General features: G+C 43.7%; 58 protein-coding genes and 1 pseudogene. 34 read left to right on the top strand and 25 right to left on the bottom strand.

The window, feature by feature from the left end; translation table 11 throughout:
• The first annotated feature begins 652 nt into the window (after positions 1 to 652).
• From DQQ10_RS25255 to DQQ10_RS25240, 3 genes are all read left to right on the top strand, one after another.
• Positions 653 to 1,027 (top strand): hypothetical protein, encoded by a 375-nt coding sequence (locus DQQ10_RS25255; RefSeq protein ID WP_133259762.1) that lies wholly within the window; start codon positions 653 to 655, stop codon positions 1,025 to 1,027.
• Positions 1,028 to 1,609: 582 nt separating this feature from the next.
• A complete protein-coding gene (locus tag DQQ10_RS25245) occupies positions 1,610 to 2,230 on the top strand; it encodes a carbonic anhydrase family protein (protein ID WP_112749724.1) in 621 nt (206 codons plus the stop codon).
• Between the two features lie 199 nt (positions 2,231 to 2,429).
• Positions 2,430 to 3,746: a M20/M25/M40 family metallo-hydrolase gene (locus DQQ10_RS25240; protein ID WP_245970540.1), complete on the top strand. Its 1,317-nt coding sequence runs from the start codon at positions 2,430 to 2,432 to the stop codon at positions 3,744 to 3,746.
• Between the two features lie 32 nt (positions 3,747 to 3,778).
• Here DQQ10_RS25240 and DQQ10_RS25235 read toward each other — a convergent pair whose 3' ends face one another.
• The 6 genes from DQQ10_RS25235 to DQQ10_RS25210 are packed head-to-tail and all read right to left on the bottom strand — an operon-like array spanning position 3,779 to position 13,314.
• A complete protein-coding gene (locus DQQ10_RS25235) occupies positions 3,779 to 4,621 on the bottom strand; it encodes a cyanophycinase (RefSeq protein ID WP_112749722.1) in 843 nt (280 codons plus the stop codon).
• Positions 4,622 to 4,678: 57 nt separating this feature from the next.
• The gene (locus DQQ10_RS25230) at positions 4,679 to 5,815 is read right to left on the bottom strand and encodes a PKD domain-containing protein (RefSeq protein ID WP_221409795.1); all 1,137 of its coding nucleotides are present in this window, start codon (positions 5,813 to 5,815) and stop codon (positions 4,679 to 4,681) included.
• Between the two features lie 10 nt (positions 5,816 to 5,825).
• Positions 5,826 to 6,929 (bottom strand): DUF5050 domain-containing protein, encoded by a 1,104-nt coding sequence (locus DQQ10_RS25225; RefSeq protein WP_165824125.1) that lies wholly within the window; start codon positions 6,927 to 6,929, stop codon positions 5,826 to 5,828.
• 25 nt (positions 6,930 to 6,954) lie between these two features.
• A complete protein-coding gene (locus tag DQQ10_RS25220; RefSeq protein WP_112749719.1) occupies positions 6,955 to 8,271 on the bottom strand; it encodes a RagB/SusD family nutrient uptake outer membrane protein in 1,317 nt (438 codons plus the stop codon).
• Between the two features lie 5 nt (positions 8,272 to 8,276).
• A complete protein-coding gene (locus tag DQQ10_RS25215) occupies positions 8,277 to 11,234 on the bottom strand; it encodes a SusC/RagA family TonB-linked outer membrane protein (protein WP_112749718.1) in 2,958 nt (985 codons plus the stop codon).
• A 58-nt stretch (positions 11,235 to 11,292) separates the two neighbouring features.
• Positions 11,293 to 13,314 (bottom strand): T9SS type A sorting domain-containing protein, encoded by a 2,022-nt coding sequence (locus DQQ10_RS25210; RefSeq protein ID WP_112749717.1) that lies wholly within the window; start codon positions 13,312 to 13,314, stop codon positions 11,293 to 11,295.
• A 316-nt stretch (positions 13,315 to 13,630) separates the two neighbouring features.
• Here DQQ10_RS25210 and DQQ10_RS25205 point away from each other — a divergent pair, with 316 nt between their 5' ends.
• Positions 13,631 to 13,870 (top strand): hypothetical protein, encoded by a 240-nt coding sequence (locus tag DQQ10_RS25205; protein WP_112749716.1) that lies wholly within the window; start codon positions 13,631 to 13,633, stop codon positions 13,868 to 13,870.
• Here the strand turns inward: DQQ10_RS25205 and DQQ10_RS25200 are convergent.
• Positions 13,867 to 15,003 carry an alkaline phosphatase family protein gene (locus DQQ10_RS25200; protein ID WP_112749715.1) on the bottom strand — a complete coding sequence of 379 codons (1,137 nt, stop codon included), beginning with the start codon at positions 15,001 to 15,003 and terminating at the stop codon, positions 13,867 to 13,869. The genes DQQ10_RS25205 and DQQ10_RS25200 overlap by 4 nt on opposite strands.
• A 222-nt stretch (positions 15,004 to 15,225) precedes the next feature.
• Between DQQ10_RS25200 and DQQ10_RS25195 the strand changes: the two genes are divergently transcribed.
• Positions 15,226 to 16,344, top strand: coding sequence for a Gfo/Idh/MocA family protein (locus DQQ10_RS25195; RefSeq protein ID WP_112749714.1), 1,119 nt, complete (start codon positions 15,226 to 15,228; stop codon positions 16,342 to 16,344).
• Positions 16,345 to 16,397: 53 nt separating this feature from the next.
• Here the strand turns inward: DQQ10_RS25195 and DQQ10_RS25190 are convergent, their stop codons facing one another.
• Positions 16,398 to 17,258 carry a sugar phosphate isomerase/epimerase family protein gene (locus DQQ10_RS25190; protein WP_165824124.1) on the bottom strand — a complete coding sequence of 287 codons (861 nt, stop codon included), beginning with the start codon at positions 17,256 to 17,258 and terminating at the stop codon, positions 16,398 to 16,400.
• 162 nt (positions 17,259 to 17,420) lie between these two features.
• On the opposite strand from DQQ10_RS25190, the gene DQQ10_RS25185 reads away from it, so the two are divergent.
• The gene (locus tag DQQ10_RS25185; RefSeq protein WP_112749712.1) at positions 17,421 to 19,283 is read left to right on the top strand and encodes a T9SS type A sorting domain-containing protein; all 1,863 of its coding nucleotides are present in this window, start codon (positions 17,421 to 17,423) and stop codon (positions 19,281 to 19,283) included.
• Positions 19,284 to 19,318: 35 nt separating this feature from the next.
• On the opposite strand, the gene DQQ10_RS25180 is transcribed toward DQQ10_RS25185, so the two are convergent.
• The 8 genes from DQQ10_RS25180 to DQQ10_RS25145 form a co-directional block, all read right to left on the bottom strand.
• Complete coding sequence (locus tag DQQ10_RS25180; RefSeq protein WP_112749711.1) at positions 19,319 to 20,179, bottom strand: alpha/beta fold hydrolase; 861 nt, start codon at positions 20,177 to 20,179, stop codon at positions 19,319 to 19,321.
• Positions 20,180 to 20,228: 49 nt separating this feature from the next.
• Positions 20,229 to 21,311, bottom strand: a complete 1,083-nt coding sequence (locus tag DQQ10_RS25175) for a DUF4932 domain-containing protein (RefSeq protein ID WP_112749710.1) — start codon at positions 21,309 to 21,311, stop codon at positions 20,229 to 20,231.
• A 134-nt stretch (positions 21,312 to 21,445) separates the two neighbouring features.
• A complete protein-coding gene (locus DQQ10_RS25170; RefSeq protein ID WP_112749709.1) occupies positions 21,446 to 22,258 on the bottom strand; it encodes an AraC family transcriptional regulator in 813 nt (270 codons plus the stop codon).
• 80 nt (positions 22,259 to 22,338) lie between these two features.
• A complete protein-coding gene (locus DQQ10_RS25165; protein WP_165824123.1) occupies positions 22,339 to 23,796 on the bottom strand; it encodes a TolC family protein in 1,458 nt (485 codons plus the stop codon).
• Positions 23,797 to 23,800: 4 nt separating this feature from the next.
• Positions 23,801 to 25,099, bottom strand: a complete 1,299-nt coding sequence (locus tag DQQ10_RS25160; RefSeq protein WP_112749707.1) for an HlyD family secretion protein — start codon at positions 25,097 to 25,099, stop codon at positions 23,801 to 23,803.
• A gap of 10 nt (positions 25,100 to 25,109) precedes the next feature.
• The gene (locus DQQ10_RS25155) at positions 25,110 to 27,293 is read right to left on the bottom strand and encodes a peptidase domain-containing ABC transporter (protein ID WP_112749706.1); all 2,184 of its coding nucleotides are present in this window, start codon (positions 27,291 to 27,293) and stop codon (positions 25,110 to 25,112) included.
• On the bottom strand, positions 27,290 to 27,976 hold the full coding sequence (locus DQQ10_RS25150) for a TetR/AcrR family transcriptional regulator (RefSeq protein WP_112749705.1): 687 nt from the start codon (positions 27,974 to 27,976) through the stop codon (positions 27,290 to 27,292). The genes DQQ10_RS25155 and DQQ10_RS25150 overlap by 4 nt, the downstream gene beginning before the upstream one ends.
• A 180-nt stretch (positions 27,977 to 28,156) precedes the next feature.
• Positions 28,157 to 28,510 carry a hypothetical protein gene (locus tag DQQ10_RS25145; RefSeq protein WP_112749704.1) on the bottom strand — a complete coding sequence of 118 codons (354 nt, stop codon included), beginning with the start codon at positions 28,508 to 28,510 and terminating at the stop codon, positions 28,157 to 28,159.
• A gap of 192 nt (positions 28,511 to 28,702) precedes the next feature.
• Here DQQ10_RS25145 and DQQ10_RS25140 point away from each other — a divergent pair, with 192 nt between their 5' ends.
• Entirely contained in the window at positions 28,703 to 29,059 is a 357-nt protein-coding gene (locus tag DQQ10_RS25140) for a hypothetical protein (protein ID WP_133259761.1), read from the top strand.
• A gap of 2 nt (positions 29,060 to 29,061) precedes the next feature.
• Here DQQ10_RS25140 and DQQ10_RS25135 read toward each other — a convergent pair whose 3' ends face one another.
• The 4 genes from DQQ10_RS25135 to DQQ10_RS25120 form a co-directional block, all read right to left on the bottom strand.
• The gene (locus DQQ10_RS25135) at positions 29,062 to 29,829 is read right to left on the bottom strand and encodes a LytR/AlgR family response regulator transcription factor (RefSeq protein ID WP_112749702.1); all 768 of its coding nucleotides are present in this window, start codon (positions 29,827 to 29,829) and stop codon (positions 29,062 to 29,064) included.
• 3 nt (positions 29,830 to 29,832) lie between these two features.
• Positions 29,833 to 30,861, bottom strand: a complete 1,029-nt coding sequence (locus DQQ10_RS25130; RefSeq protein ID WP_165824122.1) for a sensor histidine kinase — start codon at positions 30,859 to 30,861, stop codon at positions 29,833 to 29,835.
• 96 nt (positions 30,862 to 30,957) lie between these two features.
• Positions 30,958 to 32,385, bottom strand: a complete 1,428-nt coding sequence (locus tag DQQ10_RS25125) for a fasciclin domain-containing protein (protein ID WP_165824121.1) — start codon at positions 32,383 to 32,385, stop codon at positions 30,958 to 30,960.
• A gap of 190 nt (positions 32,386 to 32,575) precedes the next feature.
• Positions 32,576 to 35,173, bottom strand: a complete 2,598-nt coding sequence (locus DQQ10_RS25120) for a cation-translocating P-type ATPase (RefSeq protein WP_112749699.1) — start codon at positions 35,171 to 35,173, stop codon at positions 32,576 to 32,578.
• Positions 35,174 to 35,367: 194 nt separating this feature from the next.
• On the opposite strand from DQQ10_RS25120, the gene DQQ10_RS25115 reads away from it, so the two are divergent.
• The 3 genes from DQQ10_RS25115 to DQQ10_RS25105 are packed head-to-tail and all read left to right on the top strand — an operon-like array spanning position 35,368 to position 38,023.
• A complete protein-coding gene (locus tag DQQ10_RS25115; RefSeq protein ID WP_112749698.1) occupies positions 35,368 to 35,907 on the top strand; it encodes a flavodoxin family protein in 540 nt (179 codons plus the stop codon).
• A gap of 24 nt (positions 35,908 to 35,931) precedes the next feature.
• On the top strand, positions 35,932 to 36,948 hold the full coding sequence (locus DQQ10_RS25110; RefSeq protein WP_112749697.1) for a 2-hydroxyacid dehydrogenase: 1,017 nt from the start codon (positions 35,932 to 35,934) through the stop codon (positions 36,946 to 36,948).
• Between the two features lie 10 nt (positions 36,949 to 36,958).
• Positions 36,959 to 38,023 carry an AI-2E family transporter gene (locus DQQ10_RS25105; RefSeq protein WP_245970538.1) on the top strand — a complete coding sequence of 355 codons (1,065 nt, stop codon included), beginning with the start codon at positions 36,959 to 36,961 and terminating at the stop codon, positions 38,021 to 38,023.
• A gap of 3 nt (positions 38,024 to 38,026) precedes the next feature.
• On the opposite strand, the gene DQQ10_RS25100 is transcribed toward DQQ10_RS25105, so the two are convergent.
• Entirely contained in the window at positions 38,027 to 40,459 is a 2,433-nt protein-coding gene (locus DQQ10_RS25100) for a PAS domain-containing sensor histidine kinase (RefSeq protein WP_112749696.1), read from the bottom strand.
• Positions 40,460 to 40,620: 161 nt separating this feature from the next.
• Positions 40,621 to 41,022 (bottom strand): response regulator, encoded by a 402-nt coding sequence (locus DQQ10_RS25095; protein ID WP_165824120.1) that lies wholly within the window; start codon positions 41,020 to 41,022, stop codon positions 40,621 to 40,623.
• A gap of 423 nt (positions 41,023 to 41,445) precedes the next feature.
• On the opposite strand from DQQ10_RS25095, the gene DQQ10_RS25090 reads away from it, so the two are divergent.
• The 14 genes from DQQ10_RS25090 (at position 41,446) to DQQ10_RS25025 (ending at position 66,563) form a co-directional block, all read left to right on the top strand.
• Entirely contained in the window at positions 41,446 to 42,744 is a 1,299-nt protein-coding gene (locus DQQ10_RS25090) for a hypothetical protein (protein WP_133259760.1), read from the top strand.
• A gap of 11 nt (positions 42,745 to 42,755) precedes the next feature.
• Positions 42,756 to 43,898: a gliding motility-associated C-terminal domain-containing protein gene (locus DQQ10_RS25085; protein ID WP_165824119.1), complete on the top strand. Its 1,143-nt coding sequence runs from the start codon at positions 42,756 to 42,758 to the stop codon at positions 43,896 to 43,898.
• 2 nt (positions 43,899 to 43,900) lie between these two features.
• Positions 43,901 to 44,926, top strand: coding sequence for a PorP/SprF family type IX secretion system membrane protein (locus DQQ10_RS25080; protein ID WP_165824118.1), 1,026 nt, complete (start codon positions 43,901 to 43,903; stop codon positions 44,924 to 44,926).
• 6 nt (positions 44,927 to 44,932) lie between these two features.
• Entirely contained in the window at positions 44,933 to 45,205 is a 273-nt protein-coding gene (locus DQQ10_RS25075; RefSeq protein WP_317047967.1) for a response regulator, read from the top strand.
• A gap of 200 nt (positions 45,206 to 45,405) precedes the next feature.
• Complete coding sequence (locus DQQ10_RS25070; protein ID WP_112749690.1) at positions 45,406 to 46,002, top strand: RNA polymerase sigma factor; 597 nt, start codon at positions 45,406 to 45,408, stop codon at positions 46,000 to 46,002.
• 63 nt (positions 46,003 to 46,065) lie between these two features.
• Positions 46,066 to 47,142: a FecR family protein gene (locus DQQ10_RS25065; protein WP_112749689.1), complete on the top strand. Its 1,077-nt coding sequence runs from the start codon at positions 46,066 to 46,068 to the stop codon at positions 47,140 to 47,142.
• 177 nt (positions 47,143 to 47,319) lie between these two features.
• Positions 47,320 to 50,742, top strand: coding sequence for a TonB-dependent receptor (locus DQQ10_RS25060; RefSeq protein ID WP_221409794.1), 3,423 nt, complete (start codon positions 47,320 to 47,322; stop codon positions 50,740 to 50,742).
• Between the two features lie 23 nt (positions 50,743 to 50,765).
• On the top strand, positions 50,766 to 52,604 hold the full coding sequence (locus tag DQQ10_RS25055) for a RagB/SusD family nutrient uptake outer membrane protein (protein ID WP_112749688.1): 1,839 nt from the start codon (positions 50,766 to 50,768) through the stop codon (positions 52,602 to 52,604).
• A 546-nt stretch (positions 52,605 to 53,150) separates the two neighbouring features.
• Entirely contained in the window at positions 53,151 to 56,192 is a 3,042-nt protein-coding gene (locus tag DQQ10_RS25050) for a SusC/RagA family TonB-linked outer membrane protein (protein ID WP_112749687.1), read from the top strand.
• A 20-nt stretch (positions 56,193 to 56,212) separates the two neighbouring features.
• Positions 56,213 to 57,931 (top strand): RagB/SusD family nutrient uptake outer membrane protein, encoded by a 1,719-nt coding sequence (locus DQQ10_RS25045; RefSeq protein ID WP_112749686.1) that lies wholly within the window; start codon positions 56,213 to 56,215, stop codon positions 57,929 to 57,931.
• 19 nt (positions 57,932 to 57,950) lie between these two features.
• The gene (locus DQQ10_RS25040; RefSeq protein WP_112749685.1) at positions 57,951 to 59,126 is read left to right on the top strand and encodes a SusF/SusE family outer membrane protein; all 1,176 of its coding nucleotides are present in this window, start codon (positions 57,951 to 57,953) and stop codon (positions 59,124 to 59,126) included.
• Positions 59,127 to 59,177: 51 nt separating this feature from the next.
• Positions 59,178 to 62,864: a family 16 glycoside hydrolase gene (locus DQQ10_RS25035; RefSeq protein WP_112749684.1), complete on the top strand. Its 3,687-nt coding sequence runs from the start codon at positions 59,178 to 59,180 to the stop codon at positions 62,862 to 62,864.
• Between the two features lie 100 nt (positions 62,865 to 62,964).
• Positions 62,965 to 65,808 (top strand): RICIN domain-containing protein, encoded by a 2,844-nt coding sequence (locus DQQ10_RS25030; protein ID WP_112749683.1) that lies wholly within the window; start codon positions 62,965 to 62,967, stop codon positions 65,806 to 65,808.
• A 176-nt stretch (positions 65,809 to 65,984) separates the two neighbouring features.
• Entirely contained in the window at positions 65,985 to 66,563 is a 579-nt protein-coding gene (locus DQQ10_RS25025; RefSeq protein WP_112749682.1) for a chemotaxis protein CheB, read from the top strand.
• Here DQQ10_RS25025 and DQQ10_RS25020 read toward each other — a convergent pair.
• Together DQQ10_RS25020 and DQQ10_RS25015 are read right to left on the bottom strand one after the other, a co-directional pair.
• Positions 66,553 to 66,987, bottom strand: coding sequence for a response regulator (locus DQQ10_RS25020; protein WP_112749681.1), 435 nt, complete (start codon positions 66,985 to 66,987; stop codon positions 66,553 to 66,555). The two genes, DQQ10_RS25025 and DQQ10_RS25020, sit on opposite strands and share 11 nt — an antisense overlap.
• Entirely contained in the window at positions 66,984 to 69,650 is a 2,667-nt protein-coding gene (locus DQQ10_RS25015; protein ID WP_112749680.1) for a PAS domain S-box protein, read from the bottom strand. Before DQQ10_RS25015 ends, DQQ10_RS25020 begins: the two co-directional genes overlap by 4 nt.
• Positions 69,651 to 69,904: 254 nt before the next feature.
• On the opposite strand from DQQ10_RS25015, the pseudogene DQQ10_RS25005 reads away from it, so the two are divergent.
• Positions 69,905 to 70,408: pseudogene (locus tag DQQ10_RS25005) on the top strand (dihydrofolate reductase family protein); the annotation flags it as partial.
• Positions 70,409 to 70,532: 124 nt separating this feature from the next.
• Positions 70,533 to 70,895 carry a phosphoribosylpyrophosphate synthetase gene (locus DQQ10_RS25000; RefSeq protein ID WP_112749729.1) on the top strand — a complete coding sequence of 121 codons (363 nt, stop codon included), beginning with the start codon at positions 70,533 to 70,535 and terminating at the stop codon, positions 70,893 to 70,895.
• Positions 70,896 to 70,958: 63 nt separating this feature from the next.
• On the opposite strand, the gene DQQ10_RS24995 is transcribed toward DQQ10_RS25000, so the two are convergent.
• Positions 70,959 to 71,783 carry a M57 family metalloprotease gene (locus tag DQQ10_RS24995; RefSeq protein ID WP_112749728.1) on the bottom strand — a complete coding sequence of 275 codons (825 nt, stop codon included), beginning with the start codon at positions 71,781 to 71,783 and terminating at the stop codon, positions 70,959 to 70,961.
• Between the two features lie 175 nt (positions 71,784 to 71,958).
• On the opposite strand from DQQ10_RS24995, the gene DQQ10_RS24990 reads away from it, so the two are divergent.
• From DQQ10_RS24990 to DQQ10_RS24955, 8 genes are all read left to right on the top strand, one after another.
• Positions 71,959 to 74,529, top strand: a complete 2,571-nt coding sequence (locus tag DQQ10_RS24990) for a S8 family serine peptidase (protein ID WP_112749678.1) — start codon at positions 71,959 to 71,961, stop codon at positions 74,527 to 74,529.
• A gap of 207 nt (positions 74,530 to 74,736) precedes the next feature.
• Positions 74,737 to 75,684: an acetyl-CoA carboxylase carboxyltransferase subunit alpha gene (locus DQQ10_RS24985; RefSeq protein ID WP_112749677.1), complete on the top strand. Its 948-nt coding sequence runs from the start codon at positions 74,737 to 74,739 to the stop codon at positions 75,682 to 75,684.
• 74 nt (positions 75,685 to 75,758) lie between these two features.
• A complete protein-coding gene (locus DQQ10_RS24980) occupies positions 75,759 to 76,595 on the top strand; it encodes an MBL fold metallo-hydrolase (protein ID WP_112749676.1) in 837 nt (278 codons plus the stop codon).
• 6 nt (positions 76,596 to 76,601) lie between these two features.
• A complete protein-coding gene (locus DQQ10_RS24975) occupies positions 76,602 to 77,360 on the top strand; it encodes a patatin-like phospholipase family protein (protein ID WP_112749727.1) in 759 nt (252 codons plus the stop codon).
• Between the two features lie 2 nt (positions 77,361 to 77,362).
• Positions 77,363 to 79,372, top strand: coding sequence for a urocanate hydratase (locus DQQ10_RS24970; RefSeq protein WP_112749675.1), 2,010 nt, complete (start codon positions 77,363 to 77,365; stop codon positions 79,370 to 79,372).
• Positions 79,373 to 79,582: 210 nt separating this feature from the next.
• Entirely contained in the window at positions 79,583 to 80,197 is a 615-nt protein-coding gene (locus tag DQQ10_RS24965; protein WP_112749674.1) for a porin family protein, read from the top strand.
• An 81-nt stretch (positions 80,198 to 80,278) separates the two neighbouring features.
• Positions 80,279 to 80,785, top strand: a complete 507-nt coding sequence (locus tag DQQ10_RS24960) for a hypothetical protein (protein ID WP_112749673.1) — start codon at positions 80,279 to 80,281, stop codon at positions 80,783 to 80,785.
• A gap of 229 nt (positions 80,786 to 81,014) precedes the next feature.
• Positions 81,015 to 81,626 (top strand): porin family protein, encoded by a 612-nt coding sequence (locus DQQ10_RS24955; RefSeq protein WP_112749672.1) that lies wholly within the window; start codon positions 81,015 to 81,017, stop codon positions 81,624 to 81,626.
• Positions 81,627 to 81,774: the final 148 nt, after the last annotated feature.

The raw sequence follows: 81,774 nt of genomic DNA, 5'->3' as shown, positions 1-81,774 counted from the left end.
GTTCCTGCTCGTTTAAGATCCCAATGATCTGTGCTTCTGTGAATCTTGTTTTTTTCATAACGCTTTTTCAGATGGTTAAAGTTAAAAACTCTAATTTTAACCTGTTCTAAAAAACCAGCCAGGTACCAATACATTAGTGACGGCAACCCTTGGTAAGAATTTTGGAACAAACACCTGGATTCGCACCGTAGATTATTACGACTACAAGAAGCGTGTAGTTCATACGTTGACCTGGTGAATCGATTGGCAGCGGTAACCCAAACGACTTGCTTACGATATATCAGCAAAGAGTTTGTAACTTATCGTTGTCTTTTGATCGTAATTTTCGGTGTGGCTAATTTTTAGACAGGGGCTATCAGCTTGTTAATTAGTGTTGGTCGAATCCCTATCTCCCCGGAAGTGCTAGCCTCGGTTAGCATTTCAGTTACCAGTCGTGAAGCGTCCGGGTTTAAGCGTTTGATTTTCAATCGTATGAATGTAGTAATCGCAGTCCCGTCCCGACCGCAAAAAGCTCATCATTCGATGAGCTTTTTTGTTTTATACACCACCTGGTTAGCTGTTATGATATATTTTGTCTACATCTTTCGAAGCGAAGTTGAATTGTGTCCATAGGTGCGACATCTACGGTATGTATTACAAAAACGGTTTTTTGATGAAACACGACTCGAGACCATTTGAATTGTTGACGTTGGAATGTAGCTACGAAACAAAAATGCTGGCGGGAAATCTGCCTTTCTACGGTCATGTTTCATTGGAGGTGACGACACTGCGAACACCGTGGCTGGAGGTTGAGGTTCATGATCTTCAGTGGAGGGCAACGATCGAATTTGCCTGCCAATATTTCTTGCAAAAGTTTTATAAAAATAGGGGAAGCTTAAAGGTAATCGCGAAACTTGTGAATGGACATTCTCCCGATACCAGTGAATTGGTTATCTTTTACACAACTGTCCAAGCGCTGTGTCGCGGTTTTCAAATCGATTGTACATTAAAGATAGATGAACAGGGCAACGTAGTGGTGCCTAAATAGTGGCAACATAGTGCTGGGGCATAGTGTGGTATTTTGGAAGATCGTATAATGCTGATTCAACACGAGCAAAACGAAAACACCAGCACGTGTTCTTTCTGCAGTTTTACGAGGAGATCCTGATGTATCTCTTCGAATTTCTCACACTGGTTTTTGGCGCACATGTCGTTATAACTACTGTAGAGTGACGTTAGACTGTTCAATAGTTTCGTTGCTTCAGGAGATAATTTTTTGAAGGCTACTGCGTCAAAAGTGCAGATCTCAAATCCGCCTAAGTCTTTTTGTAAAAAAGCTTTTGATCCGATCCACATCCAGTCTTCCTGCGAAAGATTATTGTCGATAAACGAGGTGAGAGGTAAAATTGATAGAACTGTATTTTCCCACACCCAGTAGTGTTCATTTTTTGATTGGGTGAAAGGAAGAAACTCTAATGATTATCTAATTTGTGGTTTTTCCGCTTCTCCTTTACCTTCAGGCAGACTGTTCAGAAAAGAATAGGACGTAAAGTGCTGTTTATGTTGATGATTTCGCACTTGGTCACTATTTTCGGGATGCTCAAAACGGATCAATTAAGAATAGCCAAATATGCGTACACAATCTAAAGAGACACAATCTAAACTTACACCAGATCTGGCACTCCAGATTTTAAAGGATGGAAATCAGCGATTCGTCAACAACTTGAAAGCGAATAGAAATTTGCTTCAGCAAGTCAATGAGACTTCGACGGGCCAATTTCCTTTTGCAACAATTTTGAGTTGCATCGATAGCCGAACTTCTGCGGAGCTCATCTTCGATCAGGGGTTGGGCGATGTTTTTAGTATTCGAATTGCCGGCAACGTATTGAATGAAGACATTCTTGGTAGTATGGAATTTGCTACGAAGTTAGTAGGAACAAAGGTTATTATGGTGCTAGGTCACACAAAATGTGGTGCTATCGTCGGGGCATGTAATCATGTTGAAATGGGAAATCTTACGACATTACTCAACAAAGTTCAGCCTGCTATTTATGCTGAAAAAGAAACAAAGGAAAATAGAACTGGTGCCAATGCTGCGTTCGTAAAAAACGTAACGGACCTCAACGTGCATTTGACGATCGAACGTATTAGAAGAGAAAGCCCGATCATTGCCGAGCTTGAGAAAGAGGGGCAGATAAAAATCGTCGGCGCGATGTATGATGTCGAGAATGGAAATGTGAATTTCTTTTAACCTTCGTATTGCCACAATAGGCATTCCGAAGTAAGACATCTGTAATACTTAAATCATGTGAAGGGTTATGACGAACGAAGTCTAGCCCTTCTTTTTTTTATCCGCTAAGAGGAGTGTTCAAAGCGTTACCAATCATAATTTTTTCCTGCTTTTTAACAGCTTTCGTGCTAACTTGAAGTCGTAAATAATATAGTTTCTCATGAATTGTAAAATGCTTTCTGTCATACGATGTGTGCTGTTATTGGCGCTGCTATGTGCGGCACAACGTTCTACCTATGCGCAGCTTTCAAAAACTGAAAAGAAGATTGTGAGTCATGTTGATGCACATCGCAAAGAGGCGTTAACGCTGCTTGAAGAAGTTGTCAATATCAATAGTGGTACCATGAATTTTGATGGCGTTTACAAGGTAGGGCAGATCTTCAAGGCAAAGCTCGATGCCTTGGGTTTCAAGACGCGTTGGGTGGACGGGAAACCTTTTAATCGTGCCGGGCATTTGATAGGCGAACATAAGGGAAATAATAGCGGTAAAACTGTTTTATTGATTGGTCATCTCGATACAGTGTTTGAGCTTTCAAGTCCCTTTCAAAAGTATGCAATGGTGAACGATTCCATTGCCAGCGGTCCTGGGGTTGGTGATATGAAGGGTGGTGATGTTGTCATCATTCAATCGCTACAAGCATTGCATGACGCGGGACTGCTAAAGGATATGAACATCATCGTATTTTACAGTGGCGATGAAGAGCTGAGTGGAGAGCCGCTTTCATTGGCACGCCATGAGTTGATCGAGGCTGCTAAAGTTGCTGATATCGCACTGGGTTTTGAAGACGGCGATGGTAGATTCGAAACAGCAAATATTTCAAGACGTAGCTCATTTGATTGGACTTTGAAAGTTTCCGGTGTTCCGTCGCATTCGTCGCAGATCTTCACCGAGAGGGTTGGAGCAGGGGCGATCTATGAAGCGTGTCGTATCGTCAATGGCTTTTATGAAGCATTGTCGAAGGAAGAAAATCTTACGTTCAATCCGGGTGTTATTCTCGGCGGAACAACCGTTGATCACAACATCGATGAGAATGGTGGTAAGGCTTTTGGCAAGGGAAACATTGTTGCAAAGGATGTGATTGTAACGGGGGACATTCGTGCTATTTCGCCAGAGCAGCTCTCGAAGGCGCAGCAAGTGATGAAAGAGATTGTCGCCAAACATCTTCCACAAACACAAGCAGAAATAACTTTTGGTGATGGTTATCCGCCACTAGCACCCACGCCGGGGAATTACCAATTGTTGAAAACTTTTGATCAGATTAGTCGCGATCTCAACATGGGCAGTGTGCGCGCCGTTAATCCTCGTGATGCCGGTGCAGCGGATATCTCTTTCACCTCTGGATATGTAGACATGGCCATGGATGGACTTGGATTGCGTTCATCTGGCGGACACACGGTTGATGAAAGAGCGGACATTCGCACGGTGAATATGCAAGCAAAGAGAACAGCGGTGTTACTTTATAGGCTGTTAAAATAAGCAACGCCGTTTAATAAGATCATTCAAGAAAATTATTTAATCTTAAACTTATCACCGGGCAGTAGAACGCTGAGCTGAAGCCCGGTTGCGCCGAGTTTCCCTGTATTGTTTGTTACTTTTTTCGACTGCTTTGGATTCTCGATGACGATAACCTGAGAGTCGCCAACGACTTCAACTTCATTTCCTTTTACAAGAATTGCTGTTGATTCATCAATGCCAATGCCTTTCATCTGTGGGAATTCAATCACGGCGCTGATCAAACGGTTATACCGACTTCGAGCGACAAAATGTTGATCGATAATAACACTCGTAAGTAAGCCAAGTCCTTGTTTCGTTTCGATGTTAGCTTCTTCGATATTCTGGAATGTTGATGAATAGTCCGGATGTTTTAATTCATTTCCGGTGATCATAATTTTACTCATCACAGCAGCGCCTGCACTTGTTCCAGCGATCACGCTACCTTTCTGATAAGCATCGTGGATGGCTTTCTCGATTTCTGTTCCCAGTACGACATCCATGAAACGATTTTGATCACCACCAGAGATATAAATGAGTTTTGCGTTTCTAACCGAGTCTAATTTATGCGCTGACCATTGTTGCCCTTTTACGAAGTGTACGCCGCGAATGCTTTTAATGTTAGCCTTTAGAAACTGTTGACTTGCATAATAAACGGCAGAGTCTGGTTCGATACTCGACATGGGTAAGATAATTGCGTACCCACCGCTACGCAAATCTGCTTCTTGAATGATACGTTCCACCATACTGTCGGGCCGGGAGCCACCGCCAATAATAAAAAGTTTTCCTTTCGGTGCAGCCTGTGAAAAAGATGAAATAGAATAGGAGAGTAGAAAACAGAGTGCTAAAATTCCTTTCATGGTTGTAGTTAGTAAATGTTCGTGCTCACGTTACAATGAGCACGAACATTGTGTAGATTATTTTTTCTTTCCGATTACAAGACCTCGTGCGCTATATCCACTGGCCCAAGTCTCGCTCGATGTCCCATCAAGGTTAGCGCGCATGATGTTGCTTTTGTTGCGGTCAACCCAATAGATTTTGTTGTCGTCCTTGTCGTACGCGAGTCCGTACACCACGCGTGAGATGCCGGTTGCAACGGTGGCGATACCCGACCCGTCGAGGTTCGCGGACTTCAAGTAGATATCCCCCGAGGCAATAAATTCATCGAAGAAAATTCTATCGCCAACCACGAGCACACTGGCGCCGCCTTGGCCTCCTGGGATGATTTCACTTTCACCACCGCTGTCAAGTCCCTTTTTCCAAACGCCACCGTCGTAGTTGTTCCAATAGAGAACTCTATTTACCGGATCAATAGAAATTCCTTCGGGATCATTAGATTGGCCTGTTACAAAATTTTCAAACTGACCTAGATCGGTGTTACTCATGTCGGCACGACGAATACCACTCGGTGTGTCCCAATAGAGCGTTCCTGTTGCGTAGTCAATGGCAACAGCATCGGGTTCGCCAACATTGGTTCGGAAATCCTGAAGATTCTTTCCGTCGGCATCAGCAACGAGTATTTTATCTCCGTCGAAATCGGCGATGTATAATTTGTTGTTCACCGTATCGAGCGCCATTCCATAGGAATCTTGGAGACTGTTAATGCCGATGCTCGTAACAACAGGTTCCTGGTCATTAATCAACGCGGTGAATACCGTACTTCCATCCGTGAAAAACACGGGCGTACCCGATGCGTTCGGATCTTTTATCACAATGGTTTTTGAAAACTCATTGATCTCCATCGAGGAAGTTGTGACTACCACGAGGTTCACTTTGTATGCTCCTGGTTTTGAATACAAATGTGTTGGCGCGACCTCACGAGAAGAGGTGCCATCGCCAAAGCTCCATTGGTAGGTAACATCGCCAGCGCGATCAGGAACGATACTTTCATTTTTAAAGGTTACCGTTGCTGGTGCGAATTCATCATTGTCTATTGTATTGGAAAACCTTGGTACCGTGCTCGCGGGTGGAACAGGGTAGTCATCTTCGGAACAAGATTGCCACAGCAACATGCAAATTCCGAAACTGAATAGGTATAACAGTTTATTTCTCATGTTGATGTTTTTATTTTTTTAAGAATAAGCCCCGTGGACTGAATAACCCAGAAGCAAGATCACGTTTGTGTGTTCCGTCTAGTGCTGCCGTTGTGATAACGCCCGAGTCGCGTCCTGACCAATAAATCTTATTGTTGGCAGCGTCGACAGCGATGCCGTAAATACGAGAGCCGTTGTCGTCGATCGTTTCGATGTTACTACCGTCGAGGTCAGCGCGCTTTAGTTCTTCGTCATTCTGTTCATCAAAGTAAATTTTGTCATTGACCATGTCGACTGCGAGTGCATAACCAAATACACCGCTGAGGATCGGTGTGGCATCCGTTCCATCAAGATTGGCTTGATACAAATCTTCATTGTACACTTCGTAGTAATACATCTTATCATTTTCGGTGTCGAGCGCAATGGCTCTGAATTCGCCTCCGTCAAGTGACACAACGTATTCTTTGTCCGATCCATCGAGATTGGCTCTTCCAATATGTCCGATTTCATCGGCATCAAGGTCTTCAGCCCAATAGACTTTTCCGTTTTCAACATCGAGTGCAATTTGATATGGATCGTAAAGACCATCAACGATTGCTTCAAGATCTGTACCATCAAGATTTACACGCCAAATTTTGCCCTCACCTGTAACTGCATAATCACTGAAATAAACTTTTTCGTTAGCTGCATCGTAAGCCAAACCTACGCCGGCCATTTCTGTAACATCAAGGAAGTCACCAATTGACGTAGGACTACCAATAGCGAACTTACGAATCATGTTGGCGTTGACTTCTGTGAAAAATATTTCAGGGTCAGGAAGTACAGTGACCGATACATTAGCAATTTGAGATCCTCCTGTGCCTGTGGAGAGCAGACTTACCACGAATGTTCCAGAGGATGTGTACGATTTCTTGGGTGATACTTCTTTTGAAGTTGTGCCGTCACCAAAGCTCCATTTAAACGCCGTTGCGTTCTTCGATGTATTGGTGAATTGAATTTCTTCACCAATGCTCACGGTAGTTTTACTGACGTCGAACGTAGCAGCAGCTTCAGGTTTTGAATCGTCGTCATCGCACGATATGACAATAAACAGTGTCATGAAAAGCGTGAGGTATGCAAATATTTTTGATTTCATATATCCTAAGTTTTTTAGATCGATTTTAATAGCCATTGTTTTGTCTCATGCCTGGATTTTGATTCGTTGTAATTTCCGATAGTGGAATCGGGAATAGCGTCTGATCAACACTCTCCAAGTTTGGAAGTGTTTCGATAGCACGATCGGTCCGCACGAGATCAAACCAACGATGTCCTTCAAAGGCAAACTCTACACGACGTTCTTGCTCGATGGCCAGCAACAAGTGGTCATAGTTATCGGCATCCGTATTTTCAAGTCCTGCCCGCGTTCGAATGATGTTAATGTCGGCTTGAATTGCGTCGATGTCTCCTTCGAGATTGGCTTCAGCTTCAGCGCGAATCAAATACATTTCGGCGAGACGAAGGATGATCACATTGTCGGCTCCCTTGGAAAGGTCATCGTACTTGATGGGATAGGGTAAGGCACCTGCGTACGCAATGGTTGCATCGCGGCGAATATCGTCTTCTTCATAAGCGTCAATAATGGAGGAAGATGGTGCTACCTCACGTCTTCCGTTGAGCGTCTTCGGGAAGTTATATTCAGCGATGCGATTCCGATTCAATTCAGTGAAGTCGATCTCGAAAATAGATTCAGCAGATTCATCCGAAAATACTGCGGCATAATCGATGAGTTCATAATCGGCGTCTATCACCTCCGTTGCTTTTGCTTTGGCTAATGCGTAGTTGCCTTGGTATAGATAGACGCGGGCGAGCAATGCCGTTGCCGCGAATTTCGATGCACGGACTTTGATGTTCGTTTCGTTGAGATGTGTTTCCGCGAATTGCAAATCCGCTATGATTTGTTCGTACACTTTACTAACCGGCTCACGTGGCACGTTCACACCATTTGTTCCGATGGTCGGTTCTACCTTGATCGGGGCATCACCAAAATAGTTGATGAGATTGAAGTGATTTAGTGCGCGAATAAAGTACAATTCACCTAGCGCAATGTTTTTCTCTTCGGGCGTCATGTCTGCCATTCCTGGAACTCTTGCAATAACGTTGTTTGCAATATTAATTCCTGCATAAGCAGATGACCAAATGCCATCGACGGATCCGTTCTCGGGGAGAATTGCATTGTTGTCGATCTGAGTATACTCCAACGCGGTTGCGTCATCGGGATGATCCAGGTTATCTGCCGATAAGTCAGAGAAGATCAAATAAGATCGTCCGTAGTAGGAGAGGTTTTGAAATGACGTATAGGCTCCAAGGATGCCTTTTTCAATTCCGGCTTTTGTCTTGAAAGCATCGTCTGCAAGAATGTCGTTCTGAGGTGAAACGTCAAGCACGTCGCATGAACCAAGTGAAAGTATTAGAATGACAAGTATGTATAGCTTTTTCATGACGTTCAGAATTTTACGTTTAGACCCAAAGTGAAAGTACGCGCTTGAGGGAACGTGAAGAAATCAGTCCCAACCACTTGCAGGCTGTTTCCGCTGTAGTTCACTTCTGGATCAAGTCCGTTATAGTTTGTGAACGTAAAAAGATTCTGCGTCGAGGCGTAGATGCGTAATCCCGTCAAGTTAATTTTGCTGATTATTTCGCGGTTGAAATTGTAGCCGAGTGTTACGTTCTTAATGCGCAAGTAGGATCCGTCTTCGATAAATCGAGAGGAAGCTCTTTTGTTTTCAGCGGCCTTAGAGGCGTCGGAAGTCGCACGCGGAATATCCGTGATGTCGCCAGGATTTTTCCATCGACGCGTTACGGCTTCAATTTGGTTGTCGCCACCTTGAAGCGACTCAAGGAATAGTCGCGAGCCATTAAATACATCGTTCCCGTAGGTGAATTGAAGAAAGACGCTCAAGTCGAATCCTTTATAGGCAAACGTGTTTGTAAATCCGCCAATATACTTCGGATTAGGATTGCCGATGATGGTTCGATCCTCAGATGTAATTTCACCATCGATATTTGTATCTGCGAAAACAATATCGCCGGTCGAAGGATCAACACCCAGTGACTTATAATTATAGAAGATGGCAAGGGGTTGTCCAACCATCACACGGTTGCCACCACGTCCAAGATCATCCATGGGTTGGTCGTCATACAATTTTTTGACCTTGTTTCTGTTGAAAGAAATATTAAAGTTTGAGGTCCAGCGTACAGGCCCGAGCACTGTGTTTACACCGGCAGATAGTTCAATGCCTTTGTTTTCCATTTTTCCAATGTTGGTTACAACACCCGGAAATCCCGAGCTTGGCGGTAAAGGTTGGTCTAATAGAAGATCTTTTGTCTGCTTATTATAATAATCGGCAGTCAATGTCAATAGATCATTAAAGAGCCCGATCTCAATACCAATGTCTAACTGTGCCGTCGACTCCCATTTGAGATCTGGATTGGGCAGATGTTTTGGTGAAATGGCTGGTTTACTAGAATAGGAGCCCGGTGTATAAAGTGGTGCAAAAAGAAACGATTCAATGTTATCATTGCCGAGTAAGCCATAACTTCCACGCAGTTTGAGTTCTGAAATTGCAGTGATGTTGTTTTTAATGAAATCTTCTTCGCTCATACGCCACGCCAGGGAGGCCGCTGGGAAAATGCCGTATTTGTTGTTATCGCCGAAGTTCGTCGATGCATCAACGCGAGCAGTAATTCCCAATAGATATTTGCTCGCATAATTGTAATTCACTTTTCCAAAAAACGATTGGATGCCTTTCTCGCCGGGGCTAGCCGTAGTCCCGACAAACGTTGTGGCTGCATTCAGATACTGTAAGCTCTCGTCGGCAAAATCTTGGCCTCTAGCATACATCGAATGATTTTCGAACATCTCGAAACTGTAACCTCCCATGAGTTCGATGTTATGTAGATCGAATGTGGTTTCGTAACGAAGGATATTGTTCGAAACCACGTTCAAAACATTTCTAAATGTTTCGAAGCCGAGTCCATTGTATTTACTGCCTTGAACCGTATTGAATTCAAATGCATGTTCGCGGAGATTGTAAAAATCTACGCCCCACTTTGATGAAAATGTTAATCCGGGGAGTATCGTATACTCGGCAAATACATTGGCGATAGCACGATAGGTAAAGTTTTCGTTCGTCGCTTCATTGGCGATAGACAACGCATTCGAGTAAGGCCCATCTTGGTTGTAGCTTCCATCAGGATTGTACACGGGAAATATGGCTGGCGTTGATATACCATTTGGTAGCGGACCATGTAATGATGCATCGCTTTCCACACGATCGGATTTCGAATAACTTAATCCGATACTTGTGCCCACCTTGAGTTTGTTGCTGATGGTATGGTCTAGGTTCACGCGCGTGTTCAGTCTCTTGAAACCTGTTCCAATGAGAATACCTTCCTGGTCGAAGTAGCTTCCCGAAATGAAGAAACGTGTTTTTTCATTTCCGCCCGATGCTGAAAGGTCGTAATTGGTAATCGGTGCTGTTCTAAAAATGACGTCCTGCCAGTCTGTGTCGATGGTATTGTTTTTCATGTCATCTTCGGTGAACACCGTTGTTCCCGCGAGGTCATTACGATATTCCATCCATTGTTGTGCATTGAGCATGTCGAGTGTGCGCCATACTTGTTGTACGCCGGAATAAGTATTGAAAGTGATTTGTGACTTGCCGCTTTTTCCGCGCTTGGTAGTAATAAGCACGATACCGTTTGAACCGCGTGCGCCATATAGCGCGGCAGCAGCGGCATCTTTAAGTACACTTACTGATTCTATCTCACTTGGATTAAGATCGCTTAGCGCGTTGATGCCTTGGCCTTCATAACCGACTTGTGCATAGTCGCCTGTGGTAACGGGTATTCCATCGATGACATACAAGGGCTGTCCGGAACCACTGAGCGAAGTAGTGCCTCGAACGCGAACGGACATGCCGCCCCCGGGTGTTCCAGAATTTTGCATCACTTGTACACCGGCTGTTTGTCCCTGAAGGATACCATCTACCGTTGATACGGGCAAATCTTTGATGGCATCTGATTTCACAACACCCACCGATCCTGTCAACATCTTTTTGTGCTCTGTTCCATATCCGACGACAACAACTTCGCTGAGCTGACTTACATCGGGATTCATCGCCACGTTAATCACTAAACGATTGTCAATCCGTTCCTCAATGGGCAACATGCCTACGAATGAAAAGATTAACACATTCTCATTAGCGTCGACTTGAATAGAATACTTTCCTTCGGTGTTGGTAACGGTACCCTTGCTTGTGCCTGAAACGACAACGCTTACACCAGGAAAGACAGCGCCATCTTCGGTGCTGGTCACGGTGCCTTCAATAAGTCTTTTATCCTGAGCTAATGAACTCAGCGATAAAAAAACGAAAATTAAAAACAGTAGAGATTTTCTCATGTAAAGATAAATTGGTTAAAGATGTTTTTACAAAAAGGTTTTGACAACGTTAAGATCATTACTTACAGCTTTCGCATTTTATGATTTTCCTTGATATTGTTTTTTCGGATGATCGAATCAACAAAAGATAAGGGCCATCCGGATAAGGGCTCATGTCGATGGTACTGTTGCTATTGTCAGCGTAAGCCTGCTGCAATATGGTGCGTCCTGTAAAATCGACGAGTGTGACGGAAACGAATTTGCGAATATTCGAGGAGATTTGAAATATACCGTTTGATGAAGGGTTAGGAAAAATTGTAAACGACGTCGATAAGTCGACTTCTGCATCGAGCACCGGAGATTCGAATTCATAGTGCTCGTCGTCGGTCATCACCGGAACCCCGCAAGGAACCACGGCATCTCCATTCAGTAGAACGGTTTGCATTTCCGCAAAACTCACATATTGACGGGCAGTGCCAGCGGCGTTTACTCGCTGCGAAGCAATGTCGGTTCTCGTTCCATGGTTGATCTGTACCAATGTTGTCAGGGCACCTTTAGCAGTGAAGTAATTTTTGCCTTCACCTTGAAAAAAATGTAGATAGCTACTTCTGTTTAGACTGATCCCATACTTAAGGGTATCGTCGACCATTGCAAATGGAACTGCGGCTGTGGTGTTTTCATAAAAGTCGGAGCTTGCTGCATCGTAAGTGTTTGCCATTACCACGCTTGATTTTAAGAGTGCAAGACCTTCGCGGTATTTTAATCGTCCATAGTAAGCAGCGTACTGATCTGTCAAATGATTCGTGACAAAGATCTTTCCGGCGTAGCGGCTGTCTTCACCGATAAAACCTGTTATCATTTTATTTCGTCGGATGTGTTGATCGAGCAAAATTCCCGTTGGTCCACCAGCAAGGAAATTGAATAAGGCTTCGTCGTCATTTTCGAGGAACAATACTTTCTTTGACTTACGGATGGCATTCCTAAGTTCGATGTGTCCAATGTCGTTCGCGTCCGATGATGGGTCAACGGTCACATACTTTGCTTGCATACTTTTTAATTTGGTCAAGTAAGCAATACCTTTTCCTTTCGCTACAACAACGGTGATTGTATCGGTAGCTTTTCCCAGACCGTTTACAAACAGGTTTACAAAGTCGTTATTCGATGACAGGCTGTTACTTCCACTGAGTAAGACTTGATAGTTTCCTGTTTCATCGACGGGTGTGATAAGTTTTTGAGGGCCATGAATGATTTGTTGCTGCTGGAGATTAAAAGCGTGTCCGTGTAAAAGTTGCGTGACATGGACTGAGTCGGCAGTAGGATTTTTGCCATTGAATGTTCCGAAGCCAGCGCTATTGTATATCGATACAGTTCCGGTACCATATACGTTCCCGATTAAATTGTCGTCAATACAGAAAGCAGTGCGGTCGTCGACACCAAGGCCGGTGAGTAGTTCGCCGGTGTCATCATACCAGTGTGCCATAAATCCAAAGAGTCGTGCCGCTCGGCCACGTTCTGTGAAATGAGAATCGACAATAATGCCGGGCAGGAAGGGTAGGAAATCGTTTGCTAGTTGAATGTGAGGATGCCTGAAGTCTTGTAACGCTTCATCCGGATATACGGACCCCTCTTTCGCCGTGAAAAATACTTTCGATAGGATAGCCATACCGGCTGAGGTTCCTGAGATGACGCCGCCATTGTTATACTTATCTACAATCGCTTGTGAGGTTTTGGTGTCTTTGAAAAAATCGTAATACTTGTATTGGTCGCCGCCTTTAAAAAAGAAAACATCATGCTGCATGAGGAGATCGTAAGTACTTTGAAGGCCTGCAACGGTACGGCTATTGATTTTAATGTTCGTGGCAGCGACTGCGCCAAGAGACATGAAGTAGTCGGGGATGAAATTGTCCTCATCGGTATAACTGATCACAGCAACTTTTTTGTTGCCACCGTTTGCAACGGCCCAGCTATACGGTGCATCGCTCCAGCCTCCTTGTACTTCGGCACCACCACCAATGAGCACAATCTTACCTTGTGCAAACATTTGCAGCGGTATAATTAGGGAAATAAGAATAGCAATATGATATCCTTTCGGAAGCGTCATCAGACTTGCAAATTGAAAGGATGTAATCTACGGAAAGTATTGTTTGTGTTCTTGCCGCTTAACACAATTTATAACGCTGTAGGGTGTTTTTATTCAACGACTACAGCTGATGGGCCTTGTATATAAACATCTGTCCGATCTCGAACAACATGCAGAAGAATACGGCAATTATAACAAACGAGTCCTGAGCGTTGCTACTTTAAAGGATTTCATACATGACGACGTAAAGTCATAACGCGAATAATTTAACGTTTTCATAATCGCGTAGCACGAACAAGGGCAGCGTGGCTACCGTTTCTTTGCCAAAGAAATAGAAATGATGAAAACAATTGAATTGTCAGAAAAGTCGTCGTGGGTACTCAATGTTATCACCGATTTAGGACCCTGTAGCGCTGAACAAGTGATGGCGAAATGTGTCGAGATCGAGCAGGCCGAACTGATGTACTTACTGCACGATTTGTCGGTTCACGGATTACTCGTGCGTCCCGAGATCGATGAAAAGATACTCTACGAAGTAAAGGGTGTCTCAACGCGTGAGCACGCCCTTGCTTCTTAACGTTTGCTGATTCTGTCCTTTTTTGATCGGCTATCTTTTAGATCCGCATAACGCTGATCTGTAAATACAGATTCAATAACTTTTCCTGTTGGACGACTTGCGTCATAGGTATATCCTAACAACGCTACAGCTGTTGATGCAAGTTGTTTTAAGTAATGACGCGTCGCTGTTTTGATCTCGCCCAACGCTGGCGTATCAGGTCCCATCACAGCAAGCCAAACGTGATTTGATCCAGCCTTTAGTCTTCCATGACCCGTCCAATGTTTCCCATTACCTCGTCCATGATCAGTGGTAATAATGATCGTTGTCTGATTTTTGTAATCCGCTTGCGATTGTAGCCACATCCATAATTCTTCAATCATTTTGTCAGCCTGATGCGCGGCAAATAGATACTGATCGTATCGACCTTTATGTCCGTATTCATCCGTTTCGTCGAGGCCAAGGAATAAAACTTTTGGTCGTTGCATTTTGAGATACTCCATTGCGTAACGGAAGGTGATCGAATCATATCGAACACCGATGGGGGTCACGATAGCTTGTTGTAGGCTGTCAAGTATGGCTTCCGTTGCTGTAGGTTGAGCGAACGCTTTGTCGTAACCAGCATTGACCGGTATCTTCGATTTCTTCTCTCTCAGGATGTCATTGAACGTGCCCCAGGTAGCGAATGCAGCGACACGCTTATCGTATTCGGCTTTGCTGTGTAAGAACTCTAAGAAAGTCGGATTAGGATTCGTGATGCTTCGATTTGACTTTATCTTTGGTTCAATAAAGCCCGTGAATATTTCGCTGTAGCCAGGGTATGAGAACCAATGAGGATTGGCGCAGTTAACTTCGTTGTTGTGGCTACGATTTCCATACAGTTGTCCTTTGGATTCGATGGTATTCCAAAAGAAAGGCATCAATTGTTTTCGTCTTGCTTCAGGCGTCACTTCTGAATAGAACGGTTTCGCGGAGTCGCCGTGCACGAATTGCGCATCGTTTATCAATAATGAATCGGCACCTGAGAATACTTCCTGCCACCGAAGGCCATCGAGTGTAATGAAGATTAAATTTTTCGTTTGTTGTGCTGCAGCCGTTGGAAGATCAGTAAACCAAATGATGAGGAAGATGACATAGCTCGCTAATTTTTTCATCAGTTTCTCGAAAGATCCGATACTAACTTGATTTGAAGTTTACAGCGATATTACGATGGCGTTACATGTTGACGGGAAGCGTTAAAAAATCATTATGATGCCAAGTCGCTCGGCGGTGTCAGTACGTTGGAAATGAAATGAACAAGCCGAATCATTGCGAAAAGTTAGAACTCACAACAAGAATTAGTATTTTAGATAATTACAAATGATAACCTGATCAACATGAGTTCAAGACGTGCGTTCTTACAAAAAATGGCAGCTTCTGCTTTAGTAGTTCCCGCGGTGTCGATGATGAAAGCTGCAGCTTATCCGCAGGCCGTTAACTCGGTCTATGATGGCCCAATGTTGCGCGTAGCCATTATGGGATTGGGGAGCTATGGATCGCGTGTAGCCGAAGCGTTGCTATCGTGTCGTGCAGCAAAACTTGTTGGTGTTATCAGCGGAACGCCAAGTAAGGTGAAGGAATGGCAAGCGAAGTATAATATCCCAGAGAAGAACTGCTACAATTACGAAAACTTTGATCGCATCAAGGATAATCAAGATATTGACGCCGTGTATGTAATCACGCCGAATGCGCTTCACAAAGATCAATCCATTCGCGTTGCAAAAGCGGGAAAGCATGTTATTTGTGAAAAGCCGATGGCAGTTAATGCTGTCGAAGCACAGCAGATGGTTGATGCGTGTAAAAAAGCAAATGTAAAACTGTTGATAGGATATCGCATGCATTTTGAGCCGAAGACTTTGGAGATTGTTCGGATGCGCAATGCCGGCGATTTTGGTAAAATACTTTTCTTTCAAGGACTGAGTGGATTTAAGATTGGCGATCCCGGGGAATGGCGATTAAATAAACAACTTGCCGGTGGCGGCGCCATGATGGATATCGGAATTTATTCAATCAATGGTGCACGATATATGGTGGGTGAAGACCCGGTGTGGGTCACAGCGCAAGAAGTAAAAACAGATCCAATTAAATTCAAGGAAGGTGTGGACGAGACGATCACCTTTCAACTTGGTTTTGCCAATGGCGCTTTAGCATCGTGTCTGTCGACGTATGCGATGAATAACCTAGACCGGTTCTTTCTCAATGGTGAAAAAGGATTTGCTGAGCTTTTGCCGGCAACAGGTTATGGTCCAATCAAGGGGCACACGCACCTCGGTGAGTTGACGCAGCCTCATGTGACGCATCAAACTTTACAGATGGACGAGATGTCGGCAATCATTTTAAAAGGTAAAAAGCCGTTGGTTCCCGTCGATGGGGAAGAGGGGGTAAAGGACATGAAGATCGTTGATGCGATATTCGAAGCGGTGAAGACCGGTAAGAAAGTAGATTTGAAATTGTAGTGCGTGGTTCGTTCACCAAATTTACTTCGTGACCGTCGTTGATTTTTTGAGATCTACTTTTTCTCCCACACTTCACGCAGCTGTGATTGCAAATAGCGAAAGGCAATTGGCGCATCTTTCGTTAAATTATCCACGTTTCCTTCAATCATGATTGGTCCTTCGTAGCCGATGTTTTTTAATGCTGCAAAATAAGGACGAAAGTCTTCGCCGTGAACACCAGGCAACGAACGTTTTTGGGATTCTGCAATTTCGCAATACACAATGAGGCCCTTTGCGTTCTCAATTGCTTCCGGCAGCTCACGTTCTTTTAGCATGTGATAAATATCCGCGTTGAGTCGGAAGTTTGGATGATCGACACGCTTAACAATATCAGTAGCGTCACGAAGCGTGTTAATAAAATTCGTTTCCGTGCTATTTAAGTTTTCAAGAATAATGGTGACCGCGTATTTTTTTGCAAGTGCCGCCATCTGCTTTGAGAGTTCGATAAACCGAGTCTTGGCTATTGTTGCGTCATAACCTGGCGGCAGTCGTCTTGCGCCACCGCTTCCCAGTGTCAGGTTTTTGATGCCAGCATGTTGCGCACGGACGAGAACCGCTTCGAGGTAGCTTAATACTTCGTGTTGATCGACATCGGGCCCAGCGATCTTTATGCTGCCTGGAAACAGAACATTGCAAACGTACACGTTGCATTTAAGTTGATGAAGTGATTTTACATGCGCTTGAAATTCAGCGTTGCTCACTTTCGGACCAAGCAGACTTTCTACGGTTCTGCCTGTGAGTCGAAATCCAGAGGCATACAATAAGCTATCGTATTGAGGTTGGGCAATCAGGCCAAGCGTGTGTGTTTGGGCTGTCGCCATGAGCGTAGTAATCTCAAACATGACTACAAAGAACAACGTCAGTAGAGTATTCATATCAGCGCGCGGTTTTCGTTTAGTTGTCAAGATACACATTGTTTTTTACGGTGGTCGTTGTCAAGTGTGCCCGAAGTTGTTAGTCCGACGTGTTGAAAAAATCTATTTGTGTACTTATAAAGTAAGCTTCTTTTAGTACTTTCGGTTTTTAAATGAACCTCAATGCGTTATCTATTATTACTCGCTGCCGCGGTCATGCACTACTCAACGGCTTTCGCACAATCTTTTTCGGTTGACAGTCTATCGGCTAATGATATCTGCGGAAACTCAAATTTTCTTGTTTTTTTTACGGACCAACAGTCACGTGAAGATTCTTATACGGCTGAGATTTCAATCGTTAACTTTCCAGATTTTCCAATGACACCTGTTGTATTGGGTACGGGCACTGGCTCTCCACTTAAAGTTTCATTGCCGAAGTTAATTGCTGGTGGTGCCTACCAACTTCGGCTGAGGGTAAACGGTCAATATTCAGACACAGTAGCGTTTACGGTTTGTAATCTTGCTGGCAAGAAAACCGTTGACGCTTATGCGGCGAGCGATCTCACGATATGGAGGAATCAGTTGGCATGGGCAGGGCAGCCTTCTCATAAAGATTCGATGGCGCTTGCGAACGACTACGAGGTTTATTATTACGATGGAAATGAAACGTATCAGGTCACGAAAAATCGTGTACATGATGTATTGCCGACGCTCGAAAATGGCGTGATGAGTTGGGTGAGGAATTTTTCAACAAGCAACACCGAGATCTATTACTACAGAGACAATGTTGAAAAACGTGTGACGCAGACACCCGGATTTGAGTTTCATCCAAAGATATCTGATGGCGTGATCGTATGGGGATCAAGTGGTAAGAATTATGATGTCTTTTCTTTCGATGGAAATGAAACAACGCAGATTACCAATGATGCAGCGGACGATGCTGGCCCGGAGATCTGCCAGGGAAGAGTTCTCTGGCAAAAATTAGTAGGCGCTGATTACGAAATTTTTCTCTATGAAGAAGGTTCGACGACGCAGCTTACAGACAACGCGTATGACGATGGCGGTGGAAGAATTTCCGATGAATTAATCGCTTGGGTAGGTTACGACGGTCACGATAACGAAATTTTTGTCTACAAGGACGGGGAGGTCAAGCAAATCACGAACAACGACGTTAATGATTACGATATCCGACTTTCTGGGAGCAACCTCACGTGGCAATCATTTACCTCAGGTGGATCAACAGGGCAAGTTTATTACTACACCTTTGGCGGTGAACCTGAAAATATATCTGCCTACACTGCTTACAATTCTGGAAATGCACGCATTTCAGGAAATATAGTAGTCTTTGATGCTTATGCTAATGATACCTACAACAGAGAGGTATATTTATTCAACGGCACTTCCACGATACAACTTTCGATGGATGAAGGCGATGATATGCTTCCTGTCATTCACGACGGCTACATTGCGTGGACGCGCGACATGCATAGTTACATTACTGTGTTTCAAGTAGACACGCCTTGTGAGAATTTGAGTGACGTTGTTGGTGAGATTCAGGTGTCGCACGATACGGAAAATAACGCACGGGTTACCACATTGTCGATCGATGAGCAGTTTGGTGCTTCCCAGTATGTATGGAAAGTTGAACCGATGAGAGCGGGTGTAGTGACCGCCGGCGGGTCAAACAATGCCAGCCTCATGTGGGATGATGATTTTACAGGGGATGCAATAATCTCCGTTCGATCAATCAATCGTTGTGATATATCCGATCTGAAGTCAATAACTATCGCCGCGCCCACGATAACCAACATTGAGGAGGACAATCAATTTCAGCTTTATCCGATTCCTTCCAATGGCACAGTGTATTTAAAAACATCAGGTCTGCTTCACGGGTCTTCCTATGAAGTGCTGACGATCGAAGGAAAGCCCGTGATGCGGAAAGTGATTACGAATGCCGAATCAAGCTTTACATTAAACCCTGGCGTATATGTCCTACGCTTACTTCGAGCAAATTCAACCAGTGTGTACAAGTTGATTGTGTATTAACGGTTGACGAGCGTTCCGTTATTGTCACGAATTGTTTACTTAGCCAAAAAGTGTTTTACTTCGTTCAGAAACCATTGCGGTTCATCCCATTGCATAAAGTCTTTTGCCGTTTCCGTGAGTTTGATGGTACGGTTAGTCAAAGTCTTGTAAAAAGTTTCATGCATACGGTAACCTTCTTCAATGGGAAGTTTTTTGTATGTTTTTCCAAAATACCAAGTGCCGATGATTAACACCGGAATTTTTATATTGGCAAGCGCGGGGCGCAAATCAGTTTTCATTTGATCTGCGAGTACTTCCGCGATCGTTTTTCTGTCTGATTGTACATTCCATTCTGCATAGCGTTTAGCATTTACAGAATCGTTTGTAATCATGGCTTTTCCGGTTTGATACATGACGGCGTGGAAAGCAGAATCCGTGGGAGCGAGGTAACTCGATTTTGCTTGGGAAGCGTATGCTGCTGCTTCTGTCAAAGTAACGTCAGGATTGAGGACTTGCGATAGAAACGGATATGTGTCGATTACCACGATTTTTTTTACGTGCAGTGTTGTGCCCAATTGAAGTGATATAAAACCACCATAGTTCATGCCGACAAGTGTAACATCCTTCAATTTTTTGTCAGTAATATATTGTGCGATGTAAGTGAGATATTGAGCGGTGTAGTTTTCTTTTAGTGGTTGCGCTTTGGCAAACCCAGCGAAAGAAAAGACATGGCATTCATGGGTCTTTGATATCTCGGATACGACTTCATTCCACATATCAGGTGAACAACCGATATGCGGAAGAAATAGAACAGGTTTACCTTTCCCCGTCACGGCAACGGTTGCAGGTGTTTGAGCGTTTACTTGTTGTGATGTTGTGAAAAGAAAAGCGATGATTGCAATGATATGTCTGCTCATAATACGACGTAAGTATTTGTGGGATATGAAAGATGCTTTCGTAGTCTAGTTATTTTTGCGACGATTGGCCATATGAATTTTTGGCTTTTACTTTTAAGAAGTCTGCTATCGTAGGTAGGAAATCTGTGAAGTCTGGATACTTCGCCTTGTCGTTGTCATATGTTTTTAATAGCAACGAAATTTCTTTGGTAAACGTGAAGCCCATTTGCTCCTGACGTGCGCATTCTTTTAACCAGTCAACTTCGCCCATATTAATGAGTAATAGGTAAGCAACCGTAGCGCGGGTGATTTGCTCGTCGAGAAAGTATTCCCATTCCCATTTGAATTTGCCAGCCTTTTGAAGCGTTGTCTGGCGCTGTTCGTTGAGGAGGGATTGACTTTCATCAAACAGCTTTAAATTTTTTTTGATGCGCGCATTGATATAGGTATGGGCACCTTCGTGCCATAACAGTTCTACAAGCATTGCGCGGCTGTTGAAAAATGGTGGTTTGTCTTTGCCCGAAGATGCCGTGTAACTGTTGTATCCCAAGATGAAGGATGCGTTTGTATCTGCGTAATGTTCGTTCGGAACAAACGCTTGACCTCCCCAACTGTTGAACGGATTGAGGTGCACCGTGAAGGTTTTGTGCTGGCGAAAAAGGTTGCCAAGCTTGTCGGCCATCTCATACTTAACAATGGTGTCAAGTACTGGTTTTTCCCATGCTTCCATGGCGGGTCTATGTGCGTCGTAAAAGTCTTGATACGCAATCTCATCTGCGAAGTTGCGCAGGTATTGCAAGTATTTTTCCAGGGCAGCTAGGTCAACGTGATCGGGAGTGTATATGATTTTTAATTCAGGAAGCGATGAACATCTAAAGCCTAACATGGGATGCACGGCTTCGATGTAAAAATCTTTTCCTTTGTATAGGTTCTTTATTTCGGAGACCGCCGGATGTTTTTTAAAGGATTTAAATTCTTTCTTCACGGCCGACTCATAATCAGATGGAATAACAAATTGAATATTCCCTGAAAGGTAAGTCACAATAGCGAACAGCTGCGTTTCTCGATTCACCGTAACCGTTACGGTAGATTGTTTCTGAGAAAAAACATTTATTGAGCTAAGGAGAAATAACAGAAAACTTGCAAATCGCATGCGTTGATACAAATTTATTGGGAAATTGGACTTATTGATAGGAGACTGAGCTCCGCTGCAAAGATGAAATAGTACACATGAAGTTCGTTGTAAAAAACGGACAAAGTAAAAGTTGCGCAGATGCAGAAACGCGTTTACTGTAACGCAAACGAGGGCGTTAATCCATAGAGACGTTTAAATTCTTTGATAAAATGCGCTTGATCATAGTAGCCCGCTTCATAAAAAATTTTCTTTTCACGAATACAGATGGCCGTTGGTCTTTGGTTAATGATATTCTGGAAACGAACAACGGTACAGAACATCTTGGGACTTTCTCCGACGTAGAAATCGAATAGTCGTCTCAAGTGGCGGGGGCTAACGCCGGTCTTCAAATCGGTTTGTACGTTTAGCGCCCCACCTGATTTAAGAATTATGTCGACGGCGTTGAAAAAGCGAGCGTCATAAGCGAGGTTTCCGCGGATCATTTTACGAATGAAATAGTCATCAAACGTTTGCTTTGTACGCGAGATGTTCGTCTTGGTGTCAAATAGCTGTGTAAAGGTTCTGGCTACATGAGGCAGAAAACTATTCAGCTGTTCAAATACATTGGTGAGTTCACTGGCAGGTAGCCCAAAGAGTACAGGGAATGCGCTCGGATAAAAACATACGCCGGCGTAATGAAAACTTCCGTCGAATTGGTACTCCGTGTAACTCGTTATAAATCCGCGGATGAAATTATTTTCAGGATTCAGGATGTCGACGATTAATGCGATGCATCCGTCGGCGACGATTCGATGACTATAGGGCTGGCGTAATGGCTGATCAGTGTAAAATTCCCAATAACTGTAAATGTACTTTTGTAACGGCGGCGCTGACCTCACTTGTGAATATACAATCCCATTGACAGTACGCTCAGTCGATGGTTGAAGCGGGGTAAATAATTTTCCTATGTCGGGATATCTTTCCATTAACTGGTGATGCTATATCCCCTAAATCTAATGATTAGACTTGTAATCGCCGAACATATGAATGTTTGAAAGATGATGTATTATCTTCCGATGGCGCTCAACGGAGAAGTTCCGGCTGACCAATATAATATCGCTTTTTGCTTTTCATACGCCGCTAGCCCTTTGATGAGTTTGGATTGTGCGTTGAATAGTTTCTCTTGCTGAATGTTAATCTTAAATAAGTCGCTCTCGCCATTCTCAAGGTTGGTCATTTCTGCGTTAATCAATGTGTAGTATAATGACACGGCAGCGCGCTGCTGTTGTAAGACAAGTCCGTTATTTACTAGCTCGTTGTAGGCTGTATTGATGTCATTCAAAATCTGGCGATAGGCTAGGTCACGATCATATTTCGTGTTGGTCAGTTTCAGCTTTGTTTGTTCGAGTTTCGCACGTTCCTTTCGCAAGAAGATAGGGAACGAGAAGTCGAGACCAAATTTGTAATTGTCATTCCATGTGAAGTTACTGTTGATCCCTTCCGGAGAAAATGGTTGATTGAGCTTATAGTAGGAGAGGTCAACTTGCGGCTTCATGTACTCTCGAAATAACTTTCTATCAAGTTCGAGTTGTTGTAGCTTAACGTTCAACTTTCGGAGTTCAGGATGATTTGCTTTTGCCATATCAACCAACGCCTTGACGTCGGTAGATGTTAAAAGAAGCATGTCACTTTCACCTGCAGGTGCATATGTGGGTGGCAGTTCAACTGGGTTCTGAAGACTATCCCAGAGATAGGTCGATATTTTTAACGTCTGGTTCTTGAGCGAATTGAGCGACTCTTGCTGGTTGACAAGTCGTTCTAATAGTGTGATCCGTGCTTGTACTGTATCGATGGCAGAGACTTCTCCACCTTGAAAATTTAATTTAGTGCGACGAAAGATTTCTTCCGCAACGGTCACGGTACTGTGCGCGAGGCGATAGTTATAAAAGCTGTAATACCATTCCCAATAGTCTTTAGCAGCTTCTAGAAGAAGTTTATTGGTTAGCTTGATTTGTTCAGCTTCCATCATATCGCCAAAAAGTTGCGCTTGCTTTAACGTCGTTCTGCGTTCATCTGTGAGCAATCCTTTTCCCAATGGAACAGCAATCCCTACATAAAGTTGTCTGTAATTATATTCGTTAGAAATGTAGTGCTCTGGATTCAAATTCTCACCGGTGTTACGCTCGACGCCGATAGTCGTTGTAATTGGCGACCGTGTTGGAACTTTTAATGCGGCATCGAATAGTCGGTAATATTCAGTGTCATTATAATGTTTGAGTAAAAACTGTGTTTCTATTTTTGGATCAAAGCTTCCACGCGCAAGCCGAATCTCTTGCTTCGCTGTTTCGGACAACAACAACGTCTGTTTTACAACGGGATGATGTTGAATGATCAACTCGAAAAAGTTTTGAATCGTAAAAGGCTTCACCGAATCGGGTAACACAAAAACTGAGTCACGCATTATTTGCGCGTGTAGCACCGATAATGAATGCAGCAAGATAAAGGTGATCACGATTCTTCTCATACCATTACTTTTTTTTATCTGACGATGCTTTGTCCGATTTGTTTTCTGCACCCGTTGCGGGCGATGGCGCCTTGTACAAACTTGGTGGGAAGCCATTAAGCTGTCGCCACAATTCATACCATACAGGAACATCGTCGAGCATGACCCAGCTCTTCGTGCCCGATCCGACACGCAATTGTTTGGGCCATGATTCTTCCGTGTCGTCTGGTGTAATGAGGATTCGGAATTCTCCTGGCTGCGAACTTACAAAGTCAATGACTTCGACCGTACCGCCGAAAGTACCGACAGATACACTCGGCCATCCCGAAAATTGCAATGCAGGCCAACCATCAAATTCGATTCTGACTTTTCGTCCTTTGCTGATCAAGGGAACATCCATTGCTTTCACGTACATCTCAACAGCAAGGTCTTCGGCTTGAGGCATGACGGTGCAAACCGGATCACCTTCTTTAATTGTTTCGCCAATTCCCGCGCGTATAGCTCGAACCATTATGCCCGCCTGCGGCGCTAAAATTTTGTATTGACCACTCCTGATTTCTGTGTTGGTATATTCATTTGAAAGTTTTGCGATTTCACTTTGTGATTCAAACATCTCAGCTTCCGTTGTGCGTAAGTCTGATTCGGATTTACTGATCTTTTCATCAAACTCCGCCTTTAGTCTCTTTACCTCAAGTTGAGCATTTTGATAGTCGGCGGAACTGCCTTGGTATTTGTATTCAATGTCCTGAAATTTTGTGAGCGGAATGTTACCGGCTTCAAAAAGTTTCTTATTCCGTTGAAATTGATTTTCTGCATTTTGAAATTTTACTTTCTCCGCTTCTACTTTGGCAATAGACTGCTCGATTTTTCTTTGCATGCCATCCTTCAGTGCGGCGATCTGACGTTTTAGTGCCTGTGCTTTTTCATTTTTAGAAGAAAGGCTATTCTTTTTCGCGGTAAGCTGTTCTTGCAAACGCAGTAACAGGTCAGGGTCGAAGTATTTTTCTTTTACTTCTCGTATCGTTACGATCGTGTCGCCCTTGTCGACAAAATCTCCTTCGCGTACATGCCATTGCTGAATTTGCCCGGCGATAACCGCTTGAACAGTTTGTGGTCGGTGCGCTGGGCTTAAGGTCGTTACGCTACCCGTTCCACGGATGTTTTGTTGCCAAGGTAAAAACAGGAATATAAATAGTATGACACCGAGTGCCATCAATAACCTAGCGAGAAGGATGCCTGGCGCGGGTGTTTTGAGCGCGCGAAGCGAATACAAGTTGCCTTCTTTGATGATCTCGTTTATACGGCGTGATGAAAGATTCAACATAGTCTAAACATTAATCGATGTAGTTGCTGATAGTACCCTTTTTGAGAAGATCATTAAAATGTCCTTCGTCTTTGATCGTTCCGTTATCCAACAGAATAACTCTGTCGCATGCTGCCATAACGAGCGGATCGTTGGATACCGCCACGAGTGTGCTCCGCGTCTCTTCGTGCATGATCGAATTCAACATTTGTAATTTTCCTTGTCGTTTAAGTCCTGCAAAGAAATCGTTAAGGATGATCAGCGCAGGTTTTTTGGCAAGGCATCGCGCAAGGATGAGTTTGTGAATGAACGAGCTTGAGAATCCTTTTCCACCACTTACGATATGGGTATTCAATCCCTCGGGAAGCGCATTGATTTCGTCTTCAAGGTGAACTTTACGAATCGTTTCAATGGCGTCTTCAACCGTGCGGGTTGGGCTTCCTAACGTAATGTTCTCGAGGATCGTACCGTCGAAAATATCTTCCGGTGAAATGTTTTTGGCAATGCTGTCGCGCAAGTGCCTGATGTCAAGATCGCGAAGTGAATAATTGTTGATGGTGATGATTCCCTCGTAGTCGAGATGAATACCAGCGATGAGGTCGGTTAGGGTAGTTTTACCCGCGTTGCCCGGACCGGATATACACACGCGTTCTCCGAGTTTGATGTCGAGGTCTAGACCGCGTAGCGCATACGTTGTTGAGTGTGGATATTTATAGCGCAGTTGTTTGATCTTGATCGCATATCCTGCGTTGTGACTTTTTGGAAAATCGAGACCACCTACTTTTTCGAGTGGAAGATCTGTGATTTGTGCAATCTTATCAACGGCGGTAAATAGGTCGTAGATAACATCCATGTAGGTGATAACTTTTTCAACTGCATTCAGGATGAGGATAATGATAATCTCGGACGCGACAAACTGCCCTAATGTGATCTCCCGGTTAATGACGAGTATCGTACCAAGAATTAATAAACTCGCCGTAACAGCAGTCTTAAAGATGACGATGAACGAAAACTGTGTGAGTAATACCTTGAAATGAGAGCTGCGGTACTTCAGGTAATTGTTCACCGTATCATCCGTTTTTTTTATGGGAAGATCGGTGTTTCCTGCGAGCTTAAAAGATTTTAATGCACGCGCGAGTTCCTCGAGCCACTGCGCTACTTTGTATTTATACTTTGATTCGTTGATCGATGATTTTAGGCCTGATGGACCTGTGAACCAAAAGATGAGGACTAGAAATACGATCAGGAACAAACTGAAGAAAACGAAGAAGGGGTGATACAGTGATAACAGTATAAGTCCGAAAAGTATTTGCACGGCCGCAGAGATCAGGTCGATGAGAAGTTTTGGAAGACCTTTTTGTAACGTGATGACATCAAAGAATCGATTGACCAATTCAGGTGCGTAGCTATTGGTAATTGCTTCCATCCTGATTCGTGGAATACGAAATGCAAATTCTAATGCAGCTTTTGTGAAAACTCTTCGTTGCAAGTATTCAACCAGTGTGATTTGCGACATCTGCAGCACACCGGTAAATAGAATTCCTAAAATTACAGCGCCGATCAGTACATAGATTGAGCTAAAAAATACACCACCAGAAATGAGTTGAACTGTGTTTTGTATGCCCACGGGTAAGATGAGTCCGGTTAAACCGATCACGACCGAATAGAATAGAATGTAGAAAATGTCACGGCGCTCGGTAGACAGCAACCTGAAGAATCGTTTAACGGGATTCATTGGCTCTGGCGCAGCTTCACCTTCGTAGGAGTATTCGCTTACCAAACTTTGGTAAGGGTGCATCACAAAAAGCATAACCTCTCCGTTGTGGTCGTTCCGATATAAAGGGATCGATTGGATGTTGTCAAGTGTTACTTCCTTTTCGTGTTCAGCGTCAAGATAGTTTAGGATAACTTTCTTCTTGCTTTTACACTCGATGAGTATCGGTCTTAGTTCGTCTCGGTATTTTTCAAATACGATGTTAAGTCCTGTATTGTGTGTGATGAATTCAGACAGTGAGGTAGGCGGAATGGCTTGTTCGAGGAAAAGCATTTTAATCTTGCTTCCGGCTTCGATTAAGTCGCGTTTAAATTCCGCGAACTCATCTATACCATAGCTTCTGTTGTTAATCTCTACGAAACGTAGTGCCGCAGGATTAAAATCGTGCTTGAGTTTCAAGGCGCCTTCGCGCAATAACTTAACAATGGTATGATTGTTCATTTGATCTTTACATTAACCGTATTAAAAACAAGTGACTCTAGGAACGATGCTAGGTCTGTATGTTTTTTCTTTGAGTCTGATTTGATTTCCGTCAGTGACGGCAAATGGTCTGAGTAATAGAGCTGATGGTTGGCACTTAAAAGAATCGTGCTAATCAGCGCTCGGGGGTAAGGGTATTTTGGATTTACCTCCTTGATGATCGACGCTATTTTGTTGCATAGTGCGTTGTAAGGAAGGAAAAGTCCTTCTTTATTGTCGGCGTCTACATTTCGCGTTAAATATGTTTTTTCGAATTCCGAATTTACGATGCGATGTAGTCGAGCTTCATCTACAAACGAAATGTTAGGATCAAAAGCCTTTGGTTCTACGAGTAATCGAATAGCATTACTCAGCCGCGTGATAGGATCTTTAATGTTGTTATTACTAAAATCGATTCGGTATTCGAGCCATGTCCAATACCAATCGATCAGGTATAGCAGCAAGCGGTGTTTGCTTTCGAAATAGCGGTAGATCGATGCTTCCGGTGAACCGATTTCAAGGCCAAGTTTCTTGAAAGTGAATTCGTCAAAACCTCGCTTCTCGATCATTTTTATGCTCGTCTGAATGATGTTCTGTCCCAATTGCGTCGACTGCGGGTCGCGCACGTACAGCTTGGCATTAAGTTGAAATGAGACGATAGCCATCTTACTTTCTGTGATAGTAATGCTATCGTAAACGCTAGCGTTGCTAAATTGTTCCTCAATATTACTGGAAAATGGAACGAAGCGGCCGGATATGGGCTGAGAAATGTAAAATTGTTAGGAGCGAAGTAAAGTTTTTAATCCCGTTTTAATGCGAGCAGGCACGTTTGTAAAATTCCACATTTACTCCGCGATTGAGAACGTAGTCGGCTTGAAAAAAAGTGAACAAGACCCTTTTCCTTTCAAATGACGCCCTACGTAGAAATATGTTTCAAAGGCTATACTTTGCGCAGAAACGTGTAGGGTGTCTATCTCGATGAAACAGTTTTCATGCCCGCATTCGATTTCGAACATGTCAATTTTGGTGGATAGGCCGATGAGGGTCAGCGAGTTTTTGTCAATGAGCTCGGTCATTCGATATTGGATGGCATCCGTCATTACTTGGAAGTAGTCGCTATTGTGCGGTGCCTCGATAGAAAGTTTATACGAATTGGGATCGCTGGAGATAACGCTGAATGTCGTGATTGACTTTGTCATAGATTATTCGCCAGTATACATTCAAAACAATAACATCAAGTGATCAAATGCACGGTTTTGTGGGTGAGCTGCAATTATTTAGGAGTGATTAGCATTTGTTTATTTTGTTAAAAACGTTACTTGAGCTTGAAAGATATCGTAAACAATTATCCCCCTTGGCTGTTTAATTGTTTTAATATTATCATAAACCCTATGCGAAGCATATTTATTTTAATGTCTTTTTTTGTTTGTTCTCTCGCGCACGCTCAAAAGGTAGATTCAACTGCTCATGTAGACCAATTTAAAACAGCGCTTTTAACATTACGCGCTGACGTAAATAATATTCAACTGAATCTGGGAAAGTCGGAACGTCGCTTTAAGACAGGTATAGCTGTTGCTACATTAGGTTATTCTATCACGATAGCGGGAGGGTTGATGCTCGGGCGGAAACATGACGATGTTGGTAAAGGATTACTCATCGCGGGTGGCGCTACGGGTATTACAGGTACGTTTCTGATGGTTGATGCTTTCAAATTTCTGGGACGCGCATCGCGCAAACAGAGCCCTTAAGTTTAGCGGTCCATCCACCGCTTAAACTCATGTGCGCGCTCGCGGCTTACCGCAAGGTCGTGATCACATGCCTGATTTACACGCACTTCGAGCTTAGAACTCATCAAGCCTTTAACTTCTACAACGCAATCAAAGTTGATGATGTACTTTCGGCTAATGCGGAAGAATTGCGCAGGGTTTAGAATGCCCTCCAGTTCTTCAAGTGTGTGGTCGATGATACTCCGTTTCCCGTCGCCTTTTGAAACCAGGTAGGTGGTTTTGCCATCAGCAAAGAAGTAGCATACACCTTCCGTTGGCTTGTATTGAAGCTTGTTTCCAGACTTAATAAGAAGGCGTTGTTTGAATCGATTGTTCGCGCCGGCGATAATTCCTTTGATCGCTTGAATGTCGGCAACGGATAACTGCGTGTCGCTGAAACATAGCTTCCTAAATTTTTGAAGTGCAGTCATCAATTCATCTTGTTGAATCGGCTTGAGAAGATAATCTATACTGTGAAGCTTAAATGCCTGTAATGCATATTGATCAAACGCTGTTGTGAAGATGATGGGGGATTCGATATTGATCTTGTCGAAGATTTCAAAACTTTTTCCATCAGCGAGTTGGATATCCATGAACACAATGTCAGCCTGCTTGCCGGATGAGAAGTAGTTAACAACTTCTTGCACAGAGTCAATTGTTTGTAAAATGTTAATTCCAGGATCACATTCTTGAAGCAGGTGACTAAGTCTTTCTGCTGCCTCTATTTCATCTTCTACGATCAGTGCTTTCATACATTAATTTGGGTCAACTTCAACAAGGGGGACAGTGACAAAAAATGAAGATTCCGTTTTCTTTATCTCCACAGGTTTGTCGCTCAAAAATTCGTATCGCTTCATAATATTTTTCAAGCCGACGAAAGCAGAAGGCTCTTTCACCTTTTTTTCTTGCAGGTTATTGGTCACAGTGATCGAACCATTGAGTGATTCTATGTTAATCTTGAGTGGTGCTTTGCCGGAGACAACGTTGTGCTTAATGGCGTTTTCAATAAGCATTTGTAGTGTAGCGGGAGCAATGTGAAACCGCGCCATGTCGATCTCAATATTTTTTACAATGGAGATGTTATTGCCAAATCGAATTTTAAGGAGGTATAGATAGGAGTCAATAAAGTCGAGTTCTTCCTGCAGTGTGACGATTTTTCGCTCCTGGCTGTACAAGAGATAGCGATAAACATTCGACAGTTGTGCGATAAATCTCGCTGACGTATCTGCGTCCTTGTAGACAAGATTCGATAACGCATTCAAGCAATTGAACAGGAAGTGAGGGTTGATCTGGTTCCGAAGCGCTTCAAATTGAGCTTCCACGCTGGCCTTCTTAAATTGTTCTGCACGCAGCTCAGCAGATCTATAGCGCTCCATAAAATACCAGATTGCATTTACACAGTTCAAAAAAAGATTCACCCTGAATCCGAAGGCAACGACGAGTTTATAATGTTCGGCGTTCCAAGTAAGGTCACGCCCCAGCATCGTATACGCAAATGCCAGGCCCGCTGCCGATGCAATCATGGCATTAAGTTGGCTCACTAAAAAAAGCACCACGAGTGGATGTACTCTGCTACTGATGTGGCTGGGTATTTTTTCCTGAAGGTGCTGAGTGAAGCGATTAAGTTCCCAGATACCTAGCACAACGATAAACAGAAGGAAGAACAATGCCACCGGTGGGATAGGAAAATCGAATAGCTTGTCACCTACAACAAAGAGTATGTTGATAAGCGAATAAGCCGATAGCATCAAGATGAACGCGTACCGATATTTATTTCGAAACATGGTTTTGTCGTTACGATAGTCCATGGTTCTGGTGAAAAACCCACATCCTGATGAAACAAGATGTGGGCAAAATTGTTTTAATTATTTTTTTTTCTACTAGTCGGGAAGCAGAACCCGATCAATCGTGTGAATTACACCGTTGGTAGCGAGTACGTTAAGTAGCGCAGCATCGGCACTGAGGTTTGCTACATTTCCGTTTTCGTCGGTAACCGTTTTGTTGGTTGCACTGATGGTGACATTTCCATTCAATGTAGCAACACTACCGTTTGTCAGATCTGTCGAGAAAACACGTGCAGCTACGACATGGTGCTTGAGTACGGCGGTTAATGTTGCCAGCGGAATATCATTCACACCGTCCACCTCCAAAGCATCGTAAAGCGCTTCGAAAGCAGCGTCTGTCGGCGCGAACACGGTCAGGTTTGCATCACCGCTGCTTACGGCGGCGAGCAGATCATTTTCAGTGCCACTGGTGCGCGCCAATGCTGCAACGAGTTGTGTGAACTGTGGCGTTGCTGCCGTTGAAAGATCTGTTGCAATACCAGCAATTGTTTTTGACGGTGGTAGTAACGTTCTGTCGATCACATGGACGACGCCATTTTTTCCAACAATATCGGTGGCTGTAACTTTTGTTTTTGCGTTGATGAATACGCCTTCGCTACCATTGTTACTTAAATAGAATTTTCCTCCGAGCGTCGTAATTGCGGCACTACCTTCAGGAAGCTCTGCGGCGCGAACTTCATCATCAATAACATGGTACTTTAACACTGCATTTAGCGTTTCTTTGTTCGGAAGCGTGGTGATACCCGCAGCAGCAAAGGCAGCGTTTGTAGGCGCGAACAACGTTAGCTTTTTGTTGGAAGGACCGTTACCCAACAACGTGGTAAGTATAGATGCATCGGCTGCTTTTACGGCAGCGATCAACGTCGTGAAGTTTTTGTTGAAGTATGCGGGTGCCACAATGGTGCCGACGATTGGTACAATTGATGGCGGCACCAATACAGCATCAACTACGTGCACAATACCATTGGAGGCAACAACATCAGCAGTTGTTACATTAACGGTACCATTGAGTTTTACACCACCCGATGTGTTCACGGCGATATCTTCTCCATTAGCGGCTTCAACATTGCCGTTCGTCAGTGCTGTTGAACGAACTGCGCCGGACGTGATGACGTGATACTGCAGTACACTTTTGAGAACGTCTTCAGGTACATCATTGATCGAAGTCTGACCGATAGCACTTAATAGATTGGTGAATGCAGTATTCGTCGGTGCAAATACAGTGAATTCACCGTCTCCACTGAGTGTTGCTACGAGGTCTGGATATTTTGTTAGTGCAGCAACCAATGTCGAGAGGTTGCTATTGCCCTGGGCGATCTTCACAATGGAGTTGCCTTCAGGCGTGTCGGAGTCGTCATCATTGTCACAACCGGATATCAATACCAGTGACATTACGAGCGTCAATGCTAGGGCTCCTTTTTGGAAAGTCGATAGCCATGACTTTGGATTAATGTTCATTTTCATACGAGTTTGAATATGGTTTTGATTATTCATGAACCATTAACCCGTCTGCGGCAGCTTTTGATTAGCGATTATCCCTAAGCTATGCAGGTATGCGGTGTGACCTGCTAATTTTTCGGAGTGAATGGTAAATGACTTTTCGCGGCGAAGCAGAAAGTCGCCAGTGCGTCGTATCACGTGTTCTAAAAAAAACTTAGTGAATCACATTGAGCTTTTTGAATACTTGAATTATAACAAAGGATTGTAGGGCGCATCCAAAGATGATTAGCAGGTGTGTGCCGTTTAAGTTTCCAAGACGAAGTGCGTCTTTGAACGGTGGTATAATGTACGCAAGCACACCCAATAGAATCGAGATCGCTAGGGCAGCCCACACGTAGGAGTTTTTAGCGATGTCGCTTTTAAAGAACGCTTGCCGGTGATTGCCCACGTTGAACACATGTAGGAGTTGGCACAATATCAGTGTGTAGAAAAGTATAGTTGATGCGCTGGAATGCTCGTGATCGTCTGCCATGTAAATTGTACTGCTGAAGGTTGAAGCAGCAATAATGATTGCGTAGATGATCACCGACATCCATTGGAGATTACTCAGTACTGGTTTTTTAGGGTCATGTGGCGGTCTGTGCATAATAGCGTCACTGCCCGTGTTAAATCCAAGTGCTAGGGCAGGGAAGACGTCGGACAAGAGGTTGATGAAAAGAATTTGTAACGGCGTAATCGTAAGCGGTGAATTGGTGATAAACAATGTGGCAATCACCAATATTTCACTAAGGTTGCTGGACAACAAAAACATTAGAAATTTTCGAATGTTTTCAAGGATGACACGACCTTCTTTAATGGCAGTAACGATAGATGAAAATGAGTCGTCCTTCAATACCATGTCAGCAACTTCTTTTGCCACATCGGTACCACGCATGCCCATCGCAATGCCAATATCGGCCTTCTTTAGTGCCGGTGCATCATTTACGCCATCACCGGTCATCGCGACAATACTTTGATCCTCCTGTAATACTTCGATCAGATCTAATTTTTGTGCGGGACTAACACGCGCAAATATTGATGTTGCGCGCCATTTCGTTTTATCTTCCTTTGTATAAATCTCGCGTGAAGGCATTGATGCCCCTTGCATAACGTCACCGTGTTCGATGCCTATCTGTGATGCGATGTTTCGAGCCGTCGCCGGATGATCTCCAGTGATCATGATCACGCGTATCCCTGCTTTATGACAAAGGTGAATAGCGTCAGCAACATCTTCTCTCGGTGGATCAATGAGGCTAGCGATGCCAAGAAAGGTTAGGTCGCTTAAGGTGATAGCTGTTTCCTTACTTTTGCTTGCCTTGTGAGCGAATGCAATCACCTTCAAACCGTTGGACGCCTCTGCTTCTGACACTGCCAGCCACTTCTCTTTCTCTATTTTTGAAAATTCTTTTGATGTTTCTCCATCGCGGTAATGCGTGCAAAGTGAAATGATTGATTCGGCGGCACCTTTTGTAAAAGTGACGCTGCCATCGGTTGTGACATGATGTGTCCCCATTACTTTGGTCTCCGAAGAAAATGGTTCTTCAGACACGCGTGGTAGTGTGGATTTGATAACGGTAGGATCTAAACCTCGGTTAGTCGCAAAATGCAATAATCCAACTTCCAGGGGATCGCCCACATCGCCTGCGTTGTTCTGCCCGTCATTGATATTCGCATTATTGCAAAGGGTCATAGCCTGGAGCGTCAAACGAAAACTTGTCGTATCGGTGGTGTTCAATTTACTATTGAAATCCGGTGTGATGATGTGGCTTACACTAATTTTATTATACGTAAGCGTTCCTGTCTTATCCGTGCAGATGATGTTGGTTCCTCCTAATGTTTCAACCGACGCAAGTTTCTTTACGATTACATTTCGTTTAGCCATTTTGATCATTCCGTGCGCGAGTGCCAGCGTTGCAACAATGGGTAGTCCTTCGGGAATGGCTGCAACAGATAACGCGATCACCGTATTAAGCATTTGAACGAAGCTCTTGTCGTTTACAATTCCCGTTAGGAAAATGGCCGCGGCGATAAGCAATGTTATCCAGATGAGCTTCTTGCTGAATTGGGATAGTTTTTTTTCTAGCGGCGTGGTAACGTCTTCCGAATGTTGAACAAGCGATGCGATCTTCCCAAGTTCGGTGTTCATGCCTGTGGCGATAACAACCGCTTTGGCGTTGCCGCGTGTAACCGCCGTGCCTTTGTGAAGCAAATTCGTTCGGTCGGCCAACGGTGTGTCTAGGGGTAGTTCCTTGTTGTTTTTCTCGGCAGGTATTGACTCTCCAGTGAGGGCGGACTCATCTACTTGCAGCTGATAAGCATTGATAATTCTCGCATCGGCTGGTATGATGTCGCCGGCTTCGAGGTAAATGAGATCACCTGGCACAATATCGCTCGTGTTTATTTCTATGAGTGATCCACTTCTGATCACCTTCGAAAATGTTTTCGTAAGACCGCGGAGCGCGTCCATAGAACGTTCCGCTTTATGCTCCATGAAAAATCCAATACAGGTGTTAATCAGCAACACGATGAGTATGGCAATGCCATCGCTCCAGCTTGCGTGAGAAAAAGAGAGTATCGCTGAAGCGAGCAACAGAAAAACGATAGGGCTCTTAAATTGTCGCATCAGCAAAGTAAAGATTGACGTGCTTTTGCCTTGCTCCAATGCATTGGGGCCAACGTTAAGAAGCCGATTTTTCGCTTCGATGATTGTTAGCCCTGTTTCACCATCGGTGGTTAGCGCTGATATTGTTTCGGTAGCGGATTGATCATGCATCGATATGAAATATAACAATAAAGGAAAGATAAATAGCGTACGGAAATGGTGACGAAAGTCAGGTGAAGATGATGTTTAAGACTGATGTGACAATAATCACTTGCAAGTGCTGATATAAATCAGGAAATCTGAACACAGTATTCGTGTTCTTTGATTCGTTGTTGGGCTCTCCCGAAAACTAAAAAATCACCCCTATGAAATCCTTAATTGTTTACTACTCGTTTACCCGAAATAACGAAAAACTTGCAAAGTATCTTCAAACACAATTACAGTGTGATATTGCAGAAATTGAAACAGTGAAGTCGCGGAACGGATTTTCAATTTTCCTTGACTTATTGTTTAATCGCAAGCCTAAGATTAAGCCCATTCACTATTGGCCGCTTAACTACGATCATGTTATCGTGATCGCACCTATTTGGGGTGGAAAGATCGCTATGCCCATGACGTCGTTCTTGTTGAACGAACGGTCAAATATTAAACAGTACTCTTTTATCACTTTGTGTGGTGGGCAACGTGGCCAGAAGGAGAAAATTAACAAGTATCTCACGTCATTGCTCCACAGCGCGCCGCGTTACATGATCGAACTCTGGATAAATGATTTGCTTCCAGCTGCGCAAAAGGATAGCGTGAAGCATACCTCTCAATTCAGAATCGAAGCAGAAGAAGTTATAAAATATCATGAACAACTAAAGGAGTTCTTAGTGAAAGAGCGCAGTTATGTAGCGGTAGTATAATGTCGGTGTCTGTAAATTACGTTTATGAAAGTTTTAGTATTCAGTTCAAGATCTTATGACAGGGCAGCACTGATAAAGATGCCTACGGATCACGCGCTATTTTTTACCGAGCGCAGGCTTACAAAAGAGACTGTACATCTGGCTTCAGGTCACGACGCGGTTTCATTATTCACATCTGATGATGGAAGTGGGACAGTGTTAGATATGCTGCATGGATTGGGCGTACGCTATGTGTTGCTACGTTCGGCGGGATATGATCATGTTGATATTCAAAAGGCAAATACGTTGGGAATGCGCGTTGCTCATGTGCCTGAATACTCGCCGAATTCTGTAGCCGAACACGCCGTGGCAATGCTCATGGCTGTGAACCGGAAAATTATTCAAGGGCAACTTCTCATGCAGCTTCAAGATTTTCGCATTGATTCACTCATGGGATTTGATATTCATGGAAAGACAGTCGGCGTTATTGGAACTGGAAAAATTGGTAGGGCATTCGCTAATATTATGACAGGGTTTGGCGCTAAGGTGATGGCATATGATCCGGCGCCGAATCAAGAGGCGATTGAAAAAGGCGTCCAGTATGGTACGCTGCAAGCGCTGCTATCGGAGTGTGATGTAATTTCAATCCATTGTCCCCTTAAGGCCGAAACGAAACATTTGTTCTCGCATGAAAATTTGAAACGCATGAAGGCCGGTGCAATTCTTATCAATACATCGCGCGGAGCAGTTATTGATACCGTAGCCCTTATCGAATCCTTGGCTGCTGGTCATCTTGGCGGTGCTTGCCTTGATGTGTATGAATTCGAAAGGGGGCTTTTCTTTGAAGATCATACGAATGAATCCTGTCTTGATGCAAATTTTATTCGATTGAGAAGTTTTAAGAATGTCTTGATCACGGCTCATCAGGGATTCTTAACGCAAGATGCGGTGGAACAAATTGCCGGAACGACACTTGAGAATCTTAATCGTTTTTCGAACCACCTTGCATGTAGCAATGAGTTGACTGTTTGGAAGTCGGAAGTGGCAAATCGTCAAAACTGATTCTGAAACCATGATGCTAAACTCGCGCACGCTTCTAAATCGGCAGACGTCTTTACTGAGCGTGTTTCAATACATCGTGTTCGGTGGTGTCATTTTGTATTTTGGCCGAACTGTTTTTGTTCCAATAAGCTTCGCGGTGTTGATTAGCTTCGTGCTTTATCCAATATGTGCATGGCTTGAAACGAAGGGATTAACACGCCTATCTGCCATAATCATATCGCTACTTTTTTTGGTACTGCTTGGGCTGCTCGTGGTTGGATTGCTGATCTATCAATTTGTGGAATTTCTAGGAGAGTGGTCCACCATTCAATCCAAGCTCGTTGATGCCATAACGATCCTTAGCAAAAGTGTAGAAGTATTTGGGATCGGGCAAGAGCAGCAACACCGACTTGTGACAAAGATCGTTGATCAGTCGGGGTCAGATTTGCTTGGTTTTATTCGCGGGACAATTTCGGCATCTACTTTTTCATTTGTATTGATGATTATCATTCCAGTGTACGCTGTGTTTATATTGTATTATCGTCGGCAATGGATGAAAATTCTTGTGCGGCTTTTTTCTGGAGAGAAAGAAGAAGTTTTGCACAGCATTATCCTGGAAACGATTCAGACGTATTATGCTTTCATCAAAGGGATGGCAATCGTTTATATTGTTGTTGGGAGTTTAAATAGTGTCGGTCTTCTTTTACTAGGTGTGCCACATGCCATCTTATTTGGATTCATAGCATCGATCTTAACTTTTATTCCCTATGTAGGCATTATCGTGGGTTCATTATTGCCAATGGCCATGGCCTGGATTACGTACGATTCGATGTGGTATCCGATTGGTGTTGTCGGTATTTTTGCGTTGGTGCAATACCTGGAGGCTAATGTAATTTTTCCAATTGCTGTCAGTGACCGACTGAATGTAAACACCCTCGTAATGTTGGTTGCGATATTTATTGGTGGCGTTGTTTGGGGAATGGCGGGGATGATTCTTTTCGTTCCTTTCGTTGGCATCGTTAAACTCATAGCTGATCGCAATCCAAAATGGAAAACGCTATCGCTGATCCTCGGAAGATCTAATGGTCCAACGTGAGGTCTACTGACCAGACGGAAGAATAATAGTAAACGTAGCGCCTTTCTGTTCTTCGCTAGTCACTGAAATTACGCCATGATGGTTGTGTACAATTTTTCGACACAACGCTAGTCCGATGCCATGGCCTTCAAAGTCTTTTCGATTATGTAAACGTTGAAAGATATTGAAGACCTGCTCAGCATACTGCTGCGAAAATCCGATGCCGTTATCTTTGAATTGGATTTTGTAGTGGTCGCCAGCATTCGTCAGTGATGGATAACTGTTTTTTTCCTCTGCAGAGAGCAGGGACGATGTAATCGTGATATTGTTCGGTATATCCTGTTTTGAAAACTTGATTGCATTGCTAAAAAGGTTGAGGAAAAGCTGATGGAGGTGAATCGGGATGGCTTGCAATGTTGGCAGTGGCGCCACGTCGATGGTTATTTCTTTTTGCTTAAGCGTGTCATCGAATTCGGCTGCAATCCTGGCAACAATTTCATTCATATCGACTTCAATGAAAGGCGTTTCCGTCGTCGATAGCTGGGAGTATTTTAGCAAGTCATCGATCAGCGCTGTCATTCTGAACGAAGCGGATTCAATCTTGGTAAAGTAATGCTGAACATCTGGCGCGAGTTGCGAATGGAACTTTGTTGTGATCAGGTTGCTGTATGTACGGATCTTACGAAGTGGTTCTTTTAGATCATGCGAGGTAACATATGCATACTGTTCAAGTTCGGCGTTAGACTTTTCAAGTTGCTGATTGGATTGAACGAGTTCCTTCGTTCGTTCAGCAACTTTCTGCTCCAAATGCAGTTCTACCATCTTTTGGTCATGTACGTCGGTGGCAGATCCAATCCATTTCACGACCTTTCCTTGCTGGCCCATCAACGGTGCCGTCGTACAATCAAACCAACGATACTCATTCGTATGGATATTCCGCAGACGGTATTCCATACGGAAGGTAATTCCTTTTCGCATACATTCATTCCAAGCGGGTATCACACGCTCTAGATCGTCGGGATGCATCAAGGTACGGAAGCTGAATTTTTCATACGTTGGAACATGGCCGGTATACTGCACCCATTTCTCTGACATGTAATCAACGATGCCGTGCTCGTCGGTAGTCCATACAATTTGGGGTATGCTTGTTGCAAGCAAACGGAAACGTTCTTCTTGCTCCTGTAATTTTTGTGTTCGTTCTTTTTCTTCGGTGATGTCGATCGTGGTGCCTGTATAAAGAACCGTCGTGCCCGTTTCATCTTTGTAGCTGCGTCCTTTCGCGCGAACCCAACGGATTTTTTGATCGTATTTTCCGATCGTACGATACTCTAAATCATACTCACCATTGTCGAGTCCTTTAATTGCATTTTGGTTTGCACGGTCGGCGCGTTCTCGATCTTCGGGATGTACACGCAAAAGAAATTCGGCATAGTCAATAGGATCCTCTGGTCGCATGCCAAACATTGCCTTGCAGCGATCATCCCACATCACAATGCCAGTGAGAGGATCGTAGTTCCATGTACCTATTTTTGCGGCGTCAATGACCAGGCGCAGGCGTTCTTCATTCGCCCTGAGTGCTTGAACGACCTGACGCTGTTCAGTGATGTCCTCCAATACACCGACGATGTACTTGGGTTTCCCGTATGCATCGTAAATGACAGTTCCGAAAACACGTCCCCAAATAATTTTTCCTGATTGATGAATGTATCGCTTTTCCCTTGCGACCATTTGCTGTCGGCCAGATAATAGATCTTGAATAATCCTTCGATCACCTTCCAATTCGTCAGGATGGGAAAGGTCGGAGATTTTTTTTGACGTCAGCTCTGCTTCGCTGTATCCAAAGATGTTTGGGTATGCTTTGTTTACCGACAAGAAATTTCCGCTAGGATCTGCGATCGAGATGCCCACAGCAAGTTGATCAAACGCTCCCCTGAACTTCTCTTCACTTTCACGAAGCGCTTCCTTGGCTTCTATTTCGACTGTAACATCCTGCATCGAGCCAATCATTTTCACGGCGACGCCCGCTGCATCATGAATTACATATCCTCTGTCAAGAACCCAAGCGTAAGAATCATCGGCTCGCTTAAACCGATACCGGTCGCGCCAGTTTTTTTCGCCGCTATCGATAACAGCATGTATTCCGTTTAAAACCCGATCCTTGTCAGATGGGTGAATTGAATTATACCAAAATTGAATCCCGTCCCCGAGCGTTTCTGGCGTATAGCCAAAGAGTTGGTGTAGACCGTCGCCGTACCACCCAACATTCTTCAACAAGTCCCATTCCCAAACGGCATCTTGCGTTGCTTGATGCAAGTATCGAAATCTCTCCTTGAGTGTATCAAGTTCGTGCTGTAATGCATGCCGCTGTTGTTCAGCCAGCGATAATTGCTTCAGCATGTCCACTTGGAGAATGGCTTTTGCAGCATCCGATTCGGGAGGAATGATATCCGGTGTCATATTCGTCAGCTGGTGCTGATTATCATGCAATGTACTCAGCTGCTGGGTTGATAAAATCTTGTGCCAACGGATTTATTTTGGTCACGACACCGCATGAATCTTCCTTGCGGCAAAAAAGGCCACTACGCTCTTCAATTTACGAGTATATGGGCCGGATTACGTTATCGCTGCGGCTCAGCATCCGAAAATATTCGCTGCAAATCGGGTGGTCCTAACGGCTTGCAGATGAAATCATCGGCACCCAACTCGCGTGCGCGTATCTTATCGCGTGGATCGATCGACGAGCTAAGCATGATGATTTTCATTTTTTCGTGGTCAATCGCAAAATGATTATTGATGTCTTGAAGAAAGTCAAATCCATTCATCACGGGCATATTGATATCGAGAAAAATATAGTCGGGTAGAGGTTTGTTCTCGGTAATTGCACGTTCCAGAAATTCTAACGCTTGCCGGCCATTCAACACGCTTTCAATGTATCCAAATGACCCACTGCGATTCAATACTGATTTGTGCACAACGTTGGTGATCACTTCGTCGTCGACGAGTAAAATATTCTTGCTCAAGGATAAAATTGTTTAATCATTCAGGTGTATCGCACGTGAAAGATTATTTAAGATAACAAGTTTATCATTTGCGATGCAAGCCCGATAAAATGTTTTTGGTGATTTGACGTAAGGAAACTTGGTGATTAAAAAATTGGATCTCCATACAACTGCTGGGCTAGACGCGGTGTGTAATTGATTCAAGTTCTCATCGCTCCATATCCTATACTCGCCGCATAATTTGCGTAAATCGTGTGAAATGTTACATCGCTCTCTTGAACGACTGAATCTGCGTTGGGGGAACAATACACTCATATCGCCTCAAAGACATGGGAATCAGTTTAATAACCGGACAGCTTTTGTAGCATGAACGCCTCATCGGTTGCTTATTTTCCTGGTATCAGTTTAGCATCATTTAAGTGACCAACCTTTAAACCTAGTTAAATGTTACATCCTTTCTGGCGGATCAACCTAACACTGCTAATGCTCGGCAGCGCATTGACGATTACGGCTCAGTCAACGTCGACGCTACGGTCTGTGGTCATCGGTGCAAAAGACAACAAGCCCAATGCTATTCTACAACTCAATCCTGAAAATAAAGATCAAGGCTTCTTACTACCACAGCTTACCACAGCACAACGACTAGCGATACAGACAAAATCACCCGGCGACGATGGTCTCATGGTTTTTGATCAGAATCTAAAAGAAGTATTCGTTTGGAAAAACAACGCTTGGGCTACTGGTTCAGCAAATGTGATCGATAATTCCATCACGAATGAGGTAATCACGCAAGTTCAATTGGTTGGCAATGACATTCGTATCAACGAAGCAGGTAAGGTATATACACAAAGTTTAAGTTCGCTTCAAGTAACAGGTGACGCGGCAGGAACGCTGAGCAAGACAGTAGTCAATAGCATTCAAGGTAATGCTATCGCCAGCAATAAACTTAGTGTTGCGGACGCAGGGAAATCCTTAATGTGGAGTGGATCGCAATGGATGGCCGCAGTTGTTGGTGACAACTCCACATCCAACGAGACGATTAATAATATGCAGCTGGTAAACAATGAGCTCCGCATCACGGAAGGTACGCTTACGAGCACGCAAAATCTCGGCGGATTAATTCTTAATGGCGACGCATCTGGGATGATTAATGCCACCGCGGTGACAAAAATTCAAGGCAACCCGATTCATAACGCTAAGCTCACGACTGCCGACAATGGAAAACTTTTGATGTGGGATGGTACGCAGTGGGTTGCGCATAACGTTTTCACTTTAAATGCAGCACAGTTTTACACGATCGATCCGTCTGCCTTCACAATCTTGAAGCCCGATGGTAAAGCTGATAAGCATAATATGACCATCTTCGAGAGTGACGATAGTTTTGTCACCATACACAGCAGGGCAGAAGGCGGTACGCTAATCGCACCGATTAACCTTCCGCATGGCGCAACATTACAACAAGTGGCGTTGCACTATATGGATCGTGAGGCTGCCAATATTCAAATTCGTTTGCTGCGAAAGTCCATTGGTTCTTCTAATGAGGAAATCATTAACTGGACGACGACAGGTAATGCATCGACAGTGAGGAGCCAAACATTTACGGCTTTCAATAGTCGACAGATTATCGATAACAATGCATACACCTATCGTGTCGAAGTAACGCTGAATCCGACGGCAGCGGCGAACAGGCCTTCCGAAGCCAATCATCGTGTGTACGGTGTGAAAATTCAATATCAGCCATGATGATGAAATTTATGTCTGTCATATTATTTTTTCTTGCATGTCCATTGTGTGCACAAACGGTGTTTAATGGCACGTCCATATATGTTGCAAACGAAGGAATGATTCATCTTCCCGCAGAGGTTAGTAATGAAGGATACTTTGAGAACAATGGGCTGGTGGAAGCTGGGGGAGATTGGATAAACAAAGGGGTATATCATGGAACGGGTATACTTGCTTTGGTCGGCGGAGACGCCCAATCTGTGAAGATTAACGATCAGCCATTTGAACGTTTACGGATTAGCGGTGGAGGGGTTAAGATTTTTGAAGATAAAGTTCATGTTAAAAACTTGCTGACGTTGGAAGAAGGAATTGTGCAATTTTCCCAGGGCGGAAGCTTGTCCCTTGAAGCACATGCAAAGATTGTCGGTGGTTCTGAACAAAGTTATATCTCCGGCGCGTTGACGCAGGAAGGCGTAGGTTACAAATTTTTCCCAGTTGGTAAAGGTGATCTATATCGACCGTTCGAACTATTGGATGTTTCTGGAATTTCGCCTCGTATTAGCCTCGAACTAATGATTGATATGCCCAATGTGTCGATTAGTGGATACACGGACGTGTGTGAAAAATTCTATTGGAAACGCGAAACAGTATCGGGTACTTTTTTTTCTTCACCCGTTTCGGCTACTTATGAACATGACGATATGAGCAGCGATAAAGTTATGCTTATCCAGGGTAATAATTTTGATGATGCTTTTTCTCTGCTCGCTACTGAACAAATTGCCGAGAGTGGTCGGTGGTCTAATATTATTTCAGCAGAAGGTGCTACTGGAAATATTTTTATGCTTGCCTTGGCAAGGACTTCGCCAGTGAGAGAAGATTCTCAGCAGTATATTTCTACAACACTTTCGCCAAACGCTACTAACACGGTGAACCAATCCATCAAAGCTTTTGGTGATTATCTGGTAGAAGATGATTTTCATCTGGTAGTGTTCAATCGCCAAGGTTTCATTGTTTTTGAAACCACGTCGTTAATTAATATGCAGCAATCTGGTTGGCGCGGTGTAGCATTAAATGGCTCCATGCTTCCCAGTGGTGCTTATCCTTATACCCTTCGAGCGAAGTCGATTGACGGCGCATTGATTAGTCAAAAGGGAAAAATCACAATTTTGAGGTGAGCGTGAAATACACCATACTGCTCTTAGCTGCGTTACTGACAGATACTTTGTATGCACAGGATGTGATTTTCTCGCAGTATTATGCAGCTGGACTTTTTGTAAATCCTGCAGAAGCGGGGCTTCAAAAAGATTTTACAATCAGTGCGAGCTATAGATCACAATGGAAGTCAGTGGATATGCCGTTCGAGACTTTTCAGGTAAGTTGCATTTATCCCCTCATGTCTCAGGGTCTTCGAAAGAAACATCTCGGAGGAATTGCTTTAACTGCATTTAATGATGTGGCCGGAGCTTCACGTGATTTTACAACGAATGGGCTATGTGCGGCAACAGCTTATAATTTTCAATTGAATTCAAAGGGCAATAATATTCTTGCATTTGCTATGCAGGGAGGACTGCACCAACGAATCATCAAGGCGGAAGATCTATTGTGGTCATCTCAGTATATCGAACATTTTGGTTTTGACAGGAATCTTGCCGCAGGCGAGGATTTTTCGACGCGTACAATGTATCCGGTGCTGAATGCGGGTATCGCTTGGTCATATCATCGGAAATCACATTTCAGAAATGTATTCGGAACTGTTCATGGCTTCTCGGCATCGAACCTTAACAGACCTAATGAAAGCGTCTTCGCTGGGGCACCAGCGACTTTGCCTATGCGATATCAACTTCACGGTGCATTGATGTTCAGCGGTAGTAAACGTTGGGAAATTTGCCCTGCCTACTTAGTGCGTTATGAAAATGGTTTGATTCAAACAAACACAGGAGCGTATGCGAACTATAATCTGACATCTGCAGGGCGCGGGCGGCGTGGGACAAAATTAATTCTTGGCGCGTGGTATCGACTACGTGACTCATTCATAATCACGACGGGCATTCAAAAAGGACCATTGACTTGTGGTGTTAGTTACGATCGTAATACAACATCGTTCAGTCGTTATATGGGAAACGCGGGCGCATTTGAAGTTTCAGCCGCGTTCGCCATTAGAAGCAAGCATGGGATGAAAGGGATTTCAACGCCCTTGATTTGAAAAACAATTAACGGACCACTACCCGACGTAATTTTTCTTGATATCAATATGCCGAATGTAAATGGTTGGAGTACATTGAAAGCTATTCGAGGTCATGAGCTGTTTCAACAAATCCCCGTATACATGTATTCTACTTCCTCGAACGATCGCGATAGAAAAATTGCCGATGATCGCGGTGCGAGTGGATTTTTTACGAAGCCTTATCGATTTGAAGAAGTACAGGCTATCGCCAGACAGGTCATCATGAAACATCGCGAGCAGGAGTCGACTTATTGCTAGTCAAAGAAGAAATTCCCATACAGAAAAATAATCCGCAACGCTCGCGATATGCGCGAAAGCACGATTCACACGGTCGCGAATTAACATTCGTTGATGGTTGATTTTGAATGGGTCATCACTAAAATTTTTGACAAACGTTTGCAGAAATTAATTTTTGCTCTACCTTTCAACGCAGAGTCCTAATCAAATAAGTGTATTTTATGCCCAACTACAATACACAGCACGACGAGGTGTGGCGTTTATTTAAACGCGGCGACAAAGAAGCCTTCGCTACTTTGTATCGTACGCATGTTGGTGCTTTGGTGAATTACGGCAATAAAATTTCTTCTGACCGTACTTTGATTGAGGACAGTATTCAAGATTTATTTATTGAATTGTGGCAAAATCGCGAACGGGTTTCTGATACTACATCCGTGAAGTTTTATCTTTTTAAAGCGCTTCGCTACAAGGTTTACCGCAAACTAAAGACTGATAATTTCTTTCATTCGCAAGATATTGAGCATCATCAAAACGATTTGTCGTATGCTTCTCACGAGAGTAATTTGATCGGCCTGGAGGTTCAGTCCCTGCAAATGGAGAACTTGCGGTCGCTCATTAAGCAACTACCGAAGCGTCAGCAAGAGGCGATCAATCTTCGCTATTTTCATAATTTTTCTAACGAGGAAGTTGCTCAGATTATGGGCGTGAACTATCAATCTGCATGCAATTTCATTTTTTCCGCACTTCAGAAGCTAAAGCTTAACCTCAAGGTCTCGGTCACATCTTTATTGATTTTCCTGAAATTTTTTTTGAGTTAGGACAGTAAATCCGCCGGCTTTGTGTCATTAGTATAATGGATACGTTAGGTAAACATTATAATAATGGATTATACGAAGTTTAATGTAGAAGATTTTGCGTCGAATGACAGCTTTATTGATTGGGTGAACCAGTCAGATCCGGAGGCTGTGAAGTACTGGAATCTTTATTTGTCGACGCACCCCGAAATTCGTGATACAGTTGAAAAAGCGCGAATTTTGGTGCTGAATCTAAAACATGCAGAGAAAACGCCATATGATGCAGGACAAGTCGCATCGATGTGGAAGAAGATAGAATCTGGCGTTGAAGTCCCTGTAAACACAAAGTCCAAGTCGAGAAAATTCAGTTACGCGTTCGTGCTTGCTACCGCTATTTTTATTTGCGCTGCAACTTCAATTTGGTATTACACCCAAGAGCACAATGCCAATCAATCGCTGGAATATTATAGCTACGCTGCGGTTTCATCGGATTTCGTCGAGCATGTAAACGAGACAGATCAAGCTCAGCGCGTGGTGTTGCAGGATGGAAGTACAGTTGTGTTGGCAGCGAAAAGTGCATTCAAGTATAAGGCAAACTACCTCGACGACTCGACCCGAAACGTGTATTTGTCTGGCGAAGCTTTTTTCGACGTCGCGCACAATCCATACAAGCCATTCATAGTACACTCCGATGAATTATTTGTGAAGGTGTTGGGTACAAGTTTTCGTGTGTCAGCGCAGGCAAATACACCAAGTTTTTTGGTCGCTGTAAAAACAGGAAAAGTGTCCGTGTATACAAGCAATAGTAATGGTGAGAAAAAAGACGGTGTAATTCTACTGCCTAACCAACAGGTGAACTATGTGCGGAAAGAACAGTCTTTCGAAAAAACACTTGTAGAGATGCCAGAAATTCTCAACGCCACAATCAAACCTGAAGACTTTGTATTTGAAAATACACCGATTGCCACCGTGTTTAAAAAGATCGAGAACGCCTACGGTATAGAGATTATTTTCAATGAAGAAACCATGAAGAACTGTTTTTTAACGGTTCCATTGGGAACAGAGTCGATGACAGAAAAACTAAAGATAATTTGTCAGACCATCGGGGCATCGTATGAGATTATTGATGCCAACGTCGTCATTAATAGCGCAGGATGTAAATAAACTAATGTTAAAAGTTCGCCTATGAAATAAACAATTACAAAATTTTTGATCGGTGATGTTGGAAGCCTCACTGATTCCGCTTACGCATCCCTCGGTTGACTATGAAGTTGCAGGTCGTATTCAATCCCAGGGGATAGTTCTAGTTCTTTTTCCATACACCTAAACCCTAAAAAATTTATGAAGAAACATCAGACACTTCGATGTTTGATTATTGACATCATGAGATTTACACTGTTTCAAATTTTGCTTGTGCTTGTTGTGTCGGGAGCGGCTACTGCTACGCCCGACGATGCCTTCGGACAAACAGTTTTGGATAAAGTCATTTCGATCAATGTCGAAAGTAAAAAGATTAAGCACGTTTTATTGGAGATCGAAAAATCTGCGAAAATAAAATTTGCTTATAACCCGCAATCGATTGCCGTCGACGATAAAATTTCTGTTGAATACAAAAATCAGAAATTGTCAGAAATCCTTCACGGTATATTCCAGCCACTGAATGTAGAGTATCAACTTTCCGGAGATTATATCATTCTGGTAAAACACCAAGTGTCCACTACGGTGGGAGACAAAGTTCGACCGTATGATTTTATTGATCTCAGCCGATCAATTTCAGGAAGGGTTACCGACGAAGAAGACTCGCCACTTCCAGGTGTTAACGTTACCATCAAAGGAACATTGATTGGAACGGTTACTGACTCCGAAGGAAATTTCATGATCGCCGGCGCGGACGAAGGGAGCATTCTCGTGTTTTCATTTATTGGTTATAGAACAGATGAAGTATTGATCGGTGATCAAACTGCTGTGAATTTGAAAATGGTAACCGATGTTGCCGCACTTGGAGAAGTAGTCGTTGTCGGTTATGGAACGCAGAAGGAATATACCAATGCGGGCGCGATTACAACGGTTAGCGTCGAGAAACAACTTCAGTATGGAACAAACCGATCAATGAGTAACAACCTTGCAGGTCAGGTCGCAGGTATTATCGGTGTGCAACGTTCTGGTGAACCTGGCTACGATGATTCTAATTTTTGGATTCGAGGTATATCGACTTTTCAGGGAGCCCGTCAACCTTTGATATTAGTTGATGGTGTAGAGCGATCACTCAATACATTTGATCCTGCCGAAATTGAATCGTTCTCCGTTTTGAAAGATGCCTCAGCAAGCGCGGTGTATGGTGTACGCGGTGCCAATGGTGTGATCTTAATCAACACGAAACGTGGAAAGGTAGGAAAGCCAAGTGTGCAATTAAGATATGAGCAAGGCTTCACCAGTCCCGTTAAGCTTCCGGAGTATATCGGTGCTGCCGATTACATGGAACTGATGAATAGCATTTCGGCGGATGCAGGTCAAGTTCCTTCATACAGCGAAGAACGCATCAATAACACACGCAACAATGTCGATCCCGATCTCTATCCCGACGTAAATTGGCTTGATGCAATTACGAAAGATCATTCAACAAATTCACGGGTTAATTTGACGGCCACCGGCGGAAGTAACTTCTTGCGTTATGCGATTGTTGGTTCATATTTTAATGAACAAGGTATCGTGGAGCGCGACCGAAGTCAAGAATGGGATTCATCACTAAAGTCTCGACGGTATAATATTCGCTCTAACGTAGACCTCGACGTCACGCCAACAACACTGCTACGTGTCAACATAGGCGGGTTCCTTCAAGACAGAGATAGCCCACCACAGTCGATGGACTTCTTGTTTGATCAAGCTTTTCAGACTGTGCCCCACGTGCATCCAACGCGCTACTCAAGTGGTGAAATTCCACGCGTTAATGCAGATCGCACGAACCCATGGGCACTGGCTACGCAAACTGGTTTTGCGCGAGGAAGCTCAAGTAAAATCGAATCACTGTTTTCGGTCGAGCAGAATATGGATGCCCTTGTGCCGGGTCTTACAGGACGTTTTGTTTTTTCTTTCGATCGATATTCCGGAAGCCGTGTAGTGCGTAGGAAAGATCCTGATTATTATAAACCGACCATTGGCAGAAATGAAGACGGTTCATTGATTCTCGATATCGATCGATTTGGTCAGGTGTTTCTTGATCACAATAACGAATTGGAATTTGGTGACAAAAGTATCTATGTAGAGGGTACACTTAGCTATAGTCATAATATTGGTAATCATTACATCGACGGACTCGTTTTGTATAACCAACGCAGTTACGATAATGGTGCGAAAGTTCCATTTCGTTTTCAAGGTATTGCTGCGCGCGCCTCGTATTCTTATAAACGTAAATATATTGTTGAGGCCAACTTCGGACTTAATGGATCTGAGAACTTAGCGAAAGGCAATCGTTTTGGATTCTTCCCGTCTGGAGCATTGGGATGGGTAGCATCGGAGGAAGCCTTTATGGAGGATTTGCAAAACACGATATCTAAATTAAAGTTTCGTGTATCCATCGGCCAAGTCGGTAATGATCGGTTTGGACCAGAACCTTTTAGTCCTATCAATCGCTTTGCTTACATCACTACAATCGGAGATACTGATGGATACAGTTGGGGGATCAACAACGACTATTCTCGTGCGGGAAGAAGAGAAGGTGATTACGGTGTACAAAACTTAACCTGGGAAACAGTCACGAAAGCAAATCTCGGTGCGGAGCTTGGTCTATGGAACAGCTTAACGCTCCAAATTGATTTCTTTAAAGAAGAGCGCAAGGATATTTTCATGAACCGTAAGACGATACCAAGCTCGAGTGGCTTTATCAACTCGCCATTTGCAAACTATGGTAAAGTAGAGAATAAAGGTTTTGATATGTCGTTAAATGCGAACAAACAGATCTCCAAAGATTTTTCTATTTCCGCGCACGGTGCATTTACGTACGCCAAGAATAAGATATTAGAGCAAGACGAAGAGCCAGCGAAAATCGGAACGTATCGTTCTACCACTGGGAAAATGGTTGATCAAAACTTTGGTTATGTTGCCGAACGTCTTTACACGAATGAAGACTTTGCCGATATCGACAATGGTGTTTTGGTAGGGACACTACCAAGTGCAGGACTCGGTCCTGTTCGTCCTGGCGATATCAAGTACAGCGATTTGAATGGTGATGGCACCATTACCAATGCTGATCAAACGTCTTTGAAGGGTACAAAGAATCCTCAAATCGTTTATGGCTTTGGTTTGAATATGCGCTATAAGAATTTTGACCTTGGCTTTTTCTTTCAAGGAAATGCACGCACGTATCGAATACTCGGTGGTAACTTTTTCTTGCCAGGAACAGGTGGTGGTGCTGCGGGTAATATTTATACAAACGTGTTAGACGACCGTTGGACAATTGATAACCCAAGCCAAGATGTATTCTGGCCGCGGTTAGCATTTGCGCCGGCTAGCAACAATAATGTTCGCTCTTCTTGGTGGCTAAAAGATATGAGTATGTTACGCATGAAACATATTGAGATCGGATACAGTTTGCCAATGAACATCACCAATAAAGCACACCTTAAATCGTTGCGTATTTTCGTTACAGGAAATAACCTACTCACATTATCTTCTTTCAAAATGTGGGACCCTGAACTTGATACGGATAATGGTTTCCGTTATCCGATCATGAAATCTTTTTCAGCTGGGGTAAATCTTGAATTTTAGTGAAGACCTTAATAAATGCAAGTATGAAATTTCTCAAGAATATATTACTCGTCAGTGTGCTGATATCCGCAGGCTCGTGTGCTGACTTTTTGGAAAGAACGCCTGACGATCAGTTGACGATGGAGATGATCTTTAACGATAAGATCAGGACCGAAGATTGGCTCGCGGGAGTGTATGCGAGTATTCCTGATCCTTATTGGGGATTTACACGTCACATCGGATACGACCCGCTATCAGACGACATGAATCCTTCACATCGATGGGCGCAATTCGGCTGGTGGGTTGTGGATAGGCAGCAAGGCAACTGGACACCCGGGAACGTCGAACCTAATTATTGGGATGTGTTGCCGAAACGCATACGATCGGCGTATATTTTCATCGAGAATGTAAAACCAAATCCAGCGCAGAAAGTGACGGAAGAAGAAGTAGCGCTGATGCGAAATGAAGCGCGTTTCTTGATCGCTTACTATTATTGGTTGATGACTGAGATGTATGGTGTGATTCCATTCAATCCTGGATTAACGCCCAGCAATGCTACACCTGATGAATTGTTCATCGGTCAGACACCATTCGATAATGTGATCAACTGGATCGATGCAGAATTGCTTGATTTGTCTACAAAATTACCCGCGATGTATTCGAATGCGAGTAAGTATGGTCGCGCTACGTCTATCATGTGTTTGGCGGTGCGCGCACGCATGCTGTTGTTTGCTGCGAGCCCTTTGGTAAATGGTAATGAAGACTACCTGAATTTTGTTAACAACAAAGGTGAAGCGTTATTCAATAGTGCTTACGACGCAAGCAAATGGACAAGAGCAACGGATGCGTGTAAATTACTTATTGATAAATCGCATGAAGCTGGTCACGCCCTGTACTATGAATACAACGATGATGCGAGTATCGATCCGTTTCTTTCTTACCAGAACATGATGTTTAAAAAATTCTCTGACGGAAATAAAGAGATCCTGTTTGCAAGACCGAATAGTAATGTATGGGAGTATGATAGACATGCGCAACCGAGAGGAACCGGCGGTAACGGTGGATTGGGCGTGACGCAGTCGCTTGTGGATGCATTCTTCATGGAAAACGGTTTGCCGATCGATGCACCTGGATCAGGTTATGTTGAGAAAGGATTTTCTGCTGCTGACGAGGTTAGAAACACGAAGTGGCAGGAAGTGCAAGGCAACGGTAAAGTTACACTTGCCGGTACCTACAATATGTATGTGAAGCGCGAGCCACGATTTTATATTTCGGTTTTGTATAATCGCGCGTGGCATCGCCGGGAGAATCGTACGACACGTTTCCTGATAGACGAATGGGATGGTGGCCCGACATGGGATGCTCCTCAGAACGGTTATCTTCTAAGAAAAAAAGTTCATCCTGATCACGATAGTCGTAGTGGTGCAAATCCATATCGACCAGGTATTTTATATCGCCTGGGTGAAGCATACCTCAACTATGCAGAAGCACTTAACGAATCAGATCCTGGAAATGCAGACATTCTTAAATACGTGAATCTTATCCGCGAACGCGCCGGGATACCAGACCTTGAAGAAGGTTTAAGTCAAGCTGAAATGCGTGAGGCCATTCGGAGAGAAAAACGTGTTGAGCTGAACTGCGAGGGAATTCGCTATACAGATATCAGACGATGGAAAATTGGTGAGCAAGTACTCAATGCTGATTTTACAGGAATGAACTTCTTCGGTACAGCAATGAGTGACGATGAAGGGAATGCCAACGCGTTCTTCAAGAGAACAGTTTATCAAAAACGCGTATTCACAAAGAAGAACTACTGGTTCCCTGTACCACAATCGGAGATCGATAAAAATCCGAATCTTGTACAGAATCCCTTCTGGCAATAGTTAGCACTAGATAAAGATTACTATCCAAGTACAAGCTTCCTTGGATAGTAATCTTCTAGATTAAATGAAACAGCGCCGATAAACCACTACGATGTGATGATTGATGTGTCACAATAGATTGATGGTAATCAACCATTGCAGCGGTTTCAATTTGGGTGAATTGAGAATATATATCAGGCCGGCCAACGGTCTGGCATCTTTACGGTTCTCTGGTGTTTGTTGATCCCGTTATCGACCGGTGTCGAAGAAAAATATTTTCAGAATTAGGAGAGTAAAAACGCGCGCCGTTGTGCACTATAGCGTTAAGTCACGTCCGTTGTGAATACAACGTTGCAACTTGTGGTGTGCTGGCGTGCTGTTTATTGTTTTCGAAAAGAATCCACTAAAATGATCGTGCTATGAAATAATGATACAAAAAAAATCGGTGACGTTGGAAGCGTCACCGATCTGCTTTCGCATCCCCGGGTTTGACTATGAAGTTGCAGGTCGTATTCAACCCCAGGGGATAGTTTAGTCCATTTACATGACCTAAAACCTTTCAAATCTATGAAAAAACATCAGACACTCCGCGGTTTGATTTTTACTATTGTAGCTATTCAGCTGAGTCTGGCAATATCCGGAACCGTAATCGCAGAAAATCGGGCAGATCGGGTCATTTCGGGCACCGTAACCGATGAAGATGGTGCTGTCCTTCCCGGTGTAAACGTAATATTAAAGGGTACGCTCGTTGGTGTTGTAACCGATGCGAGCGGAAAATACAGTTTGCAAATCCCAGGTGAACCGTCCAACAACGAAGTATTGGTGTTTTCATTCATCGGTTATGCAACGCAAGAGGTGGCTGTCTCTAATCGAACCACGGTTGACGTAACGATGATCACCGACATCACATCACTTAGTGAAGTGGTTGTGGTAGGTTACGGAACGCAAGACAAAAAAGATATCACGACAACGGTAACGCACCTCACGTCGAAAGATATTTTGCAAGTGGCCGGTAACGGTGCGCTAATGGCAATACAAGGAAAGGTAGCCGGACTTTCAATTACCAATACAGCGGCAGCGGATCCGAATTCATCGCCCAACTTTCAATTGCGTGGTGTATCATCACGAAACGCAGGACTGGGGCCGTTGTTTGTCATCAATGGGATACCCGGCGGTAACATTGATAACTTAAATCAAAATGACATTGAATCCATTGATGTGTTAAAAGGCGGAGCTGCATCTGCAATCTACGGTACACGTGGTAGCAATGGTGTTGTATTGATTACAACGAAACGCGGTGCGAGTACACCGCAAGCTTTCTACGATGGTTATGTGAGTTTTAACTACCTCACGAACAAAATAGATGTTTTGTCGAAAGACGATTTCTTGAAACATAATCGTGGTACAGATTATGGCGGCGATACCGATTGGGCCAAAGCTATTACGAAATCACCAGCCATATCGCATAAGCACACCCTGCAATTGTCGGGAGGAAGTAACTCAACAAATTACATGCTTTCGTTCGACTATAGAGATGCGGACGGGCTCGACTTGCGATCGGCAAGAGAAGAGTATGGAGCGCGGTTGAATCTCTATCATAAATCTGCCAATGATCTTTATGAAGCAACCGTCACGATTGCGCCACGATATGTGTTCGCTGATAACGCCAGTGTTGGGTTGTCGTCACAGTCACTGGCCATGAGATCTGATAATTCCAATGGTGCATTCACACAATCTCTATTCTTGAATCCGACGTTTCCTGTGTACGACGAGACAGCACCAAGCAGATATTTTAATGTTTTGAATAAAGGGGGATTTGACGGCGCATATAATCCTGCGGAAGAATTGAACACCGTACAAACTGGATCAGAAGGGAAATACCTTGAGTGGAGTGCCTCGTTCAAGCTTAACATCTTGAAAAATCTATATTCTCAAATAACACTGGGGCAACAAACCAGTGACTTCTTTGATTTTAATTTTACGCCGTCGACCAATAATAGACGAATCAATAGCAACGGTGGACGAAATACAGCGGGGCGCGCTTACAATAAAACAGATCAAAAAACTTTTGAATGGATTGGTAACTACAACTTCGATGTTAATGATCACGACGTAGAAGTGATGGGAGGCTATTCATTTAACTATTTTAATAGTAGTGGGATGAACGCTTCAAACGAGCAATTTCCTTCCGATGTACTCACTTATCACAACCTTGGAACGGGAACGTGGATTCTTGAAAGTCCACAAAATAGATTGGGGTCTTACAAAAACGATTCGCGACTGATTGCCTTCTTCGGTCGTATTACCTATGACTACGCGAGTAGATACTATGTTTCTGCAAGTTTGCGCCGCGAGGGATCGTCACGATTTGGTGCAGGAAATAAATGGGGAAGTTTTCCAGGCGTATCTGTCGGGTGGCGCATTATCAATGAATCATTCTTCCCGAAGATTGATGCGATTGAAGATTTGAAATTGCGTGCCGACTTTGGTGTAACGGGGAATCAAGATTTTGGTAATTACTTGTCGTTGGATACCTACTCTGGATACGGATTTTATGCATACCAGAACACCTATTATCAAGTATGGGGGCCAAGTCAAAATATTAACACAGATCTTCGCTGGGAAAAAGCTGAGAACTTTAATGTCGGCTTGGATTTTGAACTGTTTGAAAGCAAAATCTCAGGGACGGTCAATTATTTTTCACGGACCAATAAAGATCTGCTCGGTTTTTACAATGTGCCCGTACCACCCAATGTGCAAGGCCAAACCTATGTTAACGTAGGAACAATGAAAAATTCTGGTGTTGAGATACAACTCGACGCACAAGCGTATACCTCTGATAAATTTCAGTATACCATTTCATTTGCTGGGGCGACAAACAACAATAAATTCATTTCATTTTCCAACGACCTTTATAAAGGAAACAACTATCAAGACATCGCTGGCCTCGGAGGTATGGGGAGTTCAGGTTTGAACGCACAACGCTTAGAAGAGGGCAGACGAATCGGTAGCTTCTACATGTGGAAGTCAGCTGGTGTAGACGCAACGGGAAGGCTATTGGTGTATGACAAAGCTGGTGAGGTGATTCCGGCGAATACAGCCAAAGCGGATGATAGACGTTATGTTGGAAATGGTCTTCCAAAATTTACAGCTGGTCTTGGTAATAATTTTTCGTACGGAAGTTTTACACTTAGCGTATTTCTACGCGGTGCTTTTGGATTTGATCTCTACAATACGACAGCCTATTTCATCGGAACACCAGCAACACAAAAAGGTGTTAATGTGTTGTCAACAGCTTACGATGGTGGAAAATATTCCGCGCTTACAAACGAAGAAACATATTCATCGCTGTCTGATTATTTCTTAGAGAAAGGGGACTACGTTAAGATTGATAACGTTACGCTGAGCTACAACTTTAGCGCGCCGGTAAAGTTCATTTCGTCGGCAAGGGTATACTTCACTGGGCGGAACTTGTATACGTTCACCAAATTTACGGGTGGAGATCCGGAACTTGTAAATGTGAACGGTTTGTCGCCCGGAATCAACACATCATTGGCCTACTATCCATCGTCACTTCAATTAATCGCTGGTTTACAGCTAAAGTTTTAACGTCAAACAAATTGCTGAATATGAAATCAATCATAAGATATAAGATTAGCATCGCGTTGTCATTGGTGTTAATGCTGTCGTCCAACAGCTGTACCGACCTCGATGAGACGCTGTATGATAGAATAACTTCAGAGACTTTTTTGCAAACAAAGGATGATGTGATTCGTGATTTTTTACGATCCTTTGAACATGGATATTGGTCTATTCAAGGCGGCGGTTTGTACTACGCTCAAGAACTATCGGGAGACCAATTGATGACGCCCAACCGTGATGGCGATTGGTTCGATGGCGGTGTTTATCAACGTAGCCATTACCACACTTGGACGGATCAAGATAACTACACGAACGACATGTGGAACGCGTTGTATCAGGGCATCAGCTTAGCGACGAATTCATTGGAAGATATTGAAAAAATAGATCCGGTGAAGTTCGGTTTAACGGAAGCGGAGAAGGCGGATTTTATTGCTGAATTAAGAGCACTTCGCGCTTGGTATCATTTGCGTGCATTCGATCTTTACAGAAATATTCCTATCGTGACGAAAGTGAAAGGCGAGAGCTTTATGCCTGAACAATCAACACCCCAAGAAGTATTTAATTTTCTTGAGAAAGAATTATTAGAGGCGATTCCTAATCTTCCAACACGCGAGGCGCTTGGCGAAAATGCAATCGGTCGTTGGACGAAAGGTGGCGCAGCAGCACTCCTCGTACGTTTGTATCTCAATGCCAAAGTTTACATCGACCAAGAGAAATATGCTGAGTGTGCAACGATTTGTGAGAATTTTATGGAAGGTGATTACGGTGATTATCAAATTGAAAGTCGTTGGGACGCGCCGTTCGATTATACAAACGTTACATCTCCAGAAGTTGTATTCGGTTTCCCTTCGAGTTTTTCCAGGACACACTGGCATTACAGTGGCGATATGTTTGGCTGGATGGCGCCACATCAGGCAGGTAAATACTTTGGACTCGATGTAATAGGTTTCAATACACGCTTTGCGTTGCAACCTGGTCGTGACGTTGATAGTGTTGAATATCCGTTCGCGCTAGGAAAGCCTTTTGTGAAATTTCAAAAGTATCCTGATGACCTGCGGTTGAAGAAGTATCGAAACCTCGGCAATAGCACAAGAGAGGGAATGTTTCTTTATGGATACTTACCTTACTTTGATGCAGCGCAAGGAAAGATTGTAAACTTAAAAAGCAATCGCGGTTATACCATTTTCAGCAGAGATCAAGTAGGCTTTTTTAAAGACACACCACCAGGACAAGCGCTGGAAGATAAAGTTTCCAACATGAACCACGCCGATGATAATTCCGGCGTTTGGCTTGTGAAGTATCCATTCTACCCAACAGCCGATGCCAATAAACTTGCCTCAGCCTATGCAGAAATTCGGTACGCTGAGATTTATTATTCGCTCGCAGAATGCAAATACAGAGCAGGAGATAAAGCGGCCGCGGCTGCCTTGTTAAATACAGTAAGGAAACGGAATTATCCTGAGGGCTCAACCAGCTTATATTCTGTGAGTGGTAGCGAGTTGACAGACATTGAAATGTTAGATGAATGGGGGCGTGAATTTATCGGTGAAGGACGTAGACGTACTGATCTCGTTCGTTGGGGTGTGTTCAACAGCGGAACTTGGTGGGATAAACTTCCAGATACCGACGATCATACAAAAATATACCCGATAGGCAGAAACATCATGACGCTTTCGACAAATCTTAAGCCAAATCCTGGTTATTAAACTTCATACATGAACCATTATGAAAAATTTGAATGACAAAAGTATGGCATATACAGGGCGAGGCACAGGTGTTGTGTTTAGCTGTGCACTGCTGCTATTCGCGATAATGATAAGTTCTTGCGACAAGGAATTAGATGCGCCAACGATTCCACCATTGGAAACCGGAACACTATCCGCTTCGAAGACTACGGTTGTTATTGACAATACAAAGCCTTTCGATGAAGCAGTCTCTTTTACTTGGACCGCGAAGAAAAATTCTCATGTCGTTAACAAGTTAATCTTGATGTCGGGAGAAGAATCGGATACAGTTGATGTGTCGACGGAAGTGAATAAGAAATTTACCAATGTAGAATTCAACGGCATCCTTCTTGATGAGCTTGACTTAACGGTGGGTGAGGTAGCCAGTGTAAACGTAATTGTATATTCTGCCGTGGTAGCTATTGCGGATAATAATAAGACAGCATCATCCAATACAATAACGTTGTCTGTAACGCCTGATAACAAAGTGGAGCCACCGCCTGCGTACACGAAATTGTGGATTGTCGGAAACGCTACACCGAATGGTTGGAATATTGGTGATCCCAATGTAATGGTGAGCGATCCATTAAACGCTTATCAGTTTAAATACAACGAGGTACTGAAGGCAGGTGAGTTTAAGATTCCTGTGGCAACGGGCAGTTGGGGTGCAGATTTCTACATGCCTCCGGTAAATCATCCCGCGATCACGAGCACCAGTGTAAAACTAACGCCAGGAGGAACCCCCGACAACAAATGGATCATTGACACACCGGGCGCCTATAAAATTCTATTGAACATCAGTACGATTGGTTTTATCAAAATCACACCCTTTACCCCATATCAAAATATTTATCTCATTGGCGATGCGACGACTGCAGGTTGGGATGCCGCGAACGCAATCGCGATGACAAAAGATGGTGTCGATGCCAACGTGTTCACATGGACGGGCGAACTAAAATCTAGCGGCGATGGGTACTTTAGATTTTTGACAACGAAGGATTTGAATCAGGCTTCATTCGTTGCGCCGGCTGCAGATGCAAGTATTAGCACGACGCAGGTTGCCTTTACTGAAGATGGAACGCCTGCTAACAATTTTAAGGTGAAGGTAGGAGAAGATGGTATGTATAAAATCACCATTAATCAGCTTAAAGAGACCATTACCATCATAAAGCAGTAAGCATTCATCCTGGGATGTTTTAATCCCAGGGTTCTTTTTATATCTTAAAAAATGATCAGAAAAAACATACTCCAATTATTAGCAGTAAGCCTGCTCACATTAAGTTTCATCAGTTGTAATTCTAGGAAGGAAATCAAACGCCCGCGTGATCCATGGGTGTTCAGGTCGGTACTCGATAGCAAGCCGCGGATGATTACCGTGGCTTTGAACGACAACCTCTATGTCGCATATAGCGCACAAACATGTGAGTTATATAAAGCTTGGAAGGGTGGCGTGATTTTCGACGGTGCTGTTTACACAACTCACCATGGACCGCAACCGTCCTCAAAAGGGTATGCCTACTTCGTTCAGCAGGACGAAGACTTTTGGTATTTGGTGCGTGGAGAAAATGAATCGCCAGCGAAGACCAATTTCAAGGGATACAGCATCAAGAATGATAAAGTGACATTCCATTTTGAATTGTCGGATGAAAATGGAAACACGGTTCTCATGGATGAAACGCCGGAGTATGAATCGAGAGGAGATCAGCCTGGTCTCACGCGAACATTTCAGATCGTTAACGCTACTGTAGAGACGAAGGTTAAAATCAAAACAAAGCTCTCGAATCTTCAACAGCCAGATGACTATAGTTCCACTGGCGATTTAAAGGTCATCAAAAGCAATGAGAAAAAAGATGCGAAGGGCACAACACATGAGGTTGACGTTGAAGTTTTATTAAATGCGCAAGACAAGACAAATCTTCAAGTTTACTTTCATCCCGGTTTCGAAGAGAAGGTAGAAGAGAAAGAAGCACAGCCAGTCGATGTAGTTGCACAGGGTGCGTCATTGATCGAAACATCAGATTGTAAAACGTGCCACAATGAAAAAGTAAAAACAGTTGGACCTGCATATCTAGACATTGCCAAAAAGTACGCATCGACAGAGGCGAACCTGAATACATTAGCAGAAAAAGTTATTGACGGCGGGTCTGGTAATTGGGGAGCGGTTCCAATGTCGGCGCACCCTGACCTGACGCCTGAAGATGCAGCAAAGATGATAACTTACGTGTTATCGCTGGATGGTGAAAAATTTGAAACAAAAGTTGAAGGCAATAACAATATCACGGCTGGGAAATCTTTTGTAACCGTTGATCTAGATGAAAAAAATGCCTTTGAACAGTTAGATGCGAACAAGGAATATCCCGGGTTAGCAACTTCCATTTATACGCTCGAATCAAGTGGCAATGATCTTTACGAGTTGCCCAAGCAACGCGATCCGATTTACACAATGGTAGCGCCGGTACTCCATTTCAATCAAGAGAGTTTTAAGAATGCGCCGCGATCGCGCGAAAATATGTTGCTGCATGCAAAGGGATTTATCACCGTCGAGAAGGATGATAATTTTGTTTTTAGACTTGTAAGCGACGATGGTTCAAGAATGTGGCTGGATAACAAAATGCTTATCGATAACGATGGTTTCCACAGTGCACAACCAAAAGAAGCTGAGATTACGCTCAAGAAAGGGAAACATCCCGTTGAGGTTATCTACTATCAAGGTGCTGGCGACTTGATGTTATCGCTTCAATGGGCAACACATGATAAGGGCGCGTTTACGGTAATCGAAGAAAATAACTTTGTTCATACGAAGTCACACTTTAAGCGTTCGATACCCTATGTTTCCATGGATAAATTGGTGAAGAACGTTCCTGGTGATAAGCGTGACGAAGCCGGCCTGCATCCATCATTTAAATTAGAACAAGCCAGACCTTCTACTTTTGAGCCTAAGGTTGGTGGAATGGATTTTTTATCCGACAGCAGTTTGATTGTCTGTACATGGGATTCTACCGGACCAGTGTATAAACTTGAGGGCGTGACGCGCCACGATCCAGAGAAAATTAAAGTGACGCGCATAGCCTCAGGGTTGGCGGAGCCTTTGGGAGTAAAAGTCGTAAACGACACGCTATATGTTTTGCAGAAACAAGAACTGACACGACTCCTTGATACAGATCGCGATGGTATCATCGACGAATATCAAACGGTTTGCGATGGGTGGAAAGTGTCTGCAAACTTCCACGAGTTTGCGTTTGGATTAGCATATAAAGACGGCTATTTCTACGCGGCGTTGGCAACAGCAATCAATCCGGGTGGCGCAAGCACGCAGCCTCAAATTCCAGATCGCGGTAAGGTTATTAAGATTTCGAAAAAGGATGGAAGTTTCGAGTTTATTGCCAGCGGTCTGCGTACACCGAATGGTATTAACGTCGATGTTGCAGGAGAATTATTTGTCACCGACAATCAAGGCGATTGGGTTCCGTCAAGTAAACTGTTGCACATCATTCCAGGTGCATGGTATGGATCGCGTTCCGTTGATCCGGAAGGCACAGCAACGCTCAAAGAGAAATTGCCCGTAGTGTGGCTGCCTCAAGATGATATTGGTAACTCGCCAAGTCAGCCAGTACCGATTAACGTTGGCCCTTATAAAGGACAGATGCTTCATGGCGAGGTTACCCATGGTGGTTTCAAGCGTGTGTTCATGGAAAAAGTGAACGGCGATTACCAAGGCGTTGTGTTCCGCTTTACACAAGGCTTGGAAGGTGGTGTGAATCGCGCTGTGTGGGGATCTGATGGTGCGCTGTATGCAGGTATGATTGGTAATCCAGGCAATTGGTCGCATGCAGGCGGAAAATGGTTTGGTCTTCAGAAAATGATTTGGACTGGTAATCCAACTTTTGAAATGCTCGCCGTGCGCGCCAAGACAAATGGAATGGAGATAGAAATGACAGAACCGATTGCTGATGGTGATGGTAATGCAATAGAAGATTATGAAGTTAAGCAATGGTATTACAAGCCTACCGCTGACTACGGCGGGCCTAAATTAGACGAACGAAAATTGGCCGTGAAATCGGTTAACGTATCCGCCGATCGTAAGAAAGTATTCTTGGCAATAGACGGCATGCAGCCAAATCATATCGTGTACATTAGGTTGAAAGGTGTGTTTAAGTCCAAAGCAAATCTAAGTTTGTGGGCTACCGAAGCGTGGTATACGCTAAATCAAATTCCACAGCATACGCCAGGTTTTACTTCGCCGCAGGTGAAGATTGCAGCGAACACGTTGACAGAAGCAGAAGTGAAAGAAGGGTGGAAGTTGTTGTTCGATGGAAAGACCACAGCAGGCTGGCGATCTTATAAACGTGAGAAAACCGGTAGCGCATGGGTTGTGAGGGACGGCGCACTCACATTAAACAAACCATTCAATGCACCGAACAACTTAGAAGGTGGCGACATTATCACGGTCGACGAATATGAGAATTATGAATTGGCCCTCGAGTGGAAAATTGAGAAGTGCGGGAATAGCGGCATCATCTTTAATGTTGTCGAGGCGAATGAATACAATGCTGTCTGGCAAACTGGTCCGGAGATGCAGATACTCGACAATCTTTGTCATCCGGATGCAAGAATCGAGAAGCATCGTGCGGGCGACCTCTATGATTTGATCGAAAGTAATTTTGTCGCCGTGAATCCTGTCGGAGAGTGGAATCGCATTAGACTCATCGCTAATCGCGGTAAGTATGAGTTTTGGTTGAATGGACATCGTGTCGTTTCATTTGAGATGAACACCCAAGCTTGGAATGATTTGGTCTCCAAAAGTAAATTCAAAGATATGCCTGGATTTGGGAAATCGCGGAAAGGGCACATCGCACTGCAGGACCATGGAAATCAGGTATGGTTTAGGAATGTGAAAATTAAGGTGATCAAGTAAAATATTTTTTCAAAATGATTAGTAAAACGTAACGCCATCCATCTCTTCAGTAAGGAAAGCTTTGGTCGATAGAAATAAACAACCCAAAAAAGTTACAACTATGAAAAACGTACACATGCGTGCGGTGAGCATGCAAAGAGAAACCGATGTGTTGGTGGGTGGTGTGAGAGAATTTCGTTCAAGTATTTTATTACTGATTTTATGTTTGGTGTTTTTACAACCTGCAAAGGCACAGGTAACTGACGAGCGCGCCGAGAACATGCAAATTGCACTGCAGAATATTTTTATGTCGGCAGATCAATCGTATTATAAGTTCAACAGCGCATCTGATAACGATCCCTATGTGTATGGTTATTGGGTAACGGCACATGCATTAGAAGGTCTGGCTGACGCTTACCAGCGCACAAGAAACGTTGTGTACTATAACCGTATGAAGAGCATCATTGCTGGAATTCGTAAGTATAATCGATACGGCGCTGGAACGTATCGCAATGATTATTATGACGATCTCGAATGGCTTGGCTTAGCGGCGTTGAATTGTTACTATGCTACGAAAGACAACGAATTTCTTGACGCTGCGCATCAAATATGGACCGAAATAAAAACAGGCTATTCCGGCGGAAAGATGTCGTGGAAGAAAGGTTGTACGACACCTTGTAACAATTCCATCGGGAATAGTCCTGCGATCGTGATGGCTGCACGTCTTTACAAGTTAGAAGGCGATAATGCCAATCTGCAGATGGCAAAAGATATTCATGCGTGGATGAAAGCTAACGTCTTTAATGCTAATGGCGGTATTTGGGACGCTCCCGGAAACTTCGATGAAGGTTGGCAGTTTTCATACAACTCAGGTATGTTTATCACGGCGTCGCTTGAATTAAATATCATCACAGGCACGCAGTCTTATCTCGATGATGCGATCAAGGCCTGTGAATTTGTGATGAACTTTAGGAATTACAACGGTGGTGTTTTCTTTCTGAACGAGACAGGGCAAGGTGACGGAGGATTGTTCAAAGGAATTTTTGCGAAGGCTTTTGCTGACTTTGTTCGCCTGGGGAATTTAACACCGGCACAACGTGATCGCTACATGCAGATGATTCAGTTCACCGGTAATTATGCCTGGAATAAAGCCGTTAATAAATCTAACTTTTTAATTAGTCCTGACTGGTCAGTGCTACCCAGTGGCACGATAGATCTTTCAACACAGGCGAGTGGTATTCACTTATTTGAAGCAATTGCGAGCTTGAAAAAAGTCCATGTTTACCAAGATCTAAATTATAGCGGTTTTTATGGGCAGCTTGCTGTGGGTTCGTATACACTTGCGCAATTGCAAGGCAAAGGTATTGCGGACAACGGCATAACTTCGATGACTGTTCCTGCTGGCTATGCGGTGACGGTTTACGAGAATGACAATTTCACGGGCGCGTTCAAGACGTTCACGGCAAACTCAGGATGGCTTGCAGATTGGAATGATCGTATCACATCTATTAAAGTTGCTGAGGTAGGCGGGCCTGTCAGCGTTTATCAAGATATTAACTACGGCGGTTATGCAGCTGGGCTCGACGTGGGTACGTATACACTTGCCCAACTTCAAGCAAAAGGTATTTTGAATAACGACGTCACATCATTGAAAATTGCACAAGGTTTTAAAGTTACGGCTTACGATAGTGATAACCTTACTGGAACTTCTGCAGTGTACACTACCGATACAGGATGGCTCGCTGATTGGAACGATAGAATTGGATCAATTCGTGTAAGCGCAAATGGAGATCCGTCACTTAGCGGAATCTATGAAATACAAAATCGCAATAGTAATTTATATGTTGATGTGTCAGGTGGACCTGGCTCAACCGCAGATGGTATTATCATTCACCAATGGAGTTTGACGCAGAATACAAATCAACAGTTCATACTAGAGCATGTCGGCGATGGCGCATATAGAATTACACCTGTAAACAGTGGGAAAGCGCTTGATGTAAACTCCAGTGGAAAGGAAAATGGCATTAACGTGCAGCAATGGAGTTACTTTGGATTCAATAATCAGCAGTTTGTGGCGGTGTCAACAGGTGATGGATTTTATAAGCTCATCGCGAAACATAGTGGTAAGGTTTTAGAGGTAGCGGGTTTCAGTACGGCGAACGGTGGCGTAGTGCAGCAATGGGACAATCTCAATCAAACCAGCGCCATGTGGAGATTAGTCCGACCAACAGCGATTAATGGAACTGGAAATGGATTGACTGCGAACTATTTTAACGGAAGAAATTTCGAAACCCTGCGACTAACACGCACGGATGCAAATGTGAACTTTGACTGGGGAACAGGCTCTCCCAATACGCTCGTGAATGTCGATCAGTTCTCAACGCGCTGGAGCGGGCAAATTCAACCACGTTATTTCGGTAACTACACATTTTATCTCACCGCCGATGATGGTTGTAGATTGTGGATTAACAATCAGCTTGTTGTCGACAAGTGGAGAGATGACGGCGGAACGGAAGTGTCTGGTGTAATTGCATTGAACGGTGGTCAGCGATACAACCTGAGATTAGAGTTCTATGAAAATGGTGGGGGAGCAAAAACGAAATTAGAATGGTCAAGTCCGCTTCAAACACGCGAGGTCGTTCCAACGTCTCAACTCTATACAAGTACCTCGGTGCGTACGCGTACATTCGAAACGATATCGGTTGATGAAGATGATGGCTTACAAATTTATCCCAACCCAGGCAGAAGTGAAACAGTACATCAACTAACACTTGCGTTTCATCGTAGCTCGGGGAATATATCGCTGTCGATGATAAACGATAAAGGTCAATCGATCATGAGTGGCAAATTTGATGTCATCGATTCAAAAGTTGCCGTCCCAATCTCTTCAATGACCGCTGGATTGTATTTAATCCGGATTCGTCATGAGGGTAAGACTTGGGTAAAGAAATACTTGCTGGAATAATCATTTTGTTTAACGATCGTCTGCATTTGCAGTGATCCCATTGTAGAAAGCTTCTTGGTGAACAGGAAGCTTTTCTTTTGTTATCAAATGACAGATCTGTGATTTTTAAAGTTGATCATTGAATTGAATGGTATTAGGCATCAGGTTTTAACTATTGAAGGGAATAAAAAAATGGAATGATGCTAAACGATTTTTTTGTGGTGGGTATAGGTGCATCCGCAGGTGGTCATGCTGCGCTGAAGGAGTTTTTTGAAAATTTGTCTCGCGATACAAACGCTGCATTTATTATTGTGACCCATCTCGCGCGCGATCGTGTGAGTCAGCTCCCCACGATCCTGTCGAAGTTTGCGCCAATGCCCGTCGTAAGATTGAGCGGAAAAGATTCCCTACAATCTCGTCATATATATGTGTTGCCCGAAAACGCGATGGCTACTGTTGAACAAGGTGTGGTTCATTTGCAAGCGAGGTCGTCGACCGAACGCGTGAACCATGCTGTGGATGTGTTTCTTCGATCGTTGGCCAAAGATGCAGGGAATAGGGCCATCGGTGTGATCTTTTCTGGTGGCGGTAACGACGGTGCCCAAGGCGTGAAATGTATTCATGATCAAGGCGGAAAAGTTCTTGTACAAGCACCAGCGTCTGCGTCTTTTTCTTGGATGCCCACGTCGGCAATCGAATCAGATTCTCCGGATTTAATTCTATCACCCGCCAAACTTGCACAGGCGTTTCCTGATGTTATGTATGCTACTGAGTGATTAAGTACGCTTCGTGAATGGCGCTCCCAAGATCATCACTTCCCAACGTGCAAATAATTCGCTTCAGCACTTGAGTAAGCAGTTTATAGTCGCTTGGTTTTGTGATCAATCCATGAGCATTCAAATCTTTTGCAATCTCTGCATCGCGATAGTGTGATGATGTAGTGTACATGATCACGGGTATCTCTCGATAGACTGATGTGTTTTTTAGTTTTGCTAAACACTGCCATCCACTCATCACAGGCATGTTAAGATCTAAAAAAATGATGTCTGGTCTGGGACGACTCGTGCTGAGGTATTCAAAAACACCTTCGCCGTTGTCGACGCGAATCAGTTCGGTGGCACAATCTGCCTCGTGTAACGACTCTTTAAAAATTTCATAGTCGTCCGAATCATCATCCGCGAGTAGTACGATTTTTTTCATGGGCTGGGAAGGAGAATATGGAATTGTGCGCCTTTGTCTTTTTCGCTTACAGCGCGAATCATACCACCATGTCGCTCGACTATCTTCTTACACAGTGCCAGTCCGAGTCCGCTGCCTTCGTATTGATCCTTTGAGTTCAATCGCACGAATGTACTGAAAATTTGCTCAGCCTGCTCCTGATTGAATCCAATGCCATTATCGGTCAGAATGATTTCGCAAAATTGTTGATCATTGACCACGGTCTTTTTAGCGGTGATGTGAATTAATGCCGGGATATCTTTTTTGCTGAATTTGAGCGCATTGTTAATAAGGTTGTAAAATAGCTGATGAATGAGATCAACGATTCCGTAAATGCTCGGTAACGCGTGATAGGTGATGGTGCCGTGCTTCTCGTGGATTAAAATCTCCAGGTCATTCTGCACATTCGAGATAGTAGCGTTGAGATCTACCAATTCAAATTTGTTGGATGATGAAGGCATTGATGCATAGTTGAGAACGCCGTTGATCATGGCGTTCATTCTGTCGGCGGCGTTAATGATTTTGTTTACGAAAGTATTGCCACGATCCGTCAGTACATTCTTGTATTCATCTTGCAGCTTGTAGCTAAATGTTTTTATTTTTCGCACAGGCTCTTTGAGGTCATGGCTCGCAACGTGGGCAAATTGTTGCAAGTCGTCATTAGAACGTTGTAACTCCAACGTGCGCTCTTTCACGATGGCTTCCAAACCCATCTCAAGAACTTTCTTGTCGTGTACATCCGTTGCTGTACCATACCATTTTGTGCCCTCATGTGTAGCATACGCGTAAGCACGACTTAGATGCCATCGATAAGAACCGTCACGCATCAATACACGATGTTCCGTTTCATATGGTGTTAAATTTTTGACGGAGGTTAACCAACAAGTATTGGTTCGTTCAAGATCATCAGGATGTAGTATGCCTTCCCAAATCCACGTGCCGTCGTCATTTTGTTTCGCGCCTGCAAACTCTAACACTCGGTCATTATAATATTTCACTTGTCCATCGCTGTCGGCAATCCACACAACTTGCGGCATCGAGTTCGCCAGGAAATTTAAACGCATTTCATTCTTCTCCACATTTTTGCGCGCGACGACGAGGTCGGTTACTTCATTGGCAATGGCAAGTACGCCCGTAATGTTTCCTTGCCAATCTTTAATAGCTTGAAATCCAAAACGGACAATAATCGTTTCTTGCAGGCCATGACGTAGGAGAGATACAGGCGTTTCTCCAGAGGTATACGATTCTCCGGTATGATAGACATTTTGTGCGATTGCCTTTATGCCTTGACTCACAAGCTCCGGCATAGCATCCCAAATCGATCGGTTGATGATCTCATAGCGGGGCCGTCCCCAGTAGCTGAGTAGCGTTTCATTCACCATTTCTACTTCAAACGATTCGCCTTTGAACATCGCAATGCCTACCGGTGTTTGTTCAAAAAGTCGTCGAACACTTCCTTCGCGCTCAACCAGCGCTACTTTGCTTTTCACCTGTTCTGTGACGTCGATGGCCATGTGGTGAATGGCATAGATATCGCCGTTTAAATTCTTGAGCGCCTTAAATGTATAGTCGAAGTAACCAATCTCTAATTTGCCATTTCGTTTCAAGGTTGCCTTCGTCTCCTTCGAGGTAAATTGACGACCAGTAGCGAATACGTTGTCAAGCTCTTCAAAGAATGGTTGCCCATCAAGTTCAGGGAGCGCCTCTTTCCAGGTTTTTCCGATGATCGATGCATCTTTACCCCAGAACTGTAACATCATGTCGTTCACATATTGAATGCGCATCTCCCTACCGACATACAGCCCAACAGCAATCTCTGGAGTTTCGCTGATGAGTGTTCGAAATTTTTCTTCACTTTCGCGCAGCTTTTGAAAAGATGTGACCTCCTCGGTAATGTCTAGTGCCGTGCCAATGAGATGCATGGGCTCGTGCTTTTCATCAAAGATGATTGAACCGTTTATCCTTACCCAGCGCGTGATGCCCGTAGGTAGGATGACGCGCGCTTGATATTCGAGCTTGCCTGTCGTTAGCGCTTGCTGATGTGCAATATTTCGAGTGGTTAAATCATCGGGATGAATACGCTTAACGTATTCAGCGTGTGGAGCACCTGTTTCAAACCCGAAGATCTCATCGAAACGTGCCGAACTTTTTGATTTTCCTGAGGCGTAGTGTAATTCAAATGTACCGAGACCCGCAGACTCGATTGCTACCCGTGCGCGTGTCTCTGACGCTTCTAGTTCCTTACGCGATGATACCTGATCCGTTACGTCATGCCCCACGGCAAACACGCCGGTAACATCGCCTTCATCGTTTCTGATCGGCTGATAGACAATGTTGACAAAAATTTTTGTCAATACTCCTGATTTGTTTAACCAGGCGGTGTGTTCTTTTCCTTCGTAGGGTTGTCCCGTGAGATACACATTTTTTAGTTGCTCAAAGACATATTGGTCTTTGATTTCCGGAATAGCTTCGAGCAAGGGGAGGCCAATAACACTTTTGTCTTTGCCCCAGATTTGCAGGGATATAGCATTTGCCATTTCCACCGTCAGGTCGTCTCCTGTGAATAGCGCAGCTGAAAACGGCGCGTCTTGAATTAAGCTGTGAAAACGCTGCTTATAATCGTCTTGGTAAATCGTTTTGGTCATTCGTGCATTTTGCAGTTTACGAGATTGAAGAAAACGTATGCCAAACGTCGTATACCACCGATGCGACTACGTGATTGTGCGGTATCATTTCTTTTTCTCGGAATGTCTTCATGGATAACGCCGTAATATACAAATACATGTGTACCTGGCAGGTACGAAATTTTCTTCAGTGCGGGAAAATATGACGTTATGAGCGGGAAAAGCAAACTCATCTATTCGATGCTGCTGTCGTTAGATGTTATACTGAGGATCAAGACGGTAAATTCGGATGGGGTGCACCTGACGACGAGGAAGTACACGCTTTCATGAACGAAATAAACTCGTCGATCGGCACTTATCTCTACGGCAGAAAAATGTATGAAACCATGGTGTATTGGGAAACTGCCCATCGTGTTCCAGATCAACCCAAGGTAGCGTTGGACTTTGCGCGTCAATGGCAGTCGGCTGATAAAATTGTCTTTTCACGAACGCTTCGCGCGCCAACCAGTGCACGTACCAGAATTGAAAATAATTTCGATGTCGACTTGATCAAGCGGATAAAGAAAGATGCCGTACAAAATATTTCTATAGACGGCCCCAACCTCGCTGGGCAAGCCATACGCGCCGGACTTGTCGACGAATTTCACATGATCGTTTGCCCTGTGATCGTAGGCGGAGGTAAACGATTCTTTCCAGAACATGCCAAAATGAATCTTAAGCTAATGAATGATCATCGATTCAAAAGTGGTGTTGTGGTGTTGAAGTATGCTGTACAGTAGTTGAAATCGTGGGATCAGCATACGGCATTGTCACATACCGACATTCGCACAGCCGACCAGGCAAGGCGTATGTTGTAAGGTCGCTGGCATGGAAATATTAGTGGTTGGATATAAACGAAGCTATATGGATACTTTTGAAACACTTTCTGAGGCGATGATAGCCTTGAAGAAATCAGGCTACAATGTCGATTTTAATATTCACAGTGATAGATTAGAATCATCAGATTCGAAATATAAACTTAAGCCGGAAGAATTTCATGTGGACGCTGTGCATCGTTTTGAAGGGATGACAAATCCTGACGACAGTGCAATACTCTATGCGATATCTTCATCGAAAGGCGTGAAGGGATTACTTGTTGATGCTTACGGCGCTTATAGTGAAGCATTGAGTCCTACTATGATCGAGAAGTTGAGGATAGACGCCAATACGGAGAGATCCGCAGAACATCGCTCTGCAGAGAAAGTAAAACGTTCAGTGAAACAATAGGAGAAAAGAAAAGGGCAGATGCGGCTCTGTAGCACCTGCCCCAAGTAAACGACGTAAATCGAATTAATACAGTGCGTTCAGCGCGGTCTTGTCGTCGGTATTAAATGGACGGTTACTTCCATCGGTACATGCTAGCATAAACGATTTTGCCGACGCAGTGGCACCTGTGGGTGTACCTGGGATATGTATTGCACCAACACCACCATCGCCCTCATTACTTGCTGAACCTCCGCAGCTAATTGCTCTGTTGAAGTAATCGGTATGACGGAACCCGATGCAGTGTCCCATTTCGTGTGCCATAATAGTTGCAATTCCATTAACGCTTAGCCCATACGTTGATTCTAATATTCCACTCATGGCGATTTGTGAGTAAGGGTTGCCAGCGGAAGTGGGAAATCCTGCCGATCCTAAGACGCCACGTCGCTCATCGCTTCGCGATAATCTTTTATAAATAATGTTTGCACCCGTACTTGTTGTGATGCGGGAAAACGTGAGGGTGAGACCTTCAGCATTATACCTTCTTATCGCTTCGTCTAACGCAGCAACGTATGTTGAGCTGAAAGATGATGTAGGAATGTACACCTTGATATTACGCGGTGTACCCTTTACTAAATTTGTAGTGCGATACTGTTCTGCATTTGGAATAGCAACGGGTTCACTCATCGTTGCAAGGTCGGCGTCTGTTAAATAAATGTCGCCTTCAACAAGATAACCTTGTTCATAACGCATCGGCGCTTTGTCGTTAACATCAAATCCAAGGCTTGCAATTTTGGCTACCGTTTCGGTAGGAATTTCATTTGTTTTAGCGGATTGATCATCGGATTCACAAGAATAAAATGAAACTGATGACAATAGCATTGCGCTAAAAAAGTAAAGTGACTTTTTCATTTGCTCTGAGTTTAGGTTAATGATATTTGCTGATATCAGCGCGATGAAACTATCATATTTTTTTTTGTAATCGAAAACTTTCAATACAAAACCTGAGAAATACTCTTGATCAAATTTATCGCAAACGATCGCCGTCTTGTGGAGAGGTTTACATCATTATTCCTATACTTGGAAAATGATTTCCTTGCGCACCATTTTGTTGATCGCCTCCATGATTGATGCATTACTCCTTTGCACGAATGCCTTGGCGCAAGAAAAATTCTCACCAAAGATTAAGTCGGCATCGCATGCTCGCCTAGCACAGCAAATACAATTTTCTGTTGCTGTTCGTGATCCTCAAAAATTCAAAAGTCAATACCAATCGAAAGTTGTTCTCGTAGATTTTTATGAGACGACGCGCATATTCCGCATCTCTTCATCTATCGACTTTGTAGTGCATGCATTCGCAGCAGATAAGAATATTCTCTTTGTAGACCTTTTGACGCGGCCTCATGTCGAGTCAAGAAACAGCACGTTGAACACAGCACTTAATCGTATTAATAAAGCAAAACAGCTACGTCCGGCATTACGCGGTCACAACATGATGATATCGATTAAAGAGCAATCATTTGATAAAACCGACCTTGATCTTCGTGGGCGCACTGTTGAAACTTCAGAATCGCCACGAGTTGTTTCTGAACATGCGACCGCGATGGCTACATTCATCGCTGGTATCGGAAACACTTCGGAGAAAGGACTTGGTGTTGCCAATGAAGCCATTGTGACGGCATCCGACTTTAGTGATATCTTCCCGGATGACGTTGCCTATTTTGATGATTATAACATCTTACAGCAAAATCATTCTTATGGCACTTCCATAGAGAATTATTACGGAAACGAAGCCGTGTCATATGATGAGCAAGTTTATTCCAACCCAGACTTGTTGCACGTTTTCTCTGCGGGAAATATCGGCAATTCAAAACCAACCGCCGGCGACTATCATGATCTTAATTGGGCAAATTTGTCGGGTAACTTCAAACACGCGAAAAATGTTTTGGTAGTGACGGCGATTGATACCTCGCTAAATAGAAATCCCATGAATTCGCGTGGACCAACATTTGATGGCCGCGTAAAACCTGAACTTACAGCCTATGGTGAAGGCGGCACATCAGACGCTGCGGCTTTAGTAACAGGAATGACTGCTCTAATTCGCGAGGCTGTCAAGAACAAAACTATGCCTACATCGGCTGCGTTGTTGAAAGCTTTGCTCATTGCTTCTGCGGAGGATGTTGGAGACGAGGGAATTGATTTTACTTTCGGATATGGTTACATAAATCTGTGGCAGGCGGTTCAGGATGTAGAACAAGAACGTTTTTTTAATGCTTCACTCAATCATGATGAGTTCAAACAATTTACCATAACGGTTCCTGAGAACGTTCGCGAGTTGCGTATCGCTACTGCTTGGACTGATCCGCCGTCAACCGTAAACGCGTTACAAGCGCTGGTAAATGATATTGATAGCTATTTAATTTATGATGAACAGAAAGTACTTCCATGGGTGCTTAATCATTTTCCGCACAGCGATTCTCTTTCGGCACGCAATGAAAGAAGGCAAGATCACCTTAACAATGTAGAACTTATTAGCATTAACAATCCAAAAGCAGGAACGTATCAGTTAGTGCTCTATGCAAACCTTGTTTCAAGCGCGCAGGACGTAGCGGTTGCTTACAGCGTAAAAAGTGCTGACTTAGCTTGGGACTTTCCCGCGATGGACGAGGTTATAGAAGCCGATACACGCGTGAAGTTGTTTTGGAATAATCCACTTGATCAACGCGCGGCGATCAGCATGAAATTAAATGAAGGGGAGTGGAATACGATCGTCGACGACGTAGCTGAAGGTGAAACGAGTGTGAGTTGGGTTACACCCGATACATTGGCCAACGCGTCTCTTCGTTTGGAAGTTGGAGGGAAAATCATTGAGTCGCCGGCGTTCGTAATCTCGCCGCGCCCGAAATTAACGGTTCCCTTTGTTTGTGACGATGTATTTGCTTTGTCGTGGTCGCCAGTAGCAGGAGCAAGTACTTATGACCTTGTGACCTTAGTGGGCGATAGCACGACTGTTGTGAGGCGTGCGAACGATACACTCTTTGTCGGCGCGAAAGGTGCAAATCATTTTTATACGGTCCAACCACGCATAGAATCCAAGACGGGCTTGAAAGCTGATATGATAAACTATAACATGCAGGGTTCCAATTGTTATGTGAATTTGTTTTCGGCTTATCGATTCGACGACGTCAGCAATAAAGTTGAAATTCATTTGAGTACGCATTGGAACGTTAGTCGGGTTACATTTTTTCTTGTTGACGATAATGGCATGCTTAAAGCATTAGACACTCAGTCGCCTGGAAAACAGAAATACTTTACTTTTTTGGATGAGCACCTTACGGGTGAGATCATGCGATATACAGCTGTCGTTGAATTGGTGGATGGAACGCGACTGTCAACTGAAATTGTGTCGGTGCTCGTCGAGCAAAAGAACCGGGCGATACTCTTTCCGAATCCGGCAGATGAATTCGTTACAGTCTTGTCGGAGGGTGACGGGGGGAAGCTGCATATCGTCGATCGGCAGGGGCGATACCTTTTGTCGTTCGAGTTAGGTACACGGATAGAAGAAATTGATATTGCGAGATTGTCACCAGGTCTGTATTATTTTCAATACGAACGCGCTGGTAACGTAACTGATTCCGGTCGCTTTGTGAAATTATAAATCGCATGCAAAAATGAATCTTTACTCAAGTTTTCATCCACATACGCGCGACTAAGGTCATCATTTTTTTTCGTGGTGAAGGGTGTTGCCGAAAGAATAACCTGTCCGTCAATAACTTATGACTTAAATCGAAGGGAGTGGATTTCTCTCCGATTAATTACCGATATTTAGCAATACTTCTAACTTTGTGCCCACAAAATCGACACTATGCTATTGGATTTTGAAAAGCCTATCGCCGAGTTGGAAGGGAAACTGGAAGATATGAAGCACCTTGCCAGCGACAGTGATAAGGAAGTTCAGGCTGCAGTTAAAGCCCTCGAAAGAAAAATTTTAGATCTCAAAAAAGAGACCTTTGAGAATCTTACTGGTTGGCAACGCGTTCAGTTGTCCCGTCATCCCGACAGACCTTATACATTAGACTACATTTATGAAATCACAACCGACTTTATCGAGTTGCATGGTGATCGTACTGTATCGGATGATAAAGCAATGGTCGGTGGCTTTGGAACGATTGATGGCCAAACCTTCATGTTAATTGGTCAACAAAAAGGTAGAAATACAAAGCAACGTCAAATGCGCAATTTCGGCATGGCGAATCCGGAAGGGTATCGCAAGGCCTTGCGCTTAATGCGTATTGCAGAAAAATTCAATAAGCCAATTATAACATTCATCGATACGCCAGGTGCATTTCCAGGTTTAGAAGCTGAAGAGCGCGGACAAGGTGAAGCCATTGCGCGTAACTTGAAGGAGATGTTTCAGCTCAAAGTTCCGATCATTTGTATCGTCATCGGTGAAGGTGCATCGGGTGGAGCACTCGGTATTGCGATTGGTGATCGTGTGTTGATGTTGCAAAACTCGTGGTACTCTGTAATCTCTCCAGAAAACTGTTCTACAATCTTGTGGAGAAGTTGGGATTACAAAGAGCAAGCTGCTGAATTACTCAAGCTCACTGCGAAAGATATGGCATCGTTGAGTCTCATCGACGGCGTGATCAATGAACCTCTCGGTGGTGCGCATACAGACGTGAAATGGATGGCTGCAGAGATTAAGAAAACGATTCTATCGGTAACGAAGGAGTTGCAAGCATTAGATCCGCACGAGCGAATTTCGCAACGCATCGATAAGTTCTGTTCAATGGGCGTGGTCAAGGAGTAACATTCGACACAACATCATATAAAATTATAAGGGCTGTATTCGTACAGCCCTCTTTTTTTAATTACTTTTTCGCTATGAAACTCCATGTAATTAATACCGGCTTCTTCAAGCTTGATGGTGGTGCAATGTTTGGTGTTGTGCCGAAATCTCTTTGGTCAAAAACGAATCCTGCCGACGAAAATAACCTCTGTTCATGGGCAATGCGTTGCCTGCTGATAGAAGATGGTGACAAACTCATATTGATCGATAATGGCATCGGCGATAAACAAGATGCAAAATTTCTAAGCCACTACTACCTCCATGGCAATGATAGTCTTGTTGGTTCAATTCAAAAAGCAGGATTCGGCACGGGCGATATTACAGACATGTTTTTAACCCATTTGCACTTTGATCATTGTGGTGGTGGTGTTCGTGTTGTTGATGGAAAGCCTTCTATGGTGTTTGATCGCGCGAAGTATTGGTCGAATAAAGACCATTGGCATTGGGCAACGGTTCCCAATGCGCGCGAAAAGGCTTCATTCTTAAAAGAAAATATTATGCCCATGCAAGAAAGTGGGCACTTGCATTTTGTTAATGAAGGAAATCAAACATCGTTTAGTGCATTCGATATCCATTTCGTTTCAGGGCATACCGATAAGATGATGATCCCTAAAATCAACTACAATGGAAAAGTCGTATGCTTTATGGCGGATTTACTTCCGTCAGTTGGACATATTCCATTACCTTATGTGATGGGGTATGACACGCGTCCTTTGTTGACATTAGAAGAGAAAGAATCATTTTTAAACGAGGCTGCAGATCGTGGCTACGTTCTTTTTCTCGAACACGATCCACAACATGAATGCTGCACCGTGAAAAGAACAGAAAAGGGTGTGCGCGTCGATAGAACTTTTTCTTTGCACGAAATTTAAATGAGCATGAAATACGGATTAGTCCTTTCAGGCGGTGGAGCAAGAGGTATCTCGCACATCGGCGTGATCAAAGCTTTGGAAGAAATCGGATTGAAATTCGACCGACTTTCAGGGACGAGTGCAGGATCCATTGTTGCGTCGCTCTATGCATCCGGTTATAAGCCTGATGAAATTCTAGAGATGATTATTGCAACAAGTTTTTTCAAATCTGTTCGCCCTGCATGGACGCTAACAGGATTGCTAAGCTTGGAACGTTTGCGTGATGTGCTTATTAAATATCTTCCTGATAATACTTTTGAAGCACTCAAGATTCCTGTAACAATAGCAGCAACCGATATTGTGCGTGGAAAGCCCGACTATTTCACGAGTGGAGAGCTTATCCCGGCTATCCTTGCCTCCTGCTGCGTGCCAGCGGTATTCAACCCTGTGCAGTTTAATGGCAACGTCTATGTCGATGGTGGACTCATGGACAATCTTCCAGCGAGGGCTATCCACGATCAAGTTGATTTTTTGATTGGCTCACATTGCAATTACATCACATCAGAATTTAAAGTCGTTAATTTTAGATCGGTAATCGAACGCAGCGCGCTCATTGCTGTGAGTGGCAATGTTACCATCAGCAAAAACCTTTGCAAAGTGTTAATTGAACCTCCTGCGCTTGGAAAATTTAGTGGAACAGATATGGCGCGCGCTAAAGATCTTTTTGATGCCGGATATCAATACACTATAGAAAACTTTACTGCGAAAGACTTTCAATTACCATAAATATGGCGCTAACATTTCAAGAACAAATTCTTCAGGGGATACCTTCGGTGTTGCCAGAACGCAAACCCATTGATCAAAGTGTTAGCCATGCACCAAACCGTAAAAAAATATTAACGGCGTCTGAAAAGAAGTTAGCTGTAAAAAATGCACTGCGTTATTTTGAACCTCGGCACCACGCCATGCTTGCGCCCGAGTTTTTAGAAGAACTCGAAACGTATGGACGAATCTATATGTATCGTTTTCGCCCGGCGTATGCAATGTATGCACGGGGAATTGAGGAGTATCCTGCGCAGTCCAAACATGCCGCTGCAATCATGCTGATGATTCAGAATAATTTGGATCCCGCAGTAGCGCAACATCCACACGAGTTGATTACGTATGGTGGTAATGGCGCCGTGTTTCAAAATTGGGCGCAGTACTTACTCACCATGAAGTATCTCGCGATCATGAATGATGAGCAAACTTTGCACATGTATTCGGGGCATCCGATGGGACTGTTTCCATCATCGAAAGATGCACCTCGTGTCATCGTGACGAATGGAATGATGATTCCCAATTATTCAAGTCATGACGATTGGGAAAAGTACAACGCCTTGGGTGTAACGCAATATGGTCAGATGACAGCGGGATCATATATGTACATTGGTCCACAAGGAATCGTTCATGGTACTACCATCACCGTGCTCAACGCCGGACGCAAAATTAGTAAGTCGGGAGAAGGATTGCGAGGGAAACTATTTGTGTCTTCGGGACTAGGTGGTATGAGTGGCGCGCAACCGAAAGCAGCGAAAATTGCCGGTTGTATTTCTGTCGTTGCTGAAGTAAATGCTAAGGCAACACACAAACGTCATCAACAAGGTTGGGTCGATGAAGTGATTAGCGACTTGGATGTTTTGGTTGATCGTGTGAAAAAAGCTAAAGCGAGTGGGGAAGTGGTGTCCATTGCGTACAACGGTAATGTTGTCGACGTGTGGGACAAATTTTATGAAGCGGATGTCTTCGTTGATTTAGGTTCAGATCAAACCTCACTACACAACCCTTGGGCTGGTGGTTATTATCCTGTAGGCGTGTCGGTCGACACCGCCAATACAATGATGGTGCAAGATCCCGATTCATTTAAAGAAGCGGTGAAAGCATCACTTCGGAAACAAACCGATCTCATTAACAAGCATGCGAGTAGGGGAACCTACTTCTTTGATTACGGAAATGCATTTTTGCTGGAGGCATCGCGCGCAGGAGCGGCAATCATAGATAACGATGGCATCAATTTTAAATACGCGTCCTATGTACAAGATATTATGGGGCCGATGTGTTTTGATTTTGGGTTTGGCCCATTCCGTTGGGTGTGCACCTCAGGGAAACAAGAAGATCTTGATAGAACAGATGAGATCGCACGGGAAGTACTTGAAAAAATTTATGCAACAGCGCCGAGCGATATAAGAGGACAACTACAAGATAATATCCAATGGATAAAAGAAGCGTCGGCAAACAAGTTGGTAGTAGGTTCGAAGGCGAGAATCTTATACGCTGATGCCGAGGGAAGAATTAAAATTTCGGAAGCATTTAATCGTGCCGTGGCGCAAGGTAAGATTGGTCCAATAGTATTGGGGCGAGATCATCACGATGTGTCGGGCACTGATAGCCCTTATAGAGAAACGTCAAACATTTATGATGGCTCTCGATTTACTGCGGACATGGCGATACAGAATGTCATTGGTGATTCATTTCGCGGTGCAACATGGGTTTCGATACATAATGGTGGGGGTGTAGGCTGGGGTGAGGTGATTAACGGAGGATTTGGCCTGGTACTTGATGGGAGTGACGATGCTGAACGTAAAATGAAAAACATGCTTCACTATGATGTTAACAACGGCGTGGCAAGGAGAGCTTGGGCACGCAACGAAAATGCTACGCAAGCAATAGCGCGTGCCATGGCGAATAACCCATTATTGGTGATCACGCAGGCAAATCTCGCCGATGAAAATTTATTGAACAAAACGATCACGGAATAGTTAAGTGAACAATACGAGTCGTTGAGTGGTTGTAAAAAGAGTTAATGTTTTTTCTACCTTTATGAAAGCGCAGCCCCAATAGACGCACGATTGTTTGATGTAATTTTTACCGCGTGATAGCATTTTTTTGATCATCGGGCCTAACACAAATTCCATATTTTTGACCCGGTTTTAAGAATCTAAATCAGTTTTTTAAACACTTATATACATATGAACAAATTACGAATTCTTGGCGCAGCTTTATTAGTGATGATTGCGTCACAATCATTCGGTCAAGCACAGTTTGCACTCGGTGTGAAAGGCGGTTTGAACTTTGCGAAGTTTGATGCTAATGACGCAGGTGGAAGTATAAAAAATAAGACAGGATTTCATGGTGGGGCATTTGCATTGATCAAGCTGACAAAGATTGGAATTCAGCCAGAATTGATCTACTCGCAACAAGGATCTAAACTAAAATTAAATGGCCAGGACCTTGAATCAAACTTCAGTTATGTTAACATTCCTGTGATGTTGAAGTTCTATTTGATAGCCGGTTTGAATTTGCAAGTAGGCCCTCAATTTGGATTTCTTGCAGGTGCGAAATCTGACGGTTACGATGTTGCAGCCCAGCAGTTCTACAAAGATCGAGATGTGAAAAGCTTATACAAAAAGTCAGATGTGACTGTAGGTTTAGGTGCAGGATGGGATCTTCCATTTGGTCTTACTGTTGATGCACGTTACAATCTTGGACTATCTAAAATTGATGATGACGCGGCCGCTGCTGCAGCAAAGAATCAGGTGTTTCAATTATCACTCGGCTACAAGCTGATCAAGTTTGGTAAGTAGAGTGTCGCTCGAGTCGATTTCCATTTATTTGAATTTTTATTTAACTTCTATAACTAAATTTTTTTATTAAAAACTACGACTATGAAAAAGGCGTTACTAATGGCGTTTACTTTAACAGTGATTTCTGCATCAGCATCTTTCGCACAAGGAAGATGGTCTCTCGGCGGGGAGCTTGCGTTTCCTCAGGGAAATTTCAATAATGGTTACGGTGCCGGGATTGGTGTTTCCGGACGCTACGAGGGAGTAATCAATAAAAATCTTGACTGGATGGTAACATTGGGTTATATCCATTTCTTTGAAAAAAATAATTCTAATTTTTCAGCATACCAGGTTCCACTTAACGGTGGTCTGAAGTACTACGTCGACTCAAGCTTTAAAGGTTTTTGGTTTGGCGGTGAACTCGGACTTAACGTAATTGGATGGAGATGGAATAATCCAGGCCCTGGCGATGACGTGAACGATAGCGAAACACGACTAGGTCTAGCTCCTCAAATCGGCTATCACATTTCAAATGTAGATTTCAGTCTTCGTTATCATATCATCGACGACGCTAGCTACCTCGGTTTCCGCGTAGCTTACGTATTCTAAATTTTAATAATGCCTTAACAGGTATCAAAATTTAAAGACCGTCATTTGTGTGACGGTCTTTCTTCTTTCTTTTACTATCGATTGCTCGTCCGTTGTGTATTTATTTTTGAGTAGTCTGCCCAATTTCCGAAACCGCATTGTGCAAAGCTGAGAAGCCTTTGTACTACGCTCCTAAGATCGGCCGTGATTGACGCGTTTTTATTATTTCGTAAACTAAATACAACAGACCATGAAAAAAGTGTTACTGACCCTTTCTATTGTTGCCGCCGCATTTACATATGCTAGCGCGCAAGGATTATCTGGTGGCTTAAAAGCCGGTTTAAATCTCGCTAACTTTGGCGGCGATGATGTTGAAGATGCCGAAATCAGACCCAGCTTTCATGTGGGCGGATATCTCAATTTAGCATTCTCTGATGCGTTGTCTCTTCAACCTGAATTGTTGTTTAATTCTGTTGGAACAAAAGGATCATATGAGGATGAAATCTTAGGTGTTCCAGTTGAGGTCGAAGAAACCGTAAAACTATCTTACATCTCTATTCCCATTAATCTTGTGTACTCCTTTGGGCCAGTAAACATTCACGCGGGGCCTCAATTTGGCTTTTTGCTCAGTGCCAAATCAGAGTATGAAATCAATGGCAGCTCAGATGAGGAAGATGTAAAAGAAGCGTATAAAGGGATGGATATCGGAGTAGGTGTTGGGTTGGGGGCTCATTTTGGCAAACTAAACGCCACTGCGAGATACAACCTGGGTCTCTCAAGTATAGCTGATGATGACGATGCTGATGTGAAGAGCAACGTTATTCAAATATCGTTAGGCTATAGACTTTTCGGCGGTGAATAATTTACAGCGTCGATAAAAAAAAGGAGGCCGTCTCAAAAGTCATGAGGCGGCTTTTTTTGTTTTTTTTGGGTTAATCTAGTTTGAAAAATGTAGGCGCGTGAAATCTTCGTCACTCATGCGGTCGCTTTTGCAAGATTGTGCGCTATGG

It is taken from the genome of Pseudochryseolinea flava (assembly GCF_003286915.1).
Lineage (GTDB): Bacteria > Bacteroidota > Bacteroidia > Cytophagales > Cyclobacteriaceae > Ohtaekwangia > Ohtaekwangia flava.
This window is presented reverse-complemented; position numbering and strand designations above follow the sequence as displayed.

What these genes read in the sequence shown, in the direction of transcription:
- DQQ10_RS25180 (WP_112749711.1), bottom strand. Translation starts at nt 20,179, where the DNA reads ATGAGCAGACATATCATTGCAATCATCGCTTTTCTTTTCACAACATCA.
- DQQ10_RS25115 (WP_112749698.1), top strand. Translation starts at nt 35,368, where the DNA reads ATGAAATCCTTAATTGTTTACTACTCGTTTACCCGAAATAACGAAAAA.
- DQQ10_RS25105 (WP_245970538.1), top strand. Translation starts at nt 36,959, where the DNA reads ATGATGCTAAACTCGCGCACGCTTCTAAATCGGCAGACGTCTTTACTG.
- DQQ10_RS25175 (WP_112749710.1), bottom strand. Translation starts at nt 21,311, where the DNA reads ATGCGATTTGCAAGTTTTCTGTTATTTCTCCTTAGCTCAATAAATGTT.
- DQQ10_RS25240 (WP_245970540.1), top strand. Translation starts at nt 2,430, where the DNA reads ATGAATTGTAAAATGCTTTCTGTCATACGATGTGTGCTGTTATTGGCG.
- DQQ10_RS25170 (WP_112749709.1), bottom strand. Translation starts at nt 22,258, where the DNA reads ATGGAAAGATATCCCGACATAGGAAAATTATTTACCCCGCTTCAACCA.
- DQQ10_RS25235 (WP_112749722.1), bottom strand. Translation starts at nt 4,621, where the DNA reads ATGAAAGGAATTTTAGCACTCTGTTTTCTACTCTCCTATTCTATTTCA.
- DQQ10_RS25120 (WP_112749699.1), bottom strand. Translation starts at nt 35,173, where the DNA reads ATGCATGATCAATCCGCTACCGAAACAATATCAGCGCTAACCACCGAT.
- DQQ10_RS25015 (WP_112749680.1), bottom strand. Translation starts at nt 69,650, where the DNA reads ATGACCAAAACGATTTACCAAGACGATTATAAGCAGCGTTTTCACAGC.
- DQQ10_RS25000 (WP_112749729.1), top strand. Translation starts at nt 70,533, where the DNA reads ATGGATACTTTTGAAACACTTTCTGAGGCGATGATAGCCTTGAAGAAA.
- DQQ10_RS24995 (WP_112749728.1), bottom strand. Translation starts at nt 71,783, where the DNA reads ATGAAAAAGTCACTTTACTTTTTTAGCGCAATGCTATTGTCATCAGTT.
- DQQ10_RS25035 (WP_112749684.1), top strand. Translation starts at nt 59,178, where the DNA reads ATGATCAGAAAAAACATACTCCAATTATTAGCAGTAAGCCTGCTCACA.
- DQQ10_RS25210 (WP_112749717.1), bottom strand. Translation starts at nt 13,314, where the DNA reads ATGACGCTTCCGAAAGGATATCATATTGCTATTCTTATTTCCCTAATT.
- DQQ10_RS25025 (WP_112749682.1), top strand. Translation starts at nt 65,985, where the DNA reads ATGATGCTAAACGATTTTTTTGTGGTGGGTATAGGTGCATCCGCAGGT.
- DQQ10_RS25045 (WP_112749686.1), top strand. Translation starts at nt 56,213, where the DNA reads ATGAAATCAATCATAAGATATAAGATTAGCATCGCGTTGTCATTGGTG.
- DQQ10_RS25100 (WP_112749696.1), bottom strand. Translation starts at nt 40,459, where the DNA reads ATGACACCGGATATCATTCCTCCCGAATCGGATGCTGCAAAAGCCATT.
- DQQ10_RS25110 (WP_112749697.1), top strand. Translation starts at nt 35,932, where the DNA reads ATGAAAGTTTTAGTATTCAGTTCAAGATCTTATGACAGGGCAGCACTG.
- DQQ10_RS25090 (WP_133259760.1), top strand. Translation starts at nt 41,446, where the DNA reads ATGTTACATCCTTTCTGGCGGATCAACCTAACACTGCTAATGCTCGGC.
- DQQ10_RS24965 (WP_112749674.1), top strand. Translation starts at nt 79,583, where the DNA reads ATGAACAAATTACGAATTCTTGGCGCAGCTTTATTAGTGATGATTGCG.
- DQQ10_RS25165 (WP_165824123.1), bottom strand. Translation starts at nt 23,796, where the DNA reads ATGAGAAGAATCGTGATCACCTTTATCTTGCTGCATTCATTATCGGTG.
- DQQ10_RS24985 (WP_112749677.1), top strand. Translation starts at nt 74,737, where the DNA reads ATGCTATTGGATTTTGAAAAGCCTATCGCCGAGTTGGAAGGGAAACTG.
- DQQ10_RS25155 (WP_112749706.1), bottom strand. Translation starts at nt 27,293, where the DNA reads ATGAACAATCATACCATTGTTAAGTTATTGCGCGAAGGCGCCTTGAAA.
- DQQ10_RS25055 (WP_112749688.1), top strand. Translation starts at nt 50,766, where the DNA reads ATGAAATTTCTCAAGAATATATTACTCGTCAGTGTGCTGATATCCGCA.
- DQQ10_RS25040 (WP_112749685.1), top strand. Translation starts at nt 57,951, where the DNA reads ATGAAAAATTTGAATGACAAAAGTATGGCATATACAGGGCGAGGCACA.
- DQQ10_RS25215 (WP_112749718.1), bottom strand. Translation starts at nt 11,234, where the DNA reads ATGAGAAAATCTCTACTGTTTTTAATTTTCGTTTTTTTATCGCTGAGT.
- DQQ10_RS25255 (WP_133259762.1), top strand. Translation starts at nt 653, where the DNA reads ATGAAACACGACTCGAGACCATTTGAATTGTTGACGTTGGAATGTAGC.
- DQQ10_RS25085 (WP_165824119.1), top strand. Translation starts at nt 42,756, where the DNA reads ATGTCTGTCATATTATTTTTTCTTGCATGTCCATTGTGTGCACAAACG.
- DQQ10_RS25060 (WP_221409794.1), top strand. Translation starts at nt 47,320, where the DNA reads ATGAAGAAACATCAGACACTTCGATGTTTGATTATTGACATCATGAGA.
- DQQ10_RS25065 (WP_112749689.1), top strand. Translation starts at nt 46,066, where the DNA reads ATGGATTATACGAAGTTTAATGTAGAAGATTTTGCGTCGAATGACAGC.
- DQQ10_RS24960 (WP_112749673.1), top strand. Translation starts at nt 80,279, where the DNA reads ATGAAAAAGGCGTTACTAATGGCGTTTACTTTAACAGTGATTTCTGCA.
- DQQ10_RS25200 (WP_112749715.1), bottom strand. Translation starts at nt 15,003, where the DNA reads ATGAAAAAATTAGCGAGCTATGTCATCTTCCTCATCATTTGGTTTACT.
- DQQ10_RS25145 (WP_112749704.1), bottom strand. Translation starts at nt 28,510, where the DNA reads ATGACAAAGTCAATCACGACATTCAGCGTTATCTCCAGCGATCCCAAT.
- DQQ10_RS25245 (WP_112749724.1), top strand. Translation starts at nt 1,610, where the DNA reads ATGCGTACACAATCTAAAGAGACACAATCTAAACTTACACCAGATCTG.
- DQQ10_RS25130 (WP_165824122.1), bottom strand. Translation starts at nt 30,861, where the DNA reads ATGTTTCGAAATAAATATCGGTACGCGTTCATCTTGATGCTATCGGCT.
- DQQ10_RS25225 (WP_165824125.1), bottom strand. Translation starts at nt 6,929, where the DNA reads ATGAAATCAAAAATATTTGCATACCTCACGCTTTTCATGACACTGTTT.
- DQQ10_RS25195 (WP_112749714.1), top strand. Translation starts at nt 15,226, where the DNA reads ATGAGTTCAAGACGTGCGTTCTTACAAAAAATGGCAGCTTCTGCTTTA.
- DQQ10_RS25020 (WP_112749681.1), bottom strand. Translation starts at nt 66,987, where the DNA reads ATGAAAAAAATCGTACTACTCGCGGATGATGATTCGGACGACTATGAA.
- DQQ10_RS25030 (WP_112749683.1), top strand. Translation starts at nt 62,965, where the DNA reads ATGAAAAACGTACACATGCGTGCGGTGAGCATGCAAAGAGAAACCGAT.
- DQQ10_RS24980 (WP_112749676.1), top strand. Translation starts at nt 75,759, where the DNA reads ATGAAACTCCATGTAATTAATACCGGCTTCTTCAAGCTTGATGGTGGT.
- DQQ10_RS25125 (WP_165824121.1), bottom strand. Translation starts at nt 32,385, where the DNA reads ATGAAAATGAACATTAATCCAAAGTCATGGCTATCGACTTTCCAAAAA.
- DQQ10_RS25140 (WP_133259761.1), top strand. Translation starts at nt 28,703, where the DNA reads ATGCGAAGCATATTTATTTTAATGTCTTTTTTTGTTTGTTCTCTCGCG.
- DQQ10_RS24975 (WP_112749727.1), top strand. Translation starts at nt 76,602, where the DNA reads ATGAAATACGGATTAGTCCTTTCAGGCGGTGGAGCAAGAGGTATCTCG.
- DQQ10_RS24990 (WP_112749678.1), top strand. Translation starts at nt 71,959, where the DNA reads ATGATTTCCTTGCGCACCATTTTGTTGATCGCCTCCATGATTGATGCA.
- DQQ10_RS25070 (WP_112749690.1), top strand. Translation starts at nt 45,406, where the DNA reads ATGCCCAACTACAATACACAGCACGACGAGGTGTGGCGTTTATTTAAA.
- DQQ10_RS25050 (WP_112749687.1), top strand. Translation starts at nt 53,151, where the DNA reads ATGAAAAAACATCAGACACTCCGCGGTTTGATTTTTACTATTGTAGCT.
- DQQ10_RS25185 (WP_112749712.1), top strand. Translation starts at nt 17,421, where the DNA reads ATGCGTTATCTATTATTACTCGCTGCCGCGGTCATGCACTACTCAACG.
- DQQ10_RS25160 (WP_112749707.1), bottom strand. Translation starts at nt 25,099, where the DNA reads ATGTTGAATCTTTCATCACGCCGTATAAACGAGATCATCAAAGAAGGC.
- DQQ10_RS25135 (WP_112749702.1), bottom strand. Translation starts at nt 29,829, where the DNA reads ATGAAAGCACTGATCGTAGAAGATGAAATAGAGGCAGCAGAAAGACTT.
- DQQ10_RS25150 (WP_112749705.1), bottom strand. Translation starts at nt 27,976, where the DNA reads ATGGCTATCGTCTCATTTCAACTTAATGCCAAGCTGTACGTGCGCGAC.
- DQQ10_RS25190 (WP_165824124.1), bottom strand. Translation starts at nt 17,258, where the DNA reads ATGAATACTCTACTGACGTTGTTCTTTGTAGTCATGTTTGAGATTACT.
- DQQ10_RS25230 (WP_221409795.1), bottom strand. Translation starts at nt 5,815, where the DNA reads ATGAGAAATAAACTGTTATACCTATTCAGTTTCGGAATTTGCATGTTG.
- DQQ10_RS24955 (WP_112749672.1), top strand. Translation starts at nt 81,015, where the DNA reads ATGAAAAAAGTGTTACTGACCCTTTCTATTGTTGCCGCCGCATTTACA.
- DQQ10_RS25205 (WP_112749716.1), top strand. Translation starts at nt 13,631, where the DNA reads ATGATGAAAACAATTGAATTGTCAGAAAAGTCGTCGTGGGTACTCAAT.
- DQQ10_RS24970 (WP_112749675.1), top strand. Translation starts at nt 77,363, where the DNA reads ATGGCGCTAACATTTCAAGAACAAATTCTTCAGGGGATACCTTCGGTG.
- DQQ10_RS25220 (WP_112749719.1), bottom strand. Translation starts at nt 8,271, where the DNA reads ATGAAAAAGCTATACATACTTGTCATTCTAATACTTTCACTTGGTTCA.